The following is a 106,035-nucleotide window of genomic DNA, read 5'->3' as shown; positions in this document are numbered from 1 at the left end:
TCTTCGTCATTCTTTTGCTGTGAATACCCTGAAACGTATTAAACAACAGGGCAAATCCCCTCAAAATGCACTGCCGGTGCTGGCAGTTTACATGGGACACAGCGAGTACAAATATACAACCAAATACCTGAAGGTACTGGATGCAAAGCATCGCCGACAGATGCTTGATTTTTCAATGTCAATGAATGAGGCTATATGAGATTATCAAGTTGTTTACATCAGTTCTTTAATCAATATTTGCCCCGGATAAAAGGCGCCAGTGAGCAGAGCATCAGAACGTACCAGGAAACGTTCTCATTGTTTTTACCTTTTTTAGCCGCCCATCATTCAATCAAGCTCAAGTCACTGAAAATAGATCATTTAACAACAGATGCTGTGCTGTCTTTTTTAAATCACCTGGAGACCCATCGGAGAAACACCGTTCAGACACGAAACAACCGACTGGCCGTGATCAAGTCATTAGCCAAGATGATCCGATTCATGCATCCGGACAAAAAAAAGATGGCCAACGTTATCCTGACTCTGCCACAAAAGAAAGCTCAAAAGAAACTGATCGGATTTTTATATCCTGAGGAGATCATGAAAGTGTTTAATGCTGTTAATCTCAAGAAAAAAGAAGGGATGCGGGATTATACCATACTTCACGTTCTTTATGACTCCGGAGCCAGGGCCAGCGAAGTGGCAAGCCTTGATCTTGATTATTTTGATCCTGAAAATCAGACGCTTGCTATCCTGGGCAAAGGAAATCGGTACCGGCTTATTCACCTGTGGCCAACGACAGCATCGTTGATCACAAGCTACATTTTAAACTACCGTATCGACCCGATCCCTTTCTATGCCCACCGACTGTTTATCAATCAGCGGAAAAAAGAACTGACACGGCATGGCATTAATAAGATCTGCAGGAAATACTTAGCAAAAGCCCTGCCTCCAAAGCGTATCAAAAATCTGAGTCCGGTTCACAGTTTTCGTCACTCCTGTGCCGTGAGTATGCTGGCCTCAAATTACGCGGTCTCTGATATAAAAAACCGCCTTGGGCATCAAAGTATAGAATCCACAATGACCTATCTGCAGCTTGATTTGTCCAGGAAACGTGACATCCAAAAGAAATTTATAAAATATACACGACTGAAAATAAAACATGATAAAAAAATAAAAGAGTTAGTAAATTGGAAAAACAATGAAGAAATTTTAACCTGGTTAGACAGTCTTTAACGATAGGTACTGCCTGGCTCAGACACGGTGACCTACGTAGTAAAACAAAATATTATGTTGCGAGTTGTTTTAAAAAATCTTGAAATCACTTATAAGTTTTTGAATTTAATGGAAATATTAATTTGCATAGCCAAGAGTTAAAATCCTTTTAAAAATCAGGTGGTTAGAGCCGCTCACAACATAAGTCTATCTACAGTTGATTTAATTCTTTAATCAAAAGGCGTTGACTTCTTTTGCCAGTTCTCAGGGTAACAGATACTCAGTTGGGCAACTACTTGTATTCATAGTTTTATCATGTTTGTCATTGAGGCCTGGCACAAGATATGGTGGTTTAGAATAAATCGGGGATCGGCTTTTACCAATCCCCGTAAATTTTATTTGTAAAGATTATCAATCCAGTGGATAGCCTCTGTATCACTGACTTTTCCAAGATAACGCTGGGTAGTTGATAGATTCGCATGGCGGAGAATTATTTTTGATACGATTTCAATGGGAACCCCTGATCTGCTTGCGTAAGTGGCGGCATGTCGTCTAAGATCATGAGGGTTCAAATTTACATTTATCATTTTTCCTGTATTTTGAACAATTTCACGGGCTCTAGTGTATCCTAATGGAAACACGTTATGGTCATCTCCCATCTTTGCGGAGACGATATATTCCCGTAGACGATCCGCTATTTTTTTGGGGATAAAAACTATCTCAGTCTGATTTCCGCTTTTCGGGTCAGATAAAACCAACTTTCTGCCGTTCACATTCTTAGCTTTTAATTTCAGAACTTCCCCGACTCTCATACCACCTCTTGCCATCAACTCAAGCAGTAAGCGATTTCTGGAATGATTTGTCCTGAAAATAATTTCATCGACAACATCCCTATCCCCCTGTGTCAGGATAGATGTCGCCTCAATTAAAAATTAAATCGGGGGCAATGAGGTGACAAACATGGGATATCCTATCCAATCAAAAGAGGCTGTGTTAAAAAAGGTTTTACAGGGAAACAAACCCCTCTATGAAATCGCAAGAGAGTCTGGAGTTGGTCGGTCTACAATGGGCAAATGGTTAAAAGAATGTAAACAAAACGGAAACATAAAATTGAAATCAAAAGAAAAACGCCCCAAGGACTGGACAGCCGAAGAACGTATTTCAGCAATAATTCAAACGGGTTCCATGACTACTGAAGAACGCACTGCCTTGTGCCGCAAAACCGGTATTTTTATCCATAATCTGGACCAGTGGAAAAAAGATGCCATATCAGCAATGATTCCAAAATCAAATAAAGAACAGATTGAAAAAGACAGAAACTTTAAAAAAGAAATCGCTGCTTTAAAAAAAGACTTATCCCGCAAAGATAAAGCTCTTGCAGAAACTGCAGCCTTGCTGGTTCTAAAAAAAAAGCCCAAGAAATTTGGGGGGATCCAGAGGACGATTGATAAACCAAGAAGACAAACAAACTGTGTTGAATTTGATTTTAGAGGCTTGTAAATCCGGAGCTCGAAAAAGCAAGGCGGCCCAATTATTGGGACTGACCATTCGAACTCTCCAGCGGTGGGGTAAAAATGGTCTGTTGGACAGCCGAAAGGGTTCTCGAGCCGCCCCTGACAATAAATTTTCTGATGATGAGAAGACCCAAATAGTTAATGTATTAGAATCGCCTGAATTTGCTGAGTCCAATCCGAATCAGATTGTGCCGAAACTCGCTGACCTGGGAATTTATCTGGGTTCTGAATCAACCATGTACAGAATACTTCGTGAATTAAAAATGAATATGCACCGCCAATCAAGCCTGCCAGCAAAGAGGCATAGTCCTGATCCTTTGATTGCATAGTCGAATCAGCAGATTGAATCTGACATTACATTTAGTCTCTTTATTATTTACTTCAAAAACTTACTCAATAAAGGCTTAAAAATTGCGTTTAATTTTCTGTGGAAGAATCAAGTTTGCTTTTTATACATTTTTAGTATAAAAGAATCAGTTTTTTTATTAGTAAAGGTATTATGAATATTTCATCGACACATGTGATACATGGGTTAAAAACCGCTTTAGCAGCTGTCCTAGCCTATGCGACAACCATGCTTTTAAACCTTGAATTCGGTCACTGGGCAGTCATATCAACTGTTATCGTGATGCAGATATATGTGGCAGACTCTATAGAGATGTGCCTTTATAGACTTTCCGGCACAACTGTTGGTGCAATATTAGGTGTGCTGGTATTATTTGTTACCCCCCCAAACAGTATCTTCATTGGGGTAGCTTTGTTCATGACTATTGGAATATGCAGTTTTCTAACCCGTTACAAAACCCGTTATCGAATGGCAGCAATCACAGTTGTAATTATAGTTATGACTGGAATTGATGTTGAAAATATTTTTATTTTTGGATTATTCAGGGTCTTTGAAATTGCTATTGGTATCCTCTGTGCTTTTGTGATATCGGTTTTAGTCTTTCCTAAAAGAAGAGTTGATGTTCTTATGGAAAGGCTTGAATCTCAATCATTAGAGTGTACTAAAAAATGCTGTGTCCTGGTGGATGCTTTTATATCAAAACAGCAAAATGTAGAAGGCACGCTTGTAGATGACCTCGTCAGAGATGTTTGGGAAAATCATTCATTGTTACAAAAAATCAATCAACATGAAGCAATGATCTACCGTAAAAAATTAAATATAAAATTTTCTGATAAGGTATCACTCATGAATCGTTCTGTAGAACATTTGCGAAATATGGTCCGGACTCTTAATTCTTTGGATGATGACGGGTATGATATAATTATGTCTCCCGAACTTAAAAAACTTGCCGAAGAAAGTGGTAAAACGTTATCCGCAACTATGAAAAATGAATTTTTGGTTACAACAAATAAGCTTGAGAATATGGTTACAGATCTTGATATAAAGCTTTTAAATATCAGAAAAGAAGGTTTGATTCGCAGATTTGATTCAAAAAAACTGATACAGGTTTTTTCGTTTTACAGCAGCCTCCAATATTTTGCTGAAGATATACTTGCAGGAGCTAAAATCTGCAAATCATAATCGCATCAGGATCTCTGTGAATTTTATCTTGCTCTATCATCATTTCCCACGAGTATTTATGGTATTTTTCAAACAGGAGTCAAATTCCCCAATTTACCGAACGCTTCATCCACCAGTCCGGGCTTTTTAAATTTTTTCCAAATACCACATTAATAGTCGCTCACCAAAAGGTGTTGAATCAGGTTTTCTATGAAAAAACATGCAAACAATCTCTTGACCCATCAATAAGCAGTTGTATATTCGTTGGAAGCGAAACGCACTTCCTGATTTTATATTTCTATAAACCACGCACTCAATCTATTCAGCATCTTCCTACTGCTAAAGTTCTGTAAAACGTCAATTTGACCCATAAGGAGATCAAATGAGCACAGAGCAAAAAGTTATAAGAAAGCTCAGAGCCATTCTTAGTGCCGATGTCAAAGGTTACAGTCTTCTGATGACCAATGATGAAGCATCCACGATCCAAACACTGAAAGAATACCGGTGCATCATGACAGAAATAATCAACCAACACTCCGGCCGTGCTGTTGATGCCCCTGGTGATAACTTGCTTGCTGAATTTTCCAGTGTCGTAAATGCAGTTGAATGTTCCGTGGAGATCCAAAATGTATTGAAAATCAGGAATGACGATCTGCCGGATGATAAACGATTGGTTTTCCGTATTGGAGTTAACATCGGTGATGTCGTTCAGGACGGAGACAGCCTTTATGGTGAAGGGGTTAATATCGCAGCCCGCATTGAAGGTTTAGCTGATCCAGGAGGCGTTTGTATTTCAAGAGGTGCTTATGATCATGTCAGGAACAAGCTTAAGTGGGGTTATGAATATATTGGTGAACATTCTGTAAAAAATACGCACCTATATTTTCTTCTGTATAACTCTGAGTTGAGCGGTAAGCGGGTTAAAGGCACAATCATACAACACATTTGTTCATGTTAATGATAAAGTTTTTTTTCATATCGCTTTCATATTGCACAGCACTTTCATGATATATTATGGACTGATTGCTTGAATTGTCTTGTTTCTCTTTTTTTGAGCAAGCATATTGATCAGTGCTCAACAAAGCTGTCTTGCTCAGTACAACACTCGGTCCCTTTTCAACATTGAAGCCAGCTTTTCGAGCTTTTTGAAGGCATTTATGAAACACTTTTTTTGATACATGAAACGGTGGCTCTGCAACCAGTACTTTGCCACCTGGTTGAACAATGGATTTCAGTTCATGAAAAAAGGCCTCCTGATCCGGCACTTCATGAACCACATAAAACGCCAGTACAAAATCGAGCGATTCAGATACCCCTATGCCGCTTTCTTTGCATTGATGTGGCTGGATACGGTTTTCCAACTCAGTTAAGCGGATTTTTTCTTTGAGTTTCTGGAGCATCCCTTCCTGAAGATCAACGGCAAACACCTTCCCGCCTTCCCCTACCATTTGAGCCATTTCCATTGTGAAAAAACCAGGGCCGCAGCCAAAATCCATCACCGACATGCCGGGTTGTATATAGGGCCGCAGGATTTTTTCAGGGTTCTGAAGCCATTTTCTGAAGACATTGTCCAGACTGCCTGCGTTTTCTACCGGGCATACACGTTGTTCGTTTGCATTGATCATGATGTTTCTCCTGTATTTGTTTGATGTTTAGTACGTATACACTTAAAAGAAAAAAAACTATTTTTTTGCGAGCATGCGTTGAAAAAAATCTTCTGTTTTGGTTAAGAATTCCTCTATAACGGCGACCTTTTCTGGCCCAAGAGTTTTCCAATATTCCTTGTGACCACCGTCCATGGTTTCATGCCAGTGCTTATGGGCAAAATATGCTACCTTGCCTTTTGATGTAAGGGTCACGACTGTCCGGGATGAGTTGGCCGGGTCTGCATCTTTTTTGATGAGTTCTTTATGTTCGAGCTTCTTGAAACGTTGTGAGATCGCACCTTTGGTCACTCCAAACAATTTTGCCACATCGGTCACACTGGAGTTCTCGTTATCTCCGACAAGCTCAATGAGATGAATCTCTACGCCAGTAAGCATGGTGTCTGTGCCGTATTTTTTCGGTTCAGTTTCCATTTGCTGGGCCAATTTCAATATAGAGTTGAATTTTTGTTTTATCTTTTTCATACGCATAGTGTATACATGATAAACACTTGTGTCAAGGAAAAACCAAGAAAATATTTCCTTGATTATTATGGGGGGAGGGTAAAAGCAGTGAATAATTTAAATTCTAACGGAACTCATTACAACCAAAGATGAATTTGGTATAGCCGTTTGTCGCACACAAATTAATGTGGGGTTCTGTGTATCTTGCAAATTTGAATGATATCCGACCAGTTCTTTGAAATCGAATAAAAATTTCATAACAATATTTAAAGAATCAGTAAAGATATTTAAAAAATCAGTTTTGTTTAAAATATAGTTGATTCAGAAAAAATCTGACAGAATGTTCTTTATTGGAGATAAAAAACCTTCATTTGAGGAAGATATTCAGGTACTCAGCCAGTGATTATATTGTCTTTTTATGATCGCTGTACCCAGATTTTGTGTGGACTGAGCCCTCCGATTGCCAATAACCGCTTTTAAATTTCAATTCAAACCCTTGTAAGATAGACAAAGTTGACAGGATAACCATATCTCTGAAAGTTAATCCTACTGTTGATCAATGTTAAATTTTTTGATGTAAGTTGAATAAAATGGAATCTTAGTAATCTAAAATAAATTCCATTTCTATGGGTTTGATTTTGCCATTCAAAATCCGTTGAAAAACAACTGGATTTGATTTAAAAAAATTATAAGAAAGGATAGAGAATTTGTTAGGTTCAGCCATCCAAACAAACGAATTGATTGCAAACACCGATGGAAGTTTTTCTTTGGGCCAAAGTGAAAGAACTTTAGATTTATAAGGTTCTTTCATGGTTTCAATTTGTGCGATATAAGCGATAAACTCATGAAATGATTGGGATGTAATTTCTGCCCTTGATTCGAGAATACTATCGAAAAGCCTATGAGCCACTTCATGGGTGACCATTGAAGTTAAAAATTCTATCTCCATGGGGAAAACAGCAAACGCTTTTCGATTCCAATTAGCGCAACTTATCCAACTGGAAATTTTTATACATTTTGTTTTGGTATTGTATTGACACAGAAACTGGTCAATAGATGGCTTATGGCCTCGGCCTTTTTTTATTTTATTTCTGGCATTTCCCACAAACTCTATATCTATGGGTGTTTTTATTTCATATCCATTGATTTTAAAAAAATAGGTTGCTCTTTTTATTGCCTCGCATCCGATATAAACATCATGTCTGCTCCTGAATTTGACTTTACATTCTGGAAGACCACAGTCAGTCAAGAAGGTTTCAAAGGGAAATGAGTGAGTGGTCCATAAAGAGATAAATACTAAAAACAGTAGGCCTTTAGTTCGAATGTTATAATTATATCTTTCCGTTAAAAAAGACAGAAGGGATTTCATTAATCCACCTCTAATGTAATAAATATTGAAAATTATGGTCTATTCAATGGAAAGGAATTTCGAAATTATCTCAGAAGAATTAATAAATTATCCGGGATGAAAAACAAAACAAATTGTACTTCATAAATAAAATTTATTCGTCACTTAAACTATATATGGTTTTTTAAAATTTTTCAATTTTATAATAAAAAATTTTAGCGATTATTTATTATCTGTCAGGAGTCAAATTCGCCAAATTGCGAGCGCTTCATCCACCAGTCCGGGTTTTTAAAAATTTACCATAAAACAAGATATGGTATGGATAGATTTTTCAGTTTCAGATTTGAAATTATGCTATATGGGAAAAATAAAAATCAAAAGAACCAAAACCCCATTCAACCAAATTGGAGATAGATATTCCCCAAGGAGATCCAACTTTCAGACCTCGGAATGCACAAAGAACTATTTTCCAAAATATCAAAGAAAAAAACAATAACATCAAAAAGATTGGTGCGAATTTATTTTTGATTTTTAACAGTAGGAATAAGAACCTGGTTACTCTCAAAAACCGTGATGTTATTGTTAAAAAGGCCGATCTTTCTGATAAACCGGCAAAAAAACTATTTGTTATTGATGCTTTTGAATTGGGTGCGACTAAATATTTATTGGCCGATGCCCTTAAAATCAGCAGGCAAACGATACACAATTATATATAGAGCAAAAAAATATTCGGTACAGAAGGTCTGTTAGGGGGATATAACCCCAAAATGGGCAAAAATCTTGCAGAGCAACAAAAAGCTACTCAAAATGGACGTATGCAGGGCAATAAGACTGTCATTCTTGCTGAAGCAAGAAAAGCTAAGCGGATCGAAAATTAAGAACAGCAACAAGAGTTTGAATTCGAATTCGGTGAAGAATCAGTTCCTCTTGACGAACAACCCTTTAATGATCTTCATGATTAGAAGTTTACGCGGTTTGCGGGGGTATTCCCTTATTTAATCGTTTTAATCAATACGAATCAATGGCTGAGGCTGATAATGAGTTATTTTGGCCCTGCTTACAAAATATTTTTAGCTTTCTTGTTGATGGCGGCTCGCAATATCAAATCCATAGAACGATTAAAAAATGTTAATTAGGTATGATCTTACTTGATCATACATAGAAGAAATAGTAGAAGGGACCAACATTGTTTAGTAACCATCTTTTAGTGATGTGAACCATGGTATATTATTTGGGATTAGTAGGTATTGCAGCTTTTTCAATCACAGGCGTGATTGCTGCAGGCAAAAAAGATATGGATATTTTCAGCATTGTCTTGCTTGGGGTGGCCACAGCACTAGGCGGCGGCACAATACGGGATATAATCATAGATGCGAACCCTATCTTCTGGATAGCCGACTTGTCTTATTTATGGGTTTCAGTTGGAGCAGCCGTTCTTTCTTTTTTTGGGGTTAAATTTGTAAGATATGTTTTGCCCCTGCTTTTGTATGTAGATGCTTTAGGGTTGTCTTTATTTACTGTACTTGCAACAGAAAAAACTATTTCTTTAGGCTTTTCGAATACGGTGGCCGTGCTAATGGGAGTCACTACAGGGATTGCGGGGGGAATGATCCGAGATATCCTCACAGGCCGAATGCCTCTTCTTCTTGGTAGAGAATTTTATGCAACACCAGCATTGCTCGGGGCAATTTTATTTATAATCCTGGAGCATTTTTTCCCACTTCATGAATTTAATCGAGTATATGCCATTGGAATTATTTTTGTATTAAGGGCCTTTGCCATTCAATGGAAGTTATACTACCCAAGCTGGCTTACTTATGTTGATAGAAAATGATGATTACAATACTCATGCTTAATTATCCTTATGAAAACTGCCATAAGGCTTTAGAGGATCAATGATATCATCTCAAATCTTGATGAAATTCTTGAAGATCTGACAGATGGCACTGGGCTCATATGATTGAAAATCTCCTTTTAATGGCTGGGATTTTATAATTTAAAGGCCGCCATGAAAATAACGGCTCCCGAAAATGTCCCGACTGCGGTTCATCATCTGTCATTTTGAATGATATTAGCCCAGTGCCGTTGCATGGTTGCGTGAAAATAGATAATTGTTTAAAATTTTATAGGTGATAACATTTGGTCATCTGTTTATGAAAGAAAAATAAAAAGGCTACTGCAATGAAACCCGGGGAGAGTTTAAGCGGATCTTCAGACGGCATACTGAAAATCCAGTATTTTATCTATTTCGGAGTGATGGGGATTTTTCTGCCTTATTTTAACCTTTATTGCCATCACCTGGGTTTTTCCAGTTTTGAAATCGGTTCCCTGTCTGCCCTGAGAACCGCTATTACCATCGTCTTCTCAATAGGGTGGAGTATAGTTGCCGACCGGTATGCATGGAGAAAACCGATTTACGTTCTGTTCAATTTCCTCAGTGCCGCGATCTGGGTCTTCTTTCTGTATATCAAAGATTTTTCGGGTATGGTCATTGTGACCATTTTTCATACTATTTTCTTTGCGCCACTCATTGCATTTATCGAAGCCTTTGCAATGGATGAGCTGGGAAGTGGGGGTGGTGACAAGAACAGGTATGGTCGGATACGTGCCTGGGGCTCGGTGAGTTTTATCCTTGTTGTGGCCATTTTGGGCAAGATTTCCGATCTTTTCAGCGTCAATATTATTGTGGCCCTCATTCTGGTCGGTTACACGATTCAGGCTCTCTTCTCGATTCCCATGCCTCGGGCGAAAGCAAGGGGGGAACGATTTCATGCCAGAGTCAGAGAAATCCTCAATGTTCGGACCCTGATCTTTCTCACCTGCTCGTTTCTGATGATTTTCAGCCATGGGACCTATTATGGATTTTATTCCATCCATCTGGATAAGCTGGGGTACGGCACTTTCTTTATCGGGGCGACATGGGCTGTGGCCTCCATCGCTGAGATCGTTGTCATGATCAACTCCGGTAGGATTTTAAAATATGTCTCACTTGAAAATGTGCTCTTCTTCTCTTTTTTGGCTGCTACAGTCCGGTGGTGCCTTTTATGGCGTGCGGTCACTGTGTCTGAAATCATGATAGCTCAGATGCTTCATGCATTTACCTACGGGACCTTTCATATTGCCTCCATCCTGTATATGGACCTGCTTTCAACCGGGGAGACTCGTACCCTGGGGCAGGCTGTCAACAATGCCGTCTCCTACGGGCTCGGCATGATGGCCGGTTTTCTGTTGAACGGCTATTTGTATGAGGCATATGGAGCCCTTCTTTTTTTGATGAGCGCATGTGTGTCACTTGTCGGTGCGTTTGTATTGAAATTTTTGGGCCGCTGATTTGAACCTTATCGTGTTGGGGGGAGGGCGGCAGGGTGTTGAAAATCCGTTTTAAAAGCCGCTGAAATTACAAGATTTCTGAAATAGTGTTTTGAGGTAATTAAAGCCATAGCCATTTCCAGCCGGTTTGTGTAACCCTAATGACCCGGTCAAAACTGGTGTAATGGAATTTGATATTTTCTGAAAACTGCTTCATAAATGAATTTTTGTTCACGGGCATCTTCCTTATATTAGTAATAGAATTGTCTCTAAAAGGTGGTTTTCAATTTTTAATGTTTCTTTTTCAAATTTTAATTTTTGCGATATCTTTATATATCCTATTACAAGCCATAAGATGGTTGTTTGTTCTATATTAAGAAAAACAAACGATGATGTTTCAGAATAAGTCTAATTTGTGGTCCAAATTGATAAATCGGCACTCAAGCTTAATTAACTTATGTTGCGAGTTGCCCCTGAGCCTTGATAAACGTGCGTTTGCCAACCTTGGCCATGTAAATTAAAATATCTTTTAAATACAATGAGTTGCTGAGGATACTACAATTTTGTAAATAAAAATGCAACATAACATTTTACTCCTGGCCGTACTTCAGGGTGCCTTCGATCACCCTTGAGGATTCTCAAAGGCTGTCCAGCCATTCAAGAACATTCTGCTTGTTTTCCCATTGGATCAGTTCATCTATTTTGGGATCGGATTTAAGTTGCTGCCGTGTGAAGTGGATAAAATTTTCCTGTATTTGCATCTTCTGATTCAGGTCCAGTTGCAGATAGACCATTGTGGATTGAACACTGGCATGTCCCAGATGATTTTTAATTTCAGACAGGGGCTTGCCTTCGGAGATCATTCGGACGGCGCACGAGTGCCGGAAGCTATGAACAGGATGCATGAGAGACAGTCGTTTGGATGGCAACGCCTGTTCAAGGCACCGTTTGCAGATGCGGTTGATACCATGGCGTGTCAGTGCAGATCCTCTTTGGTTGATGAACAAATTTTTTTTAAAAACGGGCGTGGGGTGACTGCGGTATCCGGAAATATACTGATGAACAAGTTCAGTCGTTTTTGGAAGCAGTTCAATCTGCCGGTATCTGTTTCCCTTTCCGAGGACAGCCAGGGTTTTGTTTTCATAATCAAAGTAATCCAGTTGAAGTGTGGCGATTTCTGTTGCCCTGGCTCCGGTATCATATAAAAGATGTAAAAGGGTATAGTTCCGGAACCCGTCCTTTTTTTCAAGCTTGACCGCATTGAAGATTTTGTTGATTTCCCGGGGATACAAAAATCCGATCAACTTTCGTTGGCTGCGCTTCTGGGGTATGGCAAGGATAGCATCCGTCAACCTCTGCTGTTCAGGAGAGATAAAACGGATCATTCTGGCAAAGGACTTCAAGACAGCCAGGCGCTGATTTCGGGTTTTGGCTGTGTTGGAACGATCGGATTCCAGCTGGTTGAGAAAATTCAAAATCAAATCCGTTGTCAGATGTTCAAATTTCAGGGACTCTGTTTTTATCCTGTGGTACCTGGCGGCAAAAGGTAAAAACAGCAAAAAGGTATCCCGATAACTTTTTATCGTATTCGGGCTGCATCCTTTTATCTGAGGCAGGTATTGGTTAAAAAATTTAAAAATACAACTGCTCAATCTCATGATTCCCACCGGCGCTCGGCAAACTTTAGAAAGCGTGTCCTGCTTTTTGCATCCACCACTTTCAAATAATGCATCGTGTATTGATAATTCACATGCCCCATATAAGCGGCGAGCACAGGCAGCACATTCCAGGGAGACTGTTTCCGGGCAATGGCAGTCTTCAGAGTGTAGATGGCAAAAGAATGACGAAGACTGTGCGGGGTGGGATTTCCAAAAGTGGTGTCGCCTATGATTTTTCTGGGGCTTTCGATGCCGATTTGCTGCAAGGCACTGTGGAAGACAAAGCGAATACGCTCGTCTCCAAGCCTCTTTTGCAGGCCTCCTATGAACAGGTAGGGATTGATATCATGTTCAATCAGAGCCGCCCGGCATGACAGATAATTGTCAATTTTTCTTGCAACGGATCCTGGTATCGGGATCAAACGGTCTTTGCTGAATTTGGTTTTCTCAATATAAATTGTTTTTTCATCCGGCCGATAATCCGCCATTTTCAAACGCAGGGGTTCGTTGATCCTCAGTCCGCAGCGAGCCAGAAGCAGTATCACCAGATACTCACTGAAATCTTTAAGAAAAGCCCTTTGTGTGTGCCGCCTGATCCGCCTACAAATCACATCCAGTAACATATCAACCTGTTCCGGTGAAAATACAAAAGGGATAAAAGGCCGCCGGTGAAAACCGGGAAAATCCTTTAGCGGATTGTTAAGGCGATGGTCTTTTCTTTTCAGATACTCAAAAAAACATCGAACAGCAGACAGGGTGTTATCTACAGTAGATGGTTCATTTCCAATTTCTTTTCTGAAGTTCAAATAAAAATGAGGTTTCCAAATACTTGAAGGATCTGCCTGCTTCTTTACATATTTATCAAAGCTCACAAGCCGGGATCTGACTTGGTCACCACTGAACCCCAGCCCCTTTCGATAGGCAATAAAGTCTTCCAGTTCACTGTTCAAAACACTTTCAAACGGTTTCATCAAACAATACCCTCCGCATCAATGATACATGGATACTCAAATAAATTTTTGTTGATTCAATCGTGTCATGTCCCATCATTTCTTTGATTTCAAAAATGCTGGCTCCTGCTTCCAGCATGTTTTGTGCGAAGGTATGCCGCAGCCAATAGGCTGTACCTGGAAGCCCTGCATCCCGCAGGGCCTTTGTCAAATAAAATCCGGTTAGATTGGCACTCATGGGCTTGGTATCCGGCGAGAAAATTAAAAAAAGGGACCGATGATGGCTTTTGGGACGGCCACCGACGATATAGGCGGTTATTGCTTTCAGGGTATCCTCGGGGAGCGGCAGTTGAAGAGGATGGGTGTTTTTCCTGTCTTCCAAACGCAGTAGTCCTTTGCAAAAAGAAATATCATCCAGTGTGATCCGACTGATTTCAATGGGCCGCAATCCAAGATAATAAGCCAGGTGAACCTGGGCATAGGTTCGGAGTTCACATGCCGTGGCGTGGGGCAACCGATCAAACAGCTGACGAACTTCACCGGGCCTTAAGAACTGCGGTGGTTTGACTCTGCCAAACATTGCCGGGCTGATCAAAAGGTCGGCCAGATTTTGCCTGATCAAATTACGTTCGTTATACAGATAGCGCAAAAAACAACGTAAAAAAGATCTGTAAAGGCGCTGGGTGGTTTTTGCATACGATGCGTTGAATATCGCCAAAAATTCATCTACATGTTCTATGTTGATGCGAATCAGTTCTACTCCGGATTTTTTTAGATAGCTGCCAAAGGCTTTAATGACCCTTGTTATAGAATTGATCTGTGCCGGACCGCTTTGGTGAATTTTCAAAATATAATCCAGATATTCCCGGCATACCCGCTCCATATCATCGGCAATTGGCTTTTCTGGTGTCAGTTCAGCCATGGCTTGTCTCCATGAGTAATTTGTTTAGAATCTTTCCAACCGATTCCGCTTGACCGGTTTTTCGAGAAGGTGGCTTTTTTGCACGGACCGGTATGGATTTAACCGGTAAAGAAAGCACCTGATAAATTGTGCCGTCAAAGGCAATCAAATCCTTTTTCAGCAGTCCGTCCCGGGCTTCAATGTATTGGTTCAATGACATTTTAAGCAAGGTACATATTTTATCATAGCTGTAAAAACTCAGCCCGTTTCGGTCACCGGCCAAGACCAGAAAAAAGTACAACAAAAGCTCATCAGGACGCAATGCCTGCCAGAAACCACCCGTAAGAAACCGATGGGGAATAAAACTGAACCCTCCGTTGATACAACGCACCCTTGAATCGTTTAGAATTTGTTTTTTTATCATGACGCACCTCCCGCTTGGTCAATTATCCATACCCCCGCCTGGGAAATTCTGTGACAAGTTGACCCAAGGCACCGCAAAATCTGCAATATGGTTTGATTTGAAGGCCAAAAACAAGATGCCGGGTCCACATTATTATTGTCGTACACCAGGCCGGCAGCGTTGTGGAAGGTGTATCATTCATCTTTTTTGATTCGGAGACAATTTGGCGGTATCGGCGGCGGTTTTCTGCTTCCCTGTGTTGCTTTTTTCCTTTATCCGTCTGCCGGTATCTTCTCTGGGCTTCCCTTCTGTTTTTAAGATTCCCGGCTTTGCGGCAAGTATCGCCACAATAGGCGTGGCCTCTCCAGCACGACCGACAGCAACAAAATGGAAAATCACACCAACGACATGTAATTAAAATTAAATACAAGGCATCCTCCGGTCTTGCAGATAGACGGAAGATGGTGTAGAAAGAAAATAGTTTGTGTGGGCTTTCCGGCTATCGGCGGAAGTTCACAATCAAAGCCTGGAGTTGGCGCTCCAGGCTTTTCTATGATGTTGACCTTGAATTATACGAATAAAAAGAAAGATTTGATAATCTTTTTTGAATTATACGGAATAAAATCACACAACATAATCAAACCCGCTACATAAATTATCCTATTCTTAAATTCCACCGGGCCTATAATTGCAAAGAATACCAAACCTATTTATGGTTTTTTTGAATGACTATAGATAGTTGATGAAAGAAAAAAGTTTATAAAAGGTGGTAAGCTGAAGCCAAAAGGCCCTTCAAGAAGATACAGCAGTGAAAGACATGGCCATACAAATGAGCCTGATGAATGGCTAATGGTAAAAAATATTCATTTTAAAAAGTGGCAAAAAAATCAGATGCCTGCACCTGATGAATACACTCTTTATTTTCCACCCGATATTTATGCTGAATACGATCGTTTAAAAGCCTATCTTGATAGTAAGCAAACATTTATCTTTGAAGAATAATAGATCGGCGATTTGAAGGGTAGGGTTTGTATGGTTATGAATGGCCGGTTTGCTGTTGTAATACGGTTGTTTTGACTGTTGTTCCTCCACCGTGGCATTGGCGAATGCAACAGAAAAACCCCTTTTTTTAGTAGGGGTTTTAACATGTGTGATGAAAGTCATGGAAATTGACCCAACCGGCCAGGGATAAGGCGGCCTGTATGGTTGGGGGGAGATTTTTTTATGGTGCAGGTGGTTTTGCTACACTGATCACCTGGTTGGTGGTATATGCTTTCAGGCCTTCCAGTCCGAATTCAGATCCGACACCAGAAAGTTTAACACCTCCGAATGGTGCCATGGGATGGAGTTTGCCGTGGGCATTTATCCAAACAGTACCGGATTCAATTCGCGGGGCAAGGGCTTTGGCTTTTTCAGCATCATTGCTCCAGACAGAGCCACCAAGACCAACATCCAGAGAATTGGCACGTTCAATCGCCTCATCAATGGATGAATATTTGATGATGGGAATGGCTGTGCCAAACTGTTCTTCTTTGACCAGATCCATGTCATCGGTTACATCTGCCACAAGAGTTAAGGGATAAAAATATCCTGGTCCAGGAATGGGTTCGCCACCACAGAGGATATTTGCCCCCTTGCTCTTTGCATCGTCAACATATCCTTTGACGATTTTCAACTGGGGCCCGTTCCCCAAAGGTCCTATCAGGTTGGCTTCATCCATGCCGTCGCCCACAGGGATCTGACTCACATAATCGGTGATTTTTTTGCATACATCTTCGTAATCATCTTCGTGCACGTATAGCCGTTTAAGGCTGGCACAGGTCTGGCCGGCGTTGATAAAGCAGCTCCAGAATAAGGGTTCGAGCAATGGGGCGATATCTGTTCCCGTCATGATAATACCGGCATCGTTACCGCCCAGTTCAAGGGTAAGGCTTTTCAGGTTTGAAGCAGATCGTTCCATAATGTTCTGGCCCACACCGATAGAGCCGGTGAAGACGATTTTATCAATTCCTTTATGGCCGGACATGGCATTTCCGATATCTGAACTGCCAGCCACGACATTAAGAACGCCCGGAGGTAAAACATCATTAATCAGTTCAACCAGGCGAAGTGTTGACAATGGAGTGAAGGATGCGGGTTTCAATACCACGGTGCAGCCGACGCGAAGGGCCGGCATGATATGCCAGACTGCAATCAGCAACGGCCAGTTCCAGGGAGTGATGGAACCGACAATACCAATGGGTTTTCTGGTCAACTCAATAGGTTCTTTATCGTTCTTTTTTTACCGGAACGTGTTTACCTTTGATATGAACATGGATCAGGCGCGGATTAAACATAAGATCGCCAAGCTCGCCTATACACCCATTGTCTGCATAATTACCCACACAAAGCAGAGCCAATTCTGTCAAACGGGCCAGGGTGAATTTTTCAATGGTGCCGGAAAGCGATGAAATAGATTCCAGTTCTTCAAGTTTTGACTCAAGGAAGCTTTCGTTCAATTGAATCAAATGCCCCTGTTCCTCCAGGGCTTTATTGTATTTTAAAAGCGCTCTGTTTTTCTGTGTACCAAGGGGATACGGTACAGCAAATGTAACGATATCCTGAATGGGAAGACCACCGATTGTAACCAATCTATCGTCCCTGTATTCATTAGGTCTATTCGCAACTGCCGACACATCTTTCACCTTTTCCTTAAGAAAAATAAATTTACCCAGAGATCTACCTGTTATGGTTGTTAATTTTCAATATTAATATTTTAAATAAAATATATAGACTAATAATAACCAAATATTACAAATATTGATGATTTTTTAGTATTATATAGGAAGGCGAAGGCAATCTTTGTTACTTTACATGAGGAACATGATGCAAGAAATCATAATTTTGGGTCGATCAAAATTCAAGGGATACTCGTTAAATTGAGAATTCCAGAATGGTTTTTTATTGCCCATATACCATAATGCAAGATTTGGAAATTTGATTTTGATCTATCCCATATAGTATAATTTCAAATCTGAAACTGATCATACAAGAAAAGCAACACAAAAAAGAAAACTTCCATTGAAGAAATTGGGGATGCTGTGTTAGTTTTGGGATAGCAAGAATTAGGTGGTTTTTTTTCAATTTTTTCCCTTAAAGTATATCTTTTGGGGGACATAATATTGATATTAAGTGCGGCAACACGACTTAACTTAACCCCTTGAATCGTGATGATTTACAGTATTGATATTCTTTTTGGACATTCTGGCAACTGGATATTACAGACATGATGAAAAATAGTTCGAAACTAAAAGAATTAAAAACACTGCTCCAAATAATCATTCCCATATGGTTTGTTTTTTTTGTATTCGTTTTCAGTATTATTTTTATCTTTATTCCTTCCCTTAAAAATAATCTAATAAATCAAAAAGAAGAAACTATCCAGAAATTAACGGACAGTGCAGTCAGTCTTTTGTCTGAATACAATCAAAGAGTTTTATCAGGCGAATTGATACTTGAAGAGGCCAAATCAAGAGCAGCAAATCGAATTCGAAATTTAAAATATGGCCCAAAAGGAAAAGACTATTTTTGGATTACAGATATGCATCCTTTCATGATTATGCATCCTTATCGTCCTGATCTTGAAACCAGCGATGTAACTTTGTTTAGAGACCTCGAAGGGAACTACCCGTTCATGGCCATGGTGGAAATGGTGTTGAAAAATAAAGGTGGTTATGTAAATTATTTCTGGCAATCGAAAGATGCGCCCCAAAAAGTAGTCCCCAAAATTTCCTACGTAAAAGGTTTTGAGCCTTGGGGATGGATTGTTGGGACAGGTATATATATCGAAGATGTTAATTTTGAAATAAAGGGTGCTTTAGACGGGCTGAAAACAATTTTCATTTGTATTTTGCTTTTAGTTCTCTGTTTATCAGTTTATATAACTTGGCAGACCATTCGAAGCCGGAACAAAAAAAGATTGATGGAAGAAGCTTTCCGCAAAGAAAAAGAAACCCTGTCGATGATTTTGGAGAGAACGCCTCATGGTATCTCATTGGTAGATAATGACGGCAAATATCTGTATTTGAATCCATATTACACAAAGATAACCGGCTATATTCTTGAAGATATACCATCCAAAGAAGATTGGTTTAAAAAAGCATATCCAGATGAAAATTATCGTAAAGAAATCATCGAAGCCTGGAATAAAGATATCCTTGAGGGCGAGTTGGGAAAAATTCGGGAATTCAAAATCAAATGCAAGAATGGGGATACCAAACATATCGAATTTAGGTCTGCTTTCCTGAAAGACAAAAAGATTTCTGTATTGACTGACATAACCTCAAGGAAAGAATCCGAAGAGATAGTTAGGGAGAAAGACCGCCTGCAAGGAGTTCTTGAGCTTTCCGGCGCTGTTTGCCATGAAATGAGCCAGCCCTTGATGAGCGCGTTAGGGTATTTTGATTTAATAATGCTGGATATGCCTGTGGATGACCCCAATTACTCAAGAATCTGTAAAATTCAAACACAATTAGAACGAATGTCAGATATAACTAAAAAATTGATGAAAATATCAAGATATCAGACTAAAGATTATCTTGATGGAAAAATTTATGATTTGGCTGGAACATCAAAAACTGAAATATCCAATCGATAATATATGAACCATTAGGTGGCCCATCAAATATGATGACTAAGGGGCAAAACTTTGCTTTTAAGTGTTAGTAAATTTACCTGAACGATGCTTATTTGTACCTGCCTGAATCAAGCTTAAATTGAATGAATTCAGTGGTATAATAGAACATCGTAGTGTTCATTCATTCGGTTTTATATGCAGTACCTATGCATTTTGAATGATCCAGTTAATAGTATAAGAAATTTACATATGTTAATTTTGAAAAGTATTTTTCAGGGTTTGAACTGCTGTAAAGTAAGTTTCCAATGGTTATCTATGTTTTTTAGCATATTTTCCTCATCTTATTCCTGTTTCACCCAGATTAGATCTTGTATCTCAAATCCGAGTTCTTTTGATTTTTTCTCAACTGCCTAATTTTACTTATTTTTTTCACTTGAGAACCCGCGATTTGTCACTCTAACTCCACCATCTTCAAGCAAAGAATACTCGGCTGTAACTTGCTATTATTTATTTAAAGACGGGTTTGTATTTACAGAAAAAGAAAATTCAGGTTAAATTGATATTAACTTAACTTTCGGAGTTGGCCATTTTTAAACGGGGTCGATTAAAGCTAAAGTTTGAAAGTTGAGATATTAAATTTTAATCTTAAATTCGGTGGTTATGTATGGATTCAGATTGTGAGGGTCGATTTGTATTTTCAGACGAGCTGCTCCGCAAAACGTTTAATTCTCTATCAGCCCATATTGCTATAATTGATAAAGATGGCTTTATCCTTGAGACAAACGCTGCCTGGAAAAGTTTTTCCGTTTCCAACGGTCTGCCTGAAAATATAGATTTCAGACAAATGAACTACCTGTATACATGTGAGGCTGCAGTTGGTGACGACATTAAAGACGCCATAGCGGTTGCTTCAGGCATCCGGAAGGTCATCGAGCAAAAGATAGATGAGTTCGTATACGATTATCCATGTCAGTCACCTGAAGGACCCACATGGTTTTACATGCGTGCTGTTTTAATTGCAGAAGATGGCCCGCCAAGAGTGATAATCTCCCATGAGAATATCACTGAATTAAAACTCGCCCAGGAGGCGTTAAAAAAACATCAGGACATTCTCGAAGACAAAAACCAAAGTCTTGAAGAAGCGAATATTGCTCTAAAGGTTTTAATCCGTCAGAGAGAAAGCGATAAAGCTGAAATGGAAAAAAAGTTTTTAACAAATGTGAAAACATTTGTCATGCCCTATATTCAAAAGCTAAAACAGGGGCAGCTTAGTGAAAGGGATAGAACCCTTGTCAATATCGTGGATGATCACTTGAATGATATTATTTCTCCGTTAATGCAGTCACTGACCAATGCCAGTGTTATGCTCACCCCTCAAGAGATGCAGGTTGCGTTTCTAGTTAAGGATGGGAAAACCACATCAGAAATAGCTGACATTCTTTTTGTTTCCGAAGCTACCATTAGCTTTCACAGAAAAAACCTGCGTGATAAGCTGGGGTTAAAAAACAAACAAGCCAATCTACGATCATTTCTATTATCCATGTTTTAATAGATTAATGATAGTTTTATGCTATCATTAAACCCGCATTCCACTCATATTGTAAAATTACATAACGGCCATATCTTATGTTATGAAAATAGGAAATGGCAGAGACTTAAAGAAAACGTTTAAAAACTAAAAAAACATATGAGGTGGCAAAATGACTAAAAAATTTGAAGACTATGTTGAAAGTGATAAAGAAAGAAATGAAGGACATGAAGATACCCGCCACAATAACTTTGAATGTGAAAATCCAGATAAACATCTCGGGTGCGATCCAGGGATCGATGTTGCCGGATGACAATAAATATACGCATGTGACTGTTATAGATTGGTTTGATATGTTGATTTAGTAAGAAAAGATTAATAGGGGATTACATGTGGTTGATAATTGTGTATATTGTAATTTGAAATCATATTTTTCGTTCCCGGCAATTCCGAACAAGTTCTAAATGCATGTGTTGATAATACACCTCTAAAAAAAACGAAATTTATGGACTGGTTTTAATTTTTTTAACAACACCAAATTATGAGGAGTCGTCATGGAAGTAAAAGATTATTGCAAAGCAATGCTGGCTGAAGTTACTGCTTGGAAAGAAAAATTAGAAGCAATGAAAAAGGTAGCGGATACTTATGGGTCTGCTGAAAAAGAAAAGATCCTGCCATTAATAGGGCAGCTGGATCAAGAGGTAACTGCGGCACAGGTACGTGTCAATCAGTTGGAAAATGAATGCCCTTCTGACTGGTCCCCCTTGAAAAATGAACTGGATGACCTTTTTGGAACAGTTGGAAGCACTGTTGACAGGGCATGGAAAGACATTGAACCTGGTAATGTAGGCGGCTAAGTACCATAGAATCATCCTATAAATGATTGTCAATGAATGGAAGGCCCCCAATATATTTGCGGGGCCTTTTTTGTCAGTGGGTATTTTCATTGAAAAAAGCGGTGCGAAAAGAATTGATCAAATGTTATCGACAGACACGGAACAGTGAACAATCATTGTACAAAACAACAGATTAACGAGGAAATAAATTATGACACTGAAAGATTATTTTGAACAAACACCAGGTAAAGGGGTATTGTCAACTGCAGACGGGAATGGTCATGTTAACGCAGCAATTTATTCTCGCCCTCATTTTATAGACGGTGACAAACTGGCCTTTATCATGCGGGACCGGTTGTCTCACAAAAATCTTGAGTCTAATCCCCACGCTGTTTATCTGTTTATAGCGGATGGCCCAGGCTATAAAGGCAAACGGCTGTATATGAGCATGGTCAGAGAAGAAAAAAATGCAGATCAAATTGTCCATCTCCAGCGCAGAAAATATGAGAAACAAGTGATTGAGGACAGGTTCCTCGTGTTTTTTGAACTCGTCAGAGAACGTCCCCTTGTGGGCGATGAAAACAACGATCGATAACCTGATCAGAGAGAGTGGAGAAAAGGAAGCAACACGATAAAGAATTGATATTGAAGCTTTGACATTGTACGATAAAGCGCTTGCGTATTGAATTTTAATAGAAAAACAAACGAGGAGTTTATAAATGGCCTAGGATTTTAATGCGGAAGAAGTTTTTGAAATGGCAGTTCAAATCGAAGCAAATGGTGCAGCCTTCTATCGGCGGGCAGCAGCGCTCCAGACAGAGAAGGCAGATAAGGATGTTCTGGAAACGATTGCACGCATGGAAGACCGGCATAGAGCAGGGTTTGAAGAAATGAAGAAAAAAAATTATGACATCTATTAAAAAGGACATTTTGTCCCAGGTGATTCCATGATCGTATTAAAAGAATCCATTGATGTTAACCAGACCATGGCATCTGTTTTCAAATATACCAGTGATTTTAAGAATATCCAGGAGTGGGACCCGGGAGTGATTTCATCGGTAAAGAAACAGCTGGGTAACCCGCGGGTTGGATCCATCTATGACCTAACCTTGAAATTTGGACCTTTCCGTCCGAAGATGACCTATGTGATTTCAGAATATTCTCCTTATTCCAAGGTGATTTTAAATGGTAAAGGAGAATCCTTTAAAGCCACTGATACCATCGCTTTTGTCCAGACCCCGGTGGGGACAAGAATCGACTACCGCGCAGACATTCAATTTTCCGGGTTGTCTAACCGCATGGAATATTTTTTTGCCCCTGCTTTGAAACGATCAGGGAAAAAGGCCATACTGGGGCTGAAGGAAACATTAAATCATGGCAGCCGCTTTGCCCGAAAAAACACCTGGTTTTCTTCTGGGTCAAATATCGTCGATTATATGGCCGATCATACTTTTTTTTTCGGAATGCTGATGTTCAGCAAACTGGGTTATTTGATGAGCAGACGGTTCTGGGCAAAGAATGATGAAATACTTTACGGAAAAAAGGTTGTTATTACCGGTGGAACCTCTGGTATCGGACGAGCTGCAGCAATAAAACTGGCAGAAAAAAAGGCAGATTTAACCATCATTGCCCGAAATGAACAAAAAGCCGTGACAGTTTGTCAGGCGATCATTGCGCAGACCGGCAACTCCCATGTGGATTTTTTGCTGGCAGACCTGGGTGTGATGGCAGACATCAAACAGGTGGCAAAACACTTGATAGACCGGAAAAAACGCATAGATGTCCTGATCAATAATGCCGGTGCCCTGTTCAACGATCGAACCGAGACGTCAGAAGGGTTTGAACGAACCTTTGCCACGGACCTTCTAGGTGTTTTTTACCTCACCCAGCGGTTAAAGGATTCGTTTTCCAAGTCCGGGGCCAGAATCATCAACGTTTCCTCCGGCGGCATGTACACCCAGAAAATTGATGTCAAAGATCTTCAAAACACACAGCAGCCCTATGATGGAACAAAAGCCTATGCCAGGGCAAAAAGGGCAATTGTAATTTTAACCGAGCTCTGGGCACAACAAATGAGCCGGGCCAAGGTGGCGGTGAACGCCATGCACCCGGGATGGGTGGATACACCGGGTATAGAGACGGCGTTACCGGGATTTCATTCCTTGGTCCATTCGATCTTGAGAACCCCTGAACAGGGGGCTGATACCATTGTATGGCTTGCCGCATCAAAAGAAGCGGGGAAATGGTCTGGGAAATTCTGGCTGGACAGGCGGCCCCATGAAACCATTGTTTTCCCGAAAACCACTGAATCTGAAAAGGAACGGCAGGCGTTGTGGGTGAAATTAAACCGGCTAACGGCCCGATTTTAGGTCTGATGGCAACATAACGATCCTCTTTTCGATGCACGGATCCGTGACCCTGAAGCGTTCGGTTTATCGCCGCAATGTTACCTGGATATCATCAATACTGGATGTCGTAAAGCCAGCTTCACATATCGAAAAATAATAGATCCATTTTCTGAAAAATTCCCTGTCAAATCCCATCTGTTTTATATCATCCTGGTGTGCCGCAAACCGTTTTCGCCAAAGAGCCAGTGTGGTGGCATAATGGGGTCCCATATGATAGATGTCCGTGACCGTAAAATCCGTATGAATGGAGATGGTTTCATTGAGGATCTTCAGGCACGGCAGATGGCCGCCCGGAAATATGTGCTTTTGTATCCAGTCTCGTTCTTTGCAATAGCTTTCATAGCGGCCATCCGCAATGGTGATGGCCTGGAAGACCATGGTGCCGCCAGGGTTTAAAAGCGTTTGGCACTGCTTAAAATATCGTTTGAAAAATTGAGGCCCGACTGCCTCGATCATTTCAATGGAAACAATTCGATCATAGGTCCCTGCCGCATGACGATAGTCCTGGAGCAAAATGGTGATCTTGTCCCCAAGCCCCTCTTGTTTTACCCGTTGACATGCCCGGTCATACTGGGCTTTGGATACGGTGATGCCCGTGACCCTGCACCCGGTGTGTTTAACGGCAAATACAGCAAATCCGCCCCAGCCGCAGCCGATTTCAAGTAAATGGTGGTCTGAACGGACCTCTGCCTGATCGAGAATCCGTTGCATTTTATTTGCCTGGGCATCCGCCAGTGTGTCTACCGGGTCAAGAAAAAGACCGCACGAATAAATCATGTGGTGATCCAGAAAAAGGGTATACATGGTATTGCTCAGGTCATAGTGCGCTGCAATATTTCCCGGGGTGTTTTGAACGGTGTTTTTGCACCTGTCATGGGCCAGTTTCTCCTGGATTCGGGTTAGAATGGAGGGCATCGGGTTGCCGTCTGATAATGGATCCCTGTTATCGATTAGCAACTTCAATACACCTACAAGATCAGGGGTTTCCCATTCTCCTGCCATGTAGGCTTCTCCAAATCCGATTTCGCCGTCAAAAACGATTCTGGGGAAAAAATGAAAATCCTTGACCTGAATAGTGGCGGTTTGCGAACTGTTTTTATGCCCCAATATCAGTGTCCATTGATCGGGTAACGTTACGTGCAGGCATCCTTTTTCAATCTTTTTTAACGCAGTCAGAATCAGTCGTCTGCTGATCGCTTCTAAAAAACCAGGGGTCTGTTTGGTCATTGTCATTGCGCTTTTGGGTACCGGTTTATCGTTAAAGGTCAATTTTTTCTGAAAAAAAAGTTTGAAGGCATGTGAATAGATTCTGGGGATACTCAAATGGGGGGCAAAGGGATGCTTCAACACGGTTTTTAGATGATTACGCCCTGTCAATGGTATGGCATCGGCCCGCAATATTGCTTCCATAATTTTTTTTTCTTCTTGGATGAGTTCGATCCGGATTTCCAAATGATCGTGGGGCGCTGAAAAATAAAAATGGTAACTGCCTTCAATTTTGTTGAACGGAGACACATGAAATACTTTGGCCGTCTTGTAACTTGCAAACCAATGGTTTGAAGAACGGGAGTTTCCAGTCAATACATAGGGGTGACGCTCGCCATAGGTGTTGTTGACTTCTGCAATTATGGCGATGAGTTTTGTGTCTTGTGAAAAGCAATAATGAAAACTGACCGGATTAAACACATAGTTTAAATATCTGGCTGATGTGATCATCATCACCGATGCAACCGGATCGCTTATGTTGTGATCGGCCAGTAAGTGGTTGATTTTTTGCTTGACCGGCAGGTTGACAGGATGCAGATAATCTTTGTCATGGATGGCGGTGATGGCAAACCGGTTATATCCGAAAAACGGATACCTGCGATTGAGCCGGGGCAGGTCATCCAGATCAAACCCATACATATAAACCGGGTACGAAAGCTTGTGGTCCACCGGCACATGACGGCGATGTTCGATGGTGCCGATGTAAATGCTTGAATTCATAACGCCACCCCGAATTTTTCTCCCACCTGAAGAGCGGATTTGACGCCGTCTTCATGAAACCCGTATCCAAAGTAGCTGCCGCAAAAAAACGTATGCTGACCTTGGTTTAATGAGGGCAGATCTTTCTGGGAGTTGAACGCGTTAAACGAATATTGGGGATGGGTGTAATCAAGCGCTTTGATCACCTGTTCATCGGGTATCGGTTCTCTGGGGTTGAGTGTCACAAAATAAGGGGTTTGCGTTTCAAGTTTCTGCAGCCTTGTCATATCATAGCTTACTGTGACAGGAGAGGTTGCATCTGATTGCCGATGCCGGGTGTAATTCCAGCTTGCCCAGGCTCTTGGGTTCGGGGGCATCACACCTTTGTCCGTGTGAAGAATGGTTTTGTTGCGGGAATAGGTCCAAACCCCCAATAGTTGCTTTTCCTTTTTGCTGGGGGTCTCCAGCAGTTTCAGCGCCTGATCGGCATGGGTGGCAATGATGACGGCATCAAAGACTTGCGCTTCGCGATTTTCAAAATGAAGCATTGGTCGAGATCCCGTCCGTGTGATGGCGACGATTCTGGCGGATGTGTTTGCTTGGCCGTTGAAGGATTTTAAAAAGGCATGCACATAGGTGTGACTGCCGCCTTTAACATAGTACCATGGCGGATGTCCGCTCACCGCTAAAAGACCGTGGTTTTCATAGAATTGAGCAAATGTCCGGATCGGAAATTTGCCCATCTGAAAGTCCGACCCGGACCAGATGGCCGCTGCCATGGGAACGATAAACTGGTCGACCACTTCACGATGCAGTCTGTTTTGTCGCACATACTCGGACAGGGGAACATCTTCCAGAAGATTATTCAAATACCCATTGCGCAATATCCGTAAAAATTGGATCATTTCATAAACAAATCGAAGATATCCGGGCTTAAACAGATTCGATCGTTGGGCAAAGAGGGTATTCAGGTTCCGGCTGGCATAGTAAAGCCCGGTTTCTTTACAATAATAGCTGAATGACATTTCGGTACGGCATTTTTCCACCCCCAGCTGTTTTAATAATTCGATAAAATTAGGGTAGGTTCTCTGGTTCAGGACAATAAATCCGGTGTCCACCGGTGTCCCTTTATCCGGACCCCTTGGAATAACAATCGTATGGGTGTGGCCGCCAAAATAGTCGTTTTTCTCAAACAAAGAAACCCGGTGGCGGTGCTGAAGGAGATATGCTGCACAAATACCCGAGATACCGGATCCAACAACAGCAATATTTAGATTTTTCTTTTTTTTCAAATCCATACCGGGAATCCTTTTTCCAAAAGTTTTATGAAAACAAGTTTTCGAATTTGGCAGGTCATGTCTATCAAACCGCGTTTAAGAATAAATTTCAATATTTTTTTTATATATCGCCCATGCCCTGACGGGCACAATAAAATTTGTTCAATATCATCACTAATTGGTCATGCCTGCTTTAATCGACAGACTTTTTTGGATAAAAGACGGCCGTATCGATAAACGTCTGTTAATTAAATCAAAAAACTATATACTGTATTGAATGATGTCAATGTGATTATATGTCTTGCCGGGATCTGCAACGGTTTAATATTTATAAAAACAGGAGGATGGCATGCTCGAGCCCATTAAAATTGGTATTAGTTCTTGTCTGTTGGGAAATAAAGTTCGATATGATGGCGGACACAGCCATGATCGTTTTCTTACTCAGACCCTTGGTCTGTTTACCGAATATGTGCCTGTATGCCCGGAGGTAGAGTGTGGAATGCCAACGCCAAGAGAGGCTGTGCGGCTAGTGGGGGACGCTGAGAATCCCAGGTTGGTGACTCAAAAAACGGCTGTGGATAAAACCGATCAAATGAAGACCTGGATTCAAGTCCGCATCAAGGCGTTGGCCAAAGAAGATCTGTGCGGTTTTATTTTTAGAAGCAAATCTCCCAGCAGCGGGTTGTACCGGATCAGGGTTTATGGTGATGACGGCATCGTCCGGAAAAATGGTACCGGGCTGTTTGCCAAGGCGTTTACAAAAGCCTTTCCAAGGATACCGGTAGAAGAAGCAGGCCGCTTGCATGATCCGAAGTTAAGGGAAAATTTTATTGAAAATATCTTTTCTCTGCAACGATGGAGAAATCTTTGCAGTCAAAATATGACTTTGGGTGGTCTCGTCGAGTTCCATACCCAAAATAAGTTATTGATACTGTCTCACAATCAGGATATTTACAGGAAGATGGGCAAACTTGTTGCCCAGGGGAAAACCCATGACTTGGATCAATTGTTTGATATTTATGAAGTGCTTCTTTTAAAGGCATTAAGTCTTCAAACCACATTAAAAAAGAACATCAATGTTCTGCAACACATTATGGGGTATTTCAAAAAAGATCTGAGCAGTGGTGAAAAACAGGAGCTATTGTCAGTTTTTGATCAATACATATCCGGTTATGTTCCTTTGATAGTGCCGATTACCCTTTTAAAACATTATGTCTTGAAATATGATCAACCCTGGCTGAAGATACAGACATATTTGAATCCGCACCCATTTGAACTCAAGTTAAGGAACTATTTTTAATTCTTATTTTCAAGGGTTATCCAAATCGTTTCAACTTTAACTGTTTCTGAGGCTTTTAATAAACAAATTACATTGGATTCACAGACCCCATTCAACGCACCGATGAGGTAGACACTTGTTGATATGTCATATTTGTTAAAATATTCAGGATTTCCAATATTGGAAATGACCTTATGAAGCAGGTCAATGACTATAAAACCCAATTTTTTTTAAATTAAAAAATCGCATAGAATATGGAAAGCCATTGCGATCGAAAATAGAGGAAGCCATATTTGAAATTGCCGATTCTTGACGGAACAGTGACACCCGATGGCATCGATCTGGTCCCTTCAATCCAGCATCCTTCGGAAATGTTCTGGCGCCAGCTTTGCTACGCAGAGTTCGACGTCTCTGAGATGTCTATCCCATCAATCATGGCAGGGTGGTCAAGCGCAAAATCGCTGAAGAATACCCCGGACTGGTTTATTGCCCGGAAGCGAGCAAAAGGAAACGTCAATTTTTATAGAGTGTCAGCAGAACAGTGGCAGCAAGGATAAAAAAACAACCCATACCGATTTTCCAACTTATATGGTCCATACCCTTGAGAAACAGCCCCGCCATTAAAAGCACAAACAACGGACTGATGGTTGATAGCGGCGCAACAATGACAACATCCCCCTTGCTCAAAGCCATAAATAAACATATCTGTCCTAAAGTAGAACAGATTCCTGCCAAACCAAAAATTATCCAACCTCGAAGGCTGCTCCAGGCCCTATTCGCGTTGTTATTTGTCTGCCAGAATATGACTATCAGAGGAAAAAATAGAGCGGCTATATTCTGTACAAGCAGCCCCAGCAAAGGTTCGGCATTTAAATTCAAGCCGAGCTTTCTGAATACATGTGAAAACCCATAGCCAAGTCCGGCAAGAATCGGAAAAATCATGTCTTTTTTTGACCAGCGTTTCCCAGGAGAAGCATCGCTGTTGGATGAGCTGATGATACTCAGTCCGATTATCATGATCAGTATTCCAATTCCGATACCGGCAGTCACCTTTTCTCCCAGCAGAACAACAGCTGCCAAGGCCGCAAAGAGTGGCTTGACTGAATATAAAGAGCTGGCGATAGCACTTCCGACACGTTTTATGCCTAAGTAGAGCAGCAGCCGACCCAGGCAGGGACCGGAAAATCCTGCCATGGCAAAGAAAAATACGGCCCTGGCACTGATGGAATGAATCGGCATGACAAACACAAAGGCGACAATCGCACCCATAAGGGAAAAGCACATACTGAGGATACCAGCGGAGAAGGTATCTGTGTCCTTCAGTCCCACCCGGGCAACAACCATGTTGAGTGCATAGAAAAAAGAAGCCAAGATCGCCAGCAATTCCGCCATTCATCCCCCTCGCATGAATACATTAAAATTTACAATTACCCGTTTAAAATAGCTCCCAGCATAGATGACGTGTTGCTAACTAATTCGTTTCTCAGCTTGGTTCAACATCATAAGAATTTCTTGAAAAAAGTATTCAAATGAACATGGGGGCAGGTTTTGTATATTTTTTTCTCTTTGGATCGGCTTACATTTTTTGTGCAAGCATCTCCAGAATTTGCTCCTGCCTTTCCTTCTTTGCCAGTTGACGCGAAAGCGCTTCCCACATATGATTAAGTTTGGGAGCGCTATAGGCTTTGGCTATCTTTTGTTTGACATCGTCATCACTGCTCCAGGTAAGCTCTCCAAAGCCTTTGGCAATATAAAAAATTTTCAGGGCTTTTTCCAGCAAATAAGCCCTCACCGTTGCGATTTCGATAGTTTCACCGACAACTGCAATCCCATGGTTCTTCATGACGACTGCCGTTGCATCTCCAAGGGTTTTGGCCAGGGCCCGGCCCGACTCAGGGGTTACTACCAGATCGGTGGTTTGATCAAAATAAGGCAATGATTATGAGAAATACGTCGCAATATTATTTATCGGTCTCAGCTTTTGTTTTGTAGCCGAAAATGCAGTTGCATAAATGGGATGGGTGTGTACCACGCAGTTTACATCCGGTCTTTTTTTATATATTTCGATGTGTATGGGCATCTCTGAATGGGTGTCGCGCTGACCAACCACTTTTTTATAATTAAAATCAATGGTAACCAGATCTTCTGTGCAAGCTTCACTTAAACAAAGCCTTCGCCCCTTCATATAAATCGACTCCTGTGATTCTATCGCCCGGGCGCTCAGATGTCCTAAGTTTAAGTCATCATGCCCATTATTTCCCAAAATTCGGCAGGCCAAAGCCAGAGTCTCTTTTAATTTTTTTGACTCCATTTTATTCTCCTTGAAAAGTCTCTATAAAAAAACATTCCACCCGATCAAACAAAACATTAGATAAATAAAATCCCCTGATGCAACGGGATTCTCAATATGTAGACAAAGCACACATAGACCACACCCAAAACCACCACCGCAAAAATAATCGATAACAGCCAGCTTTCCTTTGCCCAAATTTTAAAAACAGAAAAAGAAAAACCGGAATAGCAACTAAAAAGCCCAATACGTATACTGCGGCAAGACATCCGGTGAACCATAAAAATATTGAAATTTCTCTTTTTTCTTCATTTTTCACGGCGTTTTCTCCTTTGCCAGGACTTTATGAAAGGCATCATAACAGAGCCGATAATCAATAAAAACAGGATCAGGGAGATGGGCCGGGTGAAAAACCCCATGGCACCTGCCTGGGTGGACAGGGTCTGGCGGAAAGCGATTTCAGCCATGTTTCCCAGCAGCAGCCCCAGGATCAGTGCGATGCGTGAAAAGCCGAACTTGCGCATTTCATAGCCCAGGATGCCAAAGATAAAAGTCACCATGACATCCCCCATGCTGTTTCTCAAGGCAAAGGACCCGATCAGGCACACCAAAAACAGAATCGGTGCAAACAACACCGGCCGGATTCTGGTCAGCAGGGCAATTTTATCCGCCAGGGTGAGCCCGATGCACGCCGCCACAATATGACATCCCAGCATGGAAAGTAGCAGCATGTAAACCACATCAATATTGGTGATGAAAATGTCCTGGCCGGTATCAATGCCGTGCAGGGTCAATGCGCCTAAAAAGACGGCCATACCCGAGCTTCCGGGGATGCCAAAGGCCAGTGTGGGTAGCAGGGCACCGCCTTCCTTGGCATCATTGGCGGCTTCAGAAGCGATCACACCGCGCACGTCGCCTTTACCGAAATTTTCATTGTTCCGACAGGTCTGCTTGGCATGCATATAGGAGATAAACCCGGCCACGGTTCCGCCCACCCCGGGGATGGCCCCGATTACTGTCCCCAGGGCAGAGCATCGGAGCACCAGAAACGGCTGCTTCAGCGTTAAGACAATCCCCTTCCAGACCCCGTACCCTTCTGCATTTGCGGCCTTATGGCCGGCAATGGGTTTTTTTTCACCAGCAGGTCCGTCATTTCTCCTATGGCCAGCAACCCGAAAAGGGCCGGCACCACTATATCATCCCGATGACAGTTCCTGATAACAGCATTAAAATGCCGTGGAAGGTTGACATGGTCTGGAGAGTCCCCATTAACGCAGTCGTATCAAACATCTTGGTTCCTTTTTTCAAGCCATTGACAGGTTGGAAAATGGTGTCGGTTCCCTATTATTCCATGGTCATATATTTTTTCAGGCTTTCCCTGCGGTTGTCGAATTCTCCCATGACAAGTTTCAACACCTTCTCTGTCTCCTCACCAGTGAGCGCTTCCACCGGCCGTTTGGCTTTTTTGCTCCAGTCAACAAATTCCGGGTCGGTAAGGGTTTTATACAGCGCCTCTCTGAGATATTTTGTCCGCTCGGCAGTCATGTCCGGAGGACCTGCTATAACACGGAACCGGGCCGGAATGGAATTTACTTCCGGATAACCCAGCTCTCCTAAAGTCGGCACATCCGGAAAATCGGGAATTCTCTTTTCATTCCCCATTATCAGCACCGGAATCAGCTGTTTTTTGACGAAGAATTTTCTCATGGAATCATAGGTGAAACTGACTGCATCACCATCTCCCCGCAGGGTCGCCAGTATGCCATCCTTGCTGTTTTTATGGCCGGTGATATATTTGCCGTTTATTCCTAGTTGATCAAGTCCAAGGATAGATTCAATGTCGCTGGCAAACCCCACTGCAGGGACCCGGACGACGTCGGCCTGCTGTAGGTCCTTAATGGTCTTGAATGATGATTCAGGAGGGATCCCAAGCGCCATTGATTCCCGGAGAATCGTCACCAGCCAGGTGACCTTGGTCATGTCAAAATTCTGTTTGTTGAACATCTGCGCAAAATACAACCCCGGCATGATGGGCATTCCAATGGTGTATCCATCGGGTTTTGCACTGTATACCATGGAGATGGCTATTTTATGGCCGGCACCGGGCCTGTTCTCAACGATGAGATGAACGCCTTTGGGAAGGTATTTCTCCATATACCGGCTGATGGCCCGGGAGTATGTGTCAAAGCCCCCACCGGGCTTGCCACCGATAATCAGCCGGATATCCTTTGAAGGGTAATCATCTGCCATGGCAGCAGGCGGGTAATAATGGTCTTAAATTTTGAATTCCTCATCCATGGTTTCCGGTGCAAAGAGGTCGTTAATTGTCATTAACCGTTTTGAAAGGCCCTGTTCATGGTGGTATCTCAAAAACGTTTCAAGGACCTTTTTGTTCTTTTGTATGCCATATGGCCACCAGTCATCTCCCATGAGCGCTCTGGTCCGTTCAATTTCATGGACAAGCCCTGGAAGAGAGACCCTTAATGCCGATGTATCCGAATATTCATCCATGGTCATGTTTTTTGAATTGCAAAATGCACGGTACAGATTAACGGCGATCCATGGGTGCTTTTCATATATGTCTCGTTTCAGAACAATGATGTGCATGATGGGAAATATGGCGGTCTTTTTATAATAGGCCTCTTCAACGTCCTGGTAGTTTTCAAACAGCCGGGTAACATTTCCGCCATTCAATTTGCAGGTGGAGGGAATCCGGGCAGAGAACAAGGCATCTATTTCACCTGTGTCCAGCATTTTTGACAGGGTCTGGCCCCGCGGTATGGATTTGATCCGGATTTCGGCAGGCAGATCAATGCTTACTTTTTCCGTCCTGCCGGGGGTTTCTTCTCCGCCAGTCCGCCAGAGAATGTCTTTGGGGGACACCCCGTATTCATCCTGGAGTATGCCCCGCTGCCACACAACGGCCGTGATCTGATACTCCGGCAGTCCCACAATCTTGCCCTTCAGGTCCTGGGGGGTTTTAATGCCGCTGTTTTTATTGACATAAATAGAGGAGTGGCGAAAAATTCGGGAAGTGAAAACCGGGATGCCGATGAACCGTTCATCTCCTTTGGAGCGCAGGAGCGTAAAGGTTGAAAACGAGCATTCCGACACATCAAATTCCGCATGTCTGGCCTGACGCCAAAAGATCTCCTCAACGGACAGCGGCAGGAAATGAAGTGAAATACCCGTTGGTACGACCTGTTTCGAATACAGGGGCCACACCCGGTCATACAGTGGACAGGCGCAAGATAGTGATATTGTCATAATCTCCTCCTGATTGAGAAAGTGTCCGTTTCGGACGGTTTCAGTTGCTATAACTTTTGTTCTTTGTCTTCAATTTTACTGTGAATCCCGTGGACGCTGAGAATATGCTGCCGCATCCGTTCGCTGGCTAGTTCAGGGTCATGTTGAGCGATTGCATCTATAAGGCCTTCGTGTTCCCTGATAATCCTTTTTTTGGCGGCATTGTCCAGTCTGATGAAACTCATGCGCTCTTTGTGCACGACCATGAGCACCCGCATAATCAATTGAATGACCCGGTTGTTGGACATCTGGCCCAGTACATGATGAAACCTTGGGTTGTTCTCCATTTTCGGGTCTCCGCTTTTGTATCCCTGCCGAAGAAGGCCAATGGTTTCCTTTAACCGTGCAATTTGTTCAGGAACCGCCTTGCCGGCGATTTCGGCAGCAACCTGGGGTTCAATGATAAGCCTTGCATTCAGAATTTCCTCAAGGCTTACTTGTCCTGAGTCAAACATATCGATCATCAATTCGGCCACATGGGGGGAGAGGGTTCCTGAAAAAAAAGCACCGCCCTTGCTCCCTTTTTTAATTGAGAGTAATCCGGACCGTTCCATGGAGCGCAGGGCTTCCCTTACGCTGGTCCGGCTCACATTAAATGTTTCGGCCAGTTGTCTTTCCGTGGGCAGCTTTGTTCCAACCTGGAGACCCTTTTTAAAAATGATGGCTTTTATCTGTTTTTCAATAATCCGGGAGGTTCTTTCCCTTTTGATGGGTTTGAATTCCTCGGTGGAAGGCCATTCATCACTTTGGGGGATACGGCTGACAGTTTCGTTTTTTTTGTCAATCATGGTCCGGTTAGTTTGAATAGGGTTAAAATTTATTGGGTTAATAATTGTCTAATAAAACAATTCATAGGGCACTCTTTTTAAAAAAGCAAGAAAAAAATTTAACGGCTGCAACTCTCGGAATCGGAGAACAACGTTTATACTTTGGTATTCCTTTGGCGGTATTCTTTGGGGGTCATGCCGTAATATTTTCTGAACAACCGCCAGAAATAGGAAAGATCGTTAAATCCCAGGTGGTATGCCACCTCGCTGATGGTATGGTTGTCATTGGATTTGTTCTGTAGGGTCATTGCCGCACACTCCAACCGTTGTGTGCGAAGGTAATTGCCGAATGTCAGGTGATTCTTTTTGAATAATTTGTGCACGTAGCTCACCGAGATGAAAAACTGCTTTGCAACGGTTACAGGAGAAATTTCCGGATCGTTCAGGTTGGTATTGATATATCGTTTTATCCGCGAAAATTTGTTTTCGCTGTCTATTTTTTCTGCACTGCTTTTTCCTTCGGATGTCCCAGCTACAATAAGGCCCAGCAGGTTGTCCAAATATAATCGTGATTGATCAGAATCAATTTGATCTGTGCATGCTTTAAGTAAAAAATGGATGTAATGCTTGATGGCCATATTGATTGGGGATTGATTTGAAATCAGCCTTTTTGTGGCCGCTTTCGGGTCCTTTAACATTGGCCGTAACAGCTCCCTTGGAATTATTACGGAAAGCGAGCTGAAATTTTTCGGGAAATCGAGCTGGAAGGGATACAGACTGTCGAGCAGCATGGCATCTCCGGGCCGGAGGATGGTTTCGAATCCGTGCTGGCGGGCGATTGCGATAGAACTGTTCTGGATGTGCAGTTTAAAATAATGGTTTTTCAGCTTGCTGATCCCTGTCTTTGAAAGATCTGCGATATGCTCTTCAGATCGGACGCGGTTGATACAGAAGGGATCCAGATCATTGTTTTTCACACTGCCGATAAAACCACCGTCAAGCCGTCGGTCTACACTGAGTTGAAAAAAAGTATTGCAGATCGCATCGGTCCAGAAAGAAAATTGTTCTTTAGGGTTGACAATACTTTTCGTGCTTAGTTCCTTTGAGGCTGTAGTGATTTTTACGGTCATCGCATACCCTTTCAAGTTAGCTGGCTTCGGATTTGTCCACTCCTGTCCAAAGAATATGATCTATAGTCCAAGTATTCCTGAAAGCAGGCGGTTATATATAGTACCAGAAACTATAGCTGAAAAAAAAGCTATGGGTCAATCAATTAATTTGAAGGAGGCAGGAATGGCAAGATTATTTATTCTCTACAATTTAAAAGACGAAGTGACAGAAGAAGATTTTGAAAGCTGGGTTAATTCATACAAGGGACCGTTTATCTCTGGACTTCCGGCAGTTAAAAATTATACACTGACCAAGCCGGTGGGTGCCGTGCAGATGGCCGGCGGCCCTCCGGGACCGGTGGACTCCCCGTATCAGTATGCAGCAGTTGTCAATGTGGAAAGCCTTCCAGCCTATGGGAAAGACACGGAATCTGAAGAGTATCAACAAAAGTTTATGCCCCAATTTGTCCAGAAGGTAAAAGATTTTTTGATTCTCCAATCCAACGAGGTGTTTGACGGGTAGCAAGACTTGGAAGCCAGCCGGCATGGTTCATCATCTCTCAGGGGCCGGTCAAATTCAAACGGTTAAAGATGAATCGTGGTGGCTGGAAAATAACATCTGTTTTAAATCATTTGTCTGTTTAGCGATTGAAATAATACATAAATTTGTGGATGGAGGGCATTGGTGTCGGTAATTACAAAGGTTTGCTTTTCAATTCCGATCTCATCTAAGAAATAAACAAAGGCCTCTAATGATCCTTTTTGATGCTCGCTCAGTACGTTCACGTTTAACATATGCTCTTTTAATGGGTTAGGACCGCAAATTTTATAAATTGAACATAATAGCTTGCCTTTTGGCCCATCTACTGCGTTTCATCAAAGGCTAAATAGGCCTGCTATTAAACCTTTAATGCGCCTTGTAGATGAACCAAAATTCTGCGCTATTATGTCCAATTTATTTCATCTGCGGTCCTTAGTGGCTTGATTCCATAAGTTTTTAAAAAGCCAATTCGACCCGTTGGTGCAATGTAAAGCGCCAAATAAAACTATGTGGCGACTTCCTTTCTTGTATTTTTCCCAGAAGTTATGAACAATGGATTGTTCTCGTGGATTAGATTTTTAAAAATTTCTTTTTTTAAGGGAATTATATGGAGGGAATAAAATTACTTGCTGGATGTTCCCCCCTGAATCGGCCGGGAAAAAATCCCTGGAAATGGTTGGGAATTAAATCCCCATTCCCAATCCGCACCGGATCTAACAAAACCTATCGTATCGAAGATGCTGCATTAGGCGCTTTTTCCATTTTCTTTACTCAGAGCCCATCTTTTTTATCTTTCCAAAATGCTATGTGAAAAAAGAAGTAGAATTTACAACCGAAACCCCATATACGTAGAATACCAGACAAAGTCTTCTAAAAAATATCAATAATGTTCTTGACATATTTCATACGTATGAAGTATGAAGTTTAAAACATCACACAAAAATGGAGAATTCATGAGCAAGCCATTAATTGTACCCGATGTCAGTTCATCAAATATTCCAGATAAAGTCAGGGGCATTTTAAAAGAAGCGATTTATGATAGGCGCCTTAAGCCGGGTGATAAACTGCCCTCGGAAGAAGATTTGAGAAATCAATTCAAAGTGTCCAAAACAGTAATGCGAGAGGCCCTGGGCCAGCTTGTTGCTGAGGGATTGATTGAAAAAAGACGGGGTGCTAAGGGAGGGAGTTTTGTTGCCGAAGGAAATGCAGATCGAATTTTGAATGTCGTTGTAGACTGCTACCACCTTGGCGGCTTGACCATTGAAGAGGTCATCGATTTCAGGAGGAATATCGAACCTACTGTTTTGGAACTTGCCTGTGAAAGGCATGAAAAGTCAGATCTTGACATTCTTAAAATAAATTTAGATACGTGCAAAAACAGGTTGAACAATGGGGATGTGGACCGGGAAAATCAAGTTGATTTTCACAGGTTGATTGCCATTGCCAGTCACAATCGTCTATTGGTGTCATCAATGAGCGCTGCTATAAAAATTTCTCGGGAATTTACTTCAAAATTAGAATTTCCGTTTAGTGAAGCCAAAGAAGATTATGAATATAACGTTGAATTTTTTGAATGCATTAAGAATAGAAACACCGATCACGCACGCAGGCTTATGTCAAAACATTTTGAACGATCTAAACTGCTTGTGGAAAGATATAAAACCCTTAATCGATGACCAAGACCATAATTTCGGGATTATAAAAATGGAAAAGCGATATAAAAACTGCACCATTATTACTGGAACAGGTAGGGTGATAGACTCAGGCTGGCTGCAGGTTAAAAATGGGACGATTGCAGCCCTTGGTTTAATGGCCGAGATAAAATCAGATTATTCTGGAGATGATATTGATCTCGACGGGATGACCGTCATGCCGGGGATGATTGACTGTCATCTTCATCTTGTGATGGACGGATCACCTGACCCCACACTTCCCCTCATGGGTATGGATGACAGCACGGCGACCATCATTATGATTAACAATGCCTGGAAAACATTGAATGCGGGTTTTACAACTGTTCGTGATTTAGGCTGTTTGAATCATGTTGGGCTGAAAGTAAGGGATGCCATTAACAATGGCCTGGTAAAAGGTCCGAGAATTCTGTGTGCTGGACAGATGATCTGTATGACAGGTGGACATGGTTGGCAAATAGGCATTGAAGCAGATGGCCCAAACGAAGTCCGGAAAGCGGTGCGCAAGCAGCTCAAAGCAGGTGTGGACGTTGTAAAACTGATGGCCACGGGCGGTATTTGCACAAAAGGAGTAGAGCCGGGGCAGACACAGTACAGTCTGGAGGAAATGACTGCAGGCGTTGAAGAGGCCCATAAAGCAGGTATTTCTACTGCTGCTCACGCCCAGGGATTGAATGGGGTCAAAATCGCGCTTCATGCTGGAATTGATACCATTGAACACGGTATGAACCTGGATGATGAGGCTATCAATTTGATGCTTGAGAACAATGTGCCACTGATTCCAACCTTGTCTGCCGGCGCTCATATCATCAGCAATGGCCTTCAAGCAGGCATCCCATCTTATATCGTTGAAAAGTCTATCTGTCATCGTGAAAATCGCATCAAAAGCTGTATAAATGCATTTAAGGCTGGTGTTGCCATCGCTTTGGGTACGGATGCGGGCACCCCGTTTAACCTTCATGGGAACAATGCGTTTGAATTATCAGAACTTTATGCAACCGGGATGACACCCCACGAAATAATTATTTCAGCCACGGCAGCCGCAGCAAAAGCACTAAAGATAAGTGATATGACCGGGACAATCGAAATCGGTAAACAGTCAGATTTGCTAATATTAAAAACAAATCCGTTGACGGATATAAAGGTACTCCAGCAAAGAAAAACTATTGCGGATATCCATATTGCAGGAAAAAGTATATTTGCTGAAAATAATTTTCAAATGGTTCTGGAATCAAACGTATGAAAGCGTATATTATCAGGCGCTTATTTCAAGCAATAGCGGTCTGTCTTGCGATCTCTATGATTTCATTTTTTTTGCTTTTTTTAAATTCCGATCCGGCTTTACTGCTGCTTCCCCCAGAGGCAGAAATTGAAGATATTGAAATATTTAAAAAATCCATGGGCCTTGATCGTCCGGTTTTGATTCAATATTTGTCTTTTTTGAAAAAAGTATTGCTACATGGCGATTTCGGGAATTCTTTTGTATCAAAAATTCCTGCTTTAGACCTGGTGATAGAGCGAATTCCTGCTACATTGAAGCTGTCTCTGTTGGCGGTTCTACTTGCTAACGCACTTGCTATCCCTATGGGGATGATTTCTGCTGTGAAACGCTATACTTTAGCTGACAACCTTATCACTTTTCTGGCGCTTGTCGGCCAGGCTATGCCGTTATACTGGTTTGGCATCATGCTTATCATTATTTTTGGTGTTTTCCTGGGATGGCTTCCTATTTCCGGCAGCGATAGTTTTGTTCATATGATTATGCCATCCATTACCCTGGGTGCCTGGCTCCTGCCAGTAAATATGAGGCTTGTGCGATCTGGAATGCTTGATGTACTGAATCAGGATTACATCCGAACGGCAAGGGCCAAAGGACTTTTTGAAAAAACAGTGATGATCAAGCATGCGTTTAAAAATGCGATGATTCCCATGGTTACCGTTACCGGTATGCAATTGAGCCTCCTTCTGGGTGGCGCTGTTGTGACAGAAACTGTTTTTGCCTGGCCCGGTCTTGGCCGACTTGCCGTGGAATCCATCCGCATGGGTGATTATCCTGTTGTACAGGCAATTGTAGTCTTTTTCGCACTGTGTGTTGTGATTGGAAATCTTTTAGCCGATATTTTGACCGCGTTTATCGATCCGAGAATCCGCCTGGAGTAAATTATGAGTTCTGAAACAATTATGACAGTGCCCCATGTAAATCAGAAAAAGCCATCATCATTGTTTAACATACTTCGAAAAATGTGGGACCTTAAACTTGGTATGATGGGTGGGGTTATTATTGTGGGAATGCTGATTTGTGCAGTTGGCGCCCACCTTATTGCACCATTTGACCCTTATGAACAAGATATCATGGAACGACTTTTGCCTCCGTCTTTCCTTGAAGGAGGATCAGCCAAACACCTACTGGGGACAGACAGCGTTGGAAGGGACACCTTAAGCCGGATCATTTACGGTACGAGAATTTCTTTAATTGTCGGTATTTCTGCTGTTCTCATCCAGGTGGTTATTGGTGTGTTCCTGGGTCTGTTCGCCGGGTATTACGGTGGTAAAACCGATTCTGCCATTTCCTTTATGGTCAATGTGATGATGGGATTTCCTTTCATATTGCTCGCCATGTCCCTGGTGGCAGTTATTGGTCCCTCATTACAGAATATTATTTTTGCCCTGGGTATTACTGGATGGCCGGTTTTTACAAGAGTAACAAGGGTAGAGACAATCAAACTCAAAGAATGTGAGTTCGTTTTATGTGCAAAAACACTTGCTTTCAGCACAATGCGGATTTTATTGAAGCACATTCTTCCAAATATACTGCCTTCCATTCTCGTGCTGGGAACGGTTGAGATCGCCCGGGCCATTATCCGGGAATCTCTTTTGAGCTTTTTAGGGTTAGGTATCCAACCGCCAACACCTTCCTGGGGTATGATGCTTGCTGAGGGTAGAGATTATATGCTTTCCGAATGGTGGCTGGCAGCATTGCCGGGATTTGCTATTTTCTTGAGTGCATTGGGAATAAATCTTTTGGGCGATGCCATAAGGGATATTGTTGATCCCCACATGAGGAAAAGCTGAAAATGATACAAAATTATACTGATTCTATCCTGGCGGTACGTGGATTAAAAAAATATTTTCCAATCAAAACAGGTGTGCTGAAAAAGACAACCGGATTTGTCAGAGCAGTGGACGACATCAGCTTTATACTGCGCAGAGGTGAGACCCTCGGGGTTGTCGGAGAGTCTGGATGTGGCAAATCAACAGTTGCTCGCTGTCTCATGAAATTATACGACATCACTGAAGGGGCTATCTATTTTAATGGAAAAAACATAGCAAATTTCAACGATTCGAAATTGCTTGAGTACAGAATGATGGTTCAGATGATTTTTCAGGACCCTTATGCTTCTTTAAATCCCAGGATGAGGGTTAAAGACATCATTGGTGAAGCTATCCGGGTTCACGGGCTTTCAAAAAACAGGTCATGGAAGGAAGATGTTAAGGATCTGCTTAATAATGTCGGGCTCAGAGAAAGCCATATGGCCAGGTATCCACATGAGTTTTCAGGGGGCCAGCGTCAAAGGATAGGCATTGCTAGAGCACTTGCCATGAAGCCGAAATTAATTATTGCGGATGAGCCTGTCTCTGCTTTGGATGTCTCTATCCAGGCACAGATAATAAATCTGCTTGACCGGTTAAAGGCTGATTTTGGACTATCATATTTGATTATTGCACATGACTTGGCGGTGGTTGAACACATATCGGATCGTATTATTGTTATGTACCTTGGAAACATAATGGAAACCGCATCAGACAAAGATTTATATAACCAGCCGGCCCATCCCTATACCAGGGCCCTGCTCAATGCTATCCCGGATGTTGGGAAAAAACAAAAGGGAAATCGACGGATGCTTATAAAAGGGGATGTGCCGAGTCCGATCAATCCTCCGAGCGGATGTTGTTTTCACACCCGTTGCCCAGATATGTTTTCTCTATGCAGTCGGGAAAAACCTAAAATGGTGGAAATCTCAAAAAATCATTGGGTCAGTTGCTTAAAATATAAAAGGTAAACAGATATGAATGATAATTTCCTGCTCAACATTGAAAACCTTCATACAGAATTTTCAACACCGGAAGGAAAAGTCAAAGCGGTTGATGGTCTGTCATTCAATATTTCAAAGGGTCAAACGCTGGGCATCCTTGGAGAGTCGGGATGCGGAAAGTCTGTGACTGCACTGAGTATCCTTGGCCTGTTAAGCCAGCCTACAGGGAAAATCACGCAAGGCCGTATCAATTTTAATGGTATAGACCTTTGTTGTTTGCCGAATGAAAAAATGCGTACCATAAGGGGAAATCAGATTTCTATGATTTTCCAGGAACCCATGACCTCCCTGAATCCTGTTTATACAGTCGGCAACCAGATATCAGAAGTTTTTCTCACGCATCAGAGAACAACTAAAAAATTGGCAGTTGAACAGGCTGTAAATATGCTTGAAAAAGTAGGCATCCCTTCCCCTGAAAAAAGGGTAAATGATTATCCCCATCAACTTTCCGGAGGAATGAGGCAACGTGTTATGATCGCTATGGCACTTGCCTGCCGCCCCCGGCTTTTAATCGCTGATGAGCCCACAACAGCATTGGATGTCACGATTCAAGCCCAAATATTGGATTTAATGATGGTATTGCAGGAAGAGTATGGTATGGCTCTAATGATGATTACCCATGACCTGGGCGTGATTTCTGAAGTCAGTGACCATGTCTTGGTCATGTACGCTGGCCAAGTCATGGAGTATGCATCGGCAGACATTGTCTTTGAAACCCCACGTCATCCGTATACCAAAGGTATTTTACGATCGGTTCCCCGACTGGGGAAAAAGTTCACGGAAGGGAAAAAGCCTCTTTATGAAATACCCGGTATGGTGCCCAGCCTGCATAATCTTCCGGACGGCTGCCTGTTTGAACCAAGATGCATGGTTTCAAAGCCGGTGTGTAAAAAGGAAAAACCCCCTTTATTCAGCCTGAAAAACAAAGTGAAATGTCGCTGTTGGTTGTTAAATGAAACAGCATCAGTGGCCAAATTATAAATATTACAAAAGGAGATGAAGCCATGAAAAGTGCCAAGACAATAGGGTGTTACATCATGTTTGTTTTTTTCTGGTGTTTGTTAGCGTTCCCTGCTTTTGCTGCAAAAAATGATACATTGATATGGGCAATCAGCAGTAAAATTCCTACCATGGATATTTATGCGACAACCTCTTTAAATTTGACCAATATTTATCACATGGTCTCTGACTCTCTTGTTGAAAGGGATCTTAAGGACCTCTCCATTAAACCAGGGCTTGCGAAATCCTGGAAACGGATCGATGAAACTACCTGGGAATTTGAACTTCAACCGAATATCAAATATCATAATGGTAATTTACTTACTTCCGAAGCCATACGGTATACTATAATGGATCGAATTTTAAACCAGGATATGAAAGCCAAGCTTAGAAGTGCATATAAATTTATTAAAGCGGTCGAAGTTATCGATGATCTTCATTTCAAAATTCACACAACAGGACCCTATCCTCTTGTACTGGAAAGATTTTGTACTTTTTTTCCATATGATCCTGGATTCTGCAAAAAAAATGGTGAAGATCAGGTTGCCCAGTTCGCCATGGGAACAGGCCCCTATAAGATGGTTAAATGGGAAAAGGGATCAAAGTTGATTCTGTCAGCCAATGAAAATTATTGGGTTGAAGGGCTTCCAAAGATTAAACGGATCACTATTCGCGTCATTCCAGAACAATCCACCAGAATTGCCGAGTTGATTTCAGGGAATGTTCACCTGATATCAAAACTCGATCCAGACAAAGTATCCATAGTGGACAAAAATTCAAAAACAAAAGTTTTGGAAACCCCATCCCATCGTATAAATTTTTGGCAGTTCGATTCCATGGGTCGTGCTGGTAAAAGCCCTGTTCAAGACAAGCGGGTCCGTCAGGCTATCTGGCATGCCATTGACCGTCAAGCCATTATTGAAACAATGTTCAAGGGGCATGCAAAAATGATTGATACCGCTTTAAGTCCTTTTGATTTCGGGTTTGCACCGGACATTAAAGGATTGGCTTATGATCCTGTGAAGGCAAAGAAACTGTTAAAAGATGCCGGATACAGCAATGGTTTCGATCTTGATGTTATGTATTATTATCCGATACAGCATCAATTTGACACGGCTGCTATGGGATACCTCCAGAAGGTGGGTATCAATCTTCGTTTAAAGGATTTCCGTGGAAATATCGGGCAGGCCATTCAAGCTCGAGATGGAGGAAAGGCAAAGGATATCGGTAATTTTGGATGGGCGAGTTACATGCTGCTCGATGCAGATGGTACACTGCCGATCTGGTTTGGTGAAGAATCAAAAAAGAACTATACAGGAGATAAAGAGATTGAGGCCTGGTTGACGGAAGCTCGATTCTCATTTGATAGTGAAAAACGAAAGGAACTGTACTTTAAAGCTCAGAAAAAAATCATTGAAAATGTATATTGGATGCCCATAAACACCGTTAACTCAATCTATGGTGCCAGTAAAAATTTAAAACTTATTTTACCGATTAATGAAACTTTATTGTTAAAAACAGCTGAATGGATGCAATAATTTGCAAATCAATACGAACAGGGTGATGTATTCTTTTTTATTGCATCATCCTGTTGAAAAGGTGAATCAATGATTATCGACCGGGTAGACATCATACATGTTCAAATTCCTTTGAATATTCCATATGAGACCAGCTATCAAAAAAATATTTGCCTGGACAAAATAATCCTTAAGGTCTTTACAAAAAATGCTGTTGTTTTCAGTGAATGCGTCTGCAAGGATATCCCTTTATCTACCTATGAAACGCCGGGAACAGTCCGGACTATTCTGAAAAATTTTATACTTCCGTCCATTCTGGGGAAAAAGATTGAAGGGCCTGAAGATTTCTGGAAATATTCGGGGCATTTCAAAGGACACAATATGGCCAAGGCTGGTGTGGAAAACTCAATATGGGCCTTGGTATCTCTTAGGGAAGGGATTTCGATTGCCAGACTGTTGGGTGGAACAAAGAGCAAAATTCCTGTGGGACACGGTGTCGGGATTCAAAAGTCAGTTGGAAAACTCTTTGATATTATAGAAGAATACCTTGAATATGGTTTCAGCAGAATTAAATTAAAAATCAGTCATGGATGGGATATTTCAATCCTGGAGCAAGTGCGGAATAAATATCCAGACCTGCCATTGATGGTAGATGCAAACACTGATTATAGATGGCCTGATGACCAAAAAATATTGAAAGCGCTTGATTCTTTTGATCTAACAATGATCGAACAGCCATTGGTCTGGGAAGACTTGTTTTATCACGCAGCCCTTCAAGAGACCATTAATACACCCGTGTGTCTTGATGAATCCATTTTCAGTCCGTACACTGCTCAAATGGCAGCTTTAATGAAGTCATGCCGCATAATAAACATCAAACAGGGGCGCGTTGGCGGCCTTCTGCCGTCATTGAAGATCCATGATATTTCTTCTGAAAACGGTATGGGATGCTGGGTGGGGCAGATGATTGAAACAGGGCTGGCCCTGACATACGGATTGGCGGTGGCCAGTCTTGAAAATTGTATCTATCACAGCGATTTGATTCCGACGCAGTATTATCTTGCCGATGATATCATTATTACGGAAATGGTTTTAAATTCCGACAGTACAGTTAATGTTCCGGACAAACCAGGCATGGGGGTTTTAGTTGATGAAGTAAAACTGGATCGATATACCATTTCCAAAGACATCATCAGATTTTAAGCAAAAGGATCTATCCCTTGCGGTAAAATTGTGCATGTCTATTGCAACTATAGTGTTCAATATGCTATTAAGCTTGGCTGGCGGGCATCTCAAAATAGGCAGGACTGGAAAAATTAATGTTGTGACTTCTTGCAAGTTTTCCTGGGGATTGAGCCCCCTGTAAGTCAAGTTTCGTTCGGGACAGGTAAAAAATCAGGGGGATCGGATACTTTTCAATCCTCTTTTAAAAATTTGCCACCAATGTCTTGAAACGCCAGTACTCACATATTTTTGGTAGAAATACTGAGACAGCTCATACACATATCTGTCGCCTTTTTATATCTCTAAATTTTGCTAATTTTTTAAGAAGTCAATCAATTTGAAGGCTTTTACTATACTTATAACAACCTGAGTTATGGAAGTTGATATTTGTTACAAAGCATAACAAACGGTTGGCCAACAGTGACAGTGCAACAATAAGTGCTGACAAAAAAAGCTTGAAAAGGTTGCTTGTTCTTTTCATGACACTCTCCGCTATATGTGATTGAAGAAATAAATAAAAATAAAACAATCTGCTACTATGATAAGAAACCGCTTTTTATCAATCAAAATAAAAACAAGTCAACACACAGGTCTGATAAAGCATTTTAATGCGATTCACCTATAAAGCGACGTGGCTGTTAAGCTAAGATGTAAACTACTCATCAGTACATTTTTTATAGGGAGAGAAAAACGCATCAGGCAACGGAACAGATTTTTTGTCGCCGTAAAGAATCTCAACGGTCAAACGGTCAATTCTATTGGGCAGATGAGGTTTTGCCGTTGAACTATTCAGTTCACCGAAAAAAGTCATGCTTTCTCCTGGCTTAATCGCCGTCTTGTTAATAGGCATGTTTTTGGTTTCAGGGCAAATATAAGCGATTAATTGCTGGTTGTTTAAATACCCAATTTTTTTAAACGCCTCCTGGTGACAGTACTCCTTTTTTCGCTCACGGAAATGTACCATAAGCTTTACTTGTTTTGGTAGGATGGTCCCATAAATATTCGGTTTAGTTTTCATATACCAGCGGATCTTGCCATCAACCTTGAGTGACCAAACCCTATCAATTTTGAGTTTTTTGGTGGGTTGACCGTCTGCATCCTTGCGGAAAGGGCGTGGGATCTCTACAATTTTGGGGGTTCCACCAGCCCCTCTGATGCGGAAGTGGTGCATTCCTTCAAAATCAGGCAACTCTGCACGGGCAAAAGCAGTTCTTTCAGCTTTAAGCTGATCGATGGTTCCGACGGTCGAAACTCGATCTTCGTTTCGGAAGCCTTCAACGTCAACATAGACTTTAAAATTCATCGCGTTCCGGTTACTGGTGTTGGTAACACCTATTTGCCAGTAGTGCTTGCCATCAAGACTGGTAATGATCTCTATATCGCCTGTTTCAATCGTAATGGGGATGTTCTTTTTTGATGTTACGGCTTTGTTCAGCTGCGGACTGACTTTTTTGACATGACTGCTAACCTCTCCAAAGGTGGTTGTTCCTGCTGAAATTGTAGTTGAAAACAGACTTACAAACAGTGCGATACAAATGAAACGAATTTTCATGCTGACCTCCTTTTTTTTGAGAAAAAGCGAATGGTAATAATGATCGTTGGAGCCTCAAAACTTGACCGCTAATCCAATTTACTTACCAATTTAGTATATTAATTCGGCTTTACCCTCACTATGGGATAAATTTCATTTTTATTGCAATTTACTCATTTCTTCACCCATCTTCTGCATGGCCGATTGCACTTTCCCATCCATCATATATGATGTGATTTTCATCATAGCCCCAGGAATTTTGGCTGAAATTTCCTCAAGTCTTTTTAAGTCGATTTCCATACCTTCAGGAACTTTTCCCTGTTGATATCCTGGGTATTGTTTTTGGAATTCTTTAAGTTCAGGGATTAATTCTTTCATACCATCAGTATAGCGTTCAATGGCCTCAACCACATCTTGAGGACTCTCAGCACTCGAAATGTCGTTTACATAATTTTCAGTAACATCGACTTGGTCCTTTATAATTGACTCGGCCTTACTGTCTCCATCAGAGCCACAGCCATATACAATAAATGCAGTGATTAGTAAGAATGCCAAAATCTCATGGATGCGTTTCATCATTAAATCTCCTTTTTGATAATTATCGTGTTAGAATAGCACCTTTATTTTGAATACTTTCAGACCAATTCTTCATAGAATTTTAATCGACCAAAGCACAACCCATGCAAAAACCAAGCCATATTTCATAACCTGTCCTTTTGCCTTAGCAATAGGGGCATACATCATTGTTGAACTTAGCCATTTGACCAGGTTGATTAACGATTTAACAAAAAATGTTAACGATTTTTACAATAATTGTTATTGTATCCAGAAAATAGGGGATATTTTTTTACTCAGCGTTGAACGAAAATGATATGATTATCTTGGGCGCTCCGTTTGACAGTAATTCATCCTTCATGGGGGGGTCAGCGCTAGCTCCTGTCAAAATTAGAGAAGCTTTGTTTAGCGAGTCATCAAACATGTGGACTGAGAATGCAGTCGACTTGGGAGCATTATCAGGATGGCATAACAGGCCTGATATAGAATTATTGGATAAAAAAGGCATTTGCATAAATTGAAACCGAAATCAACAGGCTTTTGAAGAGAAAGTCACAAGTGATTACGCTGGGAGGAGCTCCCGCCGGACTCAATTTTTTTTATACTTATTTTGACAAAAATTATCTTCCGATCTAAACTATACATATTAAGGGTAGGCAATCTTTGTATATGTTATTTTTATAATCCATATTTTAATAAAAAGGTGGAAAATATGAATAATGATAAGTTAAAACAAAGTTTTCAGTGGTTGGTGGGGTTGGCAGGAATTACCGTTAACGGGACCCATCCCTATGATATCCAGGTTAAAAATGATGAGTTGTACGGAAGGGTATTGAGTGATACCGCATTGGGTCTTGGCGAATCCTACATGGATCAATGGTGGGAATGTAAGGCCATTGACACGTTTATTGACAGAATTCTTAGAGCGGATCTTTTAAGCAAAGTAAAGCAGGACAGCGCAACCGCATGGCAGCTTTTTAAAGCCCGGGCCTTAAATTTGCAGACCCCCCACCGGTCATTCCTGGTCGGCCGGAAACATTATGATATCGGTAATGACCTTTACCTGGCCATGTTGGATAAACGAATGCAGTATACCTGTGGTTACTGGGAGGCGGCAGACAACCTGGAATCGGCCCAGAAAGCCAAGTTGGAATTGATCTGCAGAAAAATCGGATTGCGGCCCGGGATGAAGATCCTGGAACTGGGATGTGGATTTGGTGGTTTTGCCAGGTATGCCGCCCGGAAATATGATGCTCACGTCACCGGATTTACCGTATCAAAGGAGCAGGCGACGTTCGCAGCAAAATTATGCAGCGGCCTGCCTGTGGACATCCGGTATGATGATTACCGGAATGCATCAGGGGAATATGACCGGGTGGTGTCCATCGGGATGATGGAGCATGTCGGGCACAAGAACTATAGGGCCTATATGGAACTGACCCATCGCCTGCTCAAAGACGATGGGATTGCATTTGTACATACCATCGGCGGTAATACCAGTCGTAAAATCTGTAATAACTGGACCCTCAAGTATATTTTTCCCAATTCATCCCTGCCGTCCATTGCCCAATTGGGAAAGGCCATGGAAGGGTTGTTTGTGGTGGAAGACTGGCACAATTTCGGCCAGGATTACGATAAAACCCTGATGGCATGGTATAAGAATTTTAAACAGGCCTGGCCCGGGTTGAAACATAATTATAGTGAACGGTTTTACAGGATGTGGGAGTATTACCTGCTAAGCTGTGCCGGCGGGTTCCGTTCCCGGAGCATGCAGGTGTGGCAGATGGTAATGACTAAATCCGGCAGAACCCGCCCGGATTGCCGGATAACCTGACAAGGGGCCCATGATCGATTCAAAAATAATCATTGTCGGCGGTGGTCCAGCCGGCTCTGCCTGCGCCTGGAAGTTGAAACAGGCAGGAGAAGACTGTCTTATCCTGGACCGGAAAACCTTTCCCCGGTCCAAGATCTGTGCCGGCTGGATAACACCCCGTGTACTGACTGCCCTTGAGGTTAAAAAACAGGCGTATCCGTTTTTGTTGAAGGAGATAGACCGGATTCAGTTTCACCTGTTCGGGATCCGCATTCCGGTTCCAACACGTCAGTATGCCATACGAAGAGTTGAATTTGACCAGTGGATGGTGAAACGGGCCAATGTGCCGGTGCGCACCCACACGGTGAAAAAGATTACCCGGGAGAACGGCTGGTATGTCATTGATAATCAATACCGGAGCCGGTACCTTGTGGGGGCCGGCGGTACCCATTGTCCCGTGTTTGCCACCTGCTTCGGCAAAGACGAAAAAAAACCCCTGAATGCGATGATTGCAGCCGTTGAAAAAGAGTATCAATGTGACTACCTGGACAGCCGGTGCCATATCTGGTTTTTTGACAGAAAGCTTCCAGGATATTCCTGGTATCTTCCCAAGGGCAATGGCTGGTTGAATATTGGGATCGGCGGAAAGTTTTTGAAGATAAAAAAACAGGGCACCACCATCATGGACCATTGGCGGTATTTTACGCAAAACCTGTTAAGCCGTTCGTTGATCGACCGTATCCCTGAATACCCCCAAGGTCATACCTATTACCTTCGGCACCGGATGATCCGGTATCAAAAAGAGAATGCCTTTGTTGTCGGGGATGCCGCAGGGTTGTCAACCCTTGATATGGGAGAGGGAATCCATGCAGCCATTGCCAGTGGGATTCTGGCTGCAAAGGCCATTGTTGAAAGAAAAGAATTCCGGGCAGACGCGCTGTTAAAATTCAGCCTGCCGGGAATTGTTCTTAAACAGAAGGACAGAAATTTCTCTAAACGATGATGTGTTGTTGCTTTTTTTAAGTCGGATTGATCCGCGTATAGAAAAAAGGAATCCAAGGGTGTTATACTTTAAATGCCCTGAATTAACTTACAACAAAAATTGTCACCCATTATACATTTTTTTTATAAATTTTTCCTGTTCTTGTTAATGTACAAACGTGTAACGCTTTTAAAATAAGGTTTTTAAAAGCTTGGTATGGTTTTTGCTTATTCGTATGATTATCAAGAAACGGAGGCTTTATGAACGCTAAAAAAATTGTTGGAGTTTCGGTTCTCATTGCCATTTTGGCTGGCGGGTTTCACCTGTTTCAAAGGGAGAAGCAGGTGAAAGCCCTGATCGATCACCACGAAAAAAAATTCCGGCAGGTAACAAAAGCAGCACAGAAAAGCAATAGTGCCGGTTTGCTGATCATGGCGTCGGCAATTAATAAATATCATCAAATAAAAGGACAATACCCAAAGGATCTTAGCATGCTATATCCTGAATTCATCCCTGATCAATCTTTTGTTTCCTCTTTGAATTGGCGTTACACGAAAGGCCGAGGAACTTATCTCATTAAAAGAAATATAAAGGGAAGCCAAACCTTTTCGTCTATGGGTCCGGATTTGAGGTTAAAAACAGGAAGGCCGGAAACAGCATCACCAGCTGAAAAAATTGTCTCAGCCAAAAAATCAAAACCAGAAGCAAAACAGCCCACTTTAAAGCGTCCCACAAGCAAACCGTATAAAAAGAATATGGCAATAGCACCTCCGGTTGCCAACGCTTTTATACCTGATGCGATAAAAAAAACCGGCAAACTCAAATCAAATGATCGTACAAAACGTTCAGAGGATAAACCGGAATTTGCCATTGTGAAAAAAGAGCTGAATAGTGATGAAAAATTCCTGCTTTCCCTGAAGGGTAACAATTTATACATTTGGAAAGGCAGTGACGGCATAATCGGGTTTAGCAATAACCAATACCCGATTGAAAAGAACCTGGCCATATACGAAAACAAAAGTTGGATTGAATATCAATATAGCCAGAATATCGGCGATCAAAAATAGTCGCCATCAAGATCCAAAGGAGCATAAAAATGATAACGTCCGGAAACACTATCAACATGCCTTTAAAAAACATGAAAGGGTTTACTTTTTTAGAATTAATGATAGTCATTTCAATGGTCGGTATTATCGCGTCCATCGCCATGGTTAACTTTATCCCTTTAAAGAAAAAAGCGTTGGACAAAACCGCGCTCATGGATGCCCGTAACCTTGTGGACAGTATTATTATTGCAACATTGGGTGACGAAGATGTGGATTTTACCAAAATCAATACTGGCGGTGCCGTAGGTGATGTCGATACCGTGGGAAACCCAAGAAATCCGGTATTTGTTTTATCTCCAGGTGTGGCAGCATTAATTACAGGTGACACGCACCAGAACGCCAGCGGAGATGTAACCATTGTTTTAGCCACTGTTTATCACACGGATGGCACAGCGGACCCCCTTACCTTGAGTGGCAAAAAAGAATATTCTATTCTGGTTGATGAAAGCACAGATATTGCCGGTCTTTTATAATATTCTGTACATTGCTTGACTGACAGGTCACTGATTTCGTCTGTTCCGGGACAAGATAGACCTTGCAAAAAAACGCTGATTTGTTAGAACGGATGAATTATAAACACACAGTGCTATAGGGGTGAAAAAAATAAACAATGAAATTTAGACCGTGTATTGATCTGCGGGAAGGCAAAGTGGTACAAATTATCGGTGGTACTTTGAAAGATCTGGACAAGGTTCTGCCCGTTACCAATTTTCAAACCGGGCGAGCCCCTTCTGAATTTGCTGACATGTATCGTAAAGACGGGCTGACAGGGGGGCATGTCATCTCCTTGGGACCTGGAAATACCGATGCGGCCCTGTCGGCTTTGACCGCTTATCCCGGGGGCCTGCAGATCGGCGGCGGCATTACGCCTTCAAACGCTGAAAGATATCTGGATGCCGGTGCCAGTCATGTGATTGTGACCTCTTATGTGTTTTCCAATGGGCGAATAGATCTTCCAAAATTGCAAAGCCTTGTCCATCGTGTTGGCAAAGACAATCTTGTTCTGGACCTGAGCTGTAGAAAAAAGGATGACCGCTTCTGGATTGTTACCGACAGATGGCAAAAATATACCGATGTTGCGGTAAACAAAGAGACCCTTGTTCATCTGGCATCTTATTGTGATGAATTCCTGGTTCACGGGGTTGATGTGGAAGGACGGATGCAGGGTATCCAGACGGATCTGGTGGCGCTGCTGGGCGAGCATTGCCCCATTCCAGTCACCTATGCCGGAGGTGCCGGTGATTTTTCAGACCTTGATCTGGTGAAGCGACTGGGCCAAAACAGGGTTGATCTGACCATCGGCAGCGCCCTTGATATTTTTGGCGGCACTATCCCTTACCGGGATGTTGTGAAATGGCATAGACAAAATAATAGCTGACGGCAGTATCCTGCCGTCAGCGACTAAACCCAAGGGTTATACGTGGGAGGCCCAGGCAAGGTCAAAGGCCTGCTCGTTTTGTTCAAGGTTGGTGATGAGCAGGGAGGGCATGATCCAGGCCTGGTCGTCAAGGTCATTTGTTTCAGCCACCTTGATAATAGGATAAGCCGTTTGTCGGGCAATCTTTTTTACCGTGAGAAACCGTGTGCCGTTTTCCCCTGCGGGAATCCGGGTAAAGGCCAGGTGGTTGACGTTGTTTCTCTGGGCCGCTTTCTGGTAATTTTTAAATTCCTCCATGTTGTAAAGCTTGCCCGGCATCACCTCCATCTGGCTGGTGCACCGGGTGTCAACATCCAGGGAAATATAGTATTTATGATCTTCAAAATCAATTTCATACCCATCGTACAGGGTGTATACATTGCCAAGAAGGGTGATGAGTTTTTCAAAATGGTTTATTCGTTTTGCATACCGCTCCCCTTGTTCATTTTTACCCACATGGTAATAGTCTGCCATGAACAGGCAGTGTTCCGGCAGCAGGATAAGTTCCTGTCGGTTGAATTCCTTGAGGATGTGGCGCTGGATGGATTGTCTCAGCAGTTTGGCTTTGGTGGGCCTGCCTGAAATGAGGAAATAAACGCCGTCCAGCTTTTTTTCTTTTCGCCATTCTGTCAGCAGGGCGGCCTGATTACCCAACAAAAGCTCCAGGAATCGTGAAAATTCCTTGTCAATGAACCGTTCAGATTTCCACCACTGGGGATCCTCTTCAGGGAGCCGGGTCTGGGCATAGAGTTCGGCAAAATATTCACCGGCCTTTTTTTCTGAAAACGATTCTTTTCGTTTCAGGGCCGTGGTGATCCCCAGGTCTGAATCCTGATACGTGTTGATCAGCAGAATGCTGGCATCCGTGGTCAGGCCGCCAATATCAATGTGGCACACCACAAAGTTCAGGTGTTTTTTGTCCAGGTTCCTGAGCCGGTTGTGGGAAAAGAGGAAATCCACCTCCTTCAGCGCTGGAATCCGATCCTTGTTACTTGACAGTTCCCAGAAGGGCATCAGTTTGACAAGGTTGAGAAAATAGAGCTCACATGCGCCATTTTCATCGGAAGAGATGTTAACAAAGGTTTTTCGAAGATGTCTCAGGTTGGATGGAAACAACTGGCCCCACTTGTTGTGATTGGCAAGGTCCGTGCATACGGAAAAGATGTTTTCCCGGTATCCGGTCCTGAGATTTTCAATGAACAGATCCGGCACCGTGACCCTTATTTCAGTGATGGTGGGGATGGCAGGTCCGTTCCAGGGTCTGCCTTCCTTTGGTTCGGTAATGTATTTGAAGCTCTCTTCCAGGACCTTTTTGATATAGAGTTGGAACTGGGGAACGTTCCCTTTGTAAGCAGCAAATTTGCTGGCAAACACGTATTTGGCGCTTTTAACGATCTGGCTGGAGCTGACGTGTTCTTCGCTCACATCGGAAACAAAGGCAAAGTCCCTTTCATCCCCGGACGGCGGATTGATGAATGCCGATGGAAAGCCTCCCTGATCGCCGTTGTTGCAGTTGATCACGTATTGCCAGGAATCGGTGATTTTGTCCCGGCCAAAGCTGCAGGGCCAGCACAGCACCGAGGTGCGGTAGGAACCAAAGTCTATAAATAGAATGTATTCTTCCTGGTTGTGGGCATCCCGGGGAGTCCTTCCGGCAATGGTTTCATAATAGAGCTTGTTATCATCTTCCAGTTCAAGGTTGAACTCGTCAATGGATTGTTTCTTTCGTTTAAACAGATTAAACATCATTGTTGGTGTCCTCCAGACCCCTTTCCATAAGTGTATAATCCCCTCTCAACAACGCATTGGGGACATAAAATTCGGCCATGTTCATGATAATATAGGGAAGATCCTTTTCCCGGGTGCCAAGGAACCCCTTTTTTTCCGGGTCAAGGCGCTGGAACAGGGTATTCCACATCACCGTGGCAATGGTCTTGCTGCGGTCCCCATCCCTTAAAAACTGCTCCAGGTAAAGAGAAAAAATACCGATCCAGAACTCCGGGTGATTTTGGATGATACCTTCAGGGGCATAGCCGAGTTCCGCATCAAAAAACTGCCGCAGGGGTTGGTAGGATTCCTTGAGGATGGACTGGCGCATCCGTTCCTTTATTTCCACCACTTCATCATAGTTTGTGATGTCATGATAGCAGTCCATGGCCTTGGCATGGACAGCCCTTGCCTCCATGATCCAGGGTCTTAAGAACAGGTTGTCCAGGGCTTCCTGGATATAGGAAGTGGTGCACACGTCTTTCAGCATGCGCCGGGACCAGGAGATGCCGCCGTCCAGGAGCACCTGATCCTTGACTTCCTGGAGGTTGCGGTATCGGGACAGGTTGCGTATCCAGTCGTCCACATGGGGGCCGGGTTGAACAAAACTGACCGGATAATCCATGTTGCAGGGGTTAATCAGTTGGATCAACGTATCAAACGACTTATAACTTTGGAAATCGCTTTGGATATCCTGTTCCACATTGGTGTTACCGCAATAACTGGCAATGGCACTTTCTCCTTGAAGGGAGAGCACCAGGGGAAGTTTGTGGTGGGAAAAGTCGGTCTTGAGAATTTTCCCGTATTTTTTCAGGATGGCATCCAGGGGATGGCCCGGCGGAATAGCGACCTTGTGCTGGAAACAGGCCACGAGAATGCCCGGGTATTTCACCAGGGTGGCCAGCATGTTCTCCTGGAAAAGCCGGTGAAGTCTCTGCTGCCGATCCGTGGCATCAGCCCCTTCCTTGATACCCGGATATTCGATGACCGGAATGGTCATGGGGGTTGCCAGGGCAGGGACTTTTATCTGGAGCAGATAGTCTTCGGGCACAGCACCGTTGGACAGGTCATAGAGCCGGTTGAACTGTTGCTGGGTCAACTGGCTTCTCATGATTTTGCCCGTGGTGATGGAGACCTGGCTGATGGTGACGACGTCCACCTGGGAACAGGGTTCCACCAGGCAGGGAACCGCTGTGTTTTCAGTGGTGGTGCGGACCTTGACGGAAAACAGGTTCCTGAGGTCATCATTGTCGAAAAGATCCAGCAGAAAGCTGGTTTTAAAGGACTTGTCCGTACCCGTGATATGGATATAGACGGGGGTATCGACTGCGGGTAACGTATGCAGACAATCCCGGCACAGGTCAATGAATTCCTGGGCCCTGTTCCGGTGTCTTTCCGGTACAGTGCTGAGTTTGTCAACAATGGATTCAATATCCTGGTGAAGTTTTATCAAACGATTTTTATTGGCATTCATGCGTTAAGTTTATACTCCTTGATTCCGTTTGCCTTATTGGATCACTATAATCTGGTGGTTTCCGTCATCGGATTTAATGATTTTCATACGATTGCCCCCCAGGTCAAGTTCCATGTCCGTAATTTCATGTTTGAAACTGAAAGTGATGCTGTCCTTGAACACCATGAAGGAAAATGGATTAAAGAGATTAACCGTTGCTTTTTCAAAAATTTCAGACTGCCCATCTCTGAATCTGCCCTTAAAACTCTCCACGGGTTTGAACAATTTGATAATGCCGGTTTTGCCTGGGGTGATGGTGATGGACTGGGTGGAAAAACTGTCATCCTTGGAGAGCTGTACCAAGGTGGTATTCACCTGAATGGGATCCCGCTTCAGCGAGACCTTATTGTCCCGTTCAAATGAGGATTTGGAAATCAGGTTGGAGAGCACCATGCTCCTGATGGGATCATCGCTCTGGATGCCGTATTTGCCTTTTGAATCCCCCATGAGCAGTTCCCTGTGAACGGTGACGGGCAGAAAATGGTCGATGGGTTTCAGCTTAAGCTCAGAAATTTTAGCGTTGACCACATCCAGTTTAAGGGCCTGCCCCATGGATTTTGTGAAATAGGTCAGGGCCTTGTCAGACAGCTTTAGTTGGGTGGCCTGGGATTCGCTGATGCCGAACCAGGAAATATGTTTAGGTTTCCGGGTGTTCAGCAAAAGATCTCCCAGGAGTCTGGGCACCAGGGTTGCTTTATCCCGCTGGAAAAAAGCGGCAAAATCCAGATTCCCTGAATTGTCCGTCTGTGTTAACAGGTACCAGTCAATGCCTTCCAGGGGGGTCTTTATCCTCAGGGGGGTAAAGGTGTACACATCCTCAAGAAAGTTTTTCATCTTGTAATTAATGCCATCTTTTTCCAGAAGTTCGGAAAATTCATCCACATCCCGCAGTTTGGTATAGTCCCGGTATGTGATCATGTTTTGTGTCAGGAAATTAGAAATTTCAGTGTGTTTGAGATCAAGGTCGCCCACCTTGAAATAGAAAATATTGCTTGAATATCCGGATAGTTTTGTTGAATAGATGTTGGCCAGACGAAAAAATTCAGTGCCGTTCAGTTTGATCTGGTAGCGTTTCATGGCCTGGGCAACTTCGGTGTTGTAATTGAAATACACAAACAGGGCAAGCCGGTAGCTCAGGTTGTGATCCTCTGCATCCTTTTCCCTGTAAAAGTCCTGGTCCATGGATGCCAGAAGGCCCGTGACATACTCAGGCCGTAACAGGGTATCCGCAATTTTCCTGGTAAAGGGCCGTTCGTCTGTCTTCCATTGGTATACCTGGGGAAACACGGCCTTGTAAAAGTCCATCTCGGGTGAGTTCTGGGACAACGCATGGCTTTTAAAGGGAAACCGGTTTTCCAGATACAGGTATTTATAGCTGCTGAACGTGGCTGCAGCCAGGAGACACAGCACTGCCAGGGCTGATATCATCCGTTTCAGGCTGTGAATCCGTATGTTGTTTCCCTGGAGGGTGGCTAAAAGTCTTCTGGCCCTTTCCAGACCTGTTGTGGAATCCCTGTGAACAATGTTGGCACCATAGGCAATAATGACTTTTTTTTTGTCCCGGGGCCTGAAAAAGGCCCAGGAAGATCCAACATTGTCTCCCCGGCTGACTCTGATTTTGAGGTAGTCAATGAACTCCTTTTTTTCAGCTGACGTCAGTTTTGACATAGGGACATGGCACATGTCGGGTTCCAGGGTGATAATGCCGTCAACCGCAATGACCTTGACATCCAGGTGGGAGGTGATGCTTTGATAGCGCCGCACATCCTGGAAGAAACTGCACTCTTCGGAAATGATGGTTTCATAGGTCACTGGAAAATCACGGATTTTTTTGATGGCAAGTTCAAATTCCTCAAAACGCCCCATTCATTTTTTCTCCTCTTGTGTCCCCTTGGGGGGGGTGCTGGTGGTGAGCAATTGATTTTAAATTAAGGCTGGTAATATATCATAGAAGCCCCTGTAATTTCAATGGTTTCTTTTCAGCAATTCTTATTGTAAAATTAATAATTCCAGGAGAATGGGTCAGGCTTGCGTTATTGACACTTTGGTCGGCTTCTGTTCCCGATATTCGAATTGTGGCCAAAAGCACAATAACACAAGCCGGGGCCGTACTTATGGCCATAGATCATAAAAATGGTGGACCGGGCCGTGGCCTTTCCCGGTCTGATAGGCAGCGCCGGCCGAGAGAGCACCGATAATATAGGCTTTGGCATTTTTCACGGCAACCGCCAGGGAAATCCCTTTGGCCAGATTTGCTGCAATGGCCGAGGACAGTGTACAGCCGGTGCCATGGGAATTGGGTGTGTTGATACGGTCCCCAAAAAGTTCCGTCAGGGTGTCGGGGGTTTTTTGATACAACAGGTCGCAGCTGGAGCCGCCAGTCAGGTGGCCGCCTTTTACAAGGACACTGGCAGATCCAAAGGCGGCCAGATCCCTGGCAGCTCCCGGCATTTCTTCAATAGTTTCAACGGGCCGGCCCAGCAGCACCGACGCTTCGGGAAGATTGGGGGTGATAATGGTGGCCAGGGGCAGCAGACGCTCTTTCAGGGCCTGGACCGCATCATCCCGAAGCAGTTTGTCACCGCTTTTAGAGATCATGACCGGATCAACCACAATATTGGGGCAGTGCCAGTCGGCCAGTTTTTGGGCCACAACCTCGATGACCTCAGGGGAATGGAGCATGCCGATTTTTACGGCATCCACGCCGATATCATCCATGACGGCATCGATCTGCCGGCCGATAAATTCCGGCGGGGCCGGGAAAATGCCGGTGACCACCCGGGTGTTCTGGGCTGTGAGTGCGGTGATGGCCGACATGCCAAAACACCCCAGTGCGGAAAAGGTTTTCAGATCTGCCTGGATACCGGCGCCGCCGCCGCTGTCAGAACCGGCTATGGTTAATGCTCTGAAATAGGGTTTCATGATGGGGTCCCCTGTGAAGTTCTGGTATGGTTAAAATGGGTGCAAAGGGTCTGGGCTGCTTCAAACGGATCCCGGGCCGAGCAAATGGCAGACACCACGGCCAGGGCATCCGCGCCTGCGGTTACCACCGGAACGGTGTTGTCAGCATTCAGGCCGCCAATGGCCACCAATGGATGCCGTGAATAGTCGTTTATCCGGGCCAGGCCGGCCAGCCCCCAGGGATCTTTGGTATCGGTTTTGGTGGGCGTGGAAAAGACCGGGCTGACCCCGATATAGTCCAGGTCCAGATCCTGGGCCGCTACCACATCTGCCCAGGTTTCCACGGACAGGCCGATGAGGGCATCCGGGCCCAGTATCCGCCGGGCCATGGGATAGGGCATATCGCTCTGACCGATGTGCACCCCGTCTGCGCCGGCAGCCAGGGCAATATCCACCCGGTCGTTGATGATCAGGGGTACCCGGGCCGGCTTGAGGATGGCTTTCAGTGCCAGGGCACGTTGGATAAAGGTGCGCGTATCTGCGGTTTTTTCTCGGAGCTGAACGCAGGAAACGCCTGCCTGTATGGCCATTAATACAATGGTTTCAAGGGAATGATGTGTACACGCCATCTGGTCTGTGACCAGGTAAATCCCCTTCATATCTTGCCCTCCTAATCCTTAAAATAGTCTTTAATATGGGTTTCAGACAATTGATACAGGGTGTCAATAAAGTTACACTGGAGGCTGGCAGGTCCCCTGGCGGTTTCAGCGGCCATCTCACCGGCAATGCCCATGACGGCCATGGCATGGGCGGCTGCCCGGTCATGGGCAGGATTTACTGCGGCAAAGGCCCCGCACAGGGCCGTTGCCGTGCAGCCGAGCCCTGTGACCCGGGGCATCATGGCATGGCCGTTTTTTACAGTGATTATAGGGTTTGCTGACACGATATAATCCATTTCTCCTGTAATGCAGACCACGCAGTTCCATTCCCGGCTCAAGGCCGTTGCAGAATCAATGGCCAGGACCGATGCAGAGGTCGAGTCAACTCCTTTGGTGGTCACATCCGCTTCGCACAGGGCCATGATCTCTGACCCGTTCCCCCGGATGATGGAGGGGGATGCGGCATGGATGAGTTCCCGGGCCGTGCGGGTCCTGTATTCGGTGGCCCCCACACCCACCGGGTCCAGGACAATGGGGATGCCGCGTTCTTTTGCCCGGGCTGCCGCCTTGAACATGGCGCTGATCCAGGGATCGCTCAAGGTGCCGATGTTGATGACCAGGGCTGAGGCAATGTCGACCATGTCTGCAACTTCCGGTTCCGCATGGGCCATGACCGGGGATGCACCCAGGGCCAGCAGGGCATTGGCGGTGGTGTTCATTACCACATAATTGGTGATATTGTGGACCAGGGGGCTGTTGTGTCGGATAGCGTCAATATCTTTCCAGATACTGGCGGGTGTAATGGGCATTAAAGGTCTCCTTTAAGTTGAGTTAACAGTGGGCATTACCAGGTGTGAATAATCGTGTTTACATCCACTGGGGTGTCGATCAGTTTGTTCTCAAGGGCAAAATCAGCAAAGGTTTGCCATTTTACCGGGTCATGGTCCCGGGTATCCGCAAAATAGGGCCGGGTCAGTTCAAATGCCTGGGTTTCAATTTTTTTGTCGGCCTGGGGTACGGCAGCCAGGTAAAGGGCCAGGGCTTTGTCCGGGTTGACCCGGGTATAACTCAGGGCTTTTTCAATGGCCGTTACAAATCCCCGGATTGCCGCTGGTTTGTTTTTTAACGCCTGGGGGCCGCAGACAAAAATCAATTCTTCATAATCCGGAATTCCGTATTTTTCCAGTTCAAAAAATTGAGCAGTATACCCGTGCTGGGCCATGCCAACGGTTTCATAGGTTTTAAAGGGCCCCATGACCGCAGCCACCTGGTTGGAGACCAGGGCGGGCAGGATGGTGAATCCCACATTGACCGGGGTATAGTCTTTGATCTGGTTGATGTCGGCAAAGGCCTTTAACAGCACATCCATGAGACCGGGCACGGTATACCCGATTTTTTTACCGGAAAGGTCGGCCGGCTGACGGATGCCCTTGTCTTCAAGAAAGAGCAGGGTGGTCAGGGGATGGACCACCAGGGGGGCCAGTGCCTTGACGGGAAGGCCCTGGGCGGCCGCAATAATGGTCTGGGGCTGGTAGGACACGGCCAGGTCCATGTGTCCTGAAGCCGCTAACTTTAAAGCGTCCGAGGTTTCAGAAGGGCTGATAATCTCCACTTCAATCTGGTTGTCGGCAAAATAGCCCATTTCCCGGGCCACATAGATGGGCAGATGATCCACATTGGGGAACCAGTCCAACATAAGGGTCAGTTTCTGGCCGGCCCAGAGGCTTGGACAGAACAGGAAGGATATGGCCAGGATAACGGTAATAATTCGGGTTCGCATGTTTTTTTCCTTAATAAATTAAAGTGTTGGGTTTTTAGTCAAACTTTCCATTTTATGATTCGGTTTTCCACCACCCCCACCAAAATCCACAGGCCCAGTCCCATGGCAGTGAGCCAGAGAATGGCGGCAAATACCAGGTCCACCTGGAGGCGGGCATTGGATTGGATCATGAGATACCCAAGTCCCTGCTGGGCCCCCACCCATTCGCCGATGACTGCACCGATGGTGGCCACGGTCACCCCCACCTTTAACCCTGCAAAAAACTGGGGCAGTGCCCAGGGCCAGTAAAGCCATCTCAAGGTGTCATAAAACGAGGCCCCCATGAGCCGGAACAGGACCCGAAATTCAGGATCACAGCTTTTAAGCCCTGACAGAAGGCTGATGGTAATGGGAAAAAATATGATGATCCATGCCATGAATACCTTGGAGGCAATGCCATATCCCAACCACACCACCAGCAGCGGGGCAATGGCAAATACGGGAATGGCCTGGGAAGCCACCAGAAAAGGGGCCAGTGTTTTTTCCAGGGCGGGTTTTGCAAACATGATAATGGCCAGGGGCACTGCAGTGCCAAGGGCCATGAAAATCCCCAGGATAATTTCAGAAAAAGTGGTGGCGGCATGGGGCAGAATCAGGGGTGCTTTCACCACAGCCGTGGTAAATATGCTGGAGGGGGGCGGTAAAATAAAAATCGGGATCTCCATGAAGCGGGTGGCCCCCTCCCATAGCCCCAGAATGATGGCCACCAGGACAGCTGGAATGAAATCAATGAGCTTCACAGGGCCCCTTCCAGCTGTTCCAGCATGTGTCTTTTTATCTTTAGTAAACCGGGATCACTGAACAGCCGGGGCTTTGGCTGGTCCAAGACAAACCGCTCTTTTATTCGCATGGGTTGGGAGCTGAACAGATAGACCTCATCGCCCAGGAGCAGTGCTTCTTCAATATCATGGGTGATCATGAGCAGGGTTTTTTTAAACGCTGTCTGGAGCAGCAGCAAAAGGGATTGCAGGCTGCGCCGGGTAATGGCGTCCAGGGCCGACAGGGGTTCATCCAGCAGGATCAGGTCCCGGTTGAACATCAGGGTTCGGACCAGGGCACATCGCTGGCGCATCCCCCCGGATATCTCATGGGGGTAATGGGATTCGTACCCGTTCAGACCCAGGCGGACAAACAATTTTTGGGCAACCGGCTCCATCTGGACCATGTCCTGTTTGCCGGTTTTTGCCGGCAACAGGGCATTTTCCATCAGGGAAAACCAGGGAAGGAGCAGGTCCTTTTGCTGCATATAGGCCGCATGGTGGCCCAGATGGGTTAATATTTCATGGTTCCAGGATATCCGGCCCCGGTCCAGGCCGATGGCACCGGTGAGGCCGTCAAACAGGGTGCTTTTTCCACACCCGGACGGACCCACAAGGACCGTGAACTGTTCCCGTTCAACAGCCAGGTTCAACCCGGAAAATACCGTCTGGCCGTTGTATGATTTTGCTGCGCCGGTTATCTGAAGCATATGCCGTTCACCAGGGTTATTCATTTGTTAATTTGCCGGCAAAAAATGAGGTAAGATCGGATATAGTATCCAAGGGAAGAAAACGAAAATTGACTTTCCTTCGCCAGAATTACCTGGAGCAGGTTCCAGGGGTCGAAACACATATCAGTTTCCTCTCAGCCGATTTTTATCGACTCCCCCAGCCCACCACTGCATTTTGCACTGGTTATCGACGGAACGTATCACGGCAGCCATTATTTTGTCAATCCTTAAACATTTTTCTTGACATTTATGGGATCAACCCTGTAATAAAAAAAGTTTATAATTTCTTAATTCAACTTTCGGTCATTCGCTTTATATGGATGGGGTCAGGCTTTTTTTATTGTGCTTTTTATCATTATCTCATGACCAGACAGGCAAAAAGTGCCATAAAGAAAGCCTGACCCCATGTAAACGGCTAACACCGAAAGTTGAGTTCTTAACCGATGGGGCGTGGTGAAACGGAATGTCGAACATCAGGCCTGGACATTGAAAAACAACAGATGAAACCCGAATAATAGATATTAAATCATGAAAGAAAAACAGGACGTAACGCGAATCGTACCGGATATAAAGGTTCAAAAAGTTAATAGAGATAAGCTTAAACTGATTATGGGAAAAACCATCAGTTGTTACCTTGATAGCTTAAAAAACAATCAAATCCAGGTCCCCATGGCCGGAAAAATAATGGTTGGCACTTGTGAAAGCGATGCCACGGAACGCCCCGTTTTGAATATTGATTTTCCGTGTTATGATCGGATTGATCGGAAAGAATTGATGGCGCCGGGAGACACACAGGGCATAAACGATTTTTATGCGTATATGTGGGAAAAAGGGGCTTTCAAAATAAGCTTGACAGGCCCGGATCCTGGTAAAGAAGATTGGAAGCCCTATGTTTTTGAGAGATTTATCAAAACGCCTGTGATAAACCGTCTAAGTGAGGGGGCCCATGACCAGGCAGTGAAAGAGGGTAAAATTATCCTCTGGAACTTACCAGTTACCCAAAAATCAGACCTGATCAATAAGATCGTGGATCAAATTGTTACTCAAAAGATACAATATATTGCCAAATGCCCATTATTTTCTGTAAATCATTCTGGAAAATCCAAAGGGTACAAACTGGCAAATAATATTTATTTGAAACTGTATTCAGCCCCGGAGCTATTGCTTCATGTTTCAAAGTATCGTGATATATTTGATTCAGTTGATTCACAGGCGTATCTGTTCGATGGAAAGGTCATGGTGATAGAAATCGCGGGATCTATTTCGAGTGAGTCCATTGGAAACCCGAAGGATACCACCAATAAACCGGTTTCAGCAAAAAACCGCATTGAAAATGACATATGTGATACGCTGGATGTTTGCAAGTGGGCTTTGATGTCCGGAAATGCGCCGATGTCAAATCTCAGGGAAGGCGGGATTATTTATAGTGATACGATTGGCAATCGCTTATCGATGAGGGGTGGGGGATTTTTTCAACGGCAGCCGATAATCCCTAATGGCAGGATATACAATTTTAATGACATTGATTTGACCTCGGTTAAACTATGGATTAAAAAAGCCCGGAAAGCCATCAAACAACTGCCGGATTTAAAACAGGCCTTTTGGTATTGGGGTAGAAGCTATGTGTCACAAACAGATCGAGATGCGCTTCTGGATGCTGTTATAGGCCTTGAACGGTTGCTGGTCTCTTCCGGAGAAGAAGGGGGGGTGCCATTTAAATTCAGTCTGTATGGCACTGTTTTGCTGGCCGAAGAGGATGGTCCCATAGATCAAATCAAAAATGATTTAAAAGAAATCTATGAAAAAAGAGGTGCCGGAAAATCTTCTTTGGGGTTCGCCTATTTATCCCGAGCCCTTTTCAGGGTTGTTGCGTTACATGATAAGGGAATCCTTAAAAAAGGGGCATCAATATCCAGCCAGCTGGAATCGTTTTTATATGAAAATGGATATACCTGCCTTCAGGCAAAAAAAATGATGCGGGCAACAAAGATCAATTGATAGTTGAACGCTTCGCTATCTTCTGCCCCTGGGGCTGCTTTTTTTTGACGATTGCTGGAACCGTTTTCGTGAGCGGGACGGGTTTTTTTCAGTTTTTCCGGTTTTTTTTCCGGATCTTGATTTCGGGTCCGATTCAGCGCTTTTTCGGGTACCTTTTGGGGTATCAAAACCAACGGTTTTGCCGGCAGGTGTTTGCACCCGCAGTTTTGAAGCGTTCCTGTCGCTGACCATTTTTTTTATGGCCTTGTCTGCCTTTTTTTCGCTGGCCGGGTTGTTGGGGCGGTATAGAACAAAATCCGGGACGGCGCCATCCATTGTAAAACCATCAACGGTTTCCCTGGGGATTTTTTGTTTGAGCAGTTTTTCAATGGCTTTCAGATGGGTATTTTCCCCGGGACTGACCAGGGAGACGGCAATGCCGCTGACACCGGCCCGGCCGGTGCGGCCGATCCGGTGAATATAGTCCTCGGGCACCCGGGGGATATCATAGTTGACCACATAGGGCAGATTGCTGATGTCAAGCCCCCTGGCCGCCACATCCGTTGCCACCAGGGTTTGGATGTCACCATTTTTGAATTCTTTGAGGGTCCGTGTCCTGAAAGACTGGCTCTTGTTCCCGTGCAGGGCAGCCGCACTGATGCCTTGTGCTGCCAGTTTTTCCGTGAGCTTGTTTGCCCCGTGTTTTGTGCGGACAAAGACCAGGATCTGGGTCCATCGTCCCTGGGTGATCAAATGGATGAGCAGGGCACGCTTGTTTGATTGGTCCACCAGGTGTACTTTCTGGATCACCGATTCTGCTGCGGTATTGCTGGGGGTCACCTCGATGTATTCCGGTTCCTTCAGCATGATCTTGGCAAGATTCCGGATCTGTTGGGTGTAGGTGGCGGAAAACATCATGGTCCTGCGTTCCGCTGGAATGAGCCCAAGGATCTCGGAGATTTCCTCACTGAATCCCAGGTCCAGCATTCTGTCGGCTTCATCAAACACCAGAAATTCTATCTGGGACAGATTCAGGTCCCTGTGTTCGGCAAGATCCAGAAGGCGGCCCGGTGTGGCCACAAGGATATCAATGCCCCGTCTCAATCGATCCACCTGGGGCGTTATGTTGACCCCGCCGTAAACCACAGTGCATCGAAGGGAAACCCGCCTTGCATAGGCCTTGATGCTCTCGCCCACCTGAAGCGCCAGTTCCCGTGTTGGCGTCAGAATCAGGGCCCGGGGGTGTCGCCTGTTACCCTTCTGCAGGCTCAGGATTTCAACCAGGGGCAGGGCAAACGCGTCGGTTTTGCCCGTTCCTGTCTGGGCCCGGGCAAGGACATCCCGTCCGGCAAGAATAGCCGGAATGACCCGGGTCTGAATGGGGGTGGGGGCAGTGTACCCCTTGGATGTAACGGCTTTCAGCAGTTCGACCCTTAGGCCTAATTCATCAAATGACATATAATATCCTGAATCTCTGGTTATAATTTTACGGTTTGGCCGTCCGGTGCAATTGGTTGGTGGTGAAGATCAACCGCACCAAAGTGCTATACCATTATTCCTCATGGAGGTCCGTGTTAAAACAATGACCTAGTGCGCATCATTCACCCGGACCACTACCTTCCCGAAATTTTGACCGTCTAAAATACCCATAAACGCTTCTGGTGCCGCCTCTAATGTTTCAACGATCTGTTCACGGTATTTTATCTGTCCTGTGCTGAGCCAGTGAGACATTTGTTCGGCAAATTCATCATAGCGGTGACCATAGTCATCAAAAATAATGAATCCCTGGACCTTGATGCGTTTGACCAGGATATTGGCCATGAGAACGGATACTCGATCCGGCCCCTCGGGAAGCTGGGTGGCATTGTACCGGGAAACAAGTCCGCAAACCGGAACCCTGGCTCGTATGTTGAGCCGGGGCAGAACCGCATCAAAGACCTTGCCCCCCACACTTTCAAAATAGATATCAATGCCTTTGGGGCATGCCTCCTTGAGCTGCCGGTAAAAATCCGGGGACTTGTGGTCCAGGCATTCGTCAAACCCGAGAACCGTTTTTGCGTGGTGGCATTTTTCTTCACCGCCGGCCACACCGATCACCCGGCATCCTTTCAGTTTGCCGATTTGTCCCACCGTGGCACCGACAGGTCCGGTGGCTGCAGCCACAACCAGGGTTTCCCCCTGTTGGGGCAGGCCAATTTCCAACAATCCCATATAGGCTGTAAATCCAGGCATTCCCAATATTCCCAGTGCATAGGAAGGATTTTGGGGAGACGTCCCTAACGGGGTCAGATCAGATCCGTCAGAAAGGGCATAGTCCTGCCAGCCGCTATAGGCGAGAACCCATTCGCCCGTCTTGTAATCCGGATGCCGGGAGGCCTCAACCTGGCAGACGGTGGCACCCACCATGACGTCATTGATCTCCACTGCGGGTGCATAAGAGGGGGCTGTGCTCATCCGTCCCCGCATGTAGGGGTCCAGGGATAGAAAAATGGTGCGCAACAGGACTTGTCCCTGTTCAGGCGAAGGGATAGCGGTGGTCTCTAAACGAAAGTTTTCCTGGGTTGGAGCGCCCACAGGGCGTGAAGCAAGCACAAAACGGCGGTTTGTTTTTTCAATATTTTCCATGATGTTTCCTCATGTTTATTAGCGGGTCAATACGTGATATCCAAACAAATAATATCCCAGATTATAACCTTGATATAGGATTAATCAAGGTCCGGGGTCAACAGGCAGCAATTCTTATTAAGGGGTATGATCTTGGGTTTCAGGGGTTTCGGCCAAAAGGGATCTGGAGCTTTTTCATTTTTTTTCTCAAGGTGGATGGATGTATATTCAGTGCTTTTGCAGCGCCCTTTTCGCCTTCCACCCGCCCGTTGCACTGCGCCATGACCTGTTGGATATGGCCGGATATCACCGCATTGAGGTCAAGACAGGGATCCCCATCATGGGGCTTTCCCAACGGATGGGTGGAGGGCGAAAAGGGTTGATGTCCGCCGATTCCCTGGAAAAAAAGCACGCTTTCCCGGTCAAGGATCAGGGACCGTTCCACGGCATTTTCAAGCTCCCGGATGTTTCCGGGCCAGTGGTAGGTCATCAGGCGGGGCAGGGCTTCGGGTGAGGGGACGGGAACAATGGCCCGTTTCATTTCTTTGGATTTTTTCAGGATAAAATGCTGCAACAGATCCGGAATATCTTTTTTCCGGTCTTTTAAAGCGGGAAGGGTGATGGGAAAAACCCTGAGCCTGAAAAAAAGATCTGCCCGGAATCTGTTTTCTGCCATCATCTGTTCAAGGTCTTGATGGGTGGCGGCGATGATCCTGATATTGACCCGGATGGTTTTGCTACCGCCCACCCGGTCAATTTCTTTTTCCTGCAACACCCGTAACAGTCTCACCTGGGCTTCGGCCGGCAACTCCCCGATTTCATCTAAAAACAGGGTACCGCCGCTGGCCCGTTCGATGCGCCCCCTTTTCTGGGAAACCGCACCGGTAAACGCCCCTTTTTCATATCCAAACAGTTCACTGTCCAGAAGGGATGGCGGGATGGCACCGCAGTTGACCCGGATAAACGGCCCATCCTTTCTCAACGATAGATTGTGAATGGTGTTGGCAATCACCTCTTTGCCGGTACCGGTTTCCCCCAGCAGCAATACCGGGCTTTCCAGGGGGGCCACCTGGCGAACCATCTGCATCACATTTTTGAGTCCGGACTGGGCGCCAACGACCTTTTCGCCGGAAAGCTTGTTGAGCTCCTCCTGGAGATACCGGTTGTCATCGGCCAGTATCTCTTTGAGATTCTTTAGTTCCCGGAATCGCAGGCTATTGGTCAGAGCAATGGCACAGGGTTTGTTTAAAAGGTTTAACAGCCGTGCATGGTCGCTTTTAAACGGTTCTTTTCCATTGTTAAACACTGAAAAAACACCCAGCAGGGTTTTTTCCAGTACAAGGTCCATGACCACGGCCGACAGATGTGAGGCATCCAGTCGTTCCGCCACCGGACCCGTAACCGGGTCGTCCCCCAGTCGCTGGATGAGCCGGACGCGCATGGATCGCTGATCTTCAACCTGTTTACGGCCTTTTTTCGATAAGGTGGTCTTGAAAGCGGTGGCGGTATAAGACTCCAGCGTTGCATGGGCCACGGTTTCCACAATGCCGGCATCCCGGTGATACACATGAAGGCCCAGCTGTCCTGCCGGGATGAATTTTTGGATGTACAACAGGCATTGGTGCAATGCCTTCTCAATTTCAAGACTGCTGCAGATTTTCAAGGTTGCTTCCTTGAAAAAATCTTTTTCATCAAATGTCATGGTGCCTCCGGATTTGCTGTGCTATGGGCCAGTTTAATTCAAATCCGGCAAATAGAACAGTAAAATCTTTTCCATGGGAAAGTTTTTATTGTTCTAAAATTCTAAATTACTGTTTTTATAACTAATTTTAAGACGGCATGATTTATGCTTTATTATTTGATATAAAACAAAGTATAAGGAGAGCATCAATGGAAATCAGGAAAATAACCGTTTTGGGCGCCGGTATCATGGGTGCCGGCATTGCCCAGACAGCAGCCCAGGCAGGATTTGATGTCGCGATAAGGGATGTGGAAGACCGGCTGGTTGAAAATGGCATGGCCACCATCCAGGGAAACCTTAACCGGGCCGTATCCAAAGGGAAATTAACCGAGGCATCCGCAACAGAAATCATGGGCCGTATTCACGGCTTCACGGATTTGAACGCGGCGGCCCAGGATGCAGACATGGTCATTGAGGCCATTATTGAACGTATGGACATTAAAAAGCAGGTCTACCAGGAGCTGGACAATATCTGCAATAAAGAGGCCATCTTTGCTTCCAATACGTCCAGCCTGTCCATCACGGAGATCGCAAGCGTTACCAAACGATCAGACAAGGTGATCGGGATGCATTTTTTCAATCCCGTTCCCGTAATGCAGCTGGTTGAATTGATCAAGGGATTTGCCACCTCTGATGAAACCTTTGAACGGTCCAATGCCTTTGTTGAAACCATCAAGAAAACCCCCATTAAAGTCAAGGAAGCCCCGGGGTTTGCCGTGAACCGCATTCTCTGCCCCATGATCAACGAGGCCATTTTTGTCCTTGCCGAAGGCATTGCATCGGCCGAGGATATTGACCAGGGAATGGTCCTGGGGGCCAACCATCCCATCGGTCCCCTTGCCCTGGCCGACCTGGTGGGGCTGGATACCATTCTCTTTGTCCTGGAAGGATTCCATAAAGAACTGGGAGAGGACAAATACCGGCCGGCACCATTGCTCAGGAAAATGGTACGGGCCGGTTTTTTGGGCAGGAAGAGCGGAAAAGGGTTTTACGACTATACAAAATAATTTACTTCACCCTAACATTATCGGTTAAACGGAGCGTACTATGGCACAGCAGGTTGCAGACAGAAGGGACATTGAGTTTGTCCTTCACGAACAATTAAACGTGGAAGAATTGAGCAAATTTGAACCATTTGCAGAATTTAACAAAAAAACCATTGACCTTGTGGTATCGGAAGCCCGGAATCTGGCCATCAAGGAATTGCTTCCCTGCCTCAAGGAAGGTGATGAACAGGGCTGTACATTTGAAAACGGACAAGTGAGCGTACCCCCGGCTTTTCACAAGCCTTATGAACTGTTCAGGCAGGGCGAATGGATCGCCATGTCTGACAACCCGCAATGGGGAGGGCAGGGCATGCCGGCCGTGGTGGCACTGGCAGCCAACAATTATTTTAACGGGGCCAATTTCCCCTTTATGCTCCACAATATCCTTTCCCACGGGGCGGGTAAACTGGTGGAACGCTTTGGCACGGACCAGCAGAAACAGCTTTTTCTTGAAAAAATGTATACGGGTGTATGGGGCGGTTCCATGCTCTTGACAGAACCCGAAGCCGGTTCGGATGTGGGGGCACTGACCACAAAGGCCGTAAAAAATGAAGATGGGACTTACACCATCACCGGCAACAAGATTTTTATTTCCAGCGGGGAAAATGACCTTGTGGAAAATATTATCCACCCGGTGCTGGCAAGAATTGAAGGTGCCCCCCCGGGCACTGCCGGAATTTCTCTGTTTCTGGTCCCCAAAGTCTGGGTTCATGCGGACGGCAGCCTGGGGGAATCAAATGATGTGGCCTGTACCGGTATTGAAGAAAAAATGGGCATCCACGGCAGTCCCACCTGTTCCATGGCCCTGGGCAGCAAAGGCCTTTGCCGGGGCACCCTGCTGGGCAAAGCGAACAAGGGCATGAGCGCCATGTTCGTCATGATGAACGAGGCCCGTCTCCACGTTGGCATGCAGGGGTTTGCCTGTGCCTCCACCTCCTATATTAATGCCTTGAACTATGCCCGGACACGGGTCCAGGGAAAGCGTCTCACCGCCGGGAAAGACAGCCCCGATGTTCCCATTATCCAGCATCCGGACATCCGACGCATCCTGTTGACCATGAAATCCTATTCCGAAGGCATGCGAAGCATCCTGTTTTATGTCGGGCTGCTGGAAGACAGGATAACGGTCAGTAAAGATGATGCGGAAAGGACAAGATGCCAGGGGTTGATCGATGTCCTCATTCCCCTAGCCAAAGGGTATATTACGGACAGGGCCTTTGAAATGTGCAGCCAGGGTGTCCAGGTGTTCGGGGGATATGGATTTACCAGGGAATACCCCCAGGAGCAACTGCTCCGGGACTGCAAGATCACCCAGATCTATGAAGGCACCAACGGGATCCAGGCCATGGATCTGCTGGGCAGAAAACTCGGGCTGAACAATGGCCGGGCCTTTAAAGACCTTTTGGGGGAAATTAAAAAAACCATTCAAACGGCCACAGGCAGTCAGGCCCTTACCCCCCTGGCTGCAAGTCTTGACCAAACCCTTGCCGAATTAACAGCAGTGGCTGAACATCTTGCCGAAGCCATGGGGTCTGGAGATATCCTGGATGCCTTTGCCCAGGCCCATCCTTTTATGGACGTCACCGGCGATACGATCATGGCATGGATGCTGCTCTGGCGGGCCGTGGTGGCGGCGCAAAAGCTTAGGGGCGCCCCTAAAAAGAAGGATCTGGATTTTTATGAGGGTCAGATCGGCAGTGCCCGGTTTTTTATCACTTCTGTGCTGCCGGTCACCCGGGGAAAGATGGCGGCGATCCAGTCAGGAGATGCTGTTGTGAACCAGATGTCGGATGCGGCCTTTGGTGCAAAATAGACGCCCGGGAAAAAATGTAATAAAGACAACCATAATAACTGCCATGCCCTGACGGGCACAACAACGGATTAAGGATAACATCATGAAAGAAATTGTCATTGTTTCTGCCTGCAGGACCGCCATTGGAACCTTTGGTGGAACATTAAAAGATATGAACGGGGCATCCATTGCTGCCGTTACCATGAAAGAAGCCGTAAAGAGAGCCGGGATTGAACCCAGTCTCATTGATGATGTCAGATACGGGTGCTGCGTGGAACATCATGACACCCTCAATGTAGCCAGGGTGGGGGCCCTCATGGCGGGTATTCCGGATACGGTGCCGGCTGTCACCATAAACCGGGTCTGTATTTCCGGCATGGAGGCCGTTCTTTCCGGGGCTGCCATGATCCAGACCGGCATGACGGATGTCGTCCTTGCCGGGGGGGTGGAGCACATGTCCGGCGTGCCCTATTCGGTTCCCAACGCCAGGTGGGGATGCCGCCTCCAGGACCAGCAGTTTGTGGATGCCATGATCCATGCCCTTCACTGCGGGTCCCATCTGCTTCCCCTGACCGATGAATCGCCTTTGGATACCACCCAGGCACCGGCCCGTTATTTTTTGGGAAAACCCTATATCATGGGGCATACCGCTGAATTTATTGCCCAACTCCTGGATATTTCAAGACAGGAAATGGATGAGGTGGCCCTGCGGAGCCATAACAATACGGAACGGGCAACAACGGATGGATCATTTAAAGAGGAGATTGTCCCCATCAGCGTTCCCCAGCGCAAGAAGGATCCCTTTATCTTTGATCGGGATGAACATTTCCGGCCCGGCATTACCATGGAAAAACTGGCCAGCCTGCCACCGGCATTTATTCCCAAAACCGGAAAGGTGACGGCCGGCAATGCCAGCGGTCTGAATGACGGGTCTTCGGCCATGATCATCATGTCGGCGGACAAGGCAACGGAACTGGGACTGACCCCCATTGCCAAAATCAAAGCCATGGGCATGGGGGCCTGTTCTCCGGACCTCATGGGGCTTTCCCCTGTACCGGCCGTGAAACAGCTCCTGACCAAAAGCGGCCTGGCCATTAACGATTTTGAACTGGTGGAGGTCAACGAGGCCTTTGCCGCACAATATATCGGGTGTGAAAGAGAATTGGGCCTGAACCGGGACATCACCAATGTCAATGGGTCCGGTATTGGCCTGGGCCATCCGGTGGGGTCCACGGGCAGCCGCATCATGGTCACCTTGATGCATGCCATGAAAAAAAGGGGCAACACCCTGGGGCTTGCCACTCTCTGCGGGGGCGGCGGTGTGTCCATGGCCTGCGCCCTTGAAATGCTGTAGTCCCCTCATGCTGTCTGTCCAGGGCAGAACCATATTGTTTTGCTTGATAGTTTTGCCCTGGGAGGGACGGTCTATGACCATTGACGATGTGTCATCAATGCCGTTTAAATTCTGCCGGCTAGGGATGCCATGAAAAAAGCGGTGTTGTTTTTCAGAAACCTGCCCATTCGATCCAAATTGCTGGGGGGGTATACCCTGATCTTTATCCTGTCCACCTTGCTGGGTGGGGCTGTCATATACTTCCAGGTCCGGTCAACCATTGAATCCAATATTGAAAGTGAACTGACAAATTCAACCATGACCATCCTGAATATGGTTAGGATTGCGGCAGATACGTCCATTAAAAATCACCTTCAGGCGGTGGCGGAAAAAAATAGGGAGATTGTTCAGCAAATATACAGGGATTATCAGACCGGTCTCATCACCCGGGAACAGGCCAAAGACTGGTGCAGAAAAATCCTGTTCAGCCAGACCATTGGGAAAACAGGGTATATTTTTTGTGCCAGCACAAACGGGATTGCCATTGAACACCCCAATCCCGGCGTAGTAGGGAAGAATTTCATGGATCACGGTTTTGTAAAGCAGATGATCCAAATGAAACAGGGGTATCTTGAATATGACTGGCAAAATCCCGAAGACACACAAAAACGACCCAAGGCCATGTACATGACCTATTTTGAACCCTGGGACTGGATTATTGCCGTGTCATCATATCGTGAAGAGTTTAAGCAGCTGATTGAAATTTCAGACTTTCACAACAGCATTTCAAGCCTGAAATTCGGGAAAACCGGGTATGCCTATATCAATGACAGCAACGGCAACCTGATTATCCATCCGTTTCTATCCGGTAACTATTATGATGCAACAGATAAAGACGGCCTTTATTTTGTCAGAGATATCTGTACCCGGAAAAATGGGAAAATGGTTTATTCATGGAAGACTCCGGGAGAAACCACTGAAAGGGCTAAACTGGTGATCTTTAATTATATTCCCGAGTATGACTGGATCGTAGTATCCGCCAGTTACCTGGATGAGATCTACGCTCCGCTCACAACCATCCGGAACATCATTTTTTCCATTGTCTTCATTATCATCTGTCTGGTTTTTGCAACTTCCCTGTGGATTAACGGCACGGTCATCAAACCGTTAAAAACACTGATGAACCAATTGGAACGGGGGGCTTCACAAGATTTGTCCATACGGATGCCGGTACGGTCAACAGATGAAATCGGACAGCTGGCACGTTATTTCAACAAGTTCATGGATCAGCTCGATAGTTACAGTTCAAATCTGAAGTCCGAAATCCAGGAACATAAGAAAAGTGAACGCGCCTTGCGCTTTTCCGAAGAAATGTTTTCCAAGGCGTTCAGAAGCAGTCCCAGTGGCATGTTCATCGCTGCCATAAAGGACACACGGATTATAAATGTCAATGACAGTTTCCTGAAAATTACCGGATACAGCCTGTTTGAACTGATCGGCAAAGAACTGATGTCTTTCCGGTTCTTTTACACGCCATCTGAAGGCAGAAAAATATTAAAAAAAATCCATGAAAAACATCAGCTGGAACCGTTGGAGATTAAATTTTTAAATTCAGCCGGGGAAAAACGCATCGGTGTGATCTCTGTGGAAACGGTTACCGTCTGGGGTGAACACTGCCTGCTGGTTGTCATGGAAGACATAACCGAATCCAGGCAGCTTGAAAGGGAGATTATCAATATCAGTGAAAAAGAACGGCAGAAGATTGCCATGGAACTCCATGATGACCTGTGTCCACAGCTAATCGGGATCGAAGTGCTGACAAAGATCCTGAAGGAAAAACTTGACACCAGGTCCCTGGCCGAAGCCCGGAATGCCGACAGAATAAGGACCCTGATTCTGGACAGCATCCACAAGACAAGACAGCTTTCAAGGGGATTGTTCCCCATCAACCTGTCCGACCACGGGCTTGGCACATCCCTTGAAGCGCTGGCAGCCCATGTCCGGGATCTGTTCGATATTTCCTGCACGCTGACCTGTGATTTTTCCCAGCCTGTCAAGGACAACACCCTGGCCACCCACATGTATTATATTGCCCATGAAGCCGTGCATAATGCGGTAAAGCATGCCCATGCCGAAAACATTGCCATCACCTTGACCCATAACAATGGCAAACTCACATTAACGATTCAAGATGACGGCCACGGGATACTTGACCAGAAAGAAACCAGTGGCATGGGAATGAAACTGATGAAATATCGTGCTGCCAGAATCGGGGCTGCCCTGGATATTTCCAGTCCCCCAAGTGGCGGCATTCTTGTCGTGCTTGAAAGTGAGGATGAATGATGTCAAAAAAGATACGAATTGTGATCGTGGAAGATCATCCCATTTTCAGGATGGGAATGAAAGAACTCCTGGAGCAGGAAAAAGATATGGTGGTGTGCGGTGATGCAGAAGATGTCACCGGTGCGTTTGATATTATCAACGAACAGATGCCGGATCTGGTTATCGTGGATTTATCTTTAAAAGAGAGCAATGGTATTGAACTGGTAAAAGAAATCCATCATCAGTATCACCCCATGTCATCTCTTGTCCTTTCCATGCACGATGAATCCCTGCATGCCGAACGGTGCATCAAGGCAGGCGCCAAAGGGTATATCATGAAGCAGGAAGCCTCTGAATCCGTTGTAAAAGCCATCCGGCAGATCATGTCCGGCAATATTTATGTCAGCCCCAGGGTCATGAGCACCCTGCTCAACAAATTCCAGAGCCGGCCGGACCGGTCCCATGAATCCCCTTTAAAATGCCTGACCGACAGGGAACTTGAAATTTTCCAGCACATCGGCCAGGGGCTGCCGTCAAAAGAGATTGCCCTTCAATTGAATATCAGCGTTAAAACTGTGGGTACCTACCGGGAGAGAATCAAGGAAAAGCTTTCCTTGCGACACGGCGGAGAACTGGTGAGAAATGCCGTGATCTGGTTCGAGACAGGACTCTATACTCCTTAACCCCCATCATACAGATGTCTGAACCTGATCCATGAACGAAATGAACCAGGAGAGAAAATATTTATCGTGGAAAATAGATCGACCAAAACAGAGTGAAGGACTGGGAGAATATTTTTTTCTGCTGTGACAGGATTGACAAATATGTTTGAAAAATTATCTGCAATGCATGACTAAAACATGGAAAAAAGATTGCTGAAGTTGTAAAACACTCACCAGGCGGAGTAAATTTTTTGTGGTAAGGAGGTCATTATGAAATGTGAAAGATGTGGAGACGTAGTTAAAGAGCAGGAGAATTGTTCATGAAGTTTTTTTTCGAGCCCAGGGGAATTGCCGTTGTAGGCGCCACAACCAGTAAAGAAAAAGGTGGCAATATTATTGTTTCAAATCTTAAAAAAGGGTATACCGGTCCGGTTTATCCGGTTAACCCCCGTTATGAGGAAATTGAAGGCTTTGCCTGTTATCCTTCTGTTGCGGATGTCCCGGACCCGGTGGACCTTGCGATTGTCTTTGTCGGAGCCCACATGGTACCCCAGGTGATTGAAACCTGTGCAAAAAGAGGTATCCCCGGTGTCATGATCCAGTCGGCCGGCTTTTCGGAAATCGGAACCCAGGGGAAAGCATTGCAGCAGGAAGCAAAACAGATTGCCGACAGGACCGGAATCCGGTTGTGGGGGCCCAACTGCATGGGCCTGGTTGATGCGAAACGCAGGTTCGTCTTTTCCACGGTAACAACCAGCATCTGGGAAACAGGACTACCCTTGGGAAACGTTTCTCTTATTGCCCAGAGCGGCATGCTTGCAGGCGCTTTCCTTATCGACCTCATGTCCCATGGGACCATGGGAATTTCCAAAGTCTGTTCCATAGGAAACAAGATGGATGTGGACGAAAATGACCTCTTGGCATATTTAATTGATGATCCGGATACAAATGCCATAGGGTTATATCTTGAGTCATTTACCGACTGCCGGCGGTTCATGGCATTATCCCGGGGTACCACAAAACCCATCGTGATCCTGAATGGGGGAAAAACGACCAGCGGGGCAAGTGCGGCATTAAGCCATACGGCCAGTCTTTCGGCCAACGGCGTCATCGTAAGCGGTGCCATGGCTCAGGCCGGCATTATACAGGCCAGGGGGTTCTACCAGCTGACCGATTATAGTAAAACCCTGGCCCTGTATCCGGAAATATCACCCAAACGCCGGAATCGCTTGGCTGTTCTTACCTACACCGGTGCCGCAGGGATTGTTTCGGCGGATATTATGGATGGCCACGACCTTGTATTATCCAAACTCAATTCTACCACCCTGGATGAGTTGAAAACCGTTTTCCCGGAATGGATGCCGCCGTCAAATCCCGTGGACATGTGGCCGGGAATCATCCTTAATGGTTCAAAAAAGGCCTACCAAAAGGCCATGGAAGCTGTTTGTGCCGATCCAGGCGTTGATGCTGTTTTCACCCATTGTTTTGCGGGAGGGTTTAGCCTTGAGATTGATTTTGAGATGATGGCCCAAATGGCAAAAAAGGCCGGCAAACCGCTAATCTGTTGGATATCAGGTGAACGTGAACGCGTTCATGAATTTCAATTATCAGCACAAAGTCTCGGTATCCCAGTATTCAGGGAAATCATGAGGGCTGTGGAATGTATTGGCATTCTTTTAAATCGACCTTTGGTGAATGAAGTCAATGACCCGTCAGGCAAAGCGGAAGAGATCAGCAGAACGACTGCCGATGGCCGTTTTGATATCCTGGAGTCCGGAGACGGCCAGCTGGATGAATGTTTATCCAAACAGGTGCTTGCTGGGTGCGGGATTCCAATTGTAGAGGAAAAACAGGTCGCTTCTTTGGATGAAGCGTTGCAGATCGCAAACACTTTTGGGTTTCCCCTGGTTGCCAAGGGGATACTTCCTGGTGTCGCCCACAAGACAGAGTCAAACCTGGTGCACCTGGGCATCGTATCTGAAGACGGTCTCAAACTGGCAATCGAAAACCTTCAACAAACCATGCAGGGTCGTGGCAGTATCCTTATCCAGAAACAGATACAGGGAAAAATTGAACTGGTGGCCGGATTTGTGAGAGACCCCCAATTGGGCCCCTGCATCATGTGCGGTCTTGGCGGGATATTTGCGGAGGCGATCAATGACACGGCTTTTGCCCTGGCCCCATTGACCATGAATGATGCTTTGAATATGATTTCCCGGCTGAAATGCCAGCTTGTTCTGGACGGGTATCGGGGACTTGATCCAGTGGATAAAAATGCCCTGGCCCATATCCTTGTATCCCTGGGCAATTTGGGATGTGCCTATTCCGGCATTCAGGAAATCGACATCAATCCTTTAATCATTGACAAAGGTCAGCCCATTGCTGTGGACGCTCTGGTGGTATTATTTAATGAACAACCGGATTCAAATAGTTAGTGCCTGAGCGGAAACCCGTGTTTGGACGAAAAGTTGCCCATATGCAAGGCCCAAGAAACTCTGAAACCGGAGTGTACTACTGTACATGAGGATTTCAGAGTTTTGCAGCAACGCAGCAGATGAGTGAGTTTTCGTTCAAACACGGGTTAGTGTGAAAATGCTGCTCATACTATAAACACCACTAGTGGGCCTGTTTAAAAGTTAAAAACTGCTTATACTCTACACATGAAATTTTACAATAAATACATCCTGCCGAAACTGATCAATTGTGTCTGTTCTCAGAATGATATTGGAAGGATACGCAGACAATTCGTGCCCATGGCCAAAGGAATAACCCTGGAAATTGGTATGGGATCAGGACTCAACCTGCCTTTTTATGATCCGTCCAAAATAGATCTGGTGATGGGATTGGAACCCATGACGCCACTGAGGAAACTGGCTGAGAAGAAAGCCCTTGAACTTCCTTTTGAAATCGATTTCATCGGATTGTCCGGTGAAGAAATTCCTTTGGAGAATCATTCCGTTGATACGGTACTGGTAACATACACCTTATGTTCCATCCCGGATGTTTTTAAAGCCTTAAATGAAATGAAACGGGTGTTAAAATCCAGCGGTAAATTGATTTTTTGTGAACACGGCAAATCACCGGATGACCATATTGTCAAATGGCAGAACAGGCTGAATCTGCCCTGGACAAAAATCAGCGGGGGGTGCCATTTAAACCGGCACATCCCCGAACTGATAAAAAAAAGCGGTTTCAAAATTGTGGCCCTTGATACCGGCTATAGCAGCCCGCTGAAATTGCTAAGCTTCAACTACAAAGGGATCGCCGTCCCGGAGTAATCGGTCTGAAACTGATTTTGCCGGCTCCACGACACCAAATGGCTCCCCCTTCAAATTATCCGTGAATCGCCTTACCCGATGCAGTCAAAGACAACTCTCCTAAAATTTCTGCCAGGGTTGGATGCGCATGTATGGTATGGGCTATCTGTCGGGATGTCATCCCATGTCGAATTGCCAAAGTAGCTTCGGCAATCAGATCTGTTGCATGTGGGCCGATCAGGTGGACACCCAGAACCTTCTGTGTATCTTTTTCAACAATCATTTTTGCCATTCCTGCGATTTCATTAATGGCTTGTGCCTTTCCCAGGGCTCTGAAATTCATGATGAACGACTCGACACTAACCCCTTTTTCTATTGCCTCTGCTTCACTTAAACCTACCGTTCCGATTTCCGGCATGGTAAAAATAGCACTTGGAATCACTGAGTAATCCATTATTTCACTGTGACCCATTGCGTTTTCCGCAGCCACAATACCCTCGTGGGAAGCCACATGTGCAAGCATGACTTTTTCAGGCCCCAGGATGTCACCGATGGCATATACGCCGTCAACTGATGTCTCGAGCCTGTTATTGACCTCGACCCACCCCTGGCCTTTTGTTTCAATGCCGATCCTGTCAAGACCAAGATCAGCTGATAATGGCGAGCGGCCAATACAAACAGTCATTTTATTGGCCGCAATAAAATTTGTTTTGATTTTTTTTGGTTTTGGATTATTGGTAAACGCGGATACACCCAGATGAATGATGAGATCATTCTCTTGCTTGTCGCAGGATGTCACGACGGTATCGCAGAGCACATTGATTTTATGTTTCTTCATTTCACGCTGCAAAAGTTTCGATATATCTGCATCCACACTTGGCAGTGGCAACATTCTGGACATGGCCTCCACCACTGTTACCTTGCACCCTAAAGCAGCAAAAATAAAGGCAAACTCACAACCGATCACACCACCGCCGACAATTACCATAGATTCCGGAATGGTATTCAAAGCAAGAATATCATTTGAAGAAAATATGGATTCATGATCAAACGGAAAATCAGGGACATTCAGTGGTTGGGTTCCTGTTGCAATGATCAGTTTATCATATTCAAACAGGGTGTCATCCTGGCCCTGTTTTTCGACGGCAACTAGGCCTGGAGCAACAATTGTGGCCCTGCCCATTTCAACATCAATCATATGTGTTTTGAGCAGGCCGGCAATGGCTTTCCTCTGGGTTGCTATGATCTTGTTTTTACGCGCCATCAATGCCGTCATATTCGCGGTGATAGTACCAGAAATTTCAATACCGAGCTCATTGGCTTTTGATAGTTTCAAAAAAACATCTGCTGAATGCTTCATGATCTTTGATGGGATGCACCCCCAGTTCAAGCAAGTACCACCAAGATGTTCTTTCTCTATTAAGGTAACCTTTCCACCAAGAGCAGCAGCCCTGATTGCCGCTACATATCCGCCAGGGCCGCCGCCAATAATGATTATTTTTTGTTCCAAGGCATTTTCTCCAAACTTTATTGTATGTTACGCATCATAATGTGGTCATCTTTTTTCTTTGTCACTTCTGCGAATAAATCTTGTTTCATTATCAAAACGCTTCAATATTAATTTCGAAGCAGTTTATCATGATTTCGGAAAAATTATATATAGATATTTAATAAATTGAATGGTTAAAAAACAACAATTTGAATGACCAAAAATCTGATATATTTCTGTTTAAATGGCCATGAATAATGGGTGTTGTCAATTTTTTTATTCCACACGTTCCGAGGTCTGGAGTCAGAATTATGTGCCAGGAGATGGCCTTCCCAGCGAAAATATGATGGCATCTGTAATATGACATAAACCGGTTATAATTATGGTACTAAGGGGGGTATTGACATTTTTAAATGGTTCATTTATGGTGCCAAAATTAAATTGAAGGCAGCACGAAACTGTTAACACGTCATCTGGAATGAGCATATACACTAATTAATATTTTATGGATAAAAAAAAAAAAGATAAACATTCCGTCTGGCGGGTGCAGTCCATAGAGCGTGCGATTGATGTATTGGAATGTTTTACCTTTGAAAAACATGAAATGACACTGGCCGAAATCGTATCTCACACCGGTTTCAATATAACAACGGCTAGGCGGCTTATTTACAACCTGGAATCCAGACATCTGCTGCAGCAAGATCCGGAAACAAGAAAATATTCTTTGGGTCTGCGGTTGTTTGAAATGGGTTCCATTGTTTTCACCTCCTTTTCTATCCGTAAAGCAGCAATTATGCCGATTACCAAGCTCCAGAATGAGACAAAAGCCACGACCCTGCTTGGCGTAAAAGAAGAAAACCAGATCATTTACCTGGATAAAAGAGAAGGGGTGGAAATGGTCAAGCTTTCCAGTGAACTAGGCCGGATCAGGCCCATTACATACGGCATGCTGGGTAAAGTCATCACCGCTTATCTTGAACCGGAAGAAATTACCTCTTTGTTGAAAAAAGAACTTAAAAAATATACACCCAATACGATTACAGACAAAAAAATTTTTCGCAAAGAGCTTACCATTGTCCGCAGGCAGGGTTACGCCATAGAAATAGATGAGTTTGTGGAAGGCATTATGGGAATTGCAGCTCCCATAAGAGACCACTCTAATAAGGTTATTGCCGCTGTGGGTGTTGCCCTGCCGGCCAGCAAAAGAAAGGATCATCATGACATAAAAAGAATCTCCAGCCTGTTGGTATCTGCTGGAGAAGAAATCTCCAAAAAAATAGGCTACATCAAGCCCTGATCCTCAAATTCTAGACCGCATCCGTCACATCACCTCCCTTTCTCTGTATAACCCACATATCGGCCTGCCGATACAACGAATAACGAAAATGGTATTATGCCGCCCCCGACGAGCGATGGGATCGGCCCCGGACCGTCGGCGGCCCATTTGCCCTGCCGGTCTAAAGCGCAGGAACTGCGGGCAGGTGTGTCCTCAAGCAGCCTGCGCTTCTTAACGCCCGGCAGGGCAAATGGGCTGATCGCCTTTGGGTCCGAACGGGCCGATCCCATCGCCCGTCGAGGGCTCTGCTGTCGCATTTTCATATAAAAACAACAAGCAATAATTTATCAAAAAAAAACAGGGCCTGTTTTACGTTCAGTAAGATCCGGGCGATTTATTTATTTTTTTTGTTGACACAGCACAGTGGAAAATGTACTCAAGTTCACATAGCGACTCAAATGTTCACATAGTGAACTTTTCAGATTTCTAAAAGGACTTGCTGCCATGAACGAAGACATGAAAAAGACCGTCAATACAATCGAAACAGACATTCTTATTTTAGGTTCAGGTGCAGCTGGCTGTGGTGCAGCCATCGGCGCAAGAGAACACGGCGCAACTGTCACAATGCTCGATAAAGGAAAAATTGAGAGCAGCGGATGTTTGGGCGGAGGGAACGATCATTTTATGGCCGTACTGAACATCGATGGCCCCAATGACACAAAAGAAGCTTTTGTGGATTTCTACAAAGGTCCTACCAGTGGATATACGCCAAAAATGATCGGCAGATGGGTTGATGCCATGCCCGTCATGATAGATGTCCTTGAAAAAATTGGTGTTGAATTTGAAACCAACCCTGATGGTTCCTGGTTAAGGACTGTGGGCTTCGGGCAGCCGGGCGCCTGGTTCATCTGTATCAAAAACGGTCAGTTAATCAAACGCAGGCTTGCCAAAAAAGTACGCTCTCTTGGGGTGGATATCCTGGATTACATCATGGTCACCCGATTGTTAACCAGCAACGGCAGGATAACCGGTGTGACCGGTTTTAACGTCTTAGACGGCACCTTTTGTGTTATCAGGGCCAAAGCCGTTATCATGGCGCTGGGTAACAGCGCAAACCGGGTGACCACAAACTCTACAGGCAACCCCTTTAATACGTGGCACAGTCCTTATAATACCGGCAGTCAGTATGTCCTCGCATATGAAAGCGGGGCCAGATTGGTCAACCTGGATTTAAAACAGCAGGCCACCCTCCTGCCCAAGGGATTCGGCTGTGCCGGCATGAATGGAATCAACAGCGTTGGCGCCCACGAAATCAATGCACTTGGCCAGCGGTTTATGGGCAAATACCATTCTTTGAAAGAAAACGGGCCTCGCAGGAACCAAATATTGGGGACCCACCAGGAAATGATTGAAGGAAAAGGGCCTCCGTTCCATATGGATATGCGCCATTGTGACCCGGAAGAGGTCGCTTATCTTCAATATGTGCTTATGCCTGGAGACAAAGCGACTTTTCTGGATTATGCAGAACAAAAAGGGATAAATTTTCAAAAATATCCCATGGAAGTTGAGCTGTCTGAGATTGAATTAAGCGGAATGCTGGCCACTGACGATAATTTTGAAACCACCGTAAAAGGATTGTATAACGGATGTGTTTTCTACACCTTCTCGGGGTCCATGTGCAGTGGTTATATTGCTGCAAAACAGGCCGCTGAACGAATTGGATCTAAAACACAGCTCATCGATCTTGAACCGGAAAAAATAAAGGCCGAAAAAAACCGGGTGTTCCATCCGATGACGGTTAATGACGGCATCAGCTATGAAAATTTTGAAAGAGCAATACGCCAGGTGATGAGTTATTACATGGGGTTTATAAGAAACCAGGCCGGCATGGAAAATGCCCTGGAAAAACTTGATTTCATTGCAACATATGCCAACCGCCTGCAAGCAGACAATTATCGTGAACTCATGCGTGCAAATGAAGCGGTTCACCTTTTAAAAACATGCCGGCTTTCAACACAATCGACCATGGAACGAAAAGAAAGCGGCCGTGCGCTTTACAGGAGGAGTGACTATCCTGAATTAAATGAGAACTTTAACCGCGTTCTTTCAATCTGGCAGGAAAGCGGCAGCCCCAAACTAGCATGGGTTTAAAAAGGAGACAGACATGCCGCCAAAATTCAGCAGAGAAGTTGATCAGCCGACGATAACAACATCCGGAATGATCCAGCAGAAAAGGACTTCGCCTTGTGAGGCATCTTGTCCGGCAGGAAATCCCATCCAGAAAATACATACCCTTGTGCAGGATAACAAATTTGAGGAAGCATTAACCTATTTAAGATCCAGAAATCCGCTATCCGGTATTACAGGCCGGATTTGTCCTCATTTTTGCCAATACAACTGCAACCGGAACCATTACGATGAAGGCGTTTCAATAAGAGCCATTGAAAAATTCGTGGCCGATCAGGCAGACCGGACCCAGACCCGGATGCCCTTCAGGGGGGAACCAACCGGGAAAACGCTTGCGGTCATTGGCTCAGGGCCTGCAGGAATGACCTGTGCCTATTTTTGTGCCCTGCTCGGACACAAGGTGACGGTATTTGAGTCTTCTCCCATACTCGGCGGGATGCCGCGTATCGGAGTCCCGGATTTCAAGCTTCCAAAAAGTATCGTGGACCGGGAAATCGGGCATATCCTTCAGACGGGTGTGACTGCTGTTACCAATACAACCATTGGTTTGGATATCCCTTTTGCGGACTTAAGAAAAGATTTTGATGCCTGTCTAATCGCTGTGGGCACATGGAAAGAAAAGCGATTGGATATGAACGGAGCAGATCTGGTACAACCCGGCGTATCATTTCTAAAAAAAGTAAACTTCGGATTGATAAAAGAAATTGATGGTATCGTTGCTGTTGCCGGCGGCGGCGGCGTGGCATACGATTGTGCGCTTGCGGCCAGGCGGCTTGGTGCCTCTGATGTTCACATTTTTTGTGTAGAAGATGAACAAAACAGCTGTGCACCTGCTGAAGATGCGGATCTGGCACGTAAAGAAGGCATCACAGTTCACCATTCCTGTGTTATTTCCGGAATAACTGCAAAAAATAGCAGCGTTCATCAGATCGAATATTGCAGCATTTCATTTTTTAACTTTGATGAATGCGGGAGGCTCAGCACCTGTGATTCCTCTTCAGAACTCAAAACCATGGCTGTTGATATGGTGATTTCTGCAATCGGCTTGGAAACCGATTTTACATTTTTAGAACAAAACAGTAATTTAAAATTTACCCCAAAACAGACACTGCTTGTAGATCCAAAGACCCTTCAGACCGATGAAGAGGGTGTTTTCGGGGCCGGAGATGCTGTTACCGGTCCATCTTCGGTTGCCCAGGCTATCGGCAGCGGACGTCAGGCCGCATTATCCATCAATCAATACCTTTCCCAAAAAGATGAAAATACAGCCCAGGAACGAATCGTAATCAAACCGGACAGCACTATAGTAACCCAGGAGATTGAAGATTTGTTTGACTCCCATATCGTTGAATTTAATGAAATTTTAAATGTCGAATACCACGAAAAAAAAGCAAGGGCGCTACCGCTTGATACGCACCTGGCTGGTGGAAACGGGGAAAACATAAATAAAAAGGATACTGTGTCAGAAAGCAAAAGATGCCTGCACTGCGGACATTGCATTTCCTGCGGCACCTGTGTTGAAGACTGTCCGGGATTCGTTTTAGACATGAGGCCGTCAGGACCTTACGTTTTGTATCCTGAAGAGTGCTGGCATTGTGGCTGCTGCAGGATCGCCTGCCCCACCGGGGCAATCTCTTATGAGTTTCCTTTGAACATGATGGTTTAGGAGGAAAATGTTGCTAAGTTTATTGTATTTTTTTTATACGCCCTATCCGATTAAATTGACAGCAGTCACTTTTTCAAATACTTTCTCCTTATGGTTTAACAATAGAGCATTTCACAGGAGTTTAGTTAATATCATTTTAAGCTATTTTTTAAAAAGGATTTTAACCCATGACACTGTCTCTGTTTTTTGCCTGCCTTCCCTATATAGAATGATGCCATTGAAGGATTTGTCTGCACCGGAAACAATGGACGAAGCATTTAAAATTTAGTCTGTTTTTTAATGAATATACTCAAAACTTAAGAAAGGGGGTGAACCATTAAAACTGCTCGGGGTTCCATGTCCCGGGTAAACGAAAGCAGGGCTGGAATTCGTTATTTGGAAATAAAAAATCAGGACAGTTTTACCAAAGATTAATACTTAATCATAAGGAGCAAAACAATGTGTTTAAAAAAGAATTGTGTCAGAAATTTTTTTAAAGGGATGTTCTTGGTTCTTTTGGGTGTGATTTCCTTTTCACTTTTGCTGCCCCCTACCCAGGCTTCAGCAGCAGATAAAAATTACAAAATAACGATTCTCGGTGGTTCTGCCGGCGGGGTATGGTCTGTTATTACAGAAGGTGTTGCGGAAAGTATCCGCCGTGGTATCCCGGATGCCCAGCTAACAACTGAACCGGGTAAGGATGGCCCCAACCAGGTCATGGTCAGCAAAAATGAGGTGCAGTTTGCCATCACCTATGATGCAACTAATTATGCTGCTGTAAACGCAATGAATCCCTATAAAAAAAGTCTCCCTAATCTGAGAACCGCTGCTGTGCTCAATCCAACCGGTGCCTTTCAATTTATTATTGATGAAAAGACAGGCATTACAAGCTTTGGTGACATCGCAAAAAAAAAATATCCCCTGCGCCTTTCCGCCAATAGAAAGGGAACCCTCATGCATCTTTCCGGAGAAACGGTTTTAGAAGCCTATGGCATAACCGTTGATAAATTGAATTCATGGAAAGGAAAAGTATATTATATTCCGTCCAAACAGGCAGTGTCTCTCTGGGACGCCGGACAGCTGGATGCCGCCCAGGAGGTCGCTCAATTTCCCATGAGCCGGTATTTGGAGCACGGCCAGAAACATCAATTGCGGATGCTATCGGTTGACAAGGAAAAACTGGCGGTACTGGGTAAAAAACTTGGTATGAGCCCTATTACGATACCGGCAAAAACCTATTCCTGGCAAAAAGAAGACTGTGTTACCCTGAATACAAAACTCATGCTGCTCACCAGTGCAGATCAAAGCGATAAAATGGTATATGACGTCGTAAAAGCCATATATCAAGGCCTTGACTATCTGCACAAGGTCCATGCCAATTTAAGGGAGCTGACACCTCAGATCATGGCCAATGATGTCATGGTAAAGCTTCATCCCGGTGCTGCCAAATTTTATAAGGAAATCGGAGTCATAAAATAGGATAGGACCCGTTTTTTCCCTTGGGATCTGTTCAAAAAACAGGTCTGGACAGGTCCTGGAAAAAATAAAAGAACAGATTGGGCAGGACAGCAAAGGGCTTTTTTTTAAATTGAGGGGTGTAATGAATACTAAACTTTTTTTTAAGTCAATTTTCTCAGCAGGCAGGCGGCGGGATTTGTCTCCTTTTTTTAAACGGGTTGTGACCGTTTTGGTTTTGGGTTTGGCAGCACTTGAAATCTATGGAGCGCCATTCGGTAAAATTGATTTTTTCCTGCTTCGGGCGATGTTTGTAAGCTTTATCCTTGCCCTGTCCTTTATCTGCTATAATTATTCATCCTGGGATAAATCCAACAAGGTATCTGTGGCCGATATTGTGATGGCTGTCCTGGGATTTTCAGTGGGCGTGTATATTGTTATTAATGGAGACGTCATCATTAATCGCTGGACCGGTGTTGATCCTCTGACGCCGGCTGACATCTTTTTTACGGCAACCCTGGTCCTGCTGGTACTGGAAGTGACCCGGCGGACGGTTGGCCCGGTACTTGTTCTGTTAATTATGGTTTTTGTGGTCTACAATTTTGTGGGCAAATATCTTTCCGGGGGATTCGGGCACCGGGGGATGAACCTGGTGGGGTTCCTGGATCGCATGGTTTATACGTTTGACGGTATTTTCGGTACCCCCATCGGGGTTACCTGCACCTATGTCTATATGTTTGTGCTTTTCGGCCAGGTCTTTAATTTGGCCGGCGGCGGCGATTTTTTCTTTCGTCTCTCCTCTGCCATAGCCGGACGAATGATCGGCGGACCCGCCAAAATGGCTGTTATTGCCAGCGGTCTTTACGGATCAATGAGCGGAAGCCCCACCTCTGATGTGGTCACAACCGGGAGTATCACCATCCCCCTGATGAAACGGCTGGGCTACAGCCCGGTTTTTGCAGGCGCTGTAGAAGCGGCAGCTTCTTCGGGGGCATCCATTTTGCCTCCCATTATGGGAACCGCTGCCTTTCTCATGGTGGATGTCGCCGGCATCCCATACATTGAAATTGCAATGGCCGCAGCCATCCCGGCGCTGATCTATTATGCCGGAATCATGATTCAGGTGCATTACCGGGCGGTGAAAAAGGATCTTCGCCCCATTTCCACGGACGAAAAAATCGAAAAACCCTGGGCGGTTATTAAAGAAAACTTTATCTATTTTATTCCCATCGCTGTTTTGGTCGGACTCATTTCCATCCGGCTGAATCCGACGGTTGTGGGACTGATTACCATCTGCGCGACCATCATTATCAGCTGGTTCAAGCCCGGCTACCGCATGGGGCCAAAAAAGATTTACACGGCCATCCATAACACCGGCGTTCGAATCCTGACAGTATCCAATGCGTCTGCTGCGGCCGGCCTTGTCATTGGCGGGATCATGCTGACAGGTCTGGGGGGCAAATTTACAAGTCTGGTGTTCCAGGCTACCGGCGGCAATAGTTTTTTATGTGTTCTTATGGTCGCAGCGGTCTGTATCGTTCTTGGAATGGGAATGCCCATACCCGCGGCCTATGTTTTAACCGCAACCTTAGCGGTTCCCGCCCTTTTGGAACTGGATTTCCCTTTAATGGCCTCTCACCTGTTTATTGTATATTTTTCAGCCATTTCAGCGATTACTCCACCCGTGGCAGTAGCGGCCTATGCCGGGGCCGGCATTGCCGGGGGAAACCCGAATTCCACGGGATTCCAGGCTATCCGGTTGGCGATGGCGGCCTTTATCGTACCCATAGTCTACATGTACCGTCCGGGACTGATTCTCAACGGCAGTATATTGGACATTATCTGGTCGGTTTTCATAACTGTGGTGGTGGTGGCTGCCATGGCCAGCATACTGGAAGGATATTTCTGGGTACGAATGAAATCAAATATTTTAAAGTTCTGCGTCATATCAGGCTGTGTGGCCATCGTCTGGCCAAATCTATGGGGTGATATACTGGGGCTGATCATCCTTGGACTCCTCTTTTTTAGGCAAATTATTAAGGCCCGTAAAACCAGAAAGGACACCGAAAAAAATGACATATCATCTTTGAAAAAAGAGTCGGTTATTTTTTAGGAGAAATGATGGAAGCATATTATGAACTGATTGAAAAATTATTGACCGCCTGCAGGATTCTTGACCACGAAGGTATCATTGATGAACTGGGACATTTCAGTGTCCGGATCCCTGATACGGATCACGTTTTGATTAATGGTAAAATAAGTCCGGGCCAGGCCTGTGAGAAGGATATCGTCCTTCTGGATCTGGATGGTAATAGGCTTAAGGGTGAACTGGAACCTGCCAAGGAAATACCGCTGCACCTGGCTGTTTACCAAAGATGCCCCAAAGTTGTGGCCGTTGTCCACACCCATTCACCGAATATTGTGGCACTCAGTGCTGCCGGCATCGAACTTCGGGCCATGGAGAATCTTGGTGCAACAGCGTTTGGAGAAAAGGCCCCGATTTTTGAAGAGCCAGGCCTGGTGGATACCTTCGCTATGGGGTACCGAATTGTTGATACCATGGCCGGATCAAATCTGGCTGTATTGAAAGGGCACGGCGACCTGGTGACCGGAGAATCCATTGAAGAAACCTGCATCTCCGCTTTATGGGCCGAGAAAGCCGCTGCGCTTCAATCCCAGGCCATGATGCTGGGTAAGCCGGACTGGTTTTCAAAAGAGGTGGCTCACAAGGTCAGGGACCAGGTCATTGCAGGCAAGGCGTACCAGAGGGCATGGAACTATTTCTCCTGGCGGATCGGTAAAAAATAATTCACATAATTTTTTTAACGGGAAATGCCATTAAAGCGAGGTTGGATGATTCGCAGTATTGATGAAAAAGCGTGTATCGGATGCAAGGTGTGTGCGTTGATCTGCCCGGGTGATGTCATTGTCATGGACAAAACAAACCGTGCGAGGGTTCAGTATCCCGCGGACTGCTGGACCTGTTTCAGTTGTGAGTTGGCCTGCCCGGTAAAAGCCGTTGATGTTCACCCTTTTAGACGACCCAGGCCCATGGCATGGTAGTCCGGTCCGATAAGGAAATAATTCCATGAATAAAAAGTCAAAAATCTGGGAAATGATTAAATCTGATATCCTGATTATCGGCGGCGGATTCGGTGGGCTCTGGGCAGCTGTCAGGGCTGCTGAATGCGGCGCATCCGTGACCCTTGTGGACAAATCCTTTGCCGGAAAATCAGGGCATTCCTATTTTGCCGGCGGCGCCATGGTGGTCCTTCTGCCCGAGGATGACCCGGATAAGGCATTGATGGATATTGTACTGGGAAACGAGTGGCTTGTTGATCAGGATATGGCGTTAAGTGTTCTGCAAGGGTCTTTTCAACGCCTCAAAGACCTGGAGTCCTTTGGTATTCCTTTCAGAAAACAAAAAGGCCGTTACCAGTGGACAAAGGCCAGGGGTACCCAATATCTAAAAAACCTCTGGCCGGAGCATGCGACTGCTGCTGACGAGGTCACCCTTTTGCGCAAAATCGCGTTATCACGGGACGTCAGGATTGTCGATCATGTATATGTGTATGATCTGATCACCTCAATGGACGGCAGTATTGCCGGGGCTGTGGGGATTGGTTCAAAAACAGCTAAAAATGTACTTTTAAAAGCGGACAGCGTTGTTGTCGCCACCAACTCCGGCGGCTTTCGGGGGCATCATCTGGCGTGTGAACTGCAGGGTACAGGGCCTTTTATGGCCTATGATGCAGGCGCAAGGATAAAAAATCCCGAATTTCACTATATCAATATCCGTCCGGCAAAACACGAGATCGAAGGGTCGGGCATCATGCCAGCCATTGGCGTCCGGTGGAAAAACGGTCTGGACGAGCCTTTTATGGAAAAGTACGATCCCGAATTAAAAGACAGGGCCACTGTGATGAAAATCGTTGTATCAGCCACAAAGGAGGCCATGAAGGGCAACGGCCCCATCACAATGGATGTGGAGAGCATGACCGAAGAACAGCGTGAGCGCTTTCGTATTCTGCAGGTCAGCCACGGGTGGATGCCGATCCTTTTTGAAAAATGCAGGCGTGAGGAAGGGTATGACCCCCTTGAAAACAATATCGAGTGGCAGCCTGCCTACGAATCTAACAAGCTTGGAATATGGGCGGATATTGATTGCAAAACACATGTAAAAGGGCTTTATGCCGCTGGAATGGCCAGAACTCTTGGGGTCAACCCGTTTACCGGATGGTCTATTGCCGCCTGCACCTGGTCCGGCTATACTGCTGGTGAAAATGCAGCCTTGAACCGGGAAGCAGCAGGAAACAGATGGCTGGACCAGACGTCTCTGGCTGCTAAACAAACCCTTTTTTTTGCACCCCTGAACAATAAAAACGGATCTGATCCGGATAACGTGGTGTATGAACTTCAAAAAATTCTTTTCCCGGCCGACGTCCTGATCCTGATGAGTGAGAACGGGCTTCAAAATGCCCTCAAGAAGGTCGTTGACCTGCGGGATGAAAAGATGGCGAACTTATCTGCCTGTGATACGAGAACGCTGATCAAAGCAAAAGAAACACAGACGATGGTGTGTGCTGCTGAAATGACGCTTAAGGCCGCTATCATGCGAAAGGAAACCCGCCCCAATATTTTCTACCGCAAGGATATGGAACATGCTGATAACAAAAACTGGCTCAAATGGATACAGGTGACCAAGGGAAACCAGGGGGAGATGAAATTTGCCACACAGGACATTCCTTTTGATCAATACAGATTTAAACCCAATTTTTAGTTTTCGTTTTTTAAAGAACGTCTTCATTTGGTTGTAACCTGGATTCATCTCACAAGCTGGTATTTCCAAGAAAAATGACTGAGAGCCACAAAACCGAGGACCGATGATCCCTGAAATCATACCCAATACCGAAACGCCTGACTACAGCCGCAAGTGGCACGCCATGGCAGCAGTGGGTACCGGTGTTTTTCTGGCTACCGTGGATGGCAGTATCATCAATGTGTCGTTGCCTACACTGGTGCGAGAACTGCATACTGAATTTGCCCTGGTGCAATGGGTGGTGCTGGCTTACCTGCTTACTATCACCAGTACCATGGCCGGTATAGGACGAATTGCCGACATGGTCGGGAGAAAATCCATTTATATGTCAGGATTTATTATCTTTACGCTTGGATCCGCCCTTTGTGGATTTTCTCCATCTGTGAACTGGCTAATCGGGTTCCGCGTGCTACAGGCCATTGGCGCTGCCATGACAATGGCGCTGGGGGCAGCCATCGTTACAGAAGCATTCCCTCCGGCAGAGCGGGGTAAGGCCATGGGTATTATCGGTGCTATCGTTTCCATGGGCATTGTACTGGGACCGGCCCTGGGGGGAGTAATCCTGAGCGTGCTCTCCTGGCGCTGGATTTTCTACGTCAACCTCCCTGTGGGTATCATTGGAACGATCATGGTGAAACGCAACATTCCCGATTTCAAACCCAGCGGCCGTCAGCAGTTTGATATCTGGGGTGCCCTGTCCCTGTGTTCAAGTATCCTGTTCCTGTTGCTTGGATTGACTCTGGGGCAGCAGCAAGGCTTTTTTCAGCCAATGATTTACCTTTTCTTAGGATTATGGTTGATCCTGATGCCGGTTTTTATTTTCATTGAATACAAAGTGGCCCAACCAATGATTGATCCGAAATTGTTCCGTAACGCCATTCTCAGTGTCAACCTGACCACAGGCTTCATCAGTTTTGTTGGTCTGGGAGGCACAATGATAATCCTTCCCTTTTATCTGGAAAATATTCTGGGATTCCCCTCCATGCGGGTAGGACTGCTCATGGGCATCATTCCTGTGATGCTTGGAATTACCTCTCCCCTTGCGGGTACATTATCGGATCGTGTTGGAAGCCGAAAAATTACCATGACCGGTCTGGTGCTTCTGCTTCTTGGATTTTTAGCCGCCAGTACCTTAAATCACCATACGACAATACTGGGATATGCTGTGCGGATATTCTTGGTGGGAACCGGTATTGGTATCTTCCTGTCACCCAATAACAGTGCCATCATGGGTGCTGCTCCCCGTCACCAGCTGGGCATTGTTTCGGGTATGATGGCCCAGTCGCGCACATTGGGGCAAACGGTTGGTGTCGCGGTCATCGGCGCCATTTGGGCGGGTCGGACTATTTTTTATGCCGGGACCGGAACCAGTGGTGGCGCTACTCTGGCACCGATTGATGCGCAAATAGCCGGGTTACATGATGCTTTTGTTACCGCCGCTGCTTTGACCGGTATTGCTTTGCTACTCAATATTCGGGCATTGCTTCTGGAAACTCGACAAGCCGGTAAATAAGCTGTTTTTCTTACACTTTGACGTCTGTAAATAAATTTCAACAAATCAACCGCAATGAAAATATAATTTATTGTGCGAAAATATGCCAAAATATATCAAAAGCGGCGGCCATTGAAGGAATTCGCTTGGGTGACGCTGAATAATGGCATTGACCTGGTAAAAGAGATCCATCATCAGTCTATGACCATGTCATCCCTTGTCCTTTCCATGCACGATGATTCCCCTTTAAAATGACTGACCGACAGGTTGCCTTTTGCATGGGGCATATTTTTGACAGTTTATTTGATGGATGAGAAAAACCCATTGACTTATGTCACTAACTGGTGATATGATTTTGAATCAAATGGTTGATAGTTTAATTTAGGAGAAATAATGCCCAGGAAACCAACATTGAAAATTCGGGATAAACAGATTACAAGCAGACGGTTGGTAAGTGCAGTGGGCAGCCTTCTTGCAAAAAAAGGATTCAAGGGAATCGGTGTAAATGCCATCGCCCGGGAAGCCGGAGTCGATAAGGTTTTGATTTACCGATATTTTGGCGGACTTTCTGGATTGATTGCCACGTTTGGAAAAGAGGGGGATTTCTGGCCGCCAGCTTTAGAACTGGCAGGCGGTGATTTGCAAAGGTATTCCCATCTTTCCCTTGAACAAAGAATGTCTGAGCTGGCCACCAATTTTATCAAGGCACTTCGTAAAAGGCCATTAACCCTGGCGATTATGGCCTGGGAAATGACTGAATCCAATGAATTGACCCGGGAATTGGAAAGGGTCAGAGAACAGAGTATCATGGAGTTTTTTCAATTGTTTTTCATGAAAGATCAAGTCCGGGTTGATCTACAGGCAATTATCATGCTCATGGGTGCAGCTGTCAGTTATCTTGTGGTGCGGTCCAACAATATTGATTTGTACGGTGGATTGAATATTGGATCTGAACAAGGCTGGCAACGCATAGAACAAGCAATTTTGACCATTAGCAGCGCCGTTGTGAAATTTGGGTAAACCATTTTTTTTATTAAAAAAGTCACCATATAGTGACAATATTTATTGGAGAATTGATATGAACAGAAGAAATTTTTTAAAAAAAAGTGTGGCAGCAACCACCCTGGTAATAGGTCCAGGAATGTTTTTGTCAGCATGTGGACGAAATTTACGTTCCGAGTTGATGGGCATTGATCAAATACCAGATGACCACGCCATTGAAACGCTTGGTCCCCATGGATATAAGATATTATATTATGCATCTTTTGCCCCCAGTGGCCACAACAGCCAGCCCTGGTTTGTACGCATAAACACTTCATTGGACTGGGTTGTGGGTTCTGATGCTGATCGCTTCCTAAAAACCGTTGATGGCAGTAATCGGGAGACTTTATTGTCCCTGGGTGCCTTTGTTGAAAACCTTGTCCAGGCGGCAGGGGCCTTTGGCTATGCCGCAAAGACAACGGTGATTGCCAAAGACAGGTTTGATTCAGATGTGGTAAGGGTCCGCCTGTCAAAGTCAACCGCATTGAATATCCCTTTGCACAGAATGGTTGCCAGAAGAACCGTGAAAAGCCATTTGCAGTCAAAAGAACTTAAATCCTCTGATGTAAAGGCGTTTTCAAAATCCGTTGGCGGCCATCTTTTCTATTTCCCAAGGGGAACGGAACATGCAAATTTTATGAATAAAGAGGCTGTGGAAAATTATAGGATTCAGTCGGACAATAAAAAAGCCATGGAAGAATTGGCCGCCTGGATCAGATTCAAAGACAGGGATGCTAAACGGTTTCGAGACGGGCTCACCCCGGAAGCGATGGAAATCACAGGCCTGGCCGGGTGGTATGTCCGCCATTTCATGGATAATAAAGATGTATTGAGCAAATCGTTCAATGATAAGGGATTTCAAAAGATACAAGAACAGGTCACCCAAGGGGCAGGGTGGCTGGTCATAACCAGTGATGGCAATACCGTGAAAGATCTGATTGAAACGGGCAGAAGATTTCAAAGAATGGCATTGACGGCCCGGCAAAAAATGATCGCTATTCATCCCATGACCCAGGCATTGGAAGAAACGCACGGTCAGAAAAATATAAGGGATAATCATGGGCCAGGGGTGATTCCCCAGTTCATGCTCAGGGTCGGGTATTTAAATAAATATCCAGACCCTGTTTCCCTGCGAAGACCCGTGGAATGGTTTGTCAGGGTTTAGAGAACGGTATTTTTTAAGTTCACAAATGGTTTTAAATAGACCGGAGTTAAGCATGGAAAAACAGATTAATTGAAAATATAGGGGAATGATAGGATGGTTTTTATTATAACCTTTGGTATTGCAGGGCTGTGCCATTGACTATTTGTAAAACCCCAGCTTTTTTAATGCTTCCATGGTTTGTTTTCCAGCTGCAGGATCTTTATAGGGCAGCAGATCTTCCCATTTTTCATTGGGAAGATTTTTGTTTTCTTTTAACGCGTTTTCTAACGCCTTCCTGGATTTTTCTTTCATTCCCCTGGCATCATAGGCCGTTGCCAGCAGCAGATAAGAGGGCCAGAAATCCGGGGCCTTTTCCACGGCTTTTTCCAGGGTTACAATGGCCTGGTCATAATCCTGTATTAGAAAATAGGCATGTCCCAGGCCATACATATACCAGACAGGATGTTTGGGATCCAGCCGCATTGCTTTTTTCAAGAGGAGAATTCCCTGCTCAGGCTGGTTTGAATGGGTCAGTAACTCGCCATAAGATGCCTGCCACTCCGGGTTATTCGGATCAAGGGCGATGGCTTTTTTTATTTCTTCAATACCGGCATCATGCTGTTTGGTCCACAGATAATAATGGGACAGGATACTATAGCCGGATGGTTCATCGGGATTGATTTTAATTGCTTTTTTAGCCCATTCAAAGACTTTGGTTAAAATTGCCGGATCCTTGTCCGGTCCGAAAACCCATTGGGTAAAAAATGTTTTCCCCATGGCTGCATATGCCTTGGCAAAATTAGGATCCAGGTCAATGGCCTTTTGCAGCTGCACCCGGCCCTGGGCCAATTTATCAAGATCCATTGTGCTGCATAATCCATTGGCCTTCAGATAATAATCATAGGCTTGAAGATTATTTGTATCCTTCATACTGATCCGTTTTTTGTCATCACTGGTCATCTGGACTGCCAGAGCTGAGACGATTTTTTCACGCACCTCGTCCTGCAGGGAGAAAATATCTTTTAAATCACGGTCATACCGTTCAGCCCAGAGATGACCTTCCGTTTTTGAATCAATGAGTTGAGCCGTAATGCGGACACTTTCCCCCACCTTTCTGACACTGCCTTCCAGAACATATTTTACGCCCAGGTCATGGCCGATTTCATCAATCTTTACCGGTTTGTTTTTATAGAAAAATACAGAATTGCGGGCGATCACAAAAAGTCCTGAGACCTTGGATAAATCCGTGATCAAATCTTCAGTAAATCCATCGGAAAAGTATTCCTGCTCTTTGTCTCCACTCATATTAACAAAGGGTAATACGGCAATGGACGGTTTGTCAGGGATTTTCAGGCTCATCAAAGTCTGTTTGATGATTTTTCGGTGTTTACCCGAATTAAAAGGGGTGTTTTCCTTAAACTGGAGACTGGCCCCAACCATGAGAAAGACAAAAATAAACCCTGCAATAATACGTTTTCTGCGCTTGTATTTTGGATCATCTTTAATGCATTTGTATTTGAGTATTCCTGCCGATTCCGGATCAGTCAGAACCCTGTATACCAGCACGGGCTCGGAAATATTTTTCAACTTTTGGGTGCCTGAAAATTCATACCCAAAAGGCAATTTGTTTTTGACCTGATCATAGGCAGATCCGGAAATACAGATACCACGACTTGCAGCTAGTCCTTCAAGCCTGGCGGCAATATTTATTCCATCTCCATAAATTCTTTCATCATCCTCGATAATATCTCCAAGGTTGATACCCACTCTGAATTCCATTTTTCGATCATCCGGAAGATCCTTATTATGCGCTGCCAATGCCGTCTGAATTTCTACGGCACAGGCCACAGCATCCGTAACGCTTGAAAATTCGGCCAGGATATTGTCACCGGGAGAATCAACAACCCGGCCATAGTGATCAGAAATTTTTTGGAAAAGCAATTCTCGACAGGCTTTAATGGATTTTATGGTTTCAATCTCATTATTCCCCATGAGCCGGCTGTAATCTTTGACATCAGCTGAAAAAATGGCGGCAAGTTTGCGTTTTATTTTCCGGTCATCCATATTGGATTCCTTTTAAAAAATTCACTCATATAAAGCCAATGTCATGGCCCCGGAGCCGTCATATGCCTTATCCCACAAAAGGATTCAATAAAAATATCCGGGATATTTATTTTTAAAAATTTCTTTTTTTACAGGGTCCATTTTATTTTCTTTTGAATGTTCATCCAATACGGTATTCACTACCATAAAGCAGCCGGCGAATCAATAAAAGGGGCTCCGGGAATTTCTTTGTGTTTGCTGGTTGGACTGCAACCTGACGGTAAAATCAAGATCTTTGAGCGGTTAAAAGACCTGCCGTCAACTGAACAGATAGACAGTCGTGAAAGGATCACTTTTTACTGGAACCGTGAAACCAAAAACAGAACCGCACCATTTTATCCAAGCGAAAATATGGACGAAGATATGTCAGCTGTTTCCGTAACGCTGCGGATTGGACTGCAGGTATTCATCGGTACTTAATGGTTCCATTTTTTAGAGAACAAATCAAGGGCCCTTTGTAGGTGATTTGCCTACAAGGGGTTGCGTTTTTTCCATACACCATAATGGTTTTTTCACTGATTTACCTCCTTTCTTATATTCTTTATATTCGACGCATCAGTTTAAGCCGTTGAATCGAAATCTTTCAGCAAATCATTGCTGCATGGGACGTTCTATTTTGGTGCTGATTAAAAACTCCCGGGAGTGAAATGCCGCACGATCCTGAAAATGGTTCAAGAAAGCTTTTTTTAAAAACCCGCAACCAAGGAGGTCGCATGACAACAAAAATAATTACCCCAACCCCCAGTGCATATCATTATCCGCTGCTGATTAAAAACATTTTAAATACACCGCTGATCTATTCTCCCAACCAGGAAATCGTCTATAGGGATGTGCTTCGGTATTCGTATGCCACATTTGGTAAAAGGGTTAAAAAGCTGGCCAACATGCTTGAATCGCTGGGGGTTAAACCCGGGGATACCGTTGCTGTCATGGACTGGGATTCCCACCGATACCTGGAATGCTTTTTTGCCGTTCCCATGATGGGGGCGGTCCTGCACACCATCAATATCCGCCTGACATCTGAACAACTGATCTATACCATCAATCATGCGGAAGATGATGTTATCCTTGTAAACGAAGATTTTGTGCCCCTTCTGGCATCCGTGAAAGATCAATTTAAAACCGTAAAACAGGTAGTCCTGCTGGCAGACAAGCCCAGTCCGCCGGAATCCGGTCTTGATTTTGTCGGAGAATATGAAGCCCTTGTATCCGGAGCAGCGGATGTGTATGATTTTCCTGATTTTGATGAAAACACCATGGCCACCACCTTTTACACCACCGGCACCACGGGTCTGCCCAAGGGGGTATTTTTCAGCCACCGCCAGATTGTGCTTCACACCTATGGCGCCATGTCAGGTCTTTGTGCCTATCAATCCCAGGCCAATATCACTTCTTCCGATGTGTACATGCCCATGACCCCCATGTTCCATGTCCATGCCTGGGGCATGCCTTATCTCATGACCCTGCTGGGAGCCAAGCAGGTTTACCCGGGCAGATATGAGCCGGAAATGCTGCTCAAACTCATTGTCAGTGAAAAAGTGACCTATTCCCATTGCGTGCCCACCATCATGAATATGCTGGTCACAAGCCCGGCCATCAACCATCTGGATCTTAAGGGTTGGAAAGTCATTATCGGCGGGTCCGCCCTGTCCAAAGGGCTATGTAAAGAAGCGATGAAACATGGGATCAATCTATATACCGGATATGGCATGTCGGAAACCTGCCCCCTGCTTACCCTGGCAAATATCAAACCCCATATGATGGAATGGACCGTAGACGAACAAATTGACATTCGTTGTAAAACCGGTCTTCCGGTTCCCAATGTCCAGCTTGAAATTGTTGATATGGCCGGAAATCCCCTGGCCCATGACGGAAAAACGCCTGGAGAGGTTGTGGCAAGGGCCCCCTGGCTCTCCCAGGGGTATGTCAAGGATGCGGTAAAAAGTGAAGAACTCTGGGAAAATGGCTGGCTCCATACCGGGGATATTGGGGTTATGGATGGTGAAGGGTATTTGAGAATCACAGACCGCTTAAAAGATGTCATCAAAACCGGTGGAGAATGGATTTCCTCCCTTGAACTTGAAGATATCATCAGTCAGCATGACGCTGTAAATGAAGTGGCCGTGGTGGGTATCGCAGATGAAAAGTGGGGGGAACGTCCCCTGGCAATGGTGATGCTGAAGGATGGATTCCAGGACAAGGTTACAGCATCGGATATCCGGGAGTTCTGCATGACCTTTGTGGAAAAAGGTGTTATTCCCAAATATGGGGTTCCATCCCAAATTGTCATGGACGCGGTGATTCCTAAAACCAGTGTGGGTAAAATCAGTAAAAAAGATATTCGGGCCCAGTACGATCATTAATCGGATGATGATTGCCGGGGTGGATCAACCCTTTCAGGTTTCCTGTTATTGAGATCCTCTCCGGCCACCACCAGGCTTGGCCTTGAACAAAAATATGATCCAGTTCTCTTTGACCGGGATGATCAGTGGTTTTTTCCACGAGCATGGCCTTATATCCATGTTCGCGTGACGGATCATCTGAATAGGTCAGGGTCTTGCCGGCAATCCAACCGGGCAACTTAATTCACATTTTCTGCAATACTTGACACAATACTTAAAGGGTTGATCACCGTTCGGTGTTTTTATATGACTTTTTTCAAATTCTTCAATCAACTGACGAATTTCCTGTTGGTTTTTATCATGCGCCGGTATCATCATGGCAGCTTCGTCAATATCTTTATCCATTTTTATATTGCAGCTAACCCGATCATATGTACCATTGATGCCAGGTAATATCGATTGCCCCAAATCCTTGGCCGAATAAACGGTGGTTTGAAAAGCGTTTGCCGGACATGCTTTACGGCAGGGCTGCCCGCAGTTTTCGCACGGATTGAATTCAAGGGGACCGGTTGAGGTTGCTTTTTTGTTCAACAATAGAGCCCTGAAGCGGATACGGGGGCCATATTCGGGCGTAATCACAAGGTTGTTTTTTCCTATATATCCCAAACCGGCAATCACGGCAGCATCTTTTAAAAAGATGCCGCCTTTTTCTACAAAATATGGCAGATTATAGGTTTTGACAGGAAATGTATTCTCAATCCATTCGGACAATGTATTGTTTGTTTTTATCAGGATACGGTTGCCTGGTGTTCCTTTGCCGTCCCACCAGTCAAGATGCGCTTCCTCGGCTTTGTGTTCAATCCCGATCACCACTGCTGAAACGGCATCCGCTGGCCAAAATACATTGGCAATGTTGAGATCCTCTTTCGTATCAGCAAAATGCTCATTTAGATTCATCCCAATTTTAGGATACAGTTTGTGGGAAGGTGAATTTTTCAAAGATTCAATGCTGGCAACCCCTGCCAGGGATGCGCCCAGGGATTTTGCTTTATCTATAATCTTGCGAGTCAATTCCGAACTTGAAAGCATATTCAATTTTTTTGACCTTTCATATGACATATCTTGGCATTCGTACAGGCCAAATATAGCCGGCGCGATTGTTAACATTTTCATAACAATTGTCAATCCGGCGTTTGATCATTTGTCTAAGTAAAAAACAGGATCATGTACAATGCTTTCCCATCTGGGCATTGGATTTATCCGACGGAAGGCATATCAATGTTTATTCATAATGTAAAGGGATTGAAAAATCAATTTACATCTGAATCTGAGCAAGGTTCTTGAAAAAATAAACGGTGAGAGTTGACACTCATGGTTTTATGGTCAACAATGTTTTCAGGCGGACTAATAATAGCAATTTCTGAGCCTCGTCAACAGGGAGTAAAAATGAAAACGGGTAAAAGATTAAGCCGTGAACTATTGCTTAGCTGTCTGGATTTTGGGAAAGCGCTGACTTCAGAGCTGGATCCGAATCGGCTTTTGGAACGGATCATGGAAAAAATTTCCAAACTCTTCCCTTCCGAAACCTGGTCGCTTCTGATCTTAGATGAAGCCACCGAATCATTGCGCTTTGAGTTGAGCATTGATCTCGATCTTGAACTGGTGAAAGATGTCCGGCTGGCTCTCGGCCAGGGTGCGGCCGGCCACTGTGCCCTAAAACAGGAACTGCTCGTTCTGGAGGATGTCAGGGACTACGATTTTTTTCATGGCAAAGTGGACGAGTTGTCCGGTTATCGCACAAAATCCCTGGTTTGCGTACCCATCGTATTTGCCGGACGTACACTGGGCGTTCTGGAAATGGTCAATCCCAGGTCACTGGATGAGATGAGCCTTGAATTGCTGACCATGGTTTCAGACTATCTGGCCATCGGTATGGAGAATACCCGCCGTTACAGAAAGATGCGGGATATGGCCATCCGGGACAGCTTGACCGGACTTTACAACCAGCGCTATCTCTATCATTCCCTGGAGGACCTCGTCCAGAAATTTAATGCCGGGAAGGGCTGTTTTTCCCTTATTTTCATGGACATCGATAATTTCAAGACGGTTGTCGATACGGAAGGGCACTTAAATGGCAGCCGGGCCCTGCGGGAAGTAGCCCAAAAGATCCGGGGGGGTATTGGTGATGATGCCTTTGCCGTGGCATATGGCGGGGATGAGTTCGTGGTGGTGCTGCCGGATACTGATAATTTTCACGCCGTCGAAACCGCACGAAAGATTCGAGAATCCATCAAAGCCACCACGTTTCTGACCCGCTGGGACCGCAATATTCGGGTAACCGCCAGTTTCGGTGTAGCAACCTTTCCCGATCATGCAGGTGATGTCAAAGAGTTGCTTGCCTTGGCCGACCAGGCGATGTTCCGGGTGAAAAATACCGGAAAGGATCGGGTCGGAATTACAGCATGATCTTCGTGGGTCAGGGGAAACTGAATCACCACGCCTTGAGAACTGCGTGCGCCATGCTCTTTTACCACGTTGCTGAGCACCTGATAAAGACGATCCTCAATATTTGCAACGGCAAGGCTGCCCACACGGCTTGTCAGCGAGGAAATTCTTTCACTGAAACAAGGCGCAGAGTATGAACCATAAATACCGAATCAGTAATTCTTTTCTACCAGCATGGCCTTATATTCATATTTTGGAAGCGTGCCGGGTTTGACAAGGGTCACATCAGAAGAGAAGATCAACTTTTCCCTGAGCAGGGTTTCGATCTTGGATTTTAATGCCTCAAGGTCTTTTACCTTCTCCCCATGTTCTGCCTTTATTTTTAATGGTGGTTTTACAGCGGGTAACGGGGCATCCACACGGATAAGGATTTCTCCTGTGGTATCTGGTGAAAGGCTGCTTATAACGTCCCGGATGGCTGAAGGATAAACATTTACACCTGAAATTATCATCATGTCATCGGTTCTTCCGATACATTTAATGCAGAAACCTGTCCGCCCGCAGGCACAATTTGTATGGATTACTTTAACATGATCCCGTGATCTGAAACGGATTAACGGCTGGCATTCCCTGTTCAGAGAGGTGTAGACCAACTCTCCTTTAATGCCTTTTTTAATATCCAGTACGTCTCCTGTGTCAGGGTTTACGATTTCCACATGGCAGGTATCGGCACCCAAAAAATGCATTCCGTTTTTATATTCACATTCACCCCACATAAGCCCCATGATATCCCCGTTCCCCATGGTTTCCCGGACGACGGCACCAAACCCCTCTTCCACCTGTTTCCTCAATTCAGGGATGCTGCCCCCAGGCTCGCCGCCTACCATAAATCCCTTGATTCCAAGTGTCCGGGTGTCGACGCCTTTTTTTTCGCAGTAGTCCATGAGATAAAAGGGAAATGAGGCGGTTGAAAGAATAAAGTTGGCACCCAGGTTCCGGATCGCCCCCAGCAGCCGATCCGTTGCCCCGACACCAACAGGGACAAGGGTTGAACCAAGATTTTCAATGGCTTCTCCATAGGATGCCGCAATAAAAAATGTGCCAATGGGCAGCGGGACAATATGTTCGGGCCTCATACCGCATGTCCACATGGCCCTGTTTGCCGATTCGCGCCATAAAAGCCTGTCATTCCGGGTAAGACCGATATAGGTGGGAACGCCGGTTGTACCGCTGGTGGAATACACTCGAATGACATTCTCAATCCCTGTGGATGCATGACGTCCCAGGGGTTTTTGTGTTGCAAGACTGTCTCGAAGTTCCTGCTTTACCGTAAATGGAAGTTTTTTCAAGTCACCAATACTTTTTACATCCTTGATATCAAAATTGGCGACTGAAAATTTATCCCGGTAAAAGGCAGAGTTTTTTCCAACATATGCCAGCTGTTTCCGTAAAGCTGCGGATTGGACTGCATGGAATTCATCGGCACTTAATGTTTCCATCTTTTCATTCCAGCACCTTTGTGTTTTTTTCATAACCTTCCTCCTTTTTATCCATTGTTTTAGTGTTGATTTTTCACGGAAAAAAGATAGGGACAAGCTTCCTTACCAGGAGGGTTATACAACGATCTTCATTTCAGAACTGAATCATAAGGCGGTTCAACGTGATATCGAATACTATACAAAAAGAGAGTTGGAATATCAAATAAAAAATCTTTCGATTTCATCGTTATCCATGTAATGGAAAGAGCAGAGCTATTTTTATTCTATAGCCATTCCTTTATCGATAACGGCCCACCGACCTATCCGGTAATCTTGTATATAAACACACAGATGAACCGGTAAATATCCAGGGCAATCGCATGTAACTTTTTATGAATATCCCATACCCGTTCAGACCAGATTACCTTTCCTTCGCTGGATGGGCTATGTTGACAGGCTCTATGCCGGGCTACACTTGTGGCGGAAAAACTCGGT

The 106,035-nt window shown here is 44.9% G+C and carries 92 protein-coding genes, 2 pseudogenes and 1 riboswitch; of the genes and pseudogenes, 55 read left to right on the top strand and 39 right to left on the bottom strand.

Annotation, left to right across the window (positions count from 1 at the left end; genetic code table 11):
- Positions 1–199, top strand: a pseudogene (locus tag Q1Q15_RS13530) (hypothetical protein); the annotation flags it as partial.
- Entirely contained in the window at positions 196–1,215 is a 1,020-nt protein-coding gene (locus Q1Q15_RS13525) for a tyrosine-type recombinase/integrase (RefSeq protein WP_300460794.1), read from the top strand. The pseudogene Q1Q15_RS13530 and the gene Q1Q15_RS13525, both read left to right, overlap by 4 nt.
- A gap of 374 nt (positions 1,216–1,589) precedes the next feature.
- Here the strand turns inward: Q1Q15_RS13525 and Q1Q15_RS13520 are convergent, their stop codons facing one another.
- A complete protein-coding gene (locus tag Q1Q15_RS13520; RefSeq protein ID WP_300460799.1) occupies positions 1,590–2,066 on the bottom strand; it encodes a site-specific integrase in 477 nt (158 codons plus the stop codon).
- Between the two features lie 88 nt (positions 2,067–2,154).
- Between Q1Q15_RS13520 and Q1Q15_RS13515 the strand changes: the two genes are divergently transcribed.
- The 4 genes from Q1Q15_RS13515 to Q1Q15_RS13500 all read left to right on the top strand — a co-directional run bounded on the left by Q1Q15_RS13515 (position 2,155) and on the right by Q1Q15_RS13500 (position 5,173).
- Complete coding sequence (locus Q1Q15_RS13515) at positions 2,155–2,694, top strand: transposase (protein ID WP_300460792.1); 540 nt, start codon at positions 2,155–2,157, stop codon at positions 2,692–2,694.
- A complete protein-coding gene (locus tag Q1Q15_RS13510; RefSeq protein ID WP_300460789.1) occupies positions 2,639–3,037 on the top strand; it encodes a hypothetical protein in 399 nt (132 codons plus the stop codon). The genes Q1Q15_RS13515 and Q1Q15_RS13510 overlap by 56 nt, the downstream gene beginning before the upstream one ends.
- 170 nt (positions 3,038–3,207) lie before the next feature.
- The gene (locus Q1Q15_RS13505; protein ID WP_300460787.1) at positions 3,208–4,236 is read left to right on the top strand and encodes an FUSC family protein; all 1,029 of its coding nucleotides are present in this window, start codon (positions 3,208–3,210) and stop codon (positions 4,234–4,236) included.
- A gap of 361 nt (positions 4,237–4,597) precedes the next feature.
- The gene (locus Q1Q15_RS13500; RefSeq protein ID WP_300460784.1) at positions 4,598–5,173 is read left to right on the top strand and encodes an adenylate/guanylate cyclase domain-containing protein; all 576 of its coding nucleotides are present in this window, start codon (positions 4,598–4,600) and stop codon (positions 5,171–5,173) included.
- On the opposite strand, the gene Q1Q15_RS13495 is transcribed toward Q1Q15_RS13500, so the two are convergent.
- The 3 genes from Q1Q15_RS13495 to Q1Q15_RS13485 form a co-directional block, all read right to left on the bottom strand.
- Positions 5,148–5,840, bottom strand: coding sequence for a methyltransferase domain-containing protein (locus tag Q1Q15_RS13495; RefSeq protein WP_300460781.1), 693 nt, complete (start codon positions 5,838–5,840; stop codon positions 5,148–5,150). The genes Q1Q15_RS13500 and Q1Q15_RS13495 overlap by 26 nt on opposite strands.
- 57 nt (positions 5,841–5,897) lie before the next feature.
- Positions 5,898–6,344: a MarR family transcriptional regulator gene (locus Q1Q15_RS13490; RefSeq protein ID WP_300460778.1), complete on the bottom strand. Its 447-nt coding sequence runs from the start codon at positions 6,342–6,344 to the stop codon at positions 5,898–5,900.
- Positions 6,345–6,921: 577 nt separating this feature from the next.
- On the bottom strand, positions 6,922–7,692 hold the full coding sequence (locus Q1Q15_RS13485; protein ID WP_300460776.1) for a hypothetical protein: 771 nt from the start codon (positions 7,690–7,692) through the stop codon (positions 6,922–6,924).
- Between the two features lie 383 nt (positions 7,693–8,075).
- Here Q1Q15_RS13485 and Q1Q15_RS13480 point away from each other — a divergent pair, with 383 nt between their 5' ends.
- The 3 genes from Q1Q15_RS13480 (at position 8,076) to Q1Q15_RS13470 (ending at position 11,001) form a co-directional block, all read left to right on the top strand.
- Complete coding sequence (locus tag Q1Q15_RS13480) at positions 8,076–8,387, top strand: hypothetical protein (protein ID WP_300460773.1); 312 nt, start codon at positions 8,076–8,078, stop codon at positions 8,385–8,387.
- A gap of 503 nt (positions 8,388–8,890) precedes the next feature.
- The gene (locus Q1Q15_RS13475; protein WP_300460770.1) at positions 8,891–9,505 is read left to right on the top strand and encodes a trimeric intracellular cation channel family protein; all 615 of its coding nucleotides are present in this window, start codon (positions 8,891–8,893) and stop codon (positions 9,503–9,505) included.
- Between the two features lie 347 nt (positions 9,506–9,852).
- Positions 9,853–11,001 (top strand): MFS transporter, encoded by a 1,149-nt coding sequence (locus tag Q1Q15_RS13470; protein ID WP_300460768.1) that lies wholly within the window; start codon positions 9,853–9,855, stop codon positions 10,999–11,001.
- Positions 11,002–11,618: 617 nt separating this feature from the next.
- On the opposite strand, the gene Q1Q15_RS13465 is transcribed toward Q1Q15_RS13470, so the two are convergent.
- The 5 genes from Q1Q15_RS13465 to Q1Q15_RS13445 form a co-directional block, all read right to left on the bottom strand.
- Positions 11,619–12,638, bottom strand: coding sequence for a tyrosine-type recombinase/integrase (locus Q1Q15_RS13465; protein WP_300460765.1), 1,020 nt, complete (start codon positions 12,636–12,638; stop codon positions 11,619–11,621).
- Positions 12,635–13,609 (bottom strand): tyrosine-type recombinase/integrase, encoded by a 975-nt coding sequence (locus Q1Q15_RS13460; protein ID WP_300460763.1) that lies wholly within the window; start codon positions 13,607–13,609, stop codon positions 12,635–12,637. The genes Q1Q15_RS13465 and Q1Q15_RS13460 overlap by 4 nt, the downstream gene beginning before the upstream one ends.
- On the bottom strand, positions 13,596–14,510 hold the full coding sequence (locus tag Q1Q15_RS13455) for a tyrosine-type recombinase/integrase (protein ID WP_300460762.1): 915 nt from the start codon (positions 14,508–14,510) through the stop codon (positions 13,596–13,598). The genes Q1Q15_RS13460 and Q1Q15_RS13455 overlap by 14 nt, the downstream gene beginning before the upstream one ends.
- Positions 14,503–14,913: a hypothetical protein gene (locus Q1Q15_RS13450; RefSeq protein WP_300460761.1), complete on the bottom strand. Its 411-nt coding sequence runs from the start codon at positions 14,911–14,913 to the stop codon at positions 14,503–14,505. The genes Q1Q15_RS13455 and Q1Q15_RS13450 overlap by 8 nt, the downstream gene beginning before the upstream one ends.
- Positions 14,914–15,090: 177 nt before the next feature.
- The gene (locus tag Q1Q15_RS13445; RefSeq protein WP_300460760.1) at positions 15,091–15,240 is read right to left on the bottom strand and encodes a hypothetical protein; all 150 of its coding nucleotides are present in this window, start codon (positions 15,238–15,240) and stop codon (positions 15,091–15,093) included.
- A 501-nt stretch (positions 15,241–15,741) separates the two neighbouring features.
- On the opposite strand from Q1Q15_RS13445, the gene Q1Q15_RS13440 reads away from it, so the two are divergent.
- A complete protein-coding gene (locus tag Q1Q15_RS13440; RefSeq protein WP_300460758.1) occupies positions 15,742–15,894 on the top strand; it encodes a hypothetical protein in 153 nt (50 codons plus the stop codon).
- 220 nt (positions 15,895–16,114) lie between these two features.
- Here the strand turns inward: Q1Q15_RS13440 and Q1Q15_RS13435 are convergent, their stop codons facing one another.
- Complete coding sequence (locus Q1Q15_RS13435; RefSeq protein WP_300460755.1) at positions 16,115–17,146, bottom strand: aldehyde dehydrogenase family protein; 1,032 nt, start codon at positions 17,144–17,146, stop codon at positions 16,115–16,117.
- A 13-nt stretch (positions 17,147–17,159) separates the two neighbouring features.
- Positions 17,160–17,522, bottom strand: coding sequence for a hypothetical protein (locus Q1Q15_RS13430; protein ID WP_300460753.1), 363 nt, complete (start codon positions 17,520–17,522; stop codon positions 17,160–17,162).
- A 635-nt stretch (positions 17,523–18,157) separates the two neighbouring features.
- On the opposite strand from Q1Q15_RS13430, the gene Q1Q15_RS13425 reads away from it, so the two are divergent.
- From Q1Q15_RS13425 to Q1Q15_RS13395, 7 genes are all read left to right on the top strand, one after another.
- Positions 18,158–19,528 (top strand): cache domain-containing protein, encoded by a 1,371-nt coding sequence (locus tag Q1Q15_RS13425; protein WP_300460751.1) that lies wholly within the window; start codon positions 18,158–18,160, stop codon positions 19,526–19,528.
- A gap of 643 nt (positions 19,529–20,171) precedes the next feature.
- Positions 20,172–21,056, top strand: coding sequence for a LuxR C-terminal-related transcriptional regulator (locus Q1Q15_RS13420; RefSeq protein ID WP_300460749.1), 885 nt, complete (start codon positions 20,172–20,174; stop codon positions 21,054–21,056).
- A 151-nt stretch (positions 21,057–21,207) separates the two neighbouring features.
- Positions 21,208–21,348, top strand: a complete 141-nt coding sequence (locus Q1Q15_RS13415) for a hypothetical protein (protein WP_300460748.1) — start codon at positions 21,208–21,210, stop codon at positions 21,346–21,348.
- Positions 21,349–21,589: 241 nt separating this feature from the next.
- Positions 21,590–21,892 carry a hypothetical protein gene (locus Q1Q15_RS13410; protein WP_300460745.1) on the top strand — a complete coding sequence of 101 codons (303 nt, stop codon included), beginning with the start codon at positions 21,590–21,592 and terminating at the stop codon, positions 21,890–21,892.
- A gap of 190 nt (positions 21,893–22,082) precedes the next feature.
- Positions 22,083–22,466 carry a pyridoxamine 5'-phosphate oxidase family protein gene (locus tag Q1Q15_RS13405; protein WP_300460744.1) on the top strand — a complete coding sequence of 128 codons (384 nt, stop codon included), beginning with the start codon at positions 22,083–22,085 and terminating at the stop codon, positions 22,464–22,466.
- A 160-nt stretch (positions 22,467–22,626) separates the two neighbouring features.
- A complete protein-coding gene (locus Q1Q15_RS13400) occupies positions 22,627–22,791 on the top strand; it encodes a hypothetical protein (RefSeq protein WP_300460742.1) in 165 nt (54 codons plus the stop codon).
- A gap of 27 nt (positions 22,792–22,818) precedes the next feature.
- Complete coding sequence (locus tag Q1Q15_RS13395) at positions 22,819–24,240, top strand: SDR family NAD(P)-dependent oxidoreductase (protein WP_300460740.1); 1,422 nt, start codon at positions 22,819–22,821, stop codon at positions 24,238–24,240.
- A 63-nt stretch (positions 24,241–24,303) separates the two neighbouring features.
- On the opposite strand, the gene Q1Q15_RS13390 is transcribed toward Q1Q15_RS13395, so the two are convergent.
- The gene (locus Q1Q15_RS13390; protein WP_300460737.1) at positions 24,304–26,265 is read right to left on the bottom strand and encodes a DUF1365 family protein; all 1,962 of its coding nucleotides are present in this window, start codon (positions 26,263–26,265) and stop codon (positions 24,304–24,306) included.
- The gene (locus tag Q1Q15_RS13385; protein WP_300460735.1) at positions 26,262–27,542 is read right to left on the bottom strand and encodes an FAD-dependent oxidoreductase; all 1,281 of its coding nucleotides are present in this window, start codon (positions 27,540–27,542) and stop codon (positions 26,262–26,264) included. The genes Q1Q15_RS13390 and Q1Q15_RS13385 overlap by 4 nt, the downstream gene beginning before the upstream one ends.
- A 328-nt stretch (positions 27,543–27,870) precedes the next feature.
- On the opposite strand from Q1Q15_RS13385, the gene Q1Q15_RS13380 reads away from it, so the two are divergent.
- Positions 27,871–28,821: a DUF523 and DUF1722 domain-containing protein gene (locus tag Q1Q15_RS13380; RefSeq protein WP_300460732.1), complete on the top strand. Its 951-nt coding sequence runs from the start codon at positions 27,871–27,873 to the stop codon at positions 28,819–28,821.
- Between the two features lie 492 nt (positions 28,822–29,313).
- On the opposite strand, the gene Q1Q15_RS13375 is transcribed toward Q1Q15_RS13380, so the two are convergent.
- From Q1Q15_RS13375 to Q1Q15_RS13340, 8 genes and pseudogenes are all read right to left on the bottom strand, one after another.
- The gene (locus tag Q1Q15_RS13375) at positions 29,314–30,192 is read right to left on the bottom strand and encodes an EamA family transporter (protein WP_300460729.1); all 879 of its coding nucleotides are present in this window, start codon (positions 30,190–30,192) and stop codon (positions 29,314–29,316) included.
- A gap of 184 nt (positions 30,193–30,376) precedes the next feature.
- Positions 30,377–31,111 (bottom strand): annotated as a pseudogene (locus tag Q1Q15_RS13370) (class II aldolase/adducin family protein).
- 91 nt (positions 31,112–31,202) lie between these two features.
- Positions 31,203–31,409 carry a hypothetical protein gene (locus tag Q1Q15_RS13365; protein ID WP_300460727.1) on the bottom strand — a complete coding sequence of 69 codons (207 nt, stop codon included), beginning with the start codon at positions 31,407–31,409 and terminating at the stop codon, positions 31,203–31,205.
- Positions 31,399–32,136 carry a tripartite tricarboxylate transporter permease gene (locus tag Q1Q15_RS13360; RefSeq protein ID WP_363320974.1) on the bottom strand — a complete coding sequence of 246 codons (738 nt, stop codon included), beginning with the start codon at positions 32,134–32,136 and terminating at the stop codon, positions 31,399–31,401. Before Q1Q15_RS13360 ends, Q1Q15_RS13365 begins: the two co-directional genes overlap by 11 nt.
- 298 nt (positions 32,137–32,434) lie before the next feature.
- The gene (locus Q1Q15_RS13355; protein WP_300460721.1) at positions 32,435–33,340 is read right to left on the bottom strand and encodes a tripartite tricarboxylate transporter substrate-binding protein; all 906 of its coding nucleotides are present in this window, start codon (positions 33,338–33,340) and stop codon (positions 32,435–32,437) included.
- 24 nt (positions 33,341–33,364) lie between these two features.
- On the bottom strand, positions 33,365–34,357 hold the full coding sequence (locus Q1Q15_RS13350) for a hypothetical protein (RefSeq protein ID WP_300460719.1): 993 nt from the start codon (positions 34,355–34,357) through the stop codon (positions 33,365–33,367).
- Positions 34,358–34,404: 47 nt separating this feature from the next.
- A complete protein-coding gene (locus Q1Q15_RS13345; RefSeq protein WP_300460716.1) occupies positions 34,405–35,184 on the bottom strand; it encodes a FadR/GntR family transcriptional regulator in 780 nt (259 codons plus the stop codon).
- A gap of 134 nt (positions 35,185–35,318) precedes the next feature.
- Positions 35,319–36,293, bottom strand: coding sequence for a helix-turn-helix domain-containing protein (locus Q1Q15_RS13340; RefSeq protein WP_300460713.1), 975 nt, complete (start codon positions 36,291–36,293; stop codon positions 35,319–35,321).
- A gap of 163 nt (positions 36,294–36,456) precedes the next feature.
- Here Q1Q15_RS13340 and Q1Q15_RS13335 point away from each other — a divergent pair, with 163 nt between their 5' ends.
- The 9 genes from Q1Q15_RS13335 to menC all read left to right on the top strand — a co-directional run bounded on the left by Q1Q15_RS13335 (position 36,457) and on the right by menC (position 46,317).
- Positions 36,457–36,795, top strand: coding sequence for a hypothetical protein (locus tag Q1Q15_RS13335; RefSeq protein WP_300460710.1), 339 nt, complete (start codon positions 36,457–36,459; stop codon positions 36,793–36,795).
- 971 nt (positions 36,796–37,766) lie between these two features.
- The gene (locus Q1Q15_RS13330) at positions 37,767–38,489 is read left to right on the top strand and encodes an FCD domain-containing protein (protein ID WP_300460707.1); all 723 of its coding nucleotides are present in this window, start codon (positions 37,767–37,769) and stop codon (positions 38,487–38,489) included.
- 28 nt (positions 38,490–38,517) lie between these two features.
- Positions 38,518–39,747, top strand: a complete 1,230-nt coding sequence (locus Q1Q15_RS13325; RefSeq protein ID WP_300460704.1) for an amidohydrolase family protein — start codon at positions 38,518–38,520, stop codon at positions 39,745–39,747.
- Positions 39,744–40,664: an ABC transporter permease gene (locus Q1Q15_RS13320; protein ID WP_300460702.1), complete on the top strand. Its 921-nt coding sequence runs from the start codon at positions 39,744–39,746 to the stop codon at positions 40,662–40,664. The genes Q1Q15_RS13325 and Q1Q15_RS13320 overlap by 4 nt, the downstream gene beginning before the upstream one ends.
- A 3-nt stretch (positions 40,665–40,667) precedes the next feature.
- Complete coding sequence (locus tag Q1Q15_RS13315; protein WP_300460699.1) at positions 40,668–41,576, top strand: ABC transporter permease; 909 nt, start codon at positions 40,668–40,670, stop codon at positions 41,574–41,576.
- A 2-nt stretch (positions 41,577–41,578) separates the two neighbouring features.
- Complete coding sequence (locus tag Q1Q15_RS13310; RefSeq protein ID WP_300460697.1) at positions 41,579–42,565, top strand: oligopeptide/dipeptide ABC transporter ATP-binding protein; 987 nt, start codon at positions 41,579–41,581, stop codon at positions 42,563–42,565.
- A gap of 6 nt (positions 42,566–42,571) precedes the next feature.
- The gene (locus tag Q1Q15_RS13305) at positions 42,572–43,579 is read left to right on the top strand and encodes an ABC transporter ATP-binding protein (RefSeq protein ID WP_300460694.1); all 1,008 of its coding nucleotides are present in this window, start codon (positions 42,572–42,574) and stop codon (positions 43,577–43,579) included.
- A 23-nt stretch (positions 43,580–43,602) separates the two neighbouring features.
- Positions 43,603–45,135 (top strand): ABC transporter substrate-binding protein, encoded by a 1,533-nt coding sequence (locus tag Q1Q15_RS13300; protein ID WP_300460692.1) that lies wholly within the window; start codon positions 43,603–43,605, stop codon positions 45,133–45,135.
- Between the two features lie 69 nt (positions 45,136–45,204).
- Positions 45,205–46,317, top strand: coding sequence for an o-succinylbenzoate synthase (gene menC / locus Q1Q15_RS13295; RefSeq protein WP_300460689.1), 1,113 nt, complete (start codon positions 45,205–45,207; stop codon positions 46,315–46,317).
- Between the two features lie 676 nt (positions 46,318–46,993).
- Here menC and Q1Q15_RS13290 read toward each other — a convergent pair.
- Positions 46,994–47,890 (bottom strand): hypothetical protein, encoded by an 897-nt coding sequence (locus Q1Q15_RS13290; RefSeq protein WP_300460688.1) that lies wholly within the window; start codon positions 47,888–47,890, stop codon positions 46,994–46,996.
- A 138-nt stretch (positions 47,891–48,028) separates the two neighbouring features.
- Positions 48,029–48,448, bottom strand: coding sequence for a hypothetical protein (locus Q1Q15_RS13285; RefSeq protein WP_300460685.1), 420 nt, complete (start codon positions 48,446–48,448; stop codon positions 48,029–48,031).
- 293 nt (positions 48,449–48,741) lie between these two features.
- Here Q1Q15_RS13285 and Q1Q15_RS25500 point away from each other — a divergent pair, with 293 nt between their 5' ends.
- The 6 genes from Q1Q15_RS25500 (at position 48,742) to hisA (ending at position 53,703) form a co-directional block, all read left to right on the top strand.
- Positions 48,742–48,945, top strand: coding sequence for an arginase family protein (locus Q1Q15_RS25500; RefSeq protein ID WP_363320970.1), 204 nt, complete (start codon positions 48,742–48,744; stop codon positions 48,943–48,945).
- Between the two features lie 191 nt (positions 48,946–49,136).
- The gene (cfa, locus tag Q1Q15_RS13280) at positions 49,137–50,258 is read left to right on the top strand and encodes a cyclopropane fatty acyl phospholipid synthase (RefSeq protein ID WP_300460683.1); all 1,122 of its coding nucleotides are present in this window, start codon (positions 49,137–49,139) and stop codon (positions 50,256–50,258) included.
- 10 nt (positions 50,259–50,268) lie between these two features.
- Positions 50,269–51,240 (top strand): NAD(P)/FAD-dependent oxidoreductase, encoded by a 972-nt coding sequence (locus Q1Q15_RS13275; protein WP_300460680.1) that lies wholly within the window; start codon positions 50,269–50,271, stop codon positions 51,238–51,240.
- Between the two features lie 323 nt (positions 51,241–51,563).
- A complete protein-coding gene (locus tag Q1Q15_RS13270) occupies positions 51,564–52,286 on the top strand; it encodes a hypothetical protein (RefSeq protein WP_300460676.1) in 723 nt (240 codons plus the stop codon).
- A gap of 29 nt (positions 52,287–52,315) precedes the next feature.
- Positions 52,316–52,798: a type II secretion system protein gene (locus Q1Q15_RS13265; RefSeq protein ID WP_300460673.1), complete on the top strand. Its 483-nt coding sequence runs from the start codon at positions 52,316–52,318 to the stop codon at positions 52,796–52,798.
- 137 nt (positions 52,799–52,935) lie between these two features.
- On the top strand, positions 52,936–53,703 hold the full coding sequence (gene hisA, locus Q1Q15_RS13260; protein ID WP_300460670.1) for a phosphoribosylformimino-5-aminoimidazole carboxamide ribotide isomerase: 768 nt from the start codon (positions 52,936–52,938) through the stop codon (positions 53,701–53,703).
- A 36-nt stretch (positions 53,704–53,739) separates the two neighbouring features.
- On the opposite strand, the gene Q1Q15_RS13255 is transcribed toward hisA, so the two are convergent.
- The 9 genes from Q1Q15_RS13255 to Q1Q15_RS13215 all read right to left on the bottom strand — a co-directional run bounded on the left by Q1Q15_RS13255 (position 53,740) and on the right by Q1Q15_RS13215 (position 63,893).
- Complete coding sequence (locus Q1Q15_RS13255; RefSeq protein WP_300460667.1) at positions 53,740–55,491, bottom strand: hypothetical protein; 1,752 nt, start codon at positions 55,489–55,491, stop codon at positions 53,740–53,742.
- The gene (locus tag Q1Q15_RS13250) at positions 55,481–56,983 is read right to left on the bottom strand and encodes a hypothetical protein (RefSeq protein ID WP_300460666.1); all 1,503 of its coding nucleotides are present in this window, start codon (positions 56,981–56,983) and stop codon (positions 55,481–55,483) included. The genes Q1Q15_RS13255 and Q1Q15_RS13250 overlap by 11 nt, the downstream gene beginning before the upstream one ends.
- Positions 56,984–57,016: 33 nt before the next feature.
- Complete coding sequence (locus Q1Q15_RS13245; protein WP_300460664.1) at positions 57,017–58,888, bottom strand: hypothetical protein; 1,872 nt, start codon at positions 58,886–58,888, stop codon at positions 57,017–57,019.
- A 246-nt stretch (positions 58,889–59,134) separates the two neighbouring features.
- Complete coding sequence (gene thiD / locus Q1Q15_RS13240) at positions 59,135–59,944, bottom strand: bifunctional hydroxymethylpyrimidine kinase/phosphomethylpyrimidine kinase (protein WP_300460662.1); 810 nt, start codon at positions 59,942–59,944, stop codon at positions 59,135–59,137.
- The gene (thiE, locus tag Q1Q15_RS13235) at positions 59,941–60,582 is read right to left on the bottom strand and encodes a thiamine phosphate synthase (RefSeq protein ID WP_300460660.1); all 642 of its coding nucleotides are present in this window, start codon (positions 60,580–60,582) and stop codon (positions 59,941–59,943) included. The genes thiD and thiE overlap by 4 nt, the downstream gene beginning before the upstream one ends.
- Before the next feature lie 11 nt (positions 60,583–60,593).
- The gene (gene thiM / locus Q1Q15_RS13230; protein WP_300460657.1) at positions 60,594–61,391 is read right to left on the bottom strand and encodes a hydroxyethylthiazole kinase; all 798 of its coding nucleotides are present in this window, start codon (positions 61,389–61,391) and stop codon (positions 60,594–60,596) included.
- 35 nt (positions 61,392–61,426) lie between these two features.
- A complete protein-coding gene (locus Q1Q15_RS13225) occupies positions 61,427–62,362 on the bottom strand; it encodes an ABC transporter substrate-binding protein (RefSeq protein WP_300460654.1) in 936 nt (311 codons plus the stop codon).
- 38 nt (positions 62,363–62,400) lie between these two features.
- A complete protein-coding gene (locus Q1Q15_RS13220) occupies positions 62,401–63,141 on the bottom strand; it encodes an ABC transporter permease (protein WP_300460652.1) in 741 nt (246 codons plus the stop codon).
- Positions 63,138–63,893 carry an ABC transporter ATP-binding protein gene (locus tag Q1Q15_RS13215; RefSeq protein WP_300460649.1) on the bottom strand — a complete coding sequence of 252 codons (756 nt, stop codon included), beginning with the start codon at positions 63,891–63,893 and terminating at the stop codon, positions 63,138–63,140. The genes Q1Q15_RS13220 and Q1Q15_RS13215 overlap by 4 nt, the downstream gene beginning before the upstream one ends.
- Before the next feature lie 54 nt (positions 63,894–63,947).
- Positions 63,948–64,059: riboswitch (TPP riboswitch) on the bottom strand.
- A gap of 359 nt (positions 64,060–64,418) precedes the next feature.
- Here Q1Q15_RS13215 and Q1Q15_RS13210 point away from each other — a divergent pair.
- Positions 64,419–65,888 carry a hypothetical protein gene (locus Q1Q15_RS13210; RefSeq protein ID WP_300460646.1) on the top strand — a complete coding sequence of 490 codons (1,470 nt, stop codon included), beginning with the start codon at positions 64,419–64,421 and terminating at the stop codon, positions 65,886–65,888.
- Between the two features lie 15 nt (positions 65,889–65,903).
- Here Q1Q15_RS13210 and Q1Q15_RS13205 read toward each other — a convergent pair whose 3' ends face one another.
- From Q1Q15_RS13205 to Q1Q15_RS13195, 3 genes are all read right to left on the bottom strand, one after another.
- Positions 65,904–67,325 carry a DEAD/DEAH box helicase gene (locus tag Q1Q15_RS13205; RefSeq protein ID WP_300460643.1) on the bottom strand — a complete coding sequence of 474 codons (1,422 nt, stop codon included), beginning with the start codon at positions 67,323–67,325 and terminating at the stop codon, positions 65,904–65,906.
- Between the two features lie 129 nt (positions 67,326–67,454).
- Positions 67,455–68,492: an NADP-dependent oxidoreductase gene (locus Q1Q15_RS13200; protein WP_300460641.1), complete on the bottom strand. Its 1,038-nt coding sequence runs from the start codon at positions 68,490–68,492 to the stop codon at positions 67,455–67,457.
- A gap of 139 nt (positions 68,493–68,631) precedes the next feature.
- The gene (locus Q1Q15_RS13195) at positions 68,632–70,173 is read right to left on the bottom strand and encodes a sigma 54-interacting transcriptional regulator (RefSeq protein WP_300460637.1); all 1,542 of its coding nucleotides are present in this window, start codon (positions 70,171–70,173) and stop codon (positions 68,632–68,634) included.
- Between the two features lie 188 nt (positions 70,174–70,361).
- Here Q1Q15_RS13195 and Q1Q15_RS13190 point away from each other — a divergent pair, with 188 nt between their 5' ends.
- The 7 genes from Q1Q15_RS13190 to Q1Q15_RS13160 all read left to right on the top strand — a co-directional run bounded on the left by Q1Q15_RS13190 (position 70,362) and on the right by Q1Q15_RS13160 (position 80,645).
- Positions 70,362–71,219: a 3-hydroxybutyryl-CoA dehydrogenase gene (locus Q1Q15_RS13190; RefSeq protein WP_300460634.1), complete on the top strand. Its 858-nt coding sequence runs from the start codon at positions 70,362–70,364 to the stop codon at positions 71,217–71,219.
- 40 nt (positions 71,220–71,259) lie between these two features.
- Positions 71,260–73,071, top strand: coding sequence for an acyl-CoA dehydrogenase (locus Q1Q15_RS13185; RefSeq protein WP_300460631.1), 1,812 nt, complete (start codon positions 71,260–71,262; stop codon positions 73,069–73,071).
- Between the two features lie 82 nt (positions 73,072–73,153).
- Complete coding sequence (locus Q1Q15_RS13180) at positions 73,154–74,404, top strand: acetyl-CoA C-acyltransferase (RefSeq protein WP_300460628.1); 1,251 nt, start codon at positions 73,154–73,156, stop codon at positions 74,402–74,404.
- Positions 74,405–74,533: 129 nt separating this feature from the next.
- On the top strand, positions 74,534–76,726 hold the full coding sequence (locus Q1Q15_RS13175; RefSeq protein ID WP_300460626.1) for a cache domain-containing protein: 2,193 nt from the start codon (positions 74,534–74,536) through the stop codon (positions 76,724–76,726).
- Positions 76,723–77,388 (top strand): response regulator transcription factor, encoded by a 666-nt coding sequence (locus Q1Q15_RS13170; protein WP_300460623.1) that lies wholly within the window; start codon positions 76,723–76,725, stop codon positions 77,386–77,388. The genes Q1Q15_RS13175 and Q1Q15_RS13170 overlap by 4 nt, the downstream gene beginning before the upstream one ends.
- 299 nt (positions 77,389–77,687) lie before the next feature.
- On the top strand, positions 77,688–79,802 hold the full coding sequence (locus Q1Q15_RS13165) for an acetate--CoA ligase family protein (RefSeq protein WP_300460621.1): 2,115 nt from the start codon (positions 77,688–77,690) through the stop codon (positions 79,800–79,802).
- Positions 79,803–80,027: 225 nt separating this feature from the next.
- Positions 80,028–80,645: a class I SAM-dependent methyltransferase gene (locus Q1Q15_RS13160; RefSeq protein WP_300460619.1), complete on the top strand. Its 618-nt coding sequence runs from the start codon at positions 80,028–80,030 to the stop codon at positions 80,643–80,645.
- Positions 80,646–80,700: 55 nt separating this feature from the next.
- Here Q1Q15_RS13160 and lpdA read toward each other — a convergent pair whose 3' ends face one another.
- Positions 80,701–82,134 carry a dihydrolipoyl dehydrogenase gene (gene lpdA / locus Q1Q15_RS13155; RefSeq protein WP_300460618.1) on the bottom strand — a complete coding sequence of 478 codons (1,434 nt, stop codon included), beginning with the start codon at positions 82,132–82,134 and terminating at the stop codon, positions 80,701–80,703.
- A gap of 484 nt (positions 82,135–82,618) precedes the next feature.
- Here lpdA and Q1Q15_RS13150 point away from each other — a divergent pair, with 484 nt between their 5' ends.
- The 11 genes from Q1Q15_RS13150 to Q1Q15_RS13100 all read left to right on the top strand — a co-directional run bounded on the left by Q1Q15_RS13150 (position 82,619) and on the right by Q1Q15_RS13100 (position 97,193).
- A complete protein-coding gene (locus tag Q1Q15_RS13150; RefSeq protein WP_300460616.1) occupies positions 82,619–83,410 on the top strand; it encodes an IclR family transcriptional regulator in 792 nt (263 codons plus the stop codon).
- Between the two features lie 483 nt (positions 83,411–83,893).
- The gene (locus Q1Q15_RS13145) at positions 83,894–85,540 is read left to right on the top strand and encodes an FAD-binding protein (protein WP_300460614.1); all 1,647 of its coding nucleotides are present in this window, start codon (positions 83,894–83,896) and stop codon (positions 85,538–85,540) included.
- Positions 85,541–85,553: 13 nt separating this feature from the next.
- Complete coding sequence (locus Q1Q15_RS13140) at positions 85,554–87,242, top strand: FAD-dependent oxidoreductase (protein ID WP_300460611.1); 1,689 nt, start codon at positions 85,554–85,556, stop codon at positions 87,240–87,242.
- 438 nt (positions 87,243–87,680) lie between these two features.
- Complete coding sequence (locus Q1Q15_RS13135; RefSeq protein WP_300460609.1) at positions 87,681–88,700, top strand: TAXI family TRAP transporter solute-binding subunit; 1,020 nt, start codon at positions 87,681–87,683, stop codon at positions 88,698–88,700.
- 121 nt (positions 88,701–88,821) lie between these two features.
- Complete coding sequence (locus tag Q1Q15_RS13130; RefSeq protein WP_300460606.1) at positions 88,822–90,789, top strand: TRAP transporter fused permease subunit; 1,968 nt, start codon at positions 88,822–88,824, stop codon at positions 90,787–90,789.
- A 5-nt stretch (positions 90,790–90,794) separates the two neighbouring features.
- The gene (locus tag Q1Q15_RS13125; protein ID WP_300460604.1) at positions 90,795–91,484 is read left to right on the top strand and encodes a class II aldolase/adducin family protein; all 690 of its coding nucleotides are present in this window, start codon (positions 90,795–90,797) and stop codon (positions 91,482–91,484) included.
- Between the two features lie 45 nt (positions 91,485–91,529).
- The gene (locus tag Q1Q15_RS13120; RefSeq protein ID WP_300460602.1) at positions 91,530–91,739 is read left to right on the top strand and encodes a ferredoxin family protein; all 210 of its coding nucleotides are present in this window, start codon (positions 91,530–91,532) and stop codon (positions 91,737–91,739) included.
- Positions 91,740–91,764: 25 nt separating this feature from the next.
- The gene (locus Q1Q15_RS13115; protein ID WP_300460599.1) at positions 91,765–93,456 is read left to right on the top strand and encodes an FAD-binding protein; all 1,692 of its coding nucleotides are present in this window, start codon (positions 91,765–91,767) and stop codon (positions 93,454–93,456) included.
- Between the two features lie 103 nt (positions 93,457–93,559).
- Complete coding sequence (locus tag Q1Q15_RS13110; RefSeq protein ID WP_300460598.1) at positions 93,560–95,008, top strand: MFS transporter; 1,449 nt, start codon at positions 93,560–93,562, stop codon at positions 95,006–95,008.
- A 372-nt stretch (positions 95,009–95,380) separates the two neighbouring features.
- Entirely contained in the window at positions 95,381–96,007 is a 627-nt protein-coding gene (locus tag Q1Q15_RS13105) for a TetR/AcrR family transcriptional regulator (protein ID WP_300460595.1), read from the top strand.
- Between the two features lie 58 nt (positions 96,008–96,065).
- Positions 96,066–97,193, top strand: coding sequence for a hypothetical protein (locus Q1Q15_RS13100; RefSeq protein ID WP_300460592.1), 1,128 nt, complete (start codon positions 96,066–96,068; stop codon positions 97,191–97,193).
- 138 nt (positions 97,194–97,331) lie between these two features.
- Here Q1Q15_RS13100 and Q1Q15_RS13095 read toward each other — a convergent pair whose 3' ends face one another.
- Positions 97,332–99,236: a tetratricopeptide repeat protein gene (locus Q1Q15_RS13095; RefSeq protein ID WP_300460590.1), complete on the bottom strand. Its 1,905-nt coding sequence runs from the start codon at positions 99,234–99,236 to the stop codon at positions 97,332–97,334.
- 234 nt (positions 99,237–99,470) lie between these two features.
- Here Q1Q15_RS13095 and Q1Q15_RS13090 point away from each other — a divergent pair, with 234 nt between their 5' ends.
- Both Q1Q15_RS13090 and Q1Q15_RS13085 read left to right on the top strand, forming a co-directional pair.
- On the top strand, positions 99,471–99,695 hold the full coding sequence (locus Q1Q15_RS13090; protein ID WP_300460588.1) for a hypothetical protein: 225 nt from the start codon (positions 99,471–99,473) through the stop codon (positions 99,693–99,695).
- A 293-nt stretch (positions 99,696–99,988) separates the two neighbouring features.
- A complete protein-coding gene (locus Q1Q15_RS13085; RefSeq protein WP_300460585.1) occupies positions 99,989–101,638 on the top strand; it encodes a fatty acid--CoA ligase in 1,650 nt (549 codons plus the stop codon).
- 186 nt (positions 101,639–101,824) lie between these two features.
- Here Q1Q15_RS13085 and Q1Q15_RS13080 read toward each other — a convergent pair whose 3' ends face one another.
- Complete coding sequence (locus tag Q1Q15_RS13080) at positions 101,825–102,712, bottom strand: epoxyqueuosine reductase (protein WP_300460582.1); 888 nt, start codon at positions 102,710–102,712, stop codon at positions 101,825–101,827.
- A gap of 351 nt (positions 102,713–103,063) precedes the next feature.
- Here Q1Q15_RS13080 and Q1Q15_RS13075 point away from each other — a divergent pair, with 351 nt between their 5' ends.
- Complete coding sequence (locus tag Q1Q15_RS13075) at positions 103,064–104,083, top strand: sensor domain-containing diguanylate cyclase (RefSeq protein WP_300460580.1); 1,020 nt, start codon at positions 103,064–103,066, stop codon at positions 104,081–104,083.
- Positions 104,084–104,274: 191 nt separating this feature from the next.
- Here Q1Q15_RS13075 and Q1Q15_RS13070 read toward each other — a convergent pair whose 3' ends face one another.
- Entirely contained in the window at positions 104,275–105,594 is a 1,320-nt protein-coding gene (locus tag Q1Q15_RS13070; protein ID WP_300460577.1) for a hypothetical protein, read from the bottom strand.
- Between the last annotated feature and the right edge of the window lie 441 nt (positions 105,595–106,035).

This window comes from Desulfobacula sp., assembly GCF_030145145.1.
Classification (GTDB): domain Bacteria; phylum Desulfobacterota; class Desulfobacteria; order Desulfobacterales; family Desulfobacteraceae; genus Desulfobacula.
Note: the sequence above shows the minus strand (reverse complement) of the source record. Positions and strands in the feature narration are given on the sequence as shown.

Bases quoted from the DNA above. Each gene is read 5' to 3' on its own strand.
- Q1Q15_RS13525 (WP_300460794.1), top strand. From the start codon at position 196: ATGAGATTATCAAGTTGTTTACATCAGTTCTTTAATCAATATTTGCCC.
- Q1Q15_RS13515 (WP_300460792.1), top strand. From the start codon at position 2,155: ATGGGATATCCTATCCAATCAAAAGAGGCTGTGTTAAAAAAGGTTTTA.
- Q1Q15_RS13505 (WP_300460787.1), top strand. From the start codon at position 3,208: ATGAATATTTCATCGACACATGTGATACATGGGTTAAAAACCGCTTTA.
- Q1Q15_RS13500 (WP_300460784.1), top strand. From the start codon at position 4,598: ATGAGCACAGAGCAAAAAGTTATAAGAAAGCTCAGAGCCATTCTTAGT.
- Q1Q15_RS13495 (WP_300460781.1), bottom strand. From the start codon at position 5,840: ATGATCAATGCAAACGAACAACGTGTATGCCCGGTAGAAAACGCAGGC.
- Q1Q15_RS13490 (WP_300460778.1), bottom strand. From the start codon at position 6,344: ATGAAAAAGATAAAACAAAAATTCAACTCTATATTGAAATTGGCCCAG.
- Q1Q15_RS13485 (WP_300460776.1), bottom strand. From the start codon at position 7,692: ATGAAATCCCTTCTGTCTTTTTTAACGGAAAGATATAATTATAACATT.
- Q1Q15_RS13475 (WP_300460770.1), top strand. From the start codon at position 8,891: ATGGTATATTATTTGGGATTAGTAGGTATTGCAGCTTTTTCAATCACA.
- Q1Q15_RS13470 (WP_300460768.1), top strand. From the start codon at position 9,853: ATGAAACCCGGGGAGAGTTTAAGCGGATCTTCAGACGGCATACTGAAA.
- Q1Q15_RS13465 (WP_300460765.1), bottom strand. From the start codon at position 12,638: ATGAGATTGAGCAGTTGTATTTTTAAATTTTTTAACCAATACCTGCCT.
- Q1Q15_RS13460 (WP_300460763.1), bottom strand. From the start codon at position 13,609: ATGAAACCGTTTGAAAGTGTTTTGAACAGTGAACTGGAAGACTTTATT.
- Q1Q15_RS13455 (WP_300460762.1), bottom strand. From the start codon at position 14,510: ATGGCTGAACTGACACCAGAAAAGCCAATTGCCGATGATATGGAGCGG.
- Q1Q15_RS13450 (WP_300460761.1), bottom strand. From the start codon at position 14,913: ATGATAAAAAAACAAATTCTAAACGATTCAAGGGTGCGTTGTATCAAC.
- Q1Q15_RS13440 (WP_300460758.1), top strand. From the start codon at position 15,742: ATGGTAAAAAATATTCATTTTAAAAAGTGGCAAAAAAATCAGATGCCT.
- Q1Q15_RS13425 (WP_300460751.1), top strand. From the start codon at position 18,158: ATGATGAAAAATAGTTCGAAACTAAAAGAATTAAAAACACTGCTCCAA.
- Q1Q15_RS13420 (WP_300460749.1), top strand. From the start codon at position 20,172: ATGGATTCAGATTGTGAGGGTCGATTTGTATTTTCAGACGAGCTGCTC.
- Q1Q15_RS13415 (WP_300460748.1), top strand. From the start codon at position 21,208: ATGACTAAAAAATTTGAAGACTATGTTGAAAGTGATAAAGAAAGAAAT.
- Q1Q15_RS13410 (WP_300460745.1), top strand. From the start codon at position 21,590: ATGGAAGTAAAAGATTATTGCAAAGCAATGCTGGCTGAAGTTACTGCT.
- Q1Q15_RS13405 (WP_300460744.1), top strand. From the start codon at position 22,083: ATGACACTGAAAGATTATTTTGAACAAACACCAGGTAAAGGGGTATTG.
- Q1Q15_RS13400 (WP_300460742.1), top strand. From the start codon at position 22,627: ATGGCAGTTCAAATCGAAGCAAATGGTGCAGCCTTCTATCGGCGGGCA.
- Q1Q15_RS13395 (WP_300460740.1), top strand. From the start codon at position 22,819: ATGATCGTATTAAAAGAATCCATTGATGTTAACCAGACCATGGCATCT.
- Q1Q15_RS13390 (WP_300460737.1), bottom strand. From the start codon at position 26,265: ATGAATTCAAGCATTTACATCGGCACCATCGAACATCGCCGTCATGTG.
- Q1Q15_RS13385 (WP_300460735.1), bottom strand. From the start codon at position 27,542: ATGGATTTGAAAAAAAAGAAAAATCTAAATATTGCTGTTGTTGGATCC.
- Q1Q15_RS13380 (WP_300460732.1), top strand. From the start codon at position 27,871: ATGCTCGAGCCCATTAAAATTGGTATTAGTTCTTGTCTGTTGGGAAAT.
- Q1Q15_RS13375 (WP_300460729.1), bottom strand. From the start codon at position 30,192: ATGGCGGAATTGCTGGCGATCTTGGCTTCTTTTTTCTATGCACTCAAC.
- Q1Q15_RS13355 (WP_300460721.1), bottom strand. From the start codon at position 33,340: ATGGCAGATGATTACCCTTCAAAGGATATCCGGCTGATTATCGGTGGC.
- Q1Q15_RS13350 (WP_300460719.1), bottom strand. From the start codon at position 34,357: ATGACAATATCACTATCTTGCGCCTGTCCACTGTATGACCGGGTGTGG.
- Q1Q15_RS13345 (WP_300460716.1), bottom strand. From the start codon at position 35,184: ATGATTGACAAAAAAAACGAAACTGTCAGCCGTATCCCCCAAAGTGAT.
- Q1Q15_RS13340 (WP_300460713.1), bottom strand. From the start codon at position 36,293: ATGACCGTAAAAATCACTACAGCCTCAAAGGAACTAAGCACGAAAAGT.
- Q1Q15_RS13335 (WP_300460710.1), top strand. From the start codon at position 36,457: ATGGCAAGATTATTTATTCTCTACAATTTAAAAGACGAAGTGACAGAA.
- Q1Q15_RS13330 (WP_300460707.1), top strand. From the start codon at position 37,767: ATGAGCAAGCCATTAATTGTACCCGATGTCAGTTCATCAAATATTCCA.
- Q1Q15_RS13325 (WP_300460704.1), top strand. From the start codon at position 38,518: ATGGAAAAGCGATATAAAAACTGCACCATTATTACTGGAACAGGTAGG.
- Q1Q15_RS13320 (WP_300460702.1), top strand. From the start codon at position 39,744: ATGAAAGCGTATATTATCAGGCGCTTATTTCAAGCAATAGCGGTCTGT.
- Q1Q15_RS13315 (WP_300460699.1), top strand. From the start codon at position 40,668: ATGAGTTCTGAAACAATTATGACAGTGCCCCATGTAAATCAGAAAAAG.
- Q1Q15_RS13310 (WP_300460697.1), top strand. From the start codon at position 41,579: ATGATACAAAATTATACTGATTCTATCCTGGCGGTACGTGGATTAAAA.
- Q1Q15_RS13305 (WP_300460694.1), top strand. From the start codon at position 42,572: ATGAATGATAATTTCCTGCTCAACATTGAAAACCTTCATACAGAATTT.
- Q1Q15_RS13300 (WP_300460692.1), top strand. From the start codon at position 43,603: ATGAAAAGTGCCAAGACAATAGGGTGTTACATCATGTTTGTTTTTTTC.
- menC (WP_300460689.1), top strand. From the start codon at position 45,205: ATGATTATCGACCGGGTAGACATCATACATGTTCAAATTCCTTTGAAT.
- Q1Q15_RS13290 (WP_300460688.1), bottom strand. From the start codon at position 47,890: ATGAAAATTCGTTTCATTTGTATCGCACTGTTTGTAAGTCTGTTTTCA.
- Q1Q15_RS13285 (WP_300460685.1), bottom strand. From the start codon at position 48,448: ATGATGAAACGCATCCATGAGATTTTGGCATTCTTACTAATCACTGCA.
- Q1Q15_RS25500 (WP_363320970.1), top strand. From the start codon at position 48,742: ATGATTATCTTGGGCGCTCCGTTTGACAGTAATTCATCCTTCATGGGG.
- cfa (WP_300460683.1), top strand. From the start codon at position 49,137: ATGAATAATGATAAGTTAAAACAAAGTTTTCAGTGGTTGGTGGGGTTG.
- Q1Q15_RS13275 (WP_300460680.1), top strand. From the start codon at position 50,269: ATGATCGATTCAAAAATAATCATTGTCGGCGGTGGTCCAGCCGGCTCT.
- Q1Q15_RS13265 (WP_300460673.1), top strand. From the start codon at position 52,316: ATGATAACGTCCGGAAACACTATCAACATGCCTTTAAAAAACATGAAA.
- hisA (WP_300460670.1), top strand. From the start codon at position 52,936: ATGAAATTTAGACCGTGTATTGATCTGCGGGAAGGCAAAGTGGTACAA.
- Q1Q15_RS13255 (WP_300460667.1), bottom strand. From the start codon at position 55,491: ATGATGTTTAATCTGTTTAAACGAAAGAAACAATCCATTGACGAGTTC.
- Q1Q15_RS13250 (WP_300460666.1), bottom strand. From the start codon at position 56,983: ATGAATGCCAATAAAAATCGTTTGATAAAACTTCACCAGGATATTGAA.
- Q1Q15_RS13245 (WP_300460664.1), bottom strand. From the start codon at position 58,888: ATGGGGCGTTTTGAGGAATTTGAACTTGCCATCAAAAAAATCCGTGAT.
- thiD (WP_300460662.1), bottom strand. From the start codon at position 59,944: ATGAAACCCTATTTCAGAGCATTAACCATAGCCGGTTCTGACAGCGGC.
- thiE (WP_300460660.1), bottom strand. From the start codon at position 60,582: ATGAAGGGGATTTACCTGGTCACAGACCAGATGGCGTGTACACATCAT.
- thiM (WP_300460657.1), bottom strand. From the start codon at position 61,391: ATGCCCATTACACCCGCCAGTATCTGGAAAGATATTGACGCTATCCGA.
- Q1Q15_RS13225 (WP_300460654.1), bottom strand. From the start codon at position 62,362: ATGCGAACCCGAATTATTACCGTTATCCTGGCCATATCCTTCCTGTTC.
- Q1Q15_RS13215 (WP_300460649.1), bottom strand. From the start codon at position 63,893: ATGAATAACCCTGGTGAACGGCATATGCTTCAGATAACCGGCGCAGCA.
- Q1Q15_RS13210 (WP_300460646.1), top strand. From the start codon at position 64,419: ATGAAAGAAAAACAGGACGTAACGCGAATCGTACCGGATATAAAGGTT.
- Q1Q15_RS13205 (WP_300460643.1), bottom strand. From the start codon at position 67,325: ATGTCATTTGATGAATTAGGCCTAAGGGTCGAACTGCTGAAAGCCGTT.
- Q1Q15_RS13200 (WP_300460641.1), bottom strand. From the start codon at position 68,492: ATGGAAAATATTGAAAAAACAAACCGCCGTTTTGTGCTTGCTTCACGC.
- Q1Q15_RS13195 (WP_300460637.1), bottom strand. From the start codon at position 70,173: ATGACATTTGATGAAAAAGATTTTTTCAAGGAAGCAACCTTGAAAATC.
- Q1Q15_RS13190 (WP_300460634.1), top strand. From the start codon at position 70,362: ATGGAAATCAGGAAAATAACCGTTTTGGGCGCCGGTATCATGGGTGCC.
- Q1Q15_RS13185 (WP_300460631.1), top strand. From the start codon at position 71,260: ATGGCACAGCAGGTTGCAGACAGAAGGGACATTGAGTTTGTCCTTCAC.
- Q1Q15_RS13180 (WP_300460628.1), top strand. From the start codon at position 73,154: ATGAAAGAAATTGTCATTGTTTCTGCCTGCAGGACCGCCATTGGAACC.
- Q1Q15_RS13175 (WP_300460626.1), top strand. From the start codon at position 74,534: ATGAAAAAAGCGGTGTTGTTTTTCAGAAACCTGCCCATTCGATCCAAA.
- Q1Q15_RS13170 (WP_300460623.1), top strand. From the start codon at position 76,723: ATGATGTCAAAAAAGATACGAATTGTGATCGTGGAAGATCATCCCATT.
- Q1Q15_RS13165 (WP_300460621.1), top strand. From the start codon at position 77,688: ATGAAGTTTTTTTTCGAGCCCAGGGGAATTGCCGTTGTAGGCGCCACA.
- Q1Q15_RS13160 (WP_300460619.1), top strand. From the start codon at position 80,028: ATGAAATTTTACAATAAATACATCCTGCCGAAACTGATCAATTGTGTC.
- Q1Q15_RS13150 (WP_300460616.1), top strand. From the start codon at position 82,619: ATGGATAAAAAAAAAAAAGATAAACATTCCGTCTGGCGGGTGCAGTCC.
- Q1Q15_RS13145 (WP_300460614.1), top strand. From the start codon at position 83,894: ATGAACGAAGACATGAAAAAGACCGTCAATACAATCGAAACAGACATT.
- Q1Q15_RS13140 (WP_300460611.1), top strand. From the start codon at position 85,554: ATGCCGCCAAAATTCAGCAGAGAAGTTGATCAGCCGACGATAACAACA.
- Q1Q15_RS13135 (WP_300460609.1), top strand. From the start codon at position 87,681: ATGTGTTTAAAAAAGAATTGTGTCAGAAATTTTTTTAAAGGGATGTTC.
- Q1Q15_RS13130 (WP_300460606.1), top strand. From the start codon at position 88,822: ATGAATACTAAACTTTTTTTTAAGTCAATTTTCTCAGCAGGCAGGCGG.
- Q1Q15_RS13125 (WP_300460604.1), top strand. From the start codon at position 90,795: ATGATGGAAGCATATTATGAACTGATTGAAAAATTATTGACCGCCTGC.
- Q1Q15_RS13120 (WP_300460602.1), top strand. From the start codon at position 91,530: ATGATTCGCAGTATTGATGAAAAAGCGTGTATCGGATGCAAGGTGTGT.
- Q1Q15_RS13115 (WP_300460599.1), top strand. From the start codon at position 91,765: ATGAATAAAAAGTCAAAAATCTGGGAAATGATTAAATCTGATATCCTG.
- Q1Q15_RS13110 (WP_300460598.1), top strand. From the start codon at position 93,560: ATGATCCCTGAAATCATACCCAATACCGAAACGCCTGACTACAGCCGC.
- Q1Q15_RS13105 (WP_300460595.1), top strand. From the start codon at position 95,381: ATGCCCAGGAAACCAACATTGAAAATTCGGGATAAACAGATTACAAGC.
- Q1Q15_RS13100 (WP_300460592.1), top strand. From the start codon at position 96,066: ATGAACAGAAGAAATTTTTTAAAAAAAAGTGTGGCAGCAACCACCCTG.
- Q1Q15_RS13095 (WP_300460590.1), bottom strand. From the start codon at position 99,236: ATGGATGACCGGAAAATAAAACGCAAACTTGCCGCCATTTTTTCAGCT.
- Q1Q15_RS13085 (WP_300460585.1), top strand. From the start codon at position 99,989: ATGACAACAAAAATAATTACCCCAACCCCCAGTGCATATCATTATCCG.
- Q1Q15_RS13075 (WP_300460580.1), top strand. From the start codon at position 103,064: ATGAAAACGGGTAAAAGATTAAGCCGTGAACTATTGCTTAGCTGTCTG.
- Q1Q15_RS13070 (WP_300460577.1), bottom strand. From the start codon at position 105,594: ATGAAAAAAACACAAAGGTGCTGGAATGAAAAGATGGAAACATTAAGT.